The 115,343-nt window shown below is 60.4% G+C and carries 76 protein-coding genes (2 of these 76 running past the window's edge); 9 read left to right on the top strand and 67 right to left on the bottom strand.

The window, feature by feature from the left end:
* The 19 genes from ACYU7Z_RS15000 to ACYU7Z_RS14910 all read right to left on the bottom strand — a co-directional run.
* On the bottom strand, positions 1 to 1,584 hold the 5' portion of the coding sequence (locus ACYU7Z_RS15000; protein ID WP_460571899.1) for a beta strand repeat-containing protein. Its footprint begins 1,332 nt before the window's first position; only the first 1,584 of its 2,916 coding nucleotides appear in the window; its start codon is at positions 1,582 to 1,584; its stop codon lies beyond the left edge, outside the window.
* A gap of 304 nt (positions 1,585 to 1,888) precedes the next feature.
* Complete coding sequence (locus ACYU7Z_RS14995) at positions 1,889 to 3,841, bottom strand: YhcH/YjgK/YiaL family protein (protein ID WP_460571897.1); 1,953 nt, start codon at positions 3,839 to 3,841, stop codon at positions 1,889 to 1,891.
* A gap of 22 nt (positions 3,842 to 3,863) precedes the next feature.
* Positions 3,864 to 5,333 (bottom strand): MFS transporter, encoded by a 1,470-nt coding sequence (locus tag ACYU7Z_RS14990; RefSeq protein ID WP_460571895.1) that lies wholly within the window; start codon positions 5,331 to 5,333, stop codon positions 3,864 to 3,866.
* 43 nt (positions 5,334 to 5,376) lie between these two features.
* Positions 5,377 to 6,012, bottom strand: coding sequence for a beta/alpha barrel domain-containing protein (locus ACYU7Z_RS14985; RefSeq protein ID WP_460571893.1), 636 nt, complete (start codon positions 6,010 to 6,012; stop codon positions 5,377 to 5,379).
* 10 nt (positions 6,013 to 6,022) lie between these two features.
* Entirely contained in the window at positions 6,023 to 7,036 is a 1,014-nt protein-coding gene (locus tag ACYU7Z_RS14980; RefSeq protein ID WP_460571891.1) for a PfkB family carbohydrate kinase, read from the bottom strand.
* A 23-nt stretch (positions 7,037 to 7,059) separates the two neighbouring features.
* The gene (uxaC, locus tag ACYU7Z_RS14975) at positions 7,060 to 8,502 is read right to left on the bottom strand and encodes a glucuronate isomerase (protein WP_460571889.1); all 1,443 of its coding nucleotides are present in this window, start codon (positions 8,500 to 8,502) and stop codon (positions 7,060 to 7,062) included.
* 17 nt (positions 8,503 to 8,519) lie between these two features.
* Complete coding sequence (locus tag ACYU7Z_RS14970) at positions 8,520 to 10,169, bottom strand: UxaA family hydrolase (RefSeq protein WP_460571887.1); 1,650 nt, start codon at positions 10,167 to 10,169, stop codon at positions 8,520 to 8,522.
* On the bottom strand, positions 10,166 to 11,683 hold the full coding sequence (locus ACYU7Z_RS14965; RefSeq protein ID WP_460571885.1) for a tagaturonate reductase: 1,518 nt from the start codon (positions 11,681 to 11,683) through the stop codon (positions 10,166 to 10,168). Before ACYU7Z_RS14965 ends, ACYU7Z_RS14970 begins: the two co-directional genes overlap by 4 nt.
* 10 nt (positions 11,684 to 11,693) lie before the next feature.
* Entirely contained in the window at positions 11,694 to 12,749 is a 1,056-nt protein-coding gene (locus ACYU7Z_RS14960; protein WP_460571883.1) for a pectinesterase family protein, read from the bottom strand.
* Positions 12,722 to 13,753: a pectate lyase gene (gene pelA, locus ACYU7Z_RS14955; protein WP_460571881.1), complete on the bottom strand. Its 1,032-nt coding sequence runs from the start codon at positions 13,751 to 13,753 to the stop codon at positions 12,722 to 12,724. The genes ACYU7Z_RS14960 and pelA overlap by 28 nt, the downstream gene beginning before the upstream one ends.
* Positions 13,750 to 15,654, bottom strand: a complete 1,905-nt coding sequence (locus tag ACYU7Z_RS14950) for a glycoside hydrolase family 88 protein (RefSeq protein WP_460571878.1) — start codon at positions 15,652 to 15,654, stop codon at positions 13,750 to 13,752. The genes pelA and ACYU7Z_RS14950 overlap by 4 nt, the downstream gene beginning before the upstream one ends.
* A gap of 15 nt (positions 15,655 to 15,669) precedes the next feature.
* A complete protein-coding gene (locus ACYU7Z_RS14945; protein ID WP_460571876.1) occupies positions 15,670 to 17,307 on the bottom strand; it encodes a glycoside hydrolase family 28 protein in 1,638 nt (545 codons plus the stop codon).
* Between the two features lie 262 nt (positions 17,308 to 17,569).
* Entirely contained in the window at positions 17,570 to 18,613 is a 1,044-nt protein-coding gene (locus tag ACYU7Z_RS14940) for an oxidoreductase (protein ID WP_460571875.1), read from the bottom strand.
* 100 nt (positions 18,614 to 18,713) lie between these two features.
* Entirely contained in the window at positions 18,714 to 20,342 is a 1,629-nt protein-coding gene (locus ACYU7Z_RS14935; RefSeq protein ID WP_460571873.1) for a glycoside hydrolase family 43 protein, read from the bottom strand.
* A gap of 42 nt (positions 20,343 to 20,384) precedes the next feature.
* The gene (locus ACYU7Z_RS14930) at positions 20,385 to 21,338 is read right to left on the bottom strand and encodes a pectinesterase family protein (protein ID WP_460571871.1); all 954 of its coding nucleotides are present in this window, start codon (positions 21,336 to 21,338) and stop codon (positions 20,385 to 20,387) included.
* A gap of 95 nt (positions 21,339 to 21,433) precedes the next feature.
* Positions 21,434 to 27,667, bottom strand: coding sequence for a pectinesterase family protein (locus ACYU7Z_RS14925; protein ID WP_460571869.1), 6,234 nt, complete (start codon positions 27,665 to 27,667; stop codon positions 21,434 to 21,436).
* Positions 27,668 to 27,690: 23 nt separating this feature from the next.
* Complete coding sequence (locus ACYU7Z_RS14920; RefSeq protein WP_460571867.1) at positions 27,691 to 28,446, bottom strand: rhamnogalacturonan acetylesterase; 756 nt, start codon at positions 28,444 to 28,446, stop codon at positions 27,691 to 27,693.
* A 24-nt stretch (positions 28,447 to 28,470) separates the two neighbouring features.
* Positions 28,471 to 30,315 (bottom strand): RagB/SusD family nutrient uptake outer membrane protein, encoded by a 1,845-nt coding sequence (locus ACYU7Z_RS14915; RefSeq protein ID WP_460571865.1) that lies wholly within the window; start codon positions 30,313 to 30,315, stop codon positions 28,471 to 28,473.
* A gap of 21 nt (positions 30,316 to 30,336) precedes the next feature.
* Complete coding sequence (locus ACYU7Z_RS14910; protein ID WP_460571862.1) at positions 30,337 to 33,579, bottom strand: SusC/RagA family TonB-linked outer membrane protein; 3,243 nt, start codon at positions 33,577 to 33,579, stop codon at positions 30,337 to 30,339.
* A 241-nt stretch (positions 33,580 to 33,820) separates the two neighbouring features.
* Between ACYU7Z_RS14910 and kduI the strand changes: the two genes are divergently transcribed.
* Positions 33,821 to 34,654 carry a 5-dehydro-4-deoxy-D-glucuronate isomerase gene (kduI, locus tag ACYU7Z_RS14905; RefSeq protein WP_460571860.1) on the top strand — a complete coding sequence of 278 codons (834 nt, stop codon included), beginning with the start codon at positions 33,821 to 33,823 and terminating at the stop codon, positions 34,652 to 34,654.
* 137 nt (positions 34,655 to 34,791) lie between these two features.
* Here kduI and ACYU7Z_RS14900 read toward each other — a convergent pair whose 3' ends face one another.
* From ACYU7Z_RS14900 to ACYU7Z_RS14880, 5 genes are all read right to left on the bottom strand, one after another.
* On the bottom strand, positions 34,792 to 35,784 hold the full coding sequence (locus ACYU7Z_RS14900) for a PorP/SprF family type IX secretion system membrane protein (RefSeq protein WP_460571858.1): 993 nt from the start codon (positions 35,782 to 35,784) through the stop codon (positions 34,792 to 34,794).
* 12 nt (positions 35,785 to 35,796) lie between these two features.
* Positions 35,797 to 44,115, bottom strand: a complete 8,319-nt coding sequence (locus ACYU7Z_RS14895; RefSeq protein WP_460571856.1) for a PKD-like domain-containing protein — start codon at positions 44,113 to 44,115, stop codon at positions 35,797 to 35,799.
* A gap of 285 nt (positions 44,116 to 44,400) precedes the next feature.
* The gene (locus ACYU7Z_RS14890) at positions 44,401 to 46,389 is read right to left on the bottom strand and encodes an OmpA family protein (RefSeq protein ID WP_460571854.1); all 1,989 of its coding nucleotides are present in this window, start codon (positions 46,387 to 46,389) and stop codon (positions 44,401 to 44,403) included.
* Positions 46,390 to 46,419: 30 nt separating this feature from the next.
* Positions 46,420 to 47,412, bottom strand: a complete 993-nt coding sequence (locus ACYU7Z_RS14885) for a PorP/SprF family type IX secretion system membrane protein (protein WP_460571852.1) — start codon at positions 47,410 to 47,412, stop codon at positions 46,420 to 46,422.
* A 20-nt stretch (positions 47,413 to 47,432) separates the two neighbouring features.
* A complete protein-coding gene (locus ACYU7Z_RS14880; protein ID WP_460571850.1) occupies positions 47,433 to 52,988 on the bottom strand; it encodes a PKD-like domain-containing protein in 5,556 nt (1,851 codons plus the stop codon).
* Positions 52,989 to 53,846: 858 nt separating this feature from the next.
* On the opposite strand from ACYU7Z_RS14880, the gene ACYU7Z_RS14875 reads away from it, so the two are divergent.
* Positions 53,847 to 58,682, top strand: coding sequence for an Ig-like domain-containing protein (locus ACYU7Z_RS14875; RefSeq protein ID WP_460571848.1), 4,836 nt, complete (start codon positions 53,847 to 53,849; stop codon positions 58,680 to 58,682).
* 742 nt (positions 58,683 to 59,424) lie between these two features.
* Here the strand turns inward: ACYU7Z_RS14875 and ACYU7Z_RS14870 are convergent.
* Positions 59,425 to 60,189, bottom strand: a complete 765-nt coding sequence (locus ACYU7Z_RS14870) for a Rossmann-fold NAD(P)-binding domain-containing protein (protein WP_460571846.1) — start codon at positions 60,187 to 60,189, stop codon at positions 59,425 to 59,427.
* Positions 60,190 to 60,366: 177 nt separating this feature from the next.
* Between ACYU7Z_RS14870 and ACYU7Z_RS14865 the strand changes: the two genes are divergently transcribed.
* Both ACYU7Z_RS14865 and ACYU7Z_RS14860 read left to right on the top strand, forming a co-directional pair.
* Entirely contained in the window at positions 60,367 to 61,398 is a 1,032-nt protein-coding gene (locus tag ACYU7Z_RS14865) for a LacI family DNA-binding transcriptional regulator (RefSeq protein WP_460571844.1), read from the top strand.
* Positions 61,399 to 61,462: 64 nt separating this feature from the next.
* On the top strand, positions 61,463 to 63,247 hold the full coding sequence (locus tag ACYU7Z_RS14860; RefSeq protein WP_460571842.1) for a caspase family protein: 1,785 nt from the start codon (positions 61,463 to 61,465) through the stop codon (positions 63,245 to 63,247).
* Positions 63,248 to 63,407: 160 nt separating this feature from the next.
* Here ACYU7Z_RS14860 and ACYU7Z_RS14855 read toward each other — a convergent pair whose 3' ends face one another.
* From ACYU7Z_RS14855 to ACYU7Z_RS14835, 5 genes are all read right to left on the bottom strand, one after another.
* Positions 63,408 to 64,346, bottom strand: a complete 939-nt coding sequence (locus ACYU7Z_RS14855) for a hypothetical protein (protein ID WP_460571840.1) — start codon at positions 64,344 to 64,346, stop codon at positions 63,408 to 63,410.
* Complete coding sequence (locus tag ACYU7Z_RS14850; protein WP_460571838.1) at positions 64,333 to 65,205, bottom strand: hypothetical protein; 873 nt, start codon at positions 65,203 to 65,205, stop codon at positions 64,333 to 64,335. The genes ACYU7Z_RS14855 and ACYU7Z_RS14850 overlap by 14 nt, the downstream gene beginning before the upstream one ends.
* 3 nt (positions 65,206 to 65,208) lie before the next feature.
* Complete coding sequence (locus ACYU7Z_RS14845; RefSeq protein ID WP_460571836.1) at positions 65,209 to 66,384, bottom strand: CHASE2 domain-containing protein; 1,176 nt, start codon at positions 66,382 to 66,384, stop codon at positions 65,209 to 65,211.
* A 140-nt stretch (positions 66,385 to 66,524) separates the two neighbouring features.
* A complete protein-coding gene (locus ACYU7Z_RS14840) occupies positions 66,525 to 68,051 on the bottom strand; it encodes a S1C family serine protease (RefSeq protein WP_460571834.1) in 1,527 nt (508 codons plus the stop codon).
* 5 nt (positions 68,052 to 68,056) lie between these two features.
* On the bottom strand, positions 68,057 to 70,351 hold the full coding sequence (locus tag ACYU7Z_RS14835) for a caspase family protein (RefSeq protein ID WP_460571832.1): 2,295 nt from the start codon (positions 70,349 to 70,351) through the stop codon (positions 68,057 to 68,059).
* Positions 70,352 to 70,524: 173 nt separating this feature from the next.
* Here ACYU7Z_RS14835 and ACYU7Z_RS14830 point away from each other — a divergent pair, with 173 nt between their 5' ends.
* The gene (locus tag ACYU7Z_RS14830; RefSeq protein ID WP_460571830.1) at positions 70,525 to 70,923 is read left to right on the top strand and encodes a hypothetical protein; all 399 of its coding nucleotides are present in this window, start codon (positions 70,525 to 70,527) and stop codon (positions 70,921 to 70,923) included.
* 327 nt (positions 70,924 to 71,250) lie between these two features.
* Here ACYU7Z_RS14830 and ACYU7Z_RS14825 read toward each other — a convergent pair whose 3' ends face one another.
* The 4 genes from ACYU7Z_RS14825 to ACYU7Z_RS14810 form a co-directional block, all read right to left on the bottom strand.
* Entirely contained in the window at positions 71,251 to 72,438 is a 1,188-nt protein-coding gene (locus ACYU7Z_RS14825; RefSeq protein WP_460571828.1) for a thioredoxin family protein, read from the bottom strand.
* Positions 72,439 to 72,650: 212 nt separating this feature from the next.
* Complete coding sequence (locus ACYU7Z_RS14820) at positions 72,651 to 73,286, bottom strand: response regulator transcription factor (RefSeq protein WP_460571826.1); 636 nt, start codon at positions 73,284 to 73,286, stop codon at positions 72,651 to 72,653.
* Complete coding sequence (locus ACYU7Z_RS14815) at positions 73,252 to 75,201, bottom strand: sensor histidine kinase (protein WP_460571824.1); 1,950 nt, start codon at positions 75,199 to 75,201, stop codon at positions 73,252 to 73,254. The genes ACYU7Z_RS14820 and ACYU7Z_RS14815 overlap by 35 nt, the downstream gene beginning before the upstream one ends.
* Before the next feature lie 68 nt (positions 75,202 to 75,269).
* Complete coding sequence (locus ACYU7Z_RS14810) at positions 75,270 to 78,440, bottom strand: hypothetical protein (protein WP_460571822.1); 3,171 nt, start codon at positions 78,438 to 78,440, stop codon at positions 75,270 to 75,272.
* Positions 78,441 to 78,535: 95 nt separating this feature from the next.
* Here ACYU7Z_RS14810 and ACYU7Z_RS14805 point away from each other — a divergent pair, with 95 nt between their 5' ends.
* Entirely contained in the window at positions 78,536 to 78,919 is a 384-nt protein-coding gene (locus ACYU7Z_RS14805) for a zinc finger Ran-binding domain-containing protein (RefSeq protein WP_460571820.1), read from the top strand.
* On the opposite strand, the gene ACYU7Z_RS14800 is transcribed toward ACYU7Z_RS14805, so the two are convergent.
* Positions 78,916 to 80,808 carry a DEAD/DEAH box helicase gene (locus ACYU7Z_RS14800; protein ID WP_460571818.1) on the bottom strand — a complete coding sequence of 631 codons (1,893 nt, stop codon included), beginning with the start codon at positions 80,806 to 80,808 and terminating at the stop codon, positions 78,916 to 78,918. The genes ACYU7Z_RS14805 and ACYU7Z_RS14800 overlap by 4 nt on opposite strands.
* 124 nt (positions 80,809 to 80,932) lie before the next feature.
* Here ACYU7Z_RS14800 and ACYU7Z_RS14795 point away from each other — a divergent pair, with 124 nt between their 5' ends.
* Entirely contained in the window at positions 80,933 to 81,328 is a 396-nt protein-coding gene (locus tag ACYU7Z_RS14795; RefSeq protein WP_460571816.1) for a lipocalin-like domain-containing protein, read from the top strand.
* A gap of 50 nt (positions 81,329 to 81,378) precedes the next feature.
* Here ACYU7Z_RS14795 and ACYU7Z_RS14790 read toward each other — a convergent pair whose 3' ends face one another.
* Both ACYU7Z_RS14790 and ACYU7Z_RS14785 read right to left on the bottom strand, forming a co-directional pair.
* Positions 81,379 to 81,753: a hypothetical protein gene (locus ACYU7Z_RS14790; RefSeq protein ID WP_460571814.1), complete on the bottom strand. Its 375-nt coding sequence runs from the start codon at positions 81,751 to 81,753 to the stop codon at positions 81,379 to 81,381.
* A gap of 46 nt (positions 81,754 to 81,799) precedes the next feature.
* The gene (locus tag ACYU7Z_RS14785; RefSeq protein WP_460571812.1) at positions 81,800 to 82,048 is read right to left on the bottom strand and encodes a hypothetical protein; all 249 of its coding nucleotides are present in this window, start codon (positions 82,046 to 82,048) and stop codon (positions 81,800 to 81,802) included.
* A gap of 201 nt (positions 82,049 to 82,249) precedes the next feature.
* On the opposite strand from ACYU7Z_RS14785, the gene trxA reads away from it, so the two are divergent.
* Positions 82,250 to 82,552 (top strand): thioredoxin family protein, encoded by a 303-nt coding sequence (trxA, locus tag ACYU7Z_RS14780; RefSeq protein WP_460571811.1) that lies wholly within the window; start codon positions 82,250 to 82,252, stop codon positions 82,550 to 82,552.
* Between the two features lie 7 nt (positions 82,553 to 82,559).
* On the opposite strand, the gene ACYU7Z_RS14775 is transcribed toward trxA, so the two are convergent.
* The 10 genes from ACYU7Z_RS14775 to ACYU7Z_RS14730 form a co-directional block, all read right to left on the bottom strand.
* Positions 82,560 to 83,726: a Rossmann-fold NAD(P)-binding domain-containing protein gene (locus tag ACYU7Z_RS14775; RefSeq protein WP_460571809.1), complete on the bottom strand. Its 1,167-nt coding sequence runs from the start codon at positions 83,724 to 83,726 to the stop codon at positions 82,560 to 82,562.
* 109 nt (positions 83,727 to 83,835) lie between these two features.
* Positions 83,836 to 84,336, bottom strand: coding sequence for a sterol desaturase family protein (locus ACYU7Z_RS14770; protein WP_460571807.1), 501 nt, complete (start codon positions 84,334 to 84,336; stop codon positions 83,836 to 83,838).
* Positions 84,336 to 84,923 carry an isopentenyl-diphosphate Delta-isomerase gene (idi, locus tag ACYU7Z_RS14765; RefSeq protein WP_460571805.1) on the bottom strand — a complete coding sequence of 196 codons (588 nt, stop codon included), beginning with the start codon at positions 84,921 to 84,923 and terminating at the stop codon, positions 84,336 to 84,338. The genes ACYU7Z_RS14770 and idi overlap by 1 nt, the downstream gene beginning before the upstream one ends.
* Entirely contained in the window at positions 84,923 to 85,765 is an 843-nt protein-coding gene (locus ACYU7Z_RS14760; RefSeq protein ID WP_460571803.1) for a phytoene/squalene synthase family protein, read from the bottom strand. Before ACYU7Z_RS14760 ends, idi begins: the two co-directional genes overlap by 1 nt.
* Positions 85,762 to 87,243 (bottom strand): phytoene desaturase family protein, encoded by a 1,482-nt coding sequence (locus tag ACYU7Z_RS14755; protein ID WP_460571801.1) that lies wholly within the window; start codon positions 87,241 to 87,243, stop codon positions 85,762 to 85,764. Before ACYU7Z_RS14755 ends, ACYU7Z_RS14760 begins: the two co-directional genes overlap by 4 nt.
* Positions 87,240 to 87,698 carry a sigma-70 family RNA polymerase sigma factor gene (locus ACYU7Z_RS14750; RefSeq protein ID WP_460572414.1) on the bottom strand — a complete coding sequence of 153 codons (459 nt, stop codon included), beginning with the start codon at positions 87,696 to 87,698 and terminating at the stop codon, positions 87,240 to 87,242. The genes ACYU7Z_RS14755 and ACYU7Z_RS14750 overlap by 4 nt, the downstream gene beginning before the upstream one ends.
* Positions 87,699 to 87,836: 138 nt before the next feature.
* Positions 87,837 to 88,709, bottom strand: a complete 873-nt coding sequence (locus ACYU7Z_RS14745) for a MerR family transcriptional regulator (RefSeq protein WP_460571799.1) — start codon at positions 88,707 to 88,709, stop codon at positions 87,837 to 87,839.
* Positions 88,710 to 88,841: 132 nt separating this feature from the next.
* Entirely contained in the window at positions 88,842 to 89,576 is a 735-nt protein-coding gene (locus ACYU7Z_RS14740; RefSeq protein ID WP_460571797.1) for a tyrosine-protein phosphatase, read from the bottom strand.
* A gap of 15 nt (positions 89,577 to 89,591) precedes the next feature.
* Entirely contained in the window at positions 89,592 to 90,452 is an 861-nt protein-coding gene (locus ACYU7Z_RS14735) for a hypothetical protein (protein WP_460571795.1), read from the bottom strand.
* A gap of 99 nt (positions 90,453 to 90,551) precedes the next feature.
* The gene (locus ACYU7Z_RS14730; protein ID WP_460571793.1) at positions 90,552 to 91,760 is read right to left on the bottom strand and encodes a glycosyltransferase family protein; all 1,209 of its coding nucleotides are present in this window, start codon (positions 91,758 to 91,760) and stop codon (positions 90,552 to 90,554) included.
* A 100-nt stretch (positions 91,761 to 91,860) separates the two neighbouring features.
* Here ACYU7Z_RS14730 and ACYU7Z_RS14725 point away from each other — a divergent pair, with 100 nt between their 5' ends.
* Positions 91,861 to 93,249 (top strand): hypothetical protein, encoded by a 1,389-nt coding sequence (locus ACYU7Z_RS14725; RefSeq protein WP_460571791.1) that lies wholly within the window; start codon positions 91,861 to 91,863, stop codon positions 93,247 to 93,249.
* On the opposite strand, the gene ACYU7Z_RS14720 is transcribed toward ACYU7Z_RS14725, so the two are convergent.
* From ACYU7Z_RS14720 to ACYU7Z_RS14625, 20 genes are all read right to left on the bottom strand, one after another.
* The gene (locus ACYU7Z_RS14720; protein ID WP_460571789.1) at positions 93,191 to 94,273 is read right to left on the bottom strand and encodes a glycosyltransferase family 4 protein; all 1,083 of its coding nucleotides are present in this window, start codon (positions 94,271 to 94,273) and stop codon (positions 93,191 to 93,193) included. The two genes, ACYU7Z_RS14725 and ACYU7Z_RS14720, sit on opposite strands and share 59 nt — an antisense overlap.
* A complete protein-coding gene (locus ACYU7Z_RS14715) occupies positions 94,270 to 95,487 on the bottom strand; it encodes an acyltransferase family protein (RefSeq protein ID WP_460571787.1) in 1,218 nt (405 codons plus the stop codon). Before ACYU7Z_RS14715 ends, ACYU7Z_RS14720 begins: the two co-directional genes overlap by 4 nt.
* Entirely contained in the window at positions 95,484 to 96,707 is a 1,224-nt protein-coding gene (locus ACYU7Z_RS14710) for a glycosyltransferase family protein (protein ID WP_460571785.1), read from the bottom strand. Before ACYU7Z_RS14710 ends, ACYU7Z_RS14715 begins: the two co-directional genes overlap by 4 nt.
* Positions 96,704 to 97,945, bottom strand: coding sequence for a glycosyltransferase (locus ACYU7Z_RS14705; protein ID WP_460571783.1), 1,242 nt, complete (start codon positions 97,943 to 97,945; stop codon positions 96,704 to 96,706). The genes ACYU7Z_RS14710 and ACYU7Z_RS14705 overlap by 4 nt, the downstream gene beginning before the upstream one ends.
* An 18-nt stretch (positions 97,946 to 97,963) precedes the next feature.
* Positions 97,964 to 98,911, bottom strand: a complete 948-nt coding sequence (locus ACYU7Z_RS14700) for a Rossmann-fold NAD(P)-binding domain-containing protein (RefSeq protein WP_460571781.1) — start codon at positions 98,909 to 98,911, stop codon at positions 97,964 to 97,966.
* An 85-nt stretch (positions 98,912 to 98,996) separates the two neighbouring features.
* Positions 98,997 to 100,844: an asparagine synthetase B family protein gene (gene asnB, locus ACYU7Z_RS14695; protein WP_460571779.1), complete on the bottom strand. Its 1,848-nt coding sequence runs from the start codon at positions 100,842 to 100,844 to the stop codon at positions 98,997 to 98,999.
* Between the two features lie 51 nt (positions 100,845 to 100,895).
* A complete protein-coding gene (locus ACYU7Z_RS14690; protein ID WP_460571777.1) occupies positions 100,896 to 102,032 on the bottom strand; it encodes a glycosyltransferase family protein in 1,137 nt (378 codons plus the stop codon).
* 26 nt (positions 102,033 to 102,058) lie between these two features.
* A complete protein-coding gene (gene wecB, locus ACYU7Z_RS14685; protein ID WP_460571775.1) occupies positions 102,059 to 103,117 on the bottom strand; it encodes a UDP-N-acetyl glucosamine 2-epimerase in 1,059 nt (352 codons plus the stop codon).
* Positions 103,117 to 104,292, bottom strand: a complete 1,176-nt coding sequence (locus ACYU7Z_RS14680) for an adenine nucleotide alpha hydrolase family protein (protein WP_460571773.1) — start codon at positions 104,290 to 104,292, stop codon at positions 103,117 to 103,119. Before ACYU7Z_RS14680 ends, wecB begins: the two co-directional genes overlap by 1 nt.
* Positions 104,293 to 104,351: 59 nt before the next feature.
* Positions 104,352 to 105,134: an AglZ/HisF2 family acetamidino modification protein gene (locus ACYU7Z_RS14675; RefSeq protein ID WP_460571771.1), complete on the bottom strand. Its 783-nt coding sequence runs from the start codon at positions 105,132 to 105,134 to the stop codon at positions 104,352 to 104,354.
* Complete coding sequence (gene hisH / locus ACYU7Z_RS14670; RefSeq protein ID WP_460571769.1) at positions 105,131 to 105,745, bottom strand: imidazole glycerol phosphate synthase subunit HisH; 615 nt, start codon at positions 105,743 to 105,745, stop codon at positions 105,131 to 105,133. Before hisH ends, ACYU7Z_RS14675 begins: the two co-directional genes overlap by 4 nt.
* An 11-nt stretch (positions 105,746 to 105,756) precedes the next feature.
* Positions 105,757 to 107,085, bottom strand: a complete 1,329-nt coding sequence (locus ACYU7Z_RS14665) for an MATE family efflux transporter (protein ID WP_460571767.1) — start codon at positions 107,083 to 107,085, stop codon at positions 105,757 to 105,759.
* Positions 107,075 to 108,097, bottom strand: a complete 1,023-nt coding sequence (locus ACYU7Z_RS14660) for a Gfo/Idh/MocA family protein (protein ID WP_460571765.1) — start codon at positions 108,095 to 108,097, stop codon at positions 107,075 to 107,077. Before ACYU7Z_RS14660 ends, ACYU7Z_RS14665 begins: the two co-directional genes overlap by 11 nt.
* A 61-nt stretch (positions 108,098 to 108,158) precedes the next feature.
* Positions 108,159 to 108,740: an acyltransferase gene (locus ACYU7Z_RS14655; RefSeq protein WP_460571763.1), complete on the bottom strand. Its 582-nt coding sequence runs from the start codon at positions 108,738 to 108,740 to the stop codon at positions 108,159 to 108,161.
* Positions 108,737 to 109,609, bottom strand: a complete 873-nt coding sequence (gene rfbA / locus ACYU7Z_RS14650; protein ID WP_460571761.1) for a sugar nucleotidyltransferase — start codon at positions 109,607 to 109,609, stop codon at positions 108,737 to 108,739. The genes ACYU7Z_RS14655 and rfbA overlap by 4 nt, the downstream gene beginning before the upstream one ends.
* Before the next feature lie 114 nt (positions 109,610 to 109,723).
* Positions 109,724 to 110,779, bottom strand: a complete 1,056-nt coding sequence (gene rfbB, locus ACYU7Z_RS14645) for a dTDP-glucose 4,6-dehydratase (RefSeq protein ID WP_460571759.1) — start codon at positions 110,777 to 110,779, stop codon at positions 109,724 to 109,726.
* On the bottom strand, positions 110,776 to 111,744 hold the full coding sequence (locus ACYU7Z_RS14640; protein WP_460571757.1) for an SDR family oxidoreductase: 969 nt from the start codon (positions 111,742 to 111,744) through the stop codon (positions 110,776 to 110,778). The genes rfbB and ACYU7Z_RS14640 overlap by 4 nt, the downstream gene beginning before the upstream one ends.
* A gap of 4 nt (positions 111,745 to 111,748) precedes the next feature.
* Positions 111,749 to 114,205 (bottom strand): GumC family protein, encoded by a 2,457-nt coding sequence (locus tag ACYU7Z_RS14635; RefSeq protein WP_460571755.1) that lies wholly within the window; start codon positions 114,203 to 114,205, stop codon positions 111,749 to 111,751.
* A gap of 17 nt (positions 114,206 to 114,222) precedes the next feature.
* Positions 114,223 to 114,987 (bottom strand): polysaccharide biosynthesis/export family protein, encoded by a 765-nt coding sequence (locus tag ACYU7Z_RS14630; RefSeq protein WP_460571753.1) that lies wholly within the window; start codon positions 114,985 to 114,987, stop codon positions 114,223 to 114,225.
* Between the two features lie 6 nt (positions 114,988 to 114,993).
* On the bottom strand, positions 114,994 to 115,343 hold the 3' portion of the coding sequence (locus ACYU7Z_RS14625; protein WP_460571751.1) for a UpxY family transcription antiterminator. 157 nt of this gene lie beyond the right edge of the window; only the last 350 of its 507 coding nucleotides appear in the window; its start codon lies beyond the right edge, outside the window; it ends in the stop codon at positions 114,994 to 114,996.

Below are 115,343 nucleotides of genomic sequence, written 5' to 3'. Positions count from 1 at the left end.
GGTAGCGAGCGTAGTCGGCCCGTCGATCGTCCAGGCGCCGTTGACCGTGAGTGTGCCGGCGCCTACGGTCTTGGTACCGGCGCCGGATATCCGCAGGTCTCCGTAGGTAAGGCCTGTGGTCACGTTCTGCGCGCTGGCCGAATTGTATTCCACCGTGCCGGCCGAGAAGCTGAGGGTGGGTGAATTGCCGTTGGAAAAGGTTGTGTTGGCAGCGCCACTGAGACCGTTTGTGTTGGCGGTCTTGAGGGTGCCGGAAATAGTTGCCGAGCCGCCGCTGCCAAAGGAAATGACACTGGTCTTGGCGTCGAGCGTTGCACCGCTGGCAACAGTCAGGGCACCATTGACCGTAAGGGCACTGGCGACATTTTTTGTACCGCCACCCGACAGGCGCAGGTTGCTGTAGGTAACGCTGCTGGTCACGGCCTGGTCGCTGGCGGAGTTGTAATCAACGGTGCTTCCCGTGAAGCTGAGCGAAGGCGAGTTGGTGCTGGCGAAGGTCGTTGTGGCAGAACCGGCGAGGCCGTTTGCATTCGCCGTTTTAAGGGTGCCCGATATCGTTGCGGAACCACCGGTACCGAAGGAGATGACGCTGGTACCCGCATCGAGTGTGGCGGCAGCGGCAACCGTGATGGATTTGCTGGCGGGCCGTGTAATGGCCAGGTTATTGGTCGTGAGCGTGCCGGCCGTAACGGCAAACGTTCCGGTTACGTTGGTAGCCGTTGCCGCGGCGCCAAGCGTTGCAGACGTTCCATTGACCTCCAGGTTCGCAAACTTCAGATTCGTAAGGTCGATCGTCTGGCCCGTGCCTGTATAGACGACCGTGCTGCTCGTACCCGACGTGAACACCGCATCCGCAGTGTTGAAGCTCAGGGTTCCACCCACCTTGAGGGTACTTGCCAGGGCAGCGCCCATATTCAGTGTGGCCGTTGCAGACGCACCGCCGTTGCCTATGGTCAGGTTGCGGCCTACGATCAGGGAACCGGCACCGGAAAATGTCAGCGCCGACTCGCGGTGGCCCGCGCCGCCATTGATGCTCAGGTCGTTCGTGACCGTGAGCTTTGACGTACCGGAGATCGTGAAGGTGGTCACGGTATTGTTCCCTGCGGGAGACGCAACCGTGAGACTATTGACCGTCGCGTCCATGTCGAGCGTTACCGTAAGCGCGCCGTTGATCGTCACATCGTCGCCCGACTGCGGGAGCGACTGGTGGGCGAAGGCGGCGGCGCTGTTGGCATTGGCTGCGCCGGCGGTCAGTGTAAGCGCCGTATTGCTTTGGATTGATGCCACCGTCCCGATCACCGTGCCATCGGCGCGCATCAGAACGTCGTTGACGGAAAGGGCGGAAAAGCCGGTACCGGTGACGGACGTACTACCGGACGTTGTGGTGATGGTACCGGTCACAGTTCGCAGCCACGTGGCCTTGACACTCCAGTTTCCGGTGGCGCGGGACGTGACTGAATTGGCAAAGGCGGCAGAGCTGCAGGCAGCAAGCAAAAGAACAAGCAAGGTGCGGGAAAGGACAGAAAGAAATTTCGGGAAGGCAGAAGACAGGAGCGTTGTCGGGGGTAAAGTTTGGAATTGCATGGGCTTGGTTTGAGGGTGATGAAAGGCAATAAGGCCCGCCGGGTGGCAGGAACGTTTCCAGGGGCAGGACCGACATGGCTTTAGGTAGGAGTGGATCAGAAGGTTTAGGCTGTCAATGGTCGCAAGTGGATCACGTTACAGTCTATTGACAATGTTCTACAAAGGAAACCTACTGTCCCGAATCGGCTTGTAGCCTTATGCACCTAAATAGAGCCGACTTTGAACAAGCCGGTCATCACAGAAAAATAAAGCGGCGTGCAGTGAATCCACTACACGCCGCTGAACAATAAGATCTCCGGTATTTCTACGGTGCCGCCAGGACCTTGATGACGAGCTTGCGCACGCTTCCCTCGGCCACCTTGATATTGGGGCGATGAACATCCTGCGGGAAAAAGATAAAAAACCGGCTGGGGTCTGCTACATAATAGCTGCCTTCCGCGCTGTAGTTGGCGGCGTCCTTTGCCTCGTTGTACGGCATCAGCTCACGGGCCGACGCCAGCGGCGCCACGCCCATTTTTTCCTGCCCGTCGATGATATACTGCACGTCGATATATTTCCGATGCGCCTCCCATTTTGTAGAGTCGAAGGCTTTTTCGGGGCCGTAGGTAACGCTAACGAAAACGCTGTCGCCGGCAAGCGGATACTTGCCCGCAGCAAGGGTTTCGAGCTTCTGGCTGCGCAGAAAATCGATGGCCTTGTTCCAGAGCGCAGGGTAGGCTGCGTATTGCCGGGCCAGCTCGGCCGCATTGATGGAGCTGTGCGGTTGCATCCGTAATCCTGTGAAGGGCCCTTCGCCCGTCTGCGCCAGGTCCTGCACGGCACCGCCGGGGAGCAGCACATGGGCATTGCGGAAGTGAATATTCGTTGCATCCTTTATGCTGTAGGCCTTGCCGGCGGACACCAGGAAGGAGTCGAACCAGATTCCCTGTACGGGCATCTGCGGCAGCCCGGTGATCGACACAGCCGTGCGCGCACCGCGGCAATAGACGTTGCGGATAAAGAAGTCGCGGAACTCGGGAACCTTATCCTGCGCGGTTGTCTTTACATCCTTGGCCTCCTTGCCGGCGGTGACATCTTCATAATAGGTATCAAACAAAACGGCCTCACCCTGGATGTCGCTCATGTAGATGTCGCGGATGTACACGTTGTGCACCAGCCCGCCGCGGCCGGCGTTGCTCTTCACGCGGATACCGATATCGGTGCCCACGAAATTGCAATCGGCCACATAGATATTATTCATCCCGCCATCGGTATTGGAGCCGATCACAAAGCCGCCGTGGGCATGGTAAACCGTGCAGCCCGCCACAACGATATTCTCGAGACGCGGCGCGGACGCACCTGCCGAGCTGCTCGACTTCATGCAGATGCCGTCATCGCCGGCCGACACGGTGCACTTATAGATAAGTACGTTCTTGCAGGCGCTGATGTCGATGCCGTCGCCATTCTGCGCCCACCACTCGTTGAAGATGCTGACGTTGCGCATCGTGAGGTTGTTGCAGGATCCGGGGTAAAAGACAAACTTGGGCGAATTGCGGATCGTAACGCCTTCCACCAGCACGTTGCTGCAGTTGCTCAGCTGCACCATGTGCGGACGAAGAAAGTCGCGCGCCGGCTCGTAGTCTTTGGCGGTAAGTGTTGCTTTGCCCTTCAGGGTTTTGAGGTACTCCTCCCCTTCCATGGCCTCCTTGCTGGGCCACCATACCTTGCCGTCGGCACTGACCACGCCGGTTGCCGTGGCGGCCTTCCACTGGCTGGCCGTCACCTTGTCTTTTTTGATCGGCCGCCAGCTGTCGCCCGCGCCGTCGATAACGCCTTCACCCGTGATGGCCACGTTCCGGGCCCCGAAGGCATAGATCGGCGGGCGCACCTGGATGGACGAAGAGCCGCCGAGCTTCTCAAGCGGGTATTGCGTGTGGTCGGGTGTAAATTGGATCAGCGCCCCGCGCTCCACCACGAGGTTAACGCCGCTGCGGAGCTCGATGGGCCCTGTGAGCCAAAGACCCGCGGGCACGATCACCTTGCCGCCGCCCGCTTTGGCGCAGGCATCGATGGCTTTGGCGAAGGCCGCCGTATTGAGCGTTTGCCCGTCGGGCACGGCGCCGTAGTTGCGGACGGAGAATGTTTTGGTTGCAAACTTCGGCTGCAGCGGCAGCGCCATCCTGAAGGGCGCGCGGGCTACATACCAGGCCTCGGTCTTTTGCTGGGCATTGAGAAGCGTTGCGGCAAAAAGCGCAAGGCCGAAAAGGAATGGTTTCATTGATTATTCTTTACAGGGCGTTTTAGTCGCCGATGGGACGGTACCTGGGAACGAGCGTTTTCATCACGAGCCAGCCTACCAGGTAGGCCACGGCGCAGATGGAGAAGATGATAAAGTAGCCGGCTTCCTTTCCATGGAAGCCCATGAACGACATCTGCGTTTTATCGGCATGGGTGAAGAGCACGCCGGACCCTTTGTTGATCAGGAACGAGCCGATGCCGCCCGCCATGCCGCCGATACCGGTGATGGTAGCCACAGCCGACTTCGGGAACATATCGCCCACGGTGGAGAAAATATTGGCCGACCAGGACTGGTGCGCCGCGCCCGCGATGCCGATGATGATGACGGGGAACCAGGACGAGATGCCGCCCAGCGGCTGCGCCAGCAGCGCCAGCAGCGGGAAGAAGGCGAAGATGAGCATTGCCCGCATCCGGCCTTCGTATGGATTCATGCCCTTCTTGTTCACGAAATACGTCGGCAGCCAGCCGCCGATGATCGAAAGCAGCGTGATGGCGTAGAGTACGAAGAGCGGCAGCGAGCTTTTCGTGCCTTCCATCTTGTAGATGTCGGCGAGGTAGGCCGGCGTCCAGAACAGGTAGAACCACCACACGCCATCCGTCATGAACTTGCCAAATGCGAAGGCCCAGGTCTGGCGGTAGTTGAGGCATTCAGCGAAGGTCATGCGCTTCGCGGGTGCGGAATGCGCTGCCTGTCCCGGCTGCGCATTGTCCTGCTGGATATAGGCAAGCTCCGACCTGCTCACGCGGGGATGGACGTCGGGTTTTTTGTACAGGAAGCTCCAGAAGGCCATCCAGATAAAGCCCGATGCGCCGATAACGATAAAGGCCATTTCCCAGCCCCAGGCCTCGGCGATGTAGGGAATGGAGAGCGGGGCGAGCAGGGCACCGACGGTAGCGCCGGCATTAAACAGGCTCGTGGCGAAGGCGCGGTCTTTTTTCGGGAAGTATTCCGCCGTTGCCTTGATGGCCGCGGGGAAATTGCCGGCCTCGCCCAGGGCGAGGATCACGCGTGCGAAGATGAACAGCGAAACGCTCGTAGCGGTAATAACGGCGGCCTTGTCGAAGCCCGCGAGGTACTGCTTCGCGCCTTCAAAGCCAACCAGCCAGTGACCGGTGAGCATTCCCGAGGCCGCGATGCCGCAGAGGGCGTGGATGCAGGCACCCACCGACCATACGCCGATGGCCCACAGGAAGCCTTTCCTGGTATCCATCCAGTCTACAAAGCGGCCGGCAACGAGCATCGACACCGCGTAGAAGATGGAGAACAGCGCGGTGATCGTACCGTAGTCGCTGTCGGTCCAGTGGAACTCGGGGATCAGGTATTTCTTCCACGTAAGCGACAGCACCTGGCGGTCGAGATAGTTGATTGTGGTGGAAAAGAAAAGCAGCGCGCAGATCGTCCAGCGATAGGTGGTCATCGCCGGTACGACGACTGCTTCTTTTTTGGCGGGAGCCGTTTGAACATCGATCATAGTAGCAAGTTTGTGCAGGGTCCTGTGAGGTCCTGCGTTTGGATCAGGGTATCTGCCGCAGCAGGGCCAGCGCACTTTCGGTTGCTGCCTTGATGCCTTCGAAATCTTTTTTGGCAACGAGTTCCTTCGTGAGCAGCTTGCTGCCCATGCCCACGCCGGACACGCCGGCGCTGAACCAGCCTTCGAGGTTGGCGCGCTCGGCTTCGACACCGCCCGTCACGATAAAGCGAAGCCCCGGGAAAAGGTCGCGCACGGCGCTGATGAACGCAGGTCCGAGCACGTTGCCCGGGAAAATCTTCACGAGTTCCGCGCCGGCATTCTCGGCGGCGGCGATCTCCGTAGGCGTCATGCAACCCGGTATCCAGGGCTTGCCGGCTGCGGCGGCAACAGCGCCCACCTCCGCGTTCATCGAGGGCGCCACCAGGAAGTCGGCGCCGAGGTCGAGGTACTGCTTCGCCTGCGCGGCGTTCTTGATGGTGCCGATACCCAGCTGCAATCCATCGAGCTTGTCGGCGGCCGCGCGGAGGGCCCGGAAGTTGGCGGGAGCAGCCGCGCCACGGTTGGTGTATTCCACGTAGCGGATACCGCCGGCATGGAGCGCTTCCAGCACCAGCACGCTGTGCTCCGCTCCCTCGTGGTACCAGAGCGGGAGCAGCTTCTGCGCGAGCAGTCCGGACAAGAACGCTTCGTTAATAGACATAATTGTTATGGGCTTTGATGATCTCGTCCACCGTGGAGGTCGTGGCGTCACCGAAGATGAATAATTTGTTGAAGGCGGCGGCGGCGGCGAAGTCGATGATCTCCTGCGGCCACCATCCCTGGCAGTTGCCGTAAATGAGGCCGGCCATGAAGGTATCGCCGCTCCCGACCTTGTCGACGATGGCGCCGGCCTGCTGCTCGTGCGACACGTAGAAGCCTTTGCCGTCGTGGAGTGTGGCGTAGTAGCGAATGCCGTCCCCTTCATCGAAGCGGAAGGTGTTGGCCACCTGGCGGCAGCGCGGGAACCGGTCGAAGATGGCGCGCGAGCTCCGGTCGGATTGCTCCAGGTAAGCGTCGCGGTTGTCGGCGATAGCAGCGGGCACGGGGATGCCGAGCATCTGCTGCTCGGCCCAGATATTGCCCATCACCACGACGCAGTGCTGCACGAGCTCCGGCATCACGGCAGCAGGCGTCTTACCGTATTGCCACAGCTTCGCGCGGTAGTTCAGGTCGACGGATACGGTGATCCCTTTGCGCGATGCGGCCATAACGGCTTCGAGACACACATCGGCCACCTGCGCGTTGAGCGCGGGCGAGATGGCGCTGAAGTGAAACCAGTCGACGCCCTCGAAAACGGCGTCCCAGTCGATGTTCCCGGGCACGAGCTCCCAGAAAGAGGAGTGCGCGCGGTCGTAGATGACACCGGCGTTCTTGAGGTCGGCGCCCTGCGGCAGGTAATACGTTCCGATACGGGCACCCGAGCGGCGGATCGGCGCTACGTCGATGCCCTGCTCCGCCACGAAGGCGATGACGTCGTCGGCGAGGCTATGCGGCGGAAGCGCCGTGCAATAGCCAACAGGCAGCTCCCAGCGCGCGAGGGCGCGGGCTACGTTGAGCTCGGCGCCGCCGATATACACGGGCATTTCGTGCGCCGCGATCCAGGCGCCGTTCAAACGCGGCGACAGGCGCAGGAGGAGCTCACCGAAGCAAAGGACTTTTTTCATTTCGTAAGGGCAGCAGAAAAAGGCTAGCGCGCAACCGTGTTCAGGTGCGCGCTCTCGGAAACCTCTTTCCAGTTGAAATAATTCGATGCGTTGTTATAACAGATGTCGCGCACAACCTGGCCGGTCCACTCGATGTCGGCCGGAAGCTCGCCATTTTCGATCTCTTCGCCGAACAGGTTGCACAGGAGGCGGCGGAAGTATTCGTGGCGCGGGTACGACAGGAAGGAGCGGCTGTCTGTGAGCATACCCACGAAGCGGCTCAGGAGGCCCATGTTGGAGAGCGCGTTGATCTGCCGCGTCATACCGTCCTTCTGGTCGAGGAACCACCAGCCCGACCCGTACTGGATCTTGCCGGCCACGGAGCCGTCGTTGAAGTTACCGATCATCGTGGCAAAGAGCTCGTTGTCGGCGGGGTTGAGGTTGTACAGGATCGTCTTCGTGAGCTGGTCTTTCGTGTCGAGGCGGCTCAGGAAGGTAGCCAGCGCGCGGCCCTGCGAAAAGTCGCCGATGGAGTCCCAGCCCGTATCGGGACCGAGCTGCTGCATCATGCGGCCGTTGTTGTTGCGGAGCGCACCGAGGTGGTATTGCTGCACCCAGCCCTTTTCCCAGTCCCACACGGCGAAGATCTCGAGCATGGCCGACTTGAACTTCAGGTTCTCCTCGTGCGTAAGGGCGCCACCGGAGCGGATCTTGGAGAAGATGCCGCGCACCTCGCTTTCGGTCCAGGGCTCGGCATAGATCTGCTCGAGACCGTGATCGGAAACGGAGCACCCCATCGTGGCAAAAAAGTCATGACGCGTTTTGAGCGCGTGGAGGTAATCGTTGAAGGTCGAGATCGAGGTATTGCTGACGGCCTCGAGCTTGCCGAGGTAGTCGTTGAAGGTAGCGACGTCGTCGACGTTCATGGCCTTGTCGGGGCGGAAGGCCGGGAGGATGCGCGTTTCAAAGCCGTCGGCCTTGATCCGGGCATGGTGCTCCAGCGAGTCGATGGGATCGTCGGTGGTGCATACCACTTTCACGTTCATCTTGCGGAGCAGGCCGCGCACCGAGTATTCGGGTGTTTGCAGCTTCGCGGAGCACTCCTCGTAAATGCGCGCGGCCGACTGGCCGTTGAGGATCTCGTGCACGCCGAAGTAGCGCTGCAGCTCGAGGTGCGTCCAGTGGTACAGCGGGTTGCGGAGCGTGTAAGGAACGGTCTCGGCCCACTTCTGGAACTTCTCGAAGTCGGGCGCGTCGCCGGTGCAGTAGCGCTCGCTGATGCCGTTGGTGCGCATCGCGCGCCACTTGTAGTGGTCGCCGTACAGCCATACCTGCGTGAGGTTGGCGAAGTTGCCATCGGCCGCGATCTGGTCGGGCGGAAGGTGGCAGTGGTAGTCGATAATCGGCATCGCCCTGGCATACTCGTGGTAGAGCCGCTCGGCGGTCTTGTTATTCAGGAGAAAGTTCTCGTCGAGAAATTGTTTCATAGCAAGTTCAAACGGTTTTAGAGCGACACGCCCCGCTTCCACGGGATGAAGTCGTCCTGGTTCAGTGTTACAGCCTTGGGATGTACTTCGCCGGAGGCGGCGCGGATGCAGTATTCGAGGATCTCCTCGCCCATCTCTTCGATGGTCTTTTCGCCGGAGATCACGGGGCCGGTATCGATGTCGATAATATCACTCATGCGGCGGGCAAGCTTCGAGTTCGTCGCCACCTTGATCGTGGGGCACACGGGGTTGCCCGTGGGCGTGCCGAGGCCGGTGGTGAAGAGAATCAGCGTCGCACCCGAAGCGGCCTTGCCGGTGGTGGCTTCCACGTCGTTGCCGGGTGTGCACACGAGGTTGAGTCCCGGCTTCACGGCGGGCTCGGTATAGTCCAGTACATCTACAACCGGCGACGTGCCGCCCTTGCGGGCCGCGCCGGCGCTCTTGATGGCGTCGGTGATGAGACCGTCCTTGATGTTGCCGGGCGAGGGATTCATATGAAAGCCCGAGCCCACGGCCGTTACGATCTGCTCGTAGCGCTTCATGAGGTGCATGAACTTACGCGCGATCGGCTCAGTAACAGAGCGGTCTACGAGCTCCTGCTCCACGCCGCACAGCTCGGGAAATTCGGCGAGCAGCACCTTGGCGCCAAGCGCCACCAGCAGGTCGGAGCAATAGCCCACCGCGGGATTGGCCGAGATACCGCTGAAGCCGTCGGAGCCGCCGCACTTCACGCCTACCGTCAGCGCGCTGAGCGGCGCGGGGCTGCGCTCCTGCTTATTGATGGCAACGAGTCCTTCAAAAGTTTTGCGGATGGCCTCCGAGATGAGCCCCTCCTCGCTTTGCGACTGCTGCTGCTCAAAGATGTAAAGCGGTTTATTGAAAGCCGGGTTGCGCTCTTTGAGATCGGCGAGAAAATCGTTCGTCTGCAGGTTCTGGCAACCGAGGCTCAGTACGGTGATGCCACCCACGTTGGGATGATCGGCATAGGCGGCAAGGAGCTTGCTGAGGATGGCCGCATCCTGGCGGATACCGCCGCAGCCGCCCTGGTGGTTGAGGAACTTGATGCCGTCGATGTTCTTGAAGACGCGGGGAGACCCATCCCCCGCCCCCTCTGCTAGGGAGAGGGGAGAAGCATTCGTGAGGTCTTCTCCTTTGTTGTATGCGTCCACCAGCGCACGGGTGTACTGCTTGTATTTCGCCGTCACGGCGTAACCGAGCTCGTTGTGCAGGGCCTCGCGGATGACGTCGAGGTTGCGGTTCTCGCAGAACACAGTGGGAATAAAGAGCCAGTAGTTGGCGGTGCCCACGCGGCCGTCGGGGCGATGGTAACCGTTGAAGGTCCGGCCCTGGAACTTCGACACGTCGGGGGCCTTCCATTCGTAACTAACGCCGCGGTAATCGTAGGGATCTGCGGCGTGCTTGGTATTCTCGGTGCTCATGCGCGCGCCGGCGGGCACATCGTACTGCGCCTTGCCAACGAGTACGCCGTACATGATCACGGCATCACCCGCGGCCATATCCTGCATAAAAAACTTATGCTTGGCAGGGATATCGTCGACGAGCGTATAGGATTTGCCTTCATAGGTCACCTGCTCGCAGCGCGCCAGGTCCTGGAGCGCCACAAGCACGTTATCGGCACGATGAACTTTCAACACACGGGCACTCATGCTACGTTTGCTTTTTTAAGGGGTTGGGCTTCCAGCGATTCGCGGACGCCGTTTTGAAGAAGGGCATTGAGCTTGTCGGTAACGGCATCGGCAAAGCCGGGAAGCTCGCTGAGCGAGACGCCCCAAAAGGAATCGCGCAGCACATCGCGCACCAGCGCGGGCACCGTAAGCCCGGCCCAGCGGCGGTAAAACTGCGGCGCCATATCGTCCTGTATGAGGTAGGGCGTGCCATTGAGCTCACCGTAGTACTTCCCGTCCTTCAGCTCCACCGCCTTCATAAAGCGAAGGTAGGCCGCGAAGCCCAGCACCATCAGCTCGGGCACGCTGCCGTAGCGGCGGTAGTGCTCCTGCAGCACCGGGATGCAGCGCATCTTCATCTTCGAGCTGTAATTCATCGTAATCGCAAGCCAGTTGTGCTTGAGGAACGGGTTGGCAAAGCGATCAAGCACCTTGCGGCCAAAGTCCTGCGCCAGCGAAGGCTCGAGGGTGTAGGGGATCGCGCGGGCAATCTCCTGTTGCATCAGGTCGGCGATGTAGGCAGCGATGGTCTCGTCTTCCATGGCTTCCTTCACGGTCTCGCAACCGGCGAGGAAGGCAAGGCCGCAGCTGAGCGTGTGCGTGCCGTTGAGGAGACGCAGCTTCAGCTCGCGGAATACACCAATATCGGGAGTGATCACCACGCCGGCATCGGCCTGCGCGAAGCTGAGTACGTTGCGCACATGCTGGTCGCCCTCAATCGCCCATAGGCGGTACACCTCCGTTACGGTGAGGAGCTTGTCGCTGTAGCCGGTGGCGGCTTCGAGGGCGGCGGCGTCCCCGGCTTCGGGGCGGCCCGGAACGATCCGGTCGACCAGCGAGTTGCAGAAATGGTTGCAGCTCTCAAGCCATTCGATGAAATCTTCCTCGAGGCCATTGAGGTGCGCGAGCTCCAGCACGATCGCCTGGAGCTTGGAGCCGTTGTCGGGAATGAGTTCCGTGGGCACGATCACCATGCCACTGTGCTCCGATCCGCTAAAGGCGCGGAAGCGCTCGTATAAAAACGCCAGCAGCTTGCCGGGGAAGGATTTCGGGGGATGGTGGCGCACGTCGTCCTGCACCAGCTCGATGCCCACTTCGGTGGTGTTGGAAAGGATCACCTGCATGTCGAGGTTGTGGGCGCACTCAAGGATCTCTTCCCATTGCTCGCCGGCGCTTAGCACGCGGCTGATGGACGCATTCACCTCGAGCTCCTCCACTTTACGGCCTTCATCGAGACCGCGTGTGCAGAGCGTATACAGACCGTCCTGGCGGTCGAAGTCGCGGGTGTCGCCATGGGTGGTCGACTTCACCACCACGATCCGGCCGTTGAAGATGCCTTCGCGGTTGGCTTTGTCGATGAAGTAATCCGGCAAACCGCGAAGCAGCACGCCGGTGCCGAACTGGAGCACTTTCTCGGGAAGCTCGAAGATGGCTTCATCGGGCACACGAACCAGGTCGGCGGGGATGTTCTTGATGGTATATCGGGAAAGGATCATAGCGGAGCAATTAAGGCGTTAGGTTTAGTTGAGGTTGCCATTGGTTGCCAAACAGCCAGGCCGGGTTGATGTCCCCTTCTTTTACGCTGTCCTGCGGTATGTTGTCTGCAAACCAGGCGTAGTCGCCGCCGTCGCGGTGACAGCCGCTGTAGTACACGCGGCGGCCCCATTGCAGTAGGTTGTTGGTTTTGACCTGGTAGATATCCGTATCGGCCATGCGCTGCGAGAAGCGGCAGTCGACCAGGTAGAATTGCGCATCCTTGTGGTAGCGACCGAGCTTGAATCCTTCGTAGCCATCGAAGCGGCAATTCTTCAGCACGGTTTTGAACGAAGGGTTCCCGCTGCCGTCGTGCCAGATCGCCGCCGCGCCGGTGTTGGCGTAGAACGTGCATCCCTCGGCCCAGGCCCAGCCGCGCGGGCAATAGAAATCCACACCGCCTTCCATCAAGCAGTCCTTGAAATAGAACATGCCGTTATCGAGGTTCCAGGGGCTGACGGTATCGCCGGCCCAGGCGCGGAAGCGGCAGTTGACCGCGCGGAGGCGTGTTGCCTTCATGCTCCGCAGCGCCATCTGGTGGCCTTCCTTCGTGATCACGCGCTCGTGCTTCGCCGTATCGAAGGCACAGGCCACCGTGCGCGGCTCCTTGTGGTTGAAGCCGTAGTCGTTGGCCACCGTAAGGTTCTGCAGGGTAATGTCGTTGCCATTGAGGTTCAGCGTGGCCACGCCCCAGTCGTCGGCATGATCGCAGCGCCACTCGTCGCGGGCGATGTCCTGCGTGATGACGGTCGCGTCGCGGTCGTCACCGAGCAGCACGATGTTGTGCTTCGTGATGAAGATCTTCTCGTGGTACACGCCCTTCGCGATCCGGATGAAGCGCGGTGTTGCCGACGAGTCGGAGAGGCTGTTGATCGCATCCTGTATCGAATGGAAATCGGCCTTGCTGCCCGCGGCGGCATTTACCGTAAGGGCACGGTGCTGCGCCGTGCAGCCGGAAGCGGCCAGCAGCGCGAGTCCTGCGAATATGTAGCGCAGGAACATCATGGCAGTGCGTTTCGTTTTTTCCATTCAGGATACTCTTTATCGAGCAGCTCTTTGGGCCAGGTGCCGTACCATCCGTAGCCGATGCGACGCTCGTGCTCTATCTCGGCCAGGTTCCACTTCTTCACGCCGTCGCGGCCGCTGAAGAAGGGACGGTTTGTTTCGATGTCGTAAAAGCGTGCCCATACAACGCCGTTGCTATCGGGCTGCAGGCTGCGGTCCTTGCCTTTCGGAAGACCCGGTGCCGCCACGTCGCCATAGCTGAAGCCTTCGATGCGGCTGGAGCGGAGCCATTCCACGGCGCTTTCGATCGACTGCCGCACGGCGGCCGACGGATGCTCGATCTTCATCAGGAAGGCCACGATGCCCACGCTCTCCATGCCGCTGAGCGACACGAGCTCGAAGGAGCGGGCCTTGACGGGCGCGAAATTGTTCTTGTCGTGCTGCGCGCACCAGCCCGTGAGATGGCCGTGTACCCGCACCTGCGTGTTGAGGATGCAGTCGATACCCTTGTCGACAGCCCATTGCGCGGGCTTCACGAGCTTATGGTTCATCGCTTCGAAGCCGTTGCTCCGATGCGCCACATCCCACAGGATGTTGAGCGCATTGACCATCGCATTGTCGTTGTAGGTAATGGCCTTGCGGTAGCCGCTCGTGTCGGGCCAGAACTGCGGAAAGCCGCCATTGGCGTATTGCATCCGCAGCAGGTAATCCACGCCGTCTTCCGCAGCATGGAGGTAGGCCGCGTTGCCGGTCTTGCCGTAGGCTTTCACGAGGTAGCGGATCTCTTTCGACGTCGCCCAGTTGTCGATGGTGGCGTCGTTGCGGCTCTTGTCGTCGAGAAGGCCGGCGCGCTCGCCTTCGCTGAGCGGCTTGCTGTAGTCGATCTTCACCTCGTCGATATGCTTCGGCCAGCCGCCCACGGCGCGCTGGTACAGCAGCATATTATCGGCAAGCGAATCCTGAGCGCGGAGCAGCGGCGCAGAAAGCAGGAAACCCGCCAGCAGGATATGGTGCAGGCGGGTACTCATTTCGAGGGTTTTTTGGCCAGCCAGCGAACGAGGTCCGTGGCAGCGGCGTAGTTATCGTATTCCGGCGGCAGCTTGCGGCCATCGGTGTATTCGTTGTAGAGCCAGGGATCGCCGAGCGCCAGCACACGGCCCTTGCTGTAGCGGGCCACCGCCATCACGGCCTTGCCTTCTTTCTCGAGCAAGACGGTCGCCGGCGCTTTCACATCCAGCGTCGCGAGCTCCTTGATGTACAGGTTGCGGGCATTGGCAAATACGGCATTGCCCGGGGCCACGGGTACGGCGCCCTGTGCAAACTGGTCTTTCTGCACCATGTTGAAGTGGTCTTCGTTGAAGCGGATCCCGAAGCGGGCAGCCAGCACATTGAAATGCTCCAGGTCGCAGTTGCCCGCGTCGTTGCCAAGGAGCAGGAGCGTCCCCCCGGCCTTCACCCAGTCGGCGATTACCGTGGCGGCCGTATCGTTCATGAAGTGCGGCTGCGCCGTTTCCTTCTCCGTATCAGGATCGACCACGATGTATACAGATGCGCCCTTGAGGCTTTGTGCCGTTGGCGCCGTTTCGAGCGATGCTGTGCGGAAGCCGCTGTTGCGAAACAGCTCAGCAAGCAGCGAAAATCCGCTGTTGGCGCGGTCTTCCCAGGTATAGTGAAAGCGCTGCATCGAGCCGTCAGCGCCTTTCTTCCATTCGTTGTTGAACCAGTAGTCGAGCAGTACCGTCTTGCCGGCGCCGGGACGGGCGTGTTGCAGCAGCGCCACCTCGTTGGCCATGTTGATAAAGGCGCCGACTCCTTTCGGGTCGTTCACGACCACGGGCTCGCTCATGTAGTACGCGAACGAGCCATCGCGGTACGGCGTGCCGCCAAGGCCCGATACGGCCACCGTTCCCTTGAGATCGGTGCGTCCGTTTTCGGTGCTGATAAAATTGCGGATGATGCCGGCATATCCTTTCTGCACGGCAGCTGCATACCTGTTGGGCAGGTAGCCCATGCGGATTCCCTTTGCGAGGGTGTACACCAGCATCGAAGAGGCCGAAGCCTCGAGGTAATTCTTTTGTTCCTTAGGGAGTGTCGGCACGTCGTACCAGGCGCCGCTGGTATCCTGCACCTTCACGACGGCTGCCGCGAAGCGGTTGAGGATGGCAATCAGCGAATCGCGGCCGGGATGCTTTGCGGGATAATAATCGAGCGCATCTACCAGCGCCATTCCATACCAGCCCAGGGCGCGGCCCCAAACGTTCGGCGAAAGACCCGTGCTTCTGTCGGCCCAGCGCTGCTGGCGGGTTTCGTCCCAGCCGTGATACAGCAGGCCCGTCTTCGGGTTGCGGGCGTGCCTTTCGATGAGCACAAACTGGCGGGTGATGTCGTCGAAGGCTTTTTCATTGCCCATTGCCTGCGCATACTGCGCGTAGAAGGGCTGGCCCATGTAGAGACCGTCGAGCCAAACCTGGCCGGGGTATACTTTCTTGTGCCAGAACGAGCCTTCGGAAGTGCGGGGATGCGTGGCGATCTGTGTAAAGAGGTTATCGGCCGCCTTGCGGTATTTCTCCTGCCCGGTCACCTGCCAGAGCGTGAGGAGCACCTTGCCGTTGTTGAGATGGTCGATATTGTATTCGTCGGGCTTGTAGCCGCGCACGGAGCCGTCGGGTTGCACGAAGACGTCCATGCTCCGCTGCATGTAGCGAAACCATTTTCCGTCGCCGGTTGTACGCCAGAGGCCTTCCACGCCCTTGAGCACAACGCCCTGATCGTAGCGCCACTTGGCGACCTTGTCGCCCGGCAGCAGCATCGAGTCGGGCCACAGGGTCATAGCGGTGCCGGCAAGCGCCGCGGCCTGTGTGGCGGGAGACTGCGCGTCGGTACGGGCCGCCGCCAGCGTGAGCAATACAATCGTCCAAAAACTCTTCATGCAGTCGATCCCGTTTTAGTTCCAGGTCACCGCGCCGGAGCGGGCACCATAGGACAGTTCGAGGCCTTTGGCAGCGCCTGTCTTGTCGGTGGAGCGAACCGTGATGCGGTCACTCTTCTCGCCACTGACGTTGAGCAGGAGGTCGGCCTTGCCATATTGAATCTTGTTAAGCGAAATATTCTGGCTGTTGTGAATGTTGAGTACCGGGTTGATGTCGCGCGTGATGAAGCGCACGTTGTTCAGCGTGATTCCGTTGCCTTCGGTCATATCGAGTCCCTTGTTGGCTTCGAGCACCATGTCTTCCAGTACCACGCCCCTGATCGCCATCTCGGGAAGACCACGTACGAAGATGGCCTTCTCCGCGCCGTTGCACACCACACCGCGGATGCGGAAGTTGCGGAACTGCGGCGTTTCCTCGGTCACGGGGAGCGTTTCCACTTTCGGCGGCTCTCGCTTCTCACCGGCCAGCGGCACGGGGTCCTGCGCGGCGTAGTACATGTCGAAGAGGATGGCCTCGCCCGCGATGTCTTTCATTACGGTGTTGGTCACGAAAATATTTTCGACGATGCCGCCGCGGCCACGCGTCGTTTTGAAGCGCAGGCCGATGTCGGTGCCGATAAAGGTGTTGTTGTCGACCCAGATGTTGCGGGCGCCGCCGCTCATCTCCGACCCGATTACGAAACCGCCGTGGGCATGGTAGACCGTATTATTACGGGCAACCAGGTTTTCGGTGGGCATTCCGCGCTTGCGCCCGGCGGCGTCGCGGCCCGATTTGATGCAGATGCCGTCGTCGCCGACGTCGAAGGTGCTGTTTTCGATCAGCACATTTTTGCAGCTTTCCACGTCGATGCCGTCGCCGTTCTGGGCATACCAGGGGTTCTTCACGTACACGCTGCGCACCACGAGGTTTTCGCACATGAGCGGGTGCAGGCACCAGGCCGGTGAGTTCTGGAAGGTGACACCCTGCAGGAGCACATTCTTACAGCTTGTAAACACAAGCATGTTGGGGCGCAGAAAGTCTTTAACGGAGGCGTAGAAGTCGGGCGTCTTTCCGGACTCGATGACGCCGGGGTTTTTCAGGGCGGCCCCGGCCTTGCTTTTCTCGGACGGGTACCATGTTTTTTTATCGTCGCTCAGCACACCGCCGGAGGCTACGAGGCGGCGCCATTGCGTTTCCGTGAGTTTGTCTTTCTTGACCATGCGCCAGGCATCGCCGTTGCCGTCGATAACCCCGTTGCCGGTCACCGCGATGTTGACCGCAGCCTTCGCGTTGAGGGGCGACTGGTTGCGCATCTGCGGGGAGCCTTCCCACTCGCCTTCCACCAGCGGATACTGGTTGAAGTCGCGGGTGTACTGGAGCAGTGCGCCTTTTGCCAGGTGCAGGTTGACGTTGCTTTGCAGGGTTATGGGGCCGGTGAGCCAGAAGCCCGCCGGGATGAGCACAACGCCGCCGCCCTTTTTGCTGCACGCGGTGATGGCGTCGTTGATCGGCTTTGTGTTGAGGGTTTGCCCATCGGCCCTGGCCCCGAAGCGGGTAATGTTGAGTGTATCCTTCCGGAACACAGGGTCCTTCACCATCACCGGCGCCGGCCCTTTCTGGGCGGACAGGGACGCAGAGAACAGCAAGCCGATGATGATCAATTTATATTTCATAGAATTACTTCGAAGTAAAAAAAGGCAGTATAGGGAACTATGCCGCCGGAATAACGATTGCTTGCATCAATAGCCTCAGTTTTGAGAACGGTTGATTGCACAACAAGTCTACTTAGAAAGGGCCTTCCGGCAAGAAGATCAAAAGTCTTTTTTTACGCAATCGTTACCGAAAACGTTACCGGAGCAACGCGGCGCGCCCTTTCGGCGCAAATTGCGCTCCGACGCGGCTTGCGCCGCGCTCGCTCCACCCGCCAACGTCGTGTCAGAGCGCGGTGCGGCAACCGCTGCGCGCGGATGCTTCGGCGGCATCGATAATGCGGATAACATTCAGCCCGTCGGTGCCCGTTACGGGCAGCGGGGCTCCCTCGCGAAGGGCCCGGTAGATGCCGTCGAAATAACCGGCGTAGTCGCCGCGCTCGGTGGGCATCTTGCTGCGTTGCGCGGCATCGCCAGTTCCGGTATGGAGGATGCCTTGCGCCGAGTCGGGCTCAAGGCCCCAGCCAGCGCCGCCACGGCGGCGCCCCTGGAGTAGTCCCGATTCCTGTACGTCGGCGCGCTCCTTCAGGAACGAGCCTTGCGTACCGAAAAGCTGGAAGGCGGGCAGCGGCTCGCGCACGAAGTAGCCGGCATGGAGACGCACGCGGAGCTCGGGGTAGAAAAGAAGCAGGTCCATATTGTCGATGATCTTCGAGCCGGGCCGCAGGCTGCGGAGGTCGGCAAAGAGCGCCTCCGGCATACCAAACAGGTGGAGCGCGGCGTCGATGATGTGCGGGCCAAGGTCGTAGTGCACGCCGGTACCGGGGCGCGGTGTTTCCTTGTGCTCCTTGTGGCTCAGCGCCGGGTTGAAACGATCGAAGTGGATCGCCGCTTCGACGATTTTGCCGAGCACTCCTTCACGGAGCACGCGCTCGACGGTCCGGAAGTCGCTGTCCCAGCGGCGGTTCTGGTACACGGACAAGTGCAGTCCGCGCGCTTCTGCCAGGTGCAGCAGTTCCTCGCCTTCTGCAACGCTCGTGGTAAACGGCTTTTCCACGATCACGTGCTTGCCTGCCTGCAGCGCGGCCCGCGTGTATTCGTAGTGCGTGTAATTGGGCGTATTGACGACAACCAGCTCGATGCGCTCGTCGGCGAGCAGGCTTTCGAGGCTGCTGTAGGAGTGAATGCCGGGGTATTGCTTTTCAGCGTCGCGGCGGCTGCGCTCCCATACGGCGGCCAGCTCAAACCCCGGATGATCGTGGAGAAAGGGCGCGTGAAAGACTTTGCCGGAAAGACCGAAGGAAAGCAGGGCGGTACGTATCGGGGTCACGGTTTCCAGTTTGAGGTTTGAGGTTTGAGGTTTGAAGTTTGGAGTTCGGGTGCCCCACAAAATTACTGTACGCCAAACCCCAAACTCCAAACTGCAAGCTCTATTTCGTGATGCGGAACCAGTCCACATCCACATACCCGGCGTCATTGATCGTTGTGTTGCGGGTACAAAAGAGGCCGAGCTTGGCGCCTTTCCAGCGGCCGGGCAGCGCGACAAACTCGTCGGGCCATTCGGTGAAGCGCTCACCGTCGACGCTCCAGCTGAAGCGGCAGCGCCCGCCCGCCGCAACACGAACCCGTAGATATACGGTCGGAGGCAGCGCGCCGGCGAGCACCGTTGCGGATTCGGCTCCACCCCTGTCGGCATCCGTGCAGCGAAGCCCCAGCAGGCGCAGGCCGCTGCTGTCGCGCTGCAGCGCAAGGGCGGCATAGGCAAGCCCCATCACGGAAAGCCCGGCGCGTTCCTGCAGCTTCGGATTGGGATAAAAAGTGATTTTCGTTGTGGCCGTGAACGTCTCCGCCGGGAACTTCTGCTGCAGCACGTTTGCGGCGCCCCAGAGATTGCGGGCGCTGTCGGGTAGTACGTCGGAGAAGAGGCGCAGCACGCCCTTGCCGGGATCCGCGAAGGCCCACGTCGCTTTCGGGTTGGCGGGCCACTGCCACTGAAGGCCGATCCGGCTCCCATCGAACTCATCGCTTTCAAGCGGCGTTACTCTTGGCCAGGTATGTCCCACGTTGGGCTTTCGGTAGCGCTGCACGGGAATCCCTTTGCCACTCCCCGAAGGATCGGCACCGATCACGGGCCAGCCATTTACCCACTTCATCGGCTGCAGGTGCAGCACGCGTCCATAAGCGTCCTTGTCCTGGAAGTGCAGGAACCAGTCCTCGCCGCTTTGCGTTTGCACCCAGGCGCCCTGGTGCGGACCGTTGACGGGCGAAGTCCCCTGGTCCATGACGACCTTCCGCTCGTAAGGACCGTAAATGTTTTTCGATCGAAGCACGAGCTGCCAGCCCGTCGACACGCCGCCTGCGGGCGCGAAGATGTAGTACCAACCGGCGCGCCTATACAGCTTGGGACCTTCAATGGTCGGATCGGTCGCATGCCCGTCGTATACCAGCACCCCCTCGTCGAGCGTGTGGCTTCCGTCGGCACTGAGACGCTTCAGGGCAAGCACACTTTTGATACCGGCGCGGCTGCCGGCGAAAGCATGCACGAGGTAAGCGCGGCCATCGTCATCCCAGAAAGGACATGGATCAATGAGGCCCTTGCCGGCGAGCACCAGCTGCGGCGCACTCCAGGGACCTTCGGCCTTTTTCGCCTTGAGCAGGAAGATGCCGAAATCGGGATCGGGATAATAGAGGTAAAACGTACCCTTGTGGTAACGCAGCGCCGGCGCCCAGACGCCACCGCCATGCCGCGGCACCGCGAAATGCGCCGCGGGCTCGAGTCGTGTGAGCGCGTGCCCCACAAGGCGCCAGTTGACAAGGTCTTTCGAATGCAGGATCGGAAGACCGGGCATATCCTCAAAGGAAGAAGCGGTGAGGTAGTAATCGTCACCAACGCGGACGGCATCCGGGTCCGAATAATCGGCATGCAGCACCGGGTTTACATAGGTTCCATCCCCCTGGTCCGACAGCCAGGCTTTGGAAAGGGAGTCCTGCGCCCCAGCCCGTACCAGTAGAAATACGGCAGCCGCCGCAAGCAATGCTTTCCGCAACATGCCTTCCATTCGTTATTCGATATTTGATATTCGTTATTCGATATTCGTTATTCACTTCTCCGGGTTCCAGTCACCAAGCACCGTCCTCACCGTGATCCGGTCGGCTTCTTCCTTTGTCAGCTGCCGCGCCCATTTGACGCGGGCTTCCGGGTTGGCGCCGGGGCCGCTGCTGCCAAATTCGGCGAAGCGCGCGGTGGCTTCATTGGCCGGGTTCTTCCAGTTGTTCCAGCCCTCGGGGATGATATGGCCGCCGAGCCAGCAGCGGATATAGGTCACCGAGGCAGTGGGGCTCCAGGGTCGGCCCAGCGATACTTTGTTGATACCCGAATCGGCAGTAAGGCGGCAGTCGAAAAACACGAACCCAAAAGGAATGATGCTGTTGGTGGAAGCCGCCGTTACATGCGAGTTCTTTTTGCTGTGGATGTGACAGTTGCGGAATACGGCCGTGGCCGCGCCGAAGATGAAGTCGGTGGTACCGTCGATCTCGCAATCGCGGAAATAGTGCTTCACACCGGATCCGCTGAGGAAGAGCACGTCCTGGAAACCGGTCATCCGGCAATTGCGGAAGGCTGCGCGGTTGCCTTCCACCCGGAGCGCCACGGCCTGCCCGGCGGTAAAGCCGGCATCGTTGCGGAACGTTATGTTCTCGGCGCTGAAGTCATTCCCATACACAAAGGCCGTGGCGCAGGTCCACGTGTTGAGTGTATCGCCGTTGGGTAGCCGCGTACCCGCATGGTTGTTGAACGTGATGACGGTGGCGTCGCGGTCCTCTCCTACCAGGCGTACAAAGCCCTTGGTGGCATCTACGATCACGACTTCGGAGTAAACGCCTTTCTTCACGAAAATGGTGAGCGGCTTGTGGTTTCCTTCCGGCACCGCGTTGAGGGCGGCCTGCACGCTGCGGAACCGGCCACTGCCGTCCCGGGCTACAACCCAGTCGCCCTTTTTCTGGGCACCGGCAACGAATGTCGCAAACAGTAGAAGTACGGATAGGATGCTTTTCACGAAAAAATAGTTTGGGGGATTCTTTCTTATCATTTTCTAATGAGCGGATCAGGTATAAACAAGGATGCCGGCAAAATGCCGGCATCCTCGCTATTTTATTTTTTCACAAACGGTTGCGTGATCCGTTGCGTGCCGTCTTCAAACACGGCGTAGTACACTCCTTGCGACAGCTTGCTGATGTCGATCGTGGTTTCGGCAGCACCCATCGAGGCGCCGAGAACCTGTACCCGCTGACCGGCAGCGTTGTAGATCGAGATCGTGCCGGCGCGGTGGTCGCGCGGATGCACGAAGTAAATCTGGTTGAAGGCCGGTACCGGGTAGATCGCGTAGCTCGCGGTCGCACCCGAGGTAGTACCTGTTACGTCCACGTTCAGTACGGCCGCGCCGGTTGTGCTGTGCGTGATGATGCCGTTGTAGTTGCCTACGGTGCCGGCATTGAGGCGGATGCTGATCAGCACCTGCCCGCCTGTTCCGGAAATAACCAGCGGCGCGAAGCTCCAGGTGCGGCCCGTGTCGAGCGACAGCTGGTAACCGGCGGGCGCCGTTACCGTGGTGCTGCCAACAAGCGCGTTGCCCGTGAGCACATAGGATTGTACGGCCGAAGGCTGCCCGAGCTGCTGGAAGAACGGCTGCAGCGGCGTACCCGAAACGGTCAGCGAGGGCGGCGCAACCGCGGTTCCATTAACGGCAACGTTGCGCGTTGTAGCACCCGTGCTGGCGTGTACGATGTTGCCTCCGTAGGTGCCGGGCGTAGTCGCATTGAGGCGCACAAACAGCTGCGTGCTGCTCAGTGTGCCCGAAACCGGCGTCAGGGTTACCGAGCTGCTCCAGGTTGTACCATCGAGCGACACCTGGTAGTTGGCAGGCGCCGTCACGGTTACCGCGGCCGTCAGGTTCTGACCCGACACGTTGTAGGATTGCGTGGCGCTCGGGCTACCGATCGTTTGCGTGAAGGCCGACAGCGAGGACGTCGCTACCGAAACCGTGGGCGGCAGTACCGCTACACCGTTCACGGGTACGTTCACCGTGGTGAAGCCAGTGCCCGTGTGCACGATGTTGCCGTTGTACGTACCGGCGGCCGATGCATTGAGGCGAACGGAGATCGTAGTGGGAGCGATCGTGCCCGATACAGGTGTCAGCACCAGCGGGTTGCTGTTGTTGAACCATGTCGTACCGCCGTCGGCCGAAATTTCGTAACCGGCGGGCGGGGCGATCGTGAGGTTGCTAACCAGGTTGGCGGCCGAGAGGCTGTAGGTCTGCACGGCGGAAGGTGTACCCACTGTCTGTGCGAAGTTGCTCAGCGAAGCCGTTACCGTAACCGAGGGCGGCAATACGGCCACACCGGTTACCGGGATGCTTAGCGACGTTGCGCCGCTGCTGGCAACACTGATGTTACCGTTATAGGTACCAGCGGCCGAGGCATTGAGGCGAACGCTAATGGTCGTCGTTGCCAGCGTGCCCGAAGCCGGTGTGAGCGAGAGCGGCGTGCTGTTGGTGAACCAGGTGGCGCCAGCATCGGCCGACACTTCATAGCCGGCAGGCGGCGTTACCGTCACGGCGCTGCTGAGGGCGCTGCCGGAGATCGTGAAGGTCTGCACCGCGGAAGGCGTGCCCACGGTTTGCGAGAAGTTGCCCAGCGTGCCGTTGCTGATGAGCGTCGGCGTACCCGAGGTGATACCGGTTACGGGGACATTCACAACGGTTGCGGTGCCGCTCGTGTGAACGATGTTGCCGCCATAGGTTCCCGATGTCGGCGCATTGAGACGCACCGTGATCGTGGTGCTGCCGATGCCGCCCGATGTGGGGGTAAGTACCAGCGGCGTTGTGCTGTTGAACCAGGTTGCACCACCGTCTGCCGACACTTCGTAATTGGCCGGCGGCGTGATGGTCAGGTTGGTCGCCAGGTTAAAGCCGCGAACCGTGTAGGTCTGCACAGCCGAGGGAGAGCCGAGGGTTTGGGAGAAGGCACCCATGCTGCTGCTGGCCACGATCGTGGGGATGGCAGCCGTGTTGCCGGTTACCGCTACGTTGGCTGTCGTGCCCGTAGCGATCGTATTCTGAACGTTGCCCGAGTAAGCACCCACAGCAGTGGCGTTGAGGCGCACCTGCACGGTGGTAGCGGCTACCGTGCCGGAAGTCGGCTGGAGCACGATCGGGGTGACGTTGTTGTACCAGGTAACGCCGTCGAGCGACACTTCATAGTTGGCCGGCGGAAGCACGAGCAGCGGCGTGGTCAGGTTGCTGCCCGATACCGTGTAGCTCTGGGGCGCCGAGGGCAGGCCAAGTGTTTGGCTGAAGGCCGGGAGCGTCGTGGGCGATGCGCTGATCGTGGGCAGCGGCACCGTGATATCGGTGGGCACGCCTTTCACGATGACATCTTTTACCAATGCATAGCGTCCTGCGGTCGACGAGCTGCAGCTGTAGTAGATGCGGACCGTCAGCGAGTCGCCGGGCTGGATGGTCACGCCCGTCGTGCCGTTGAGGGCAAGGCGGTAGTTATCGGTCGGGCCCGAGGTCTGGTTGTTCAGCAGGATCGGGTTGGTGAACGGACCGGGGTTGCTGCTTACGTTGGCAGAGTCGGTTGCGAAGCCGGTCTTCGACCAGACCACGCCCAGCTTGGTGCTGCTGGAGGAGTTATAGAAGGCCGAGGTAATGATGAAGGAGTCGATGAGGAGGCGATAGTTCGAGTTCGCTTTTACAACGAACTGCTCGTACATCGTGCGGTTCAGGTTGCCACCGGGGCCGCCCGAGGCGCTCGACCAGAGGCCGTCGCCGGCTGCAGAGGCGCTGATGGCCTGGCCGCGGGCCACGGAGTACGGGGGAACAACCGCCACCTGCACACCGTTGGAAACCGTAAAGGTCCGGAAGCGGGTCGTGCTGGGCGCAACGGCTACGGAGCGGACGTTGGCGCTGTCGTTGTTATTCTGCGTCATCGGCCACCACTGCAGCACCTGCTCCGTTACCGGAACGATGATGGCGGTGGTTCCGGTTACCGGTACGTTCACCGAGGTAGCACCGGGGCTGCTCAGTACGACGTCGCCCGACCAGGTGCCCAGCGAGGGCGAGTTGAGGCGGATGCTGAGCGGCGTGCTGGCAACGGCGCCGCCGGTTTGCGCAAGCACGAGCGGGTTGCTGCTGTTGTACCAGGTGGCACCATTGCTCGATACCTCGTAGTTGGCCGGCGGCGTGATGGTCAGGTCGTCGGTGAGGTTGGCGCCTGAAACGGTAACCGTCTGCGTGGCCGACGGCGTGCCGATGTTTTGCGAGAAGGCATTGAGCGTGCCGCTTACGTTGATCGTCTGCACGTTCGAGATCGACACCGTATCGGTTGTGTGCGAGGCAAAGCCGCCCTTCGAAGCAACGAGGTAATAGTAATAAGCCGTACCCGAGGTCGGGAGGGCGTCGGTATAGTTGAAATAGTACAGCGTGTCGTTGGGATTGCTGAAGGTGTTAACGACGCTGTAGCCGCCGTTGCGGGTCGTGGAGCGGTACAGCTCGTAGGTCACGCCGGGCATGTTCCAGGAAATGTTCCAGTCGAGGCTGCCGCTGCTCACGCCTTTGCTGGCGCGGAAATTCGACACGGCAATGTTGGGGGCCTGGTAGGAGCACATCTGCGTCGAGACGGTGCAGGGATCCCAGGTGCCGAACAGGTTGCTGTTCGTGTAGTTGGCGGCTTGGGCGGCGCTGAGCTGCTGCGACCACGATACGCGCGAGGCGGTATTCACGAGGGCGCCTGTGAAATCCTTGCTCAGGTACTCAGCATAATCGATGCCCGATGTTGTGGTCGTGGCATCCCAGGTAGTCCAGCCTTCGGGCGCGATGCTGTAACCCATCGTGCTGTTGAGGAAGGTCGTGCGGTTGTTGAGGATCTGCGGCGTTACCGTCGTCGTGTTCTGCCAGGGACGGCCGAGGAAGTACGTCGTGGCGCCGTTGTTGTCGGCGATGCGTGTGTTGCGGAAAACGAGGCCATAGTTCTGGCCCGTAGGTGTGTTGGCGGCCGTGATAAACGAGTTGCCGGAAGCGGTACGTGCCTTCGGGAAGATGGTGCAGGAATCGAACAGGGCAATGGCCGATCCGAAGATGAAGTCCACGTTGCCGTCGATATAGCACTTATTGAAGTAAGCGCGGGGGTTGCCGGCGCCTTTCAGGTACAGGGTATCCTGGTTGCCGAGGAAGCGGCAGTTCTTGAACGAAGCGCGGTCGTTGTTCACGAGCACTGCTACTGCCTGCGAGCCGTCGCCGAAGAAGTTGGCGAAGGTGATGTTGAGCGCCGAGAAGTCGGTGGCGTTGATGGTCACGCTCGCCGAGCCCGACGTGCCGAGAACCGTTGCGGGGTCATCATAATAGACAATTACGTTGGCCACGCTCTCCCCTACCAGCTGGATAAAGGGCTTGGTGGAAGGCACCACGATCTTCTCGCGGTACTTGCCGTTCTTGATATAAATAACCCAGGGCGTTGTCGAGGCCGTAGGAGCGGCGTCGATGGCGGCCTGCACGGTGGCGTAGTTGCCCGTACCGTCTTTGGCCACGGTAGCGTTCACACCCGTGGGCGCCGATACGGCGATACCGTCCACCGCGATGTTCTGGGTGATCGACGAGGTCGTGTTCACGATGCTGCCGCTGTAGGCGCCGGCGGCCGATGCGTTCATCCGTACATATACGGTAGACGATGTGAGGTTGCCGTTGACGACGCTGATGTTGGCGCTCGGGCCCCAGGTGCTGGCGTCGGCCGATACCTGGAAGTTGGCCGGGGCCGTGATGCTCACGTTCGACGTCAGGTTGCTGCCGGTGAGGCTATAGGTCTTGAACGCGGAGGCGCTGCCCACGGTCTGGGCGAAGCCGGTGAGGTTGCCGCTTACCGAGAAGCTCGGGTTGGTGGTAATGCTGTTGAGGTAGTTCTCGAGGTTGGTGTAGCCGTTGGCTGCGATGCCGCCACGGTCGGAGGGATCGCTCGAATTGAGGCCATGGCTTGCTTCCCAGCTGTCGGGCATGCCGTCGTGGTCGGTATCGACGGGCGCCGCGCCCGAGCTCAGGGCCGGCCAGGCATTCACCGTCGACGCATAGGCTGTGTTGTGCGGGTAGCCGCCCTGCACGTCGATGATGCGTCCGGTGCGGTTCAGCACATCGTTCACGATGCGCTGGTCGAGCGTGTCGCGCGCGGGCAGCGTGGCACCGGCCTGCTGCAGCACGAGGCTGTAGGCCGAAGCGGCATCCTGCGTCGTCAGCGGCACGATCGTGAAGGGAGTGGTTACCTTGGCGAGCGCCGTGTCGGCAGCAGTTCCGCCGTCCATCGTAACGCCCTTCCAGTTGTTGGCCGTGTTGGTGGTAGAGCCGTCAACATAGTTGCCGTTGATATAGTATTTACCATACGGGATGGCCGGACCGCTCGCCTGCTTGTAGGGATTGGCTACGCGGAACTTAACGCCGCTGCTGGTCGACGGACCGTACTTGTAGTAGTTGTTGACGATGTTGTAGTTGCCGCCTTCGCCACCGTAAACGTTGTTGATGCCCCAGTTGTAGAGCACGTTGTTCACGAAATCAACATTCTCGAGGCCGGGTGTATTGGGCGACAGGTTGCGTACGCCGTCGAAGCGCGGTGTGCGGCTCTGGCAATGGGCGTAGAGGTTGTGGTGGATCGATACGTGCTTTCCGCCCTGGATGCCGCCATAGCCGTGGTTTTCCACGCCCGAGCCTTCATCGTGGTACGAATAGTTGAGGGGCTCGGTGATGAAGTTCCACTGCAGCGTGGTGCTGTCGCCGCTGTAGATGGACAGCGCCTCGTCATCCGACCAGCTAACGGAGCAATGGTCGATGATCACGTTCTTATAGCTGTTGCCGTTGGTGCCGAGGGCGTCATCGTTACCAAGCGATGCTGCCTGGTTCTTGTCGCCCATACGGAAGCGCAGGTGGCGGATGATCACGTTGTTGCCGGCGATGAGCACCGGGTAGTCGGCGAGGCAGATGCCACCGCCGGGCGCGGTCTGGCCGGCCAGCGTTACGTTCGACTTGATCGACAGCGTTGACGTAAGATGGATGATACCGGCCACGCGGAACACGATGGTGCGGTAGGGTGCCGTTGCCTGGCTTACCTGGAGCGCATAGCGCAGCGAGCCCGGGTTGTTGTCGTCGTTCAGGTTCGTCACCTCGTACACCGTGGTTGGCGTAGCCGTGGTGCCGCGCCCGCCCGACGCATAGCGGCCCGCGCCTTCAGCGCCCGGGAAAGCCGGTTGCTGGGCGTGCGCGCCGAAGGCCGTCAGCAGGCTGCAAAGCAGCACGCATGCCTGTAGCCGGGTGCGATTCAGGAAAGCAAGTGTAGCATTGGTTTGCATAAAAGCAGTTTGTTCGTGAGTGATCATTTTTTGGGTTCAACCGGTTTGCGGATATGCTGCGCGAGGCCAAGATCGAGATCCCGGATGCCTTGCAGGATGATCTGGGCCACCTTGCGGGCGCCCAGCTCGTTAAAATGTGTATTGTCGATTTTCCCGTCGGGGTAGTTGGGATGCTCGCCCTTTTCGAGCTGGAGAAACAGCAGCTTCGATCCCTCGGCGCCGAATTGCTGGTAGAGCGCCTTCGTCTTTTCATCGGCCTCGATGAGCGGCACGTTCTGCTCGCGGGCTACGTCGCGCACCAGCGGGGCGTACTCGGCGTGCGTCTCCACGGCGTTTCCCGCCTCGTCGAACTTGCGGCGCGATACCGGTGTCAGCAGCACGGGGATGGCCTTGCGGGCTCGGGTTTCGCTGATAAAGCGCAGCAGGTTGGCGCGGTATTGCTCCGGCGTCGTGTAGCGGTCTGTCTTCTCCTTCGATTCGTCGTTGTGGCCGAACTGTATAAATACGTAATCACCTTCCTGCAGGTTGTCGGCAACGGGCTGCCAGAGTCCTTCCGAAAGAAAGGTGCGCGTGCTGCGCCCGTTCTTCGCCCGGTTGTCGACCTCGATGCTGGAGTCGAAGAAATACGCGAAGGGCATGCCCCAGCCCGTTTCGGGGTAGGCGCGCACTTCCTTGTTGGCACAGGTGGAGTCGCCGATGAGGTATACCCGGGTCTTCCGCGGCGGCAGCGCAAAGGCAAGCAGCAGGGCAGCACAAAGCAAAAGGGACAGACGTTTCATACAGCGTTCGGAGGAGCGGGCGGATTAATTATAACCGGGGTTTTGCGTCATGAGCGGGTTGGCATCGCGCACGGCCTGCGGAATCGGCAGTAGCTCGGAGCGGCCTGCGGTGAAGCCAAGCGCGTAGCGCGCCAGGGCCGTGGTACCGATGGCGTTGATAGGCGCCGACGACGTGGGCGCCACTATCCAGTTCACCGACGTGGTGCCCGCGGGAGTCGATGTGGGCGAGGGCGCATAGTACGAGTTGGCCCAGATCGTGGCGTCATCGGCGGTAGCACCGGTGCGGTAGTACATCTTCGCGGGAAGCGTGTTGTAGGGCGCCTGCGCTTTCGACATAAGATCAAGCGCGGTCTTGGTGGCCTGGATCTTCGTAGCCAGCAGGTTCCAGCGAATGAGGTCGAACTTGCGAACGCCTTCGCCACCCAGCTCGAGCGAGCGCTCTTTCACCAGGGCGTCGAAGAAGGCCTGCTTGCTGAGGCCGGCGGGAAGATCCACCGAGGCATCGGGCGTCAGCAGGGGCTTGCCGAAGCCGCGGCGACGCACCATGTTGATGGCATCGTAGGCCGCGGACGTGGGGCCGTTATTTAGCTCGTTCTCCGCTTCGGCAAACATCAGCAGCACGTCGGAGTAGCGCAGGATCTGCCACTTGAGGCTGAAGTACTGGGCCTGGCTCGTTGCCGCAATGATCGGCGTGATCCAGTCGCGGCGGTACTTGCCGTCGTTCATCGCCGTGATCGCCTGGCCGGTCTTCGACACACCGTCGGCACCCACGATATAGGGCGCTACGGTCACATCGCGACGGAGGTCGAGCGGATCAAAGCTGTAGAAATACGTAGGAAGAATATTGAGGGCGCGGTTGCCGAACCCGTTTACGGTGGGGCCGTTGTAGTAACCCAGCTTCGAGTCTTCGGCACCACTTACGCCGACGCCGCTGGCCTGGAACATCAATTCGCCGTTGGGGTCGGCCGAGGTGCGCGATCCCACCTGGTCTTTCCACAGCGCGCGGAAGCTCGGGTTGAGGCTGTGCTGACCAGACTGCATAATGGCGAAAGCCTCGTCGCGGGCTACCTGGTACCAGGTGGCGTAGTCGCTGCGGCGCTCCATCTGGCCGTTCTGGCGCAGCGAGTAGCCGCCGCGGAACAGCGCGATGCGGGCGCGCAGGCCTTTCACCGTGCCTTTCGTGATACGCTCGTTGGGCGCGTCGCCGATCGTGCTCAGCTCGTTGCGCCAGGGCACAAGTGCGGACGCCTCCTGGAGATCGGCGAGAATATGGTTGTACAGCGTGTCGCGGTCAACACGGGTAGGGTTCGGGTTGGCAACCACCTCGTTCTTGGCCGAAGTGAAGTGCGCGGGCAGGTCGCCCCAGTTGCGGATGGCCTCGAAGTAAAACTGCGCGCGGAGCGTCAGCGCTTCGCCGTACATGCGGCGGAGCTGCGCTTTTTCCTGCTCGGTACCGCTCGTGTACTTCGCCATCTTCGGGATGTTGTCGATACACTGGTTCGCAAACTCGATGCCCTGGAACAGCTGCGCGTAGGGCCCGATCAGCTGCGCGTTGCCGGCCGTGGCCTGGTAGCGCGCGATGTCGCGGCGGTCGTTATCGCTTGTTCCGACGTTACCGGTCGGCCCCTGCATCTCGTCGTTGTCGACGGTGTAGTACATGCTCAGGCGGATGCCGTAGCCGTTGTCGCCAACAAGCCGGCTGTATGCCGACATCAGCGCGCCATAGGCTCCGGGTACATCGTTGAACACCGTTTCGGTGCTCAGCTCGGTAATGGGTTTCTGGTCGAGGAACTTCTTGCAGCCGGCAAGGCCCAGGCCGAGGAAGGCGGTCGATACCACGAGTAGCTTCGGGGAAAACGTGATCTTCATATAGCGCGTGTCAGCGTGTTTTTAAAATGTTGCGTTGAGGCCGAAGATGAAGCTGCGGCTTTTCGGGTAAGCCGAATAGTCGAGACCGGGCGTAAGGCCGTTGTTGCGCACGCTTACCTCGGGGTCGTAGCCGGTGTAGCTGCTGATGATCGCCAGGTTGTTGCCGGTGAAGTAGAAGCGCAGTTTCTTGATGCCTTTCGAATTCAGCGGCACCGAGTAGCCGAGGGTCACGTTGTTGAGACGGAGGAAGGATCCGTCCTCGATGGCCCAGGAGTGCGGGTAGAAGGCGCCCGTGCCTTTGAGCGGCTGCCAGATGGTGGCATTGGCGTTGAGGCGCGACAGCTCCTCCGGCGAAATACCGATCACCACCTGCTGCGCCGTACCGTTAATAGTACGCGTCTCCACCCACTGCGCCGTCTGGCCGTTGGGGAGCACCACGCGCCAGCGGTCGGCCATCATGGCGAGCATGTTGGCGTTGTTGGCATAGCCGTTCGTGAACTCGATCTTATTGGCGTTGTACACGTCGTTGCCAACCGAGAAGTTGACGAAGATGCTGGCATCCCAGTTCTTGTAGGTAAACTGCTGGTTGAGGCCGCCGGTGAACTTAGGGTTCGGGTTGCCGATGATCTTGCGGTCGTTGTCGAGATCGATCTTGCCGTCGCCATTGAGGTCTTTGAACTTGATGGAGCCGGGCTGCGAAATGCCGGTTACACCGCCGCTGTTGACCACACCGGGCTTCAGCGAATAGATATGCGTCGCGGGATCCCAGTTGAAGTCGTCGGTCGTGTAGAAGCCGTCGGTCACGAGGCCGTACATCGAGCCAACGGGATCGCCGATGCGTACGATGTAGTCCGTCGGCTGGCCCGACACACCCCAGCTGGCAGCGGGGAAGAACTGCGTCTGGCCCGGGGCGAGCGCGGTTACCTTGTTCTTGTTGAAGGAGATGTTGAAGTTGGCATTCCAGCTGAACGCGCGGTTGCGAACGAGCTGCGCGCCGAGCTGGAATTCCCAGCCCTGGTTGAGCGTAGCGCCGATGTTCTGCTGCTGGCCGGCGGCGTAGCCCCAGCTCTGGTCGATCTGGCGCAGCAGCAGCAGCTTGTCGGAAGTATTGTAGTAATAATCGACGCTCAGGTTGAAGCGGTTGCGGCCGAATGCAAAGTCGAGACCCACGTTGCGGTTGACGGTCGACTCCCACTGCAGCTCCTCGTTGGGGAGGTAAACCGGGTAGGTGGCGTAAGCGGGCGCCCCGTTGATACCGTAGTAATACGTACCGTTGTTGCTGTAGATCGACAGGTACTGGTAGTTGTTGATGCGGTTGTTGCCGATCTTACCGTAGCCGAGGCGCATCTTGAGGTCGTTGACGAAGCGGAGCTCTTTCATGAACTTCTCCTTGCTGATACGCCAGGCGAAGGAGCCCGAGGGGAAGTAGCCGAAGCGCTTGCCTTCCATGAACTTCGAGGAGCCGTCGGCGCGGAGGTTGGCGTTGAAGAGGAACTTGTCCCTGTACGCATAGCCCACGTGGCCGAAGAACGACAGCAGCGTCTCGCGCTCCTTCGACAGGCGCGGGTAGCCGGCGAAGGTCTGGGCCGCATCGGTGTTGAAGAAGGCGTCGTTGTGATCGATCCCGTTGGTATAGTTGCGGAACAGGTCATGCTGCGCCTCGATGCGCTTGTCGACTGTTTCTTCGCCGACCATGAAATCGAGGTCGTGGTTTTTCCGGAATCCTTTCAGGTTATAGATCAGTACGTTCGAGTTGGTGACGGTCGTGGTCTGCGTGGTGTCGAGACCGGCGATCGGCTTGCGGCCACCCTGGATGATCGAGAGGTTGCTCAGCGAGTCGCTGAACTGGCGGTCGATCGACTGGCTGCGGTCGTAGCCGAACACGGAGCGGAAGGTCAGTTTCTTCGTGATGTTGATGCTGAGTGTGGCCGTACCGTTTTTGTTCTCCGTCGTCTTGCGGCGGTATTCGGCGTTGGCGAGGAGGAGCGGGTTGGTGAGCGTGAGGTTGTTTCCTACGTTCGGGTCCGCCAGCGGGTCCTGCTCGTCGAGACTCATTGTGTCGGAAAGGAAAGGACGGTACTTCACCGCGTTGCGGAGGCGGTTGTACGCAGAGCCCGACTCCGACGAAACGCCGGCGCCGCGCACATCCTGGCGCGAATAGCGGCCGCTGAGACCGAGGCGGATGGCGCTGTTGAACTTATACTCGCCTTTCAGGTTGAGGAGGTGACGCTCGTAATCGGAGTTGAGCACCACGGCGTTGTCCTTGTTGTAGGTATACCCGAAGTTATAGGTGATCTTCCTGTTGCCGCCCGAGATGGTCGGGTTGAAGGTGACCATGCTGCCGCGGTTGCCGAACACCTGGTCCTGCCAATCCACAGGGCGCACGTTGCGGTACTGCTCGATCTTGTCCCAGCTGCCGAAGCTGGTCACGAAGTTGCTGCTGTCGGTGGCGGAGCCGCGCGAGCGCTCCGACTGGTACACGACGTAATCGTAGGGGCTCATCACATCGAGCTCCTTGGCGAGTTTCTTCACGCCGACAAAGAAGTTGAGGCCTACCTGCGTGCGTCCGGGGCGGCCGCTCTTGGTGGTGATGATGATCACACCGTTGGCGCCGCGCGAGCCGTAGATGGCGGTGGCAGCGGCATCCTTCAGCACGTCGATCGACTGGATATCCTGCGGGGAGATGGTGGAAAGGGCATTGTCGACGGGAACGCCGTCGATGATGTAGAGGGGCGAGTTGTCGCCGGTGATCGACATACCGCCGCGTACGCGGATGCGCACCTGGGCGTCGGGCGAGCCTTCGGCCGTGGTGGCCGTAACGCCGGCGAGGCGGCCATTGAGGGCTTCCGCGGCGGAGTTGAGCGGAATGTCCTTCAGGTCGCGGGCGCTGACCGAGGCAACGGAGGCCGAGAGGTCGCGGCGCTGCACGGTACGGTAGCCCACCACCACCACGTCGTTAAGCGTGGTGCTGTTGGTGGTCAGAGTCACATCGAGAGCAGTGCGGCTGCCCACGCTGATCTCCTGGCGGTTGTAGCTCACGGAGGTAAACACCAGCACGGCGCCCTTGTCGGGGATCTCGATGCTGAAGCGTCCCTCGCTGTTGGTTTGCACCGTGCGCTTCGTTCCTTTCAGCGAAACGGTGACGCCGGCCAGCGACTCGTGGGAACTGTCGGCCTGTACACGGCCACTGATTGTGCGCGTCTGGCTCCAGGCAATTACGGCAAACAGGCAGCAGAATACGGAGAGAAAGAATTTTGCTTTCATAAGCAAGCTTGAAGTGTCATTTACGTGAGCGGGACCTGGCAATCGTTACCAGCAGTGGTCATAGCGGTCCCAAACTACTTCCTGTAGCAAGTCTAATTACATAATCCGGGTGGGCAAGCAGCGCAAAACTATTTTTTTACGCAATCGTTATCGGTAACGTTTGCAGCGGCCCCGGCTTTGGAGAAACGCGCTGCGGGCGCGCCGAATGCCTATTTTGCAGGGCCTACAAAAGGGCCGACGCATGAAAATCCTCCACGCCGTACATCCACGAGACTTCCGACAATATAGCACGGAAGAAATACGGGAGCAGTTTCTTTTAGACGGGCTGACCGTCCCGGGCGACCAACGCTCCGTGTACACCCATTACGACCGCATGATCATCGGCGCTGCCCTCCCTACCAGCGAGCCCCTCCGCCTCGAAGCGCATCCCGAGCTCCGTGCGGAATATTTCCTCGAGCGCCGCGAGATCGGCATCCTCAACATCGCTTCCGGCGCCGGCGTGGTGGAGGCCGACGGCACAACATACCGCCTCGAAAAGCTTGACTGCCTGTATCTGGGCAAAGGCGTACGCGACGTACGTTTCCTGGCCGAAGACGCCGCCAACGGCCCGCGCTTCGTGTGGTTCTCGGCACCCGCGCACCAGGCCTACCCTACCCGCCTCATGCGCCTTTCCGAAGCGCTGCCCGCCGAGTTCGGGTCGCCCGAAACGAGTAACGAGCGCACGATCAACAAGTACATCCACGCCGACGGCATCCAGAGCTGCCAGCTCGTGCTCGGCGTCACCAACTTCAAAAAAGGATCGATCTGGAATACGATGCCGCCGCACACGCACGGCCGCCGCATGGAAGCCTACTTCTACTTCGATCTCCCCGAAGAGCAGCGCATCGTGCACCTGATGGGCGAGCCGCAGGAAACGCGGCACCTCTTTGTGCGCAACGAGGAAGGGATCGTATCGCCGCCCTGGAGCATCCACAGCGGCGTAGGCACGGCCTCCTACTCCTTCATCTGGGCCATGGCCGGCGAGAACAAGGCCTTCACCGATATGGACGCCGCCAACCTGTCGACCCTCCGCTGACCGCCTTCACTCCACAAATGAAAAGGGAACCGCAAATGCGGTCCCTTGACTTTTCAACACACACAAAAAAAAATTAAGGATCTCGGATCTAGAATGTGGATACGATATATCAGACATCCTACATCAGCGATCAGCCATCAAAACGTTGGGCAACGCAGGTAGCGGTTGTCTTCCGGCCGGTTGAAGGTGAGGCCGAGCGACAGCTCGAAGCTGTTGGTCTTGCCGATGGTCTTGCCGATATCGGAAGCGCTGATGTCGTAGGAGGCGCCGATGCGGAGGTTGCCCGACTGCAGGCCCAAGAAGGGAACGATGGCATCCTGGAAGCGGTAACTCGCGCCGCCCAGCAGCGAGAAATTGTCGGCCACCATGTGGCGGATGTTGAGCCCGAGTACTTTTTCCTCGGCCGTTCCCTGGCGCATATACAGCACGGAAGGCGTAACGGTGGTGAACTCCGAAGCGTTGATCCCCAGCGAAACGTGGCCCGTGAGGCGCATCGGCATTTTCGTCTTTTCCGCGCGGCTCACGAAGTATTCTTCGGGCGACGTGAGGTGGTGCACCGCGAAGCCGATATACGGATTGATCTTCTTGTTCTCATCCAGGTCCATGTACAGCACACCCGCGCTGGCGTCGAACACCGAGGAGCTGTTGGCCATGAGGCGGTCGGCGCTTGGGATGGTGGAGTTGTAGCCCGTTAGATAGTTCCACTGGTCCTCGGTCTGGAACTTCGATGCATCGAAGCGACGGCTGATCATCCCGGCCTGCAGGCCGAAGGAGAGCACCTTGTAGCCTTCGGCGTCGAGGGTGACGCCGTTGTAGGCGAAGCTCGCGTACACCTGCTGGTAGGTATAGCCCGTGCCGGTGCTTTGCTGGAACGCGTTGACACCGACGGCCACGTTGCGGTTGGTATTTGCTTCGGCAGCGAATCCAACCGTTTTAAAGCCGCCTTCCATCCCCGACCACTGGCTGCGAAACACACCCGACACGCGGTACGCGCCGTCGAAGGTGCCGGTGAAGGCCGGGTTCACCCAGGAGGGAAACACGAAGAACTGGGAGAAGTGCGGGTCTGTCTGTGCCTCCGCCTTTTGCAGCAGCGACGCTGCGAGCAGGCTTGCTAGAAATAATTTTTTCATACTCGTACCGGTTTATCGGATCAGGTTAAAGAGTCCTTTTTTGCTGACGGTGCGACCGTCGCTGAGCTTCACCTCCACGGCATAGGCATACACGCCCGTGGGCTGCAGCGTGCCGCCGAAGCTGCCATCCCAGCCAACGGAAGGATCTTTTCCTTCGTAGGCAAAGAGCAGCTGGCCCCACTGGTTGTACACATTAAGCTTCACGCTGGCGATGTTGTTGGCCAGCACGCGGAGCTTGTCGTTATGCCCGTCGCCGTTGGGCGTGATCGTGTTCGGAACAAAGACGCCCACATCCGGAAGCGGCACCGTTGCCGACAGCAGGTTGCTGTTTTGCTGGCAGGACACCGCGCCGTTGACACGCACGATGATGGCGATGGTCTGCAGCGGCTGCAGGCCGCCGATCAGGTGGCTGAAGTTGCCCGGTCCGCTGGGCGCTCCGAAGCTGGCACCGCCGTCGGTCGATACCTCGTAGCTAAGGCCTCCGGGGATCGAATCCCACTGGAACAGCAGTGAGCTCGGCGTGGCCGTAACACGGATATGCGGCGGCGGAAGCAGCGGCAGCAGGTTGACGGCCTGCGGTGCCGATACGGCGCGGCAGCCCGCGGCGCTGGTTACGGTAAGCACTACGTTGTACTGTCCGCCATTGGCGTAGGTATGCACGGGTGCCGGCTGCGTGGAGGCCGGGCTGCCGTCGCCGAAGTTCCAGGAGTAGGTGTCGGCGGGCGGCGTGCTGGGCAGCGCGCTAAACGACACGGGGCCGCTGACGCACTGGCTGGCCTGCGCGATGCTGAAGCCTGCTGTCGGCAGGGGCTGCACCGTCACGTCGAGCGAGAACGGTACGCCGGAGCACGTGCCGGTGGACGGTGTAATGATATACCGAACCACGATCGGCGCGCTCGTTGTATTCTCGAGGGCTTCCGTAATAATACGGCTGCTCTGGTTGCTAACGGCTGCATTCGAGATACCCGGCACCGCAGCACGGCTCCAGAGAATGCCGGCCGAGGCCACGTTGCTGCTGATGCTGTAGTTCAGTGATACCTCGCTGCACACCGACTTCGTAGGCGCGCTCGTGATCACGGGCACCGGGTTGACGGTGACGGTCAGCGTGAAGGGCGTGCCCGCGCACCCGTTGGCGGATGGCGTGATGCTGTACAGCACATTCACGGGCGCATTCGTGGTATTGCTCAAAGTTTCGGAGATGGGGTTGCTTGTGCTGCCGCTGACGGCGGGGTTGGAGATGCCGCTTACCGCGGGACGGCTCCAGCTGTAGCTGCTGCCGGCAACGCCGCTTGTAATCGTGTAGGTAAGGGGATCGTTGCTGCACAGCGCGCTGCTGGTGGCGCTCGACACCGTTGCGTTGGGGTAGACCGTCACCGTGTAGGTAAAGGCCGTACCGGTGCAACCGGCAAAGGAGGGTATGATGCTGTACGTGACAGCGATCGGCGAGGTCGTGGTATTCACGAGTGCTTCGGTGATCGCTCCCGATGCCTGAGCGCTGACTGCAGCGTTGGAGATGCCGGCCACGGCCGGGCGGCTCCAGCTGAAGGTGGCTCCGGCAACAGGGCTGCTGATGGCATAGGCCTGTGCGGCGCCGCTGCAGGTGGTTCCCGTCGCAGCGCTGTTGATCGTGGCTGTCGGGTTCACGCGAACGGTGTAGGTGAAGACCGCGCCGGGGCAGCCGTTGGCGGCCGTGTTGATCGTGTAGGGCACGTCGATCGGCGCCGAGGTCGTGTTCACGAGCGCTTCGGTGATCGTGCTGCCCGTTTGCCCGCTCACTGCAGCATTGGAGATACCCGGCACCGCGGCACGGCTCCAGTTGAAGGTCGTACCGGTAACGGTGCTTGTGATCGTGTAGGCTTGCGGGGCGCCGCTGCAAAGGCTGGCACTGGCAGCGCTGGTAACGGTCGGCGCCGGTGTTACCGTCACCGTGTAGGTGAAGGGCGCCGCATTACAGCCGCCGAAGCCGGCCACGATGGAGTACACCGCGCTGAGCGTATTGGTCGTGGTATTCGTGAGTGTTTCGGAGATGGGGTTGCTCGTTTGCCCGCTGACGGCGGCATTCGAGATACCGGTGACCGCCGGGCGGCTCCAGGTGTAGGTCGCGCCCGCCACGTTGCCCGTTACGAGGTAGCTGAGGGGCTGGCCGCTGCACACGTTGCCGGCAGCCAGGCTGCTGATCGCGGGTGTCGGGTTGACCGTAACCGTGTAGGTGAATGCCGGACCGGCGCAGCCGTTGGCGCTTGCCGTGATCGTATAAACCACGTCGATCGGTGCGCTGGTCGTGTTCACTAATGTTTCATTGATCGAAGCCGTTGTCTGGCCGCTCACGGCCGGGTTGCTGATACCCGCAACCGCAGGACGGCTCCAGCTGAAGCTGCTGCCGCTGACGTTGCCCGTGATGGCATAGGCAAGCGGGCTGCCGCCGCAGACCGAGCCCGTAGCGGCGCTCGTAACGACCGGGGTCGGGTTGACCGTCACCTGGTAGGTAAAGACCGTACCGGCGCAGCTGTTGGCAGTGGGTGTGATCGTGTAGGCAACGACAATCGGCGCGGCGGTCGTATTGACCAGCGTTTCGGAGATCGGGTTGGCGCTGCTGTTGTTCACAGCTGCATTCGAAATACCGCTGATGGCCGGGCGGCTCCAGCTGAAGGAGCTGCCGGCAACAGCGCCGGTGATGTTATAGGTAAGGAGGTTGTTGCTGCACAGCGTGCCGCTCGCGGCGCTCGTAACCGTAGCCGTGGGATTCACGGTAACGGTATAGGTGAAGGCCGGGCCGGCACAACCGGCAAAGGATGGCGTGATGGTATACACAACGTCGATGGGCGCAGCCGTCGTATTCACGAGGGCTTCGGTGATCGTCGCGGTCGTTTGCCCGTTCACCGCGGCGTTCGAAATACCGGCAACCGCGGGGCGGCTCCAGCTAAAGGTTGCGGCCGGCACGTTGCTCGTAATGGAATAGTTCTGCGGGGCACCGCTGCAGAGCGGGGCGGCTGCGGCGCTTGTAACGGTAGCCGTCGGGTTGACGGTAACCGTGAGCGTAAAGGGCGTGCCCGTGCAGCCGTTGGCCGAAGGCGTGATGGTATAAGTAACGTTTACCGGCGCGTTCGTTGTATTCGTCAGCGTTTCGGAGATGGGATCGCTGCTTTGGCTGCTGGCGGCGGCATTGGAGATGCCGGCAACGGCCGCGCGGCTCCAGCTGAAGGCCGCACCGGTGACGCCGCTCGTGATATCATACGTGAACGGTGTTCCGCTGCACACACTTGCAGTGGCGGCGCTCGTCACCGTCGGCGTGGGGGTTACGGTCACCACGTAGTTGAATGGCTGCGAAGTGCAACCGCTGAACGAGGTAATGATCTGGTAGGTCACATCCACAACATTGGTCGTCGTGTTCACCAGTGTTTCGGCGATCGGGTTCACCGTGCTGTTGCTCACGGCGGCATTGGAGATACCGGCCACCGCGGGGCGGCTCCAGGTAAAGCTCGAGCCAGCGACCGTGGTCGTGATGTTGTACGTGAGCGGCTGTCCGCTGCACACGCCGCCGGCAGCGAGGCTCGTTACCACCGGCGTCGGGTTGACGGTAACGGTGTAGGTGAACGGCGTGCCGGCGCAACCGGCAAAGGAGGGCGTAATGCTGTAGGCGACATCAATGGGCGATGTAGTCGTATTGAACAGTGTTTCCGTAATGGGGTTGGCAGCCTGGCCCGAAACGGCGGCATTCGAAATACCCGGCACGGCCGCGCGGTCCCACGAGAAGCTGGCGCCCGTGACGTTGCTGGTGATGAGGTAGCTGAGCGGGTTGCTGCCGCAGATCGCGCCGGTAGCCGCGCTCGTCACGACGGGGCGCGGGTTGACAGTTACGGTCAGCGTAAAGGGCGCGCCGGCGCAGCCATTGGCTGTCGGCACGATCGTATACAGCACGCTCACCGGGGCATTGCTGGTATTGGTCAGCGTTTCGGAGATCGGGTTGCTGGCCTGGTTGCTCACGGCGGCATTCGAGATACCCGCAACAGCCGCACGGCTCCAACTGAAGGAAGCGCCTGCTACCCCACTGGTAATGTTATAGGTAAAGAGCGAGCCGCTGCAAAGCGATGCCGTTGCTGCGCTGGTCACAGTGGCCGTCGGGTTCACCGTCACTGTATAAGTGAAAGGCGTACCGGCGCAGCCGTTTGCCGTCGGCGTGATCGTGTAAACCACATCGACAGGAGCATTTGTCGTATTGACCAGGGCCTCGGTGATCGGGTTGGCGCTGCTTCCGCTTACGGCAGCATTGGAAATGCCGGCCACTACCGGGCGGCTCCAGCTGAACGTAGCACCGGTTACATTGCTCGTGATCGAATAGGCCTGCGCCGTATTGTTACAGATCGTTCCCGAAGCCGCACTTGTTACTGCAGCTGTAGGATTCACCGTTACTCTATAGGTGAAGGCCGCACCATCGCAGCCATTCGCCGAAGGCGTGATGGTATACACGACATTGATGGGTGCGTTGGTTGTGTTGACCAGTGTTTCGGCAATCGGGTTGCTGCTTTGGTTGCTCACGGCGGCATTGGAGATACCGGTCACCGCGGGACGGCTCCAGGTAAACGTCGTGCCGGCTACCGCGCTCGTGATGCTGTAGCTGAGCGGGCTGCGGCTGCACACGCTGCCTGTGGCGGCGCTGGTTACGGTGGGCACCGCTTTTACGGTAATCGTTTGCGAGAAGAGCGTGCTCACGCAGCCAAGCGAGGTCTTCACTTTGAGCGTGGCGGTCCAGGTGCCGACCGTGTTGTAACTATGGGTCTGCGGGTTGCCGTTCGTTGCAACCACTACGGGGCTTCCGTCGCCGAAGTCCCAGGTCCATTCTGCGATCGTGCCATAGGTTCCGCCTGCCGACGATCCGTCGGTGAACGTTACCGGCGTACCGGCGCATACCGGCGACGCGGGCGTCATTGTAAAGGCAGCGGTCAGGTTGCCCGCGAGGTCGATGGTTCGCGTGGTATCGGCCACGCAACCCGCGGCATTGATGGCCTGGAGCGTTACAGTATAGGCACCGAGCGCGCCGTAGGTGTAGGCCGGGCTTTGCAGGTGCGAGGTATCGCCCAGCGTGCTGCCGTCGCCGAAGTTCCAGTTCCAAGCTACAACCGCTGTCGAGTCGGACGTCGACACATCGCTGAAGGTCAGGGCTGCGCTGCCGCAGGTGCCCGCGCTGAAGTTGAAGTAGGGCACCGGGCCGTCTACTACGGTAATGCTGCTGTTGAAGATTTTCTCACCCGTGCATCCGCCCGAGGTAAGCGCGTTCGCCTTCACCTTGAAGGGATAGGTGCCTGCCTGCGAAATGCTGTAGGTTGTAGGAATACGGTATACGTAATACGGAACGCCGTCGATCGAATAGGTGCTGTCGGGCGTGGGCGCCGCCTGCACAACGTTCGCATTCGGCGTCATCGTGGGCTCGTTGTTGAAATCCCAGGTGAGCGATACGAGGTCGGCGGGCGCATAGGGCAGCGCCACGCGGAAATAGAAAGGATTGTCCTTGCAGGTCAGGCCCTTGGTCACACCATAGGGGTTGCCCAGGAGCACCTGCTGGGAGAGGTCTTTCAGCGAGCAGCCCGCGTTGTAGCCGTAGCTCTCGCCGTTGCCCATTCCGTAGGCGATGGCATTGAACGAGGAGTCGGAATACAAGGTATGGGATGCCGTGCCGGCCACGCGGATCTGGGCATAATAGTAGCCGGGAAGCTGCGGGTGCGGCTTGAAGATGGCCGAAAGGGGCTGAACCGTGCCTGCCGTCAGCGATGTCGCTGTCTGGCCGCTCAGCGTAGCCTGGTTGATACCCGGGTCGCCGGTCGTTCCGCCATCGAGACGGAAGGAGGCAACGCCACCCTGCGGGATGATCACGTTGATATAGTGGCCGCTTGTGGAGCCGGCCGTCTTGATACCAGCCGAATACACCGTGGTTTTATTGATCGCCTGCTCCACCGGGCTCAGAATGATCATTTCCGGATCACCGATACCATGCGAGCCGTGGGCATTTGCGCAATCCGCGGCGACCAGGAATTGCGTTACCGTGATCGGCTTGTCGCTTTCGATCAGTTGCGGCAGGTTACTGGCAAACTCGTAATACAGGTTATTGATCAGGCCCGTCTGCGGCGTCGTATGTGAGGGGTTGTTCACCCATACACGTGTTGTCGGATCACTGACGTTGACGCGGTACAGGTTGTACTCCATCGTTACCGTCGGCGACGTCAGGTAGCGCTTGCCCCAGGCAACGGAAGGAAACATCTGCTGCATCAGGTGGTCGGAACCCGAATTGACCGAGCTGCAATCACTCGTCCGCACCAGCACACGGCCATTGCCGCCGAATACGGCGATGGCTTTATCGCAGGTCGTATTCACAACCGAGCCCGAAAGATCGCGGCCAAACGCATTGGAAACGCTGACACCGCTGCCGTTGCCCTGTATAAAGCCCATGGCGGTGAACACCTGGCCCTTGTTCAGTACGATGGGGCCGTATTGCACACCCGCGTGGTATTTCACCATGGCGGCCGTGTGGTTATCCTGGAAAATAGATCCCGTCGAGCCGGTGCTGGAATCGACGATATCCTGGCTCGGGGTAAACCAGATCGGGGTATTGTCTTCCTTTGCTACAACGAAGAAATACGAGTTCGGGTTGCTGTTGTTGGAATAGCCTCCGTAGGCCTGTACGGTGTAGTTGGAGGCCCAGGTGTTGGTGGGAAACAGCATGGCTCCTGCCGCCGAATTGGTGGTGTAGGAATGCTCCCAAACCGCGATGGGAACGCCATTGGTCGAATACACATGAATACCGCGGCTGCTCGTGCCTGTGTAGTAAAGCCGGGTATCGGGCATTCCCGAAGGGTTCAATTGATCGGAAGGGTCGCCGGTCGGGAAGTTGGTCACTTCGGTCACCGTTCCCGGTGTAACGGTAACGGTTTGCGGAAAGCCCGAGGCGCCGCTGATCCCGGGGAGCTCAACGCGCACCGATGCGGCCGTGGTTCCATCCGGAACGGAGATATAGATCGAAAGCTTTGCTTCACCGGAGGCGCCCGCCTTGGAACTCATTTTTTCCTGGTAGCCAAAGCCCGCCCAGAAGTCAAAGCCCACGTTGGTAATGCCGTTGAGTACCGCACCGCCGGCACCGGTGAGCGCAACGCTCGCGGTTGCGCCGCCGCCACTGTGCGCGATGCTGCCGTTTGCAAAACCAACCGTCGTTGGCAGGAAGCGAACGTAGATGGTGGTCAGGGCCAGCGTGCTGCCCGTGTAGGGAAGGTTTACCGTGGAGGCAAAGGGCGCTGCGAGGCTGGTGGAGATCTTGTAGCCGGCCGGCGCGGTCAGCGTGATGTTGCCGGCAGCGGGGTTGAGGTAAACGCCCTGCACCGTGTAGGTCTGAACGGTTGAAGCGGTGTTGATGGTTTGCGTTCCGAAGGCCAGCGATGACGGGTTCGTGATCAGCGTCGGCGTCGCCGCCGGTGTCGTGAACGAGTATTCCGTTCCATAGTTGGTGCCGGCGCTGTTCGTGGCAAAGGCGCGGTAGTAATAGGTTTGGCCGGCGCTGAGCCCCGCCATGAAGGTGCTGAACGCGCCCGTGCCCGTGCCGTTGTGAACGATGCCGCTGTTACTGGCAACCGTTGGTCCGGCCGTTGTGCTCCACACGAGTCCGCGGTCGCTCACCGTAGCGCCGCCGTCGGACCATACATTGCCGCCCGAGTTGGCGGAGATGACCGTGATGCCGCTGGCAACCGTTGTGTTCACGTAAGGCTTGTTGATGCCGGCGGCCGTGATCAGCACGTTGTCGATACCGGCATCGTTGGTGCCCATGTTGGCAAACTTCATCCGGTTAACGGCGAGGCTGTTGATCGTAAGGGTCATGCCCGCGCAGGTGCTCGTGCCCGTGCTCACGGTGAGGGGTGCGCTCCAGGTAACTCCGTCGTCGGTAGATGTCCAGTACGTGATGGTGCGGTTGGTGCGTGCGTCGGCGAGGGTCACGATCCCGGCGCCCTGCGCGAGGAAGGGCGTGATGACGTAGGCCGCGGCATTGGCAGGAAGACGCACGGCCATATTGCCGCTGCCGTTGGGGCAGGGATCGGAGCTGGTGGTGGTATAGCCCTTGAAGAGGCCCCAGGTACCGGTGGAGGTCGTATACCAGGTGAGTGTTGCGGGCGCCGTGCCGGAGGAAGCGGGAAGAATGCCGCCGTCGAAGCCCTCGGTGCTGTACGTGTAGGCCGTTTGAGCCGAACCGAATACCGGCAGCACAAAAAACAGCAGCAGCCAGGCGGCTTTTGTCAGGAATGTTTGCTGTGCCGAACGCACAGGGACACGGGAGGGCGCGAAAATTCTTTCCATATAGCAGTTCTTTTCCGGTAGGTCTTCGTTTGGTAGGGCAGGTCGGCGTTCAGAGGATGGAGGATAAGCAGTCAAATGCGTCATACCGACGCCACGCAAGCAGTTTCGCAGTATAATTTTAGCCCCTTTTTTTAGCGGCCTGACGCGGGTAAGTGCTTTTATTTACGCAATCGTTACCGAGAACGTTCCCAACCCCGCAGCCCGCCCCGGAAGCGGCTTTGAAAGGGGGCATAAAAAAAGGAGCCGGGCAAACCGGCTCCTTGTCAGGCTTTCTAACAACGTAGTTTATCGGGTCAGTTTGATGTCGAATTCAACGCGGCGGTTCTTCTGCCGTGCAGCCGGGTCATCCTGTCCGTCGGCGGTCTTCTCAGGCTGCAGCGGGCAGCAGGCGCCCTTCGCCAGCACCTCGATGCGCGAAGCGGGAATACCCTGGCGCTTCAGGTAGTCGGCGCAGGCCTGCGCGCGCTCGCGGCTCAATTTGAGGTTGTAGTCGTCGGAGCCTACCTGGTCGGTATAGCCGGTGATGATGGCGCGCAGCGAGCCTTCGCGCTTCAGGACAGCGGCGAGCGTATCGAGCGTTACCTGTGTTTCGGGACGGAGGCTCCACTTGGCAAAGTCGAACAGCACCGTGTTATCGCGGGCCGGTGGCTCGGCAACGGCGGCCGTGTCTTTCGGCAGGGCCTTCAGGCAAACGACGGGGCTTTGCAGCGTATCCACATCGCCCGCGGGCTTCGCAAGAGAAGCCTGGCCGGCCTCGTAGCCTTCCAGCGAGGCACTGACGTTCGTGCTGGCATAGGCTGCCACTTCGATCGTGTACGAACCGTCACTGGCCGTGGCGGCGCTGCGTCCATCGAGCTGCACCCGGGCTCCGGCAAGCGGCTGCTGCGTTTCGCAGTCGAGCACCTTGCCCGCAACAAACTGGCGGTATTGCTTGTCGACGCTGTACAGCGACATACAGGCATCCTGCCCACGGTCGGAAGAGATCACCGCGCCCTTCAGCAGGCGGTCGGGAGAAGCAGTGGAGAAATACGAGTCGTCCCGGTTGCTGTTGACGGGGTAGCCCATGTTCTGCGCGCCGGCAAAGCCGCCGGCTACCGTTCCCTTCGCGCTGTAAAGGTCGAGGCCGCCGAGGCCTACGCGGCCGCGGGAGGCAAAGACCAGCGTCTGCGAGGGCGCATGGTAGAAGGGCGCTTCATCATCGGCAGCGCTGTTGACGCTTGCGCCGAGGTTGACGGCAGCACCGAAGTTGCCGCCGTTAATGGGCGCGGCCCAGATGTCGTATCCGCCGAGGCCGCCGGGGCGGTCGGAGGAGAAAAGCAGGTATTGGCCGTCGGGCGTTACAAAAGGCTGGCGCGCAGAGGCACCGGATACATTCACGGCCTCGGAAAGACGCACGGGCTCCGACCAGCTGTCGCCGCTCTTGCGGCTCATAAAGATCGACGACACGGGCGTGCCGCGGTCGTAGCTCCAGCGGCTGAAGTACAGGCTGCTGCCGTCGGGGCTCATCGTAGCCGTACCCTGCTCACTTCCGTCTGTATTCGCAATGGCCAGCGGTTGCACGGCGCCGCCGGGCGTACCCGTATAAATACGGTTGGCGTATACGTTGCCGTCCTTCGCTGCATGGGCGCTGTCGGGGCGGGTGCTGGTAAACAGCAGGCTTCCGTTGCTCCACTGCGCGGCGTAATTCGTTTCGGCGCCGTTGATCGGGTCGGCGAGGCGGGCCACATTGTAGGCGCGGGCCGCCGGGTTGGCCTTTTCGTTCTGGGCAAAGGCGATGCTCTGGAGCTCCAGCTGCGCGGCGGCGCTGTTCCTGCCGCCGGCCTGCAGGTATTGCTCCAGCTGCGTTTTCGCCTCGGCGTCCTTGCCTTGCGCGCGCAGCGCCAGGGCATAGCCGTAGCGGGCTTCGGGGTAAGCCGCGGCGTCCTTGCCTTTCAACAGGCGCTCGTAGGCTTCGGCGGCTTTGCTGAAGTTGTAGATGCGGCGGTAGCTCTCCGCGAGGCGGTACTGGATCTCTCCCTCGCCCGTGGCAGCTCCGCTCCCGGCCTTTTTTGCGCCGGCGAGGCTGATGGCATACGGATGAAATCCGCCCGTGCTGCTGCCTTTGCCGCCGTCGAGGTATTGCTGGTAGTACACGGCTGCCGAATAGTAGTTGCCGCTGGTATAGTAGAAGTCGCCGCTCTTTTTATAATCGGCTGGTCGCTGGGCCGCACAGGGGGTGGCCGCAGCCGCCAGGAGAAGGGCCGGCACCCAGGTAAGTTTTTGTTGGATCGTCATATCCGGTTTTTATTCGGGGTTAGTGAACCATTACAGGCGCGGGCAGCTGAAGAAGCGCTGGCCCAGGATGCGGTTGCGTTTGATAATGTAGGAAAGCGATACTTCGAAGCTGTTGGCGTTGCCCACGAGACGCCCGAGGTCCGACGTGTTGACGTCGTACGAAACACCCACCACGAAGTTCTTGTAGTCGAAGCCCACGAAGGGTACCACGGCATCGTCGAAGCGGTAGTTGATCCCGCCGAGCAGGCTCATGTCGTCGGAGGCACGCAGCTGCCCGAAAGCACCGATGGCTTTTTCCTCGGCATTGCCCTGGCGCAGGTAGATGAAGTTGGGCGTCAGCACAAAGCGGCCCGACGGGTTGATGGCCACGCCGCCGTGCACCGTCACGCGCATCGGCAGCTTGTCGCTGGCACCGATGTACACGCCCTCGGGCTGCGTGAGGTGACCCACCGATACACCGAGGTAAGGGCTGGCCTTCTTCGCCGGGTTCATGTCGTAATAGAGGGCGCCCGCGCCGGCATCGAATACCGTCGCGCCTTTCTGCGCCAGCACCTCGCCGTTCGACGTGTTGCCGTTGAAGCCACCGCCTACCGACCACTGCTCACCCGTGGTGAACTTGCTGGGGTCGAAGCGGCGCGCGATCATACCGGCCTGGATGCCGATGGCGATCACCTTGCTGTTGTCGCGGCCGAAGCGCACACCGGTGTAGTTGAAGGCGGCATAGGCATTCTGGAACGTAAAGCCCGTGCTCGTCGATTGCTGGAAAAGGTTGAGGCCGATGTTGAGTTTCTTGGAGGTTACCGCCTCGGCATTTACACCGAAGGTCTTGAACCCGTTATCGAGCTTCGCCCACTGGCTGCGGTAGATGCCCGACACCTTGTAGTCGCCGTCGAAGGCGCCGGTGAGGGCGGGGTTGAGCCAGGAGCTGAAGACATAGTATTGCGAGAAGTGCGGATCCACCTGCGCCTGCAGCACGCTGCGGCCACCGATGAGGGCAAGGGCCAGGATAAAATACTTTTTCATGCGTTCTCTGTGTTAGTCGATTAGCGAATCAGGTTAAAGAGGCCTTTTACGGTGGTCGTCTGCCCGTTCTGCAGCGTCACCTTGATCACGTAGGCATATACACCCACGGGCTGCATGCGGCCCCCGAAGGTGCCGTCCCAGCCATTGGCGGTATTGTTGATCACCGCGATCTGCTGGCCCCATTGGTTGAAAATGCGCATATCGATGGCCGTGATGAAGTTACCGTAAACCCGCAGCACGTCGTTATGGCCGTCGCCGTTGGGCGAGAAGGTGTTCGGAACATACACACCGCTGTCGGGAAGCAGCGTGGTTGCTGTCGCAGTGCCCGTGCCCGTCTGGCAGGCCAGCGCGCCGAGGGCCCGCACCTGGATGGTCACCGACTGGTTGGGCTGCAGGCCCGTCACCGTGTGGCTCGTGCCACCGGCGCCATTGGCCGCGGTCCAGGTGGCCCCTCCGTCGGTCGACACCTCGTACGAAGTGGCGCCGCTGATGGCTGCCCAGCGGAAGGTCAGCGAGTTCGGCTGCGGCGGGTCGGCCGTTACCACGGGGTTGCCGAGAATGGCCGCGATGCTGATGGCCTGCGGGGCGCTCGTGCTCGAGCAGCCGGCCGCCGAGGTCACCGTAAGCGTGGCGTTGAAGCTGCCGCCGGCGTTATAGGTATGCGTCGACGTGGCGCCGGTGCCGGTGCTGTTGTCGCCGTAGTTCCAGGCATAGCTGCTGATCGATGGCGATGTCGTGGCGCTGAAGTTCACGGCGCTGTTGGCGCAGCTGTTGTTGGCAAAGCTGAAGGCCGCCACCGGGCTCGGGTTCACCGTTACGTTCAGCGTGAAGGGCGTGCCCGCGCAGCCGCTCGCCGAAGGCGTGATCGTGTAGGCCACAACCACCGGCGCATTCGTGCTGTTCACAAGCGTTTCGCTGATCGGGTTGGCCGTCTGCCCACTGGCAGCCGCATTGCTGATGCCTGCAACGGCAGGACGGCTCCAGCTATACGTTGCGCCCGCTACGCCGCTCGTAATGGTATAGGTAAATGCGACACCAGTACAGGCGGCAGCCGTGGCTGCGCTCGTTACCGTGGCCGTCGGGTTGACTGTTACCGTATAGGTGAACGGCGTGCCTGCGCAACCATTGGCGCTCGGCGTGATCGTGTACACAACGGCAACAGGTGCGTTGGTTGTATTGAGCAGCGCTTCGGTGATCGGGTTCGATGTCTGCCCGCTTGCTGCTGCATTGCTGACGCCCGTAACCGCCGGGCGGCTCCAGGAGTACGTCGTGCCGGCAACAGGGCTTGTGATGCTATAGGACTGCGCGCTGCCGCTGCACACGGCGCCGGTGGCAGCGCTCGAAACCGTCGCGGCAGGATACACCGTTACGGTGTAGGTAAAGGTTGTGCTCGGGCAACCGTTGAGCGAAGGAGTGATCGAGTACGCTACGTTTATGGGTGCGCTGGTTGTGTTCACAAGCGCCTCGGTAATGGTTGCCGTGGTCTGGTTGCTGACGGCGGCATTCGAAATGCCCGTCACCGCGGGGCGGTTCCAGGAGAAGGAGGCGCCGGCAACGTTGCTGCTGATCGCGTAGGCTTGTGCGGATCCGCTGCAGACCGTTCCGGTCGCGCTGCTCGTAACCGTCACCGAGGGATACACGGTAACCGAATACGTGAAGGCTGCACCGGGGCAACCGCTGGCCGTCGGCACGATGGAGTAGGTAACGACTATGGGCGCGTTGGTTGTGTTGACGAGTGCCTCCGTAATGGGGTTGGCGCTCTGGTTGCTCACGGCGGCGTTGGAGATGCCGGCAACGGCCGGGCGGCTCCACGAGAAAGTAGTTCCCGCGATACCCGACGTGATGCTGTAGCTCTGGGGGTTGCCGGTGCAGATCGTACCGCTGGCGCCGCTCGTCACCGAAGGCACCGGGTTGACGGTAACGGTGACCGTATTGACCGGCGTATTGCGGCAGCCCGACGTGGTAGCAGCCTGGTAGGAAACGGTGTAGGTGCCGGCAGTAGCGTAGGTGTGCGTGGCATTGGCGCCTCCGTTAATAAAGACCGTGGGGCTGCCATCACCATAATCCACCGAGTCGCGCACGATCGAACCGTAGGTTCCGCTCGCCGTAGAGTTGTTGGTGAAGGTCAGGGCGTTGCCGGCGCACACCGTAGTGCCCGGGGTTACGCTCAGGGCCGGCGTGAAGGCGCCCGAGATATCAATCGTACGCGTCGTGTCGGCATAGCAACCGGCGGCGTTCACCGCGCGGAGCGTTACCGTGTAGGCCGCACGTGCGGGATAGGTGTAGGAAGGGTTTTGCAGGTGCGACGTATCGGCGAGGGTCGTGCCGTCACCGAAGTTGTAGGTCCACTGGCTAACCGCGGTGGAATCGGAGGTCGACACGTCGTTGAACTGAACGGCCAGGCCACCGCAGGTGGGGAGCACCGGGTTGAAGCGGGCCTTCGGGCCATCGGTGACGGTGATCGTGTTGTTGAGCACCTTGGTACCCGTGCAACCGCCGCCGGTCAGCGCGTTCGCCAGCACCTGGAACGTATAGGTACCCGACTGCGCAAACTGGTAGGTTGTAGGAATACGGTATACATAATAGGAAACGCCATCGACCGTATAAGTACTGTCGGTCGTCGGGTTGTTCTGGAGCACACTGGCGTTGGGAGTCATCGCCGGGTTGTTGAAGAAGTTCCAGGACAGCGAGGCGAGATCGGCCGGCGCATAGGGCAGCGCGATACGGAAGTAGAACGGATTGTTGCGGCAGGTAAGTCCTGTGGTAACGCCATACGGATTGCCGAGGAGCACCTGCTGTGAGAGGTCCTTAACGGCAGCGCCTGCATTGTAGCCATAGCTTTCACCGTCGGTCACGCCATACGCAATGGCGTTGAAAGCCGAATCCGAAGACAGGCTGTGCGCCGCCTGGGGCGTCACTTTAAACGTTGCATAGGCGTAGCCCGGGAGCTGCGGGTGCGGCTGGAAGATGCTGCTGATGGGTTGCGTGCCGCCAGTACCATAAGCTGCGGATACGCCCTGTCCAAGCGTGTGGTCGAAGGTAGCCGCAACCGTGGCCTGGTCGACGCCGGGGTCGGCAGTGGCGGCCCCGTCGAGGCGGAAGGAAGCAACGCCGCCCTGGGGAATGATCACGTTGATATAATGTCCGTCGACGAAGCTGCCCGAGCGACGGATCGGTGCGGAATACACCGTTGTGCTCTTGATAGCCTGCTCCACCGGGCTGAGGGTGATCATCTCCGGATCGCCCATGCCGTTTCCGCCGTGTTTCACCGCGCAGTCTTCTGCCGTAATGAATTGGGTTACGGACACCGGCCGGTCGGAGGTGATCAGCTGCGGCAGGTTGCTGGCGAATTCATAATAAAGGTTGTTGATGATCCCGCTGAGAAGCGTGCCGTTCACGCGCACCTGTGTGGCAGGATCGCTCACGTTCACGCGGTATACGTTGTACTCCATTGTCTTGGTAGGCGCTGTGAGATAGCGCTTGCCCCAGGCTACCGAAGGGAACATCTGCTGGATCATGTGGTCAGAACCCGTCGTGGCATTGCAGTCGGTGGCATTTACCAGCACACGGCCGTTACCGCCGAATACCGCGATGCTCTTGTTGCAATCGGTCTTCACCACCGAGCCGGAGAGGTCAAGTCCCCGCGCCGTAAGGCGGCCCGAGCCCTGGATAAAGCCCATGGCATTGAAGATCTGCCCGCGGTTGAGGATGATCGGACCGTATTGAACGCCGGCATGATACTTCACCTGGGCGGCAGTATGGCCTTCATTGAAGATCGTGCCCGAGGAGCCGGTTGTGGAATCCACGACATCCTGGCTGGGCGTGAACCAGATGGGCGTATTGTCTTCTTTCGCGATGACAAAGAAATAGGAAGCGGGGTTATCGTCGTTGGCCACGCCGCCGTAGGCCTGCACGGTGTAGTTGGAGGCCCAGGTATTCGACGGGAAGAGCAGCGCGCCTGCTGCGGAGTTATTGCGCGCATAGGTGTGCATCCACACGGAAATGGGAACACCGTTGGTGGAATAAATGTGCACGCCGCGGCTGCTCACACCCGTAGCGTAGAGGCGGGTATCGGGGAAGCCACCGCTGTTGATGGTGTTGGCGGGATCGCCGGTCGGGAAGCCCGTTACTTCGGAAACCGAGCCGGGGTTGACCGTAACGGTTTGCGGGAAGCCGCTGGCCCCGGGAATACCGGGCAGCTCCACCTTTACCGTGGCAGCGACCGAGCCGGCCGGTACGGAAATATAGATCGACATGCGCGCTTCGTCGGCGTCGCCGGAATTCTGCTCCATTTTTACCTGGTAGCCGAAGCCGGCCCAGAAATCGAACCCGACGTTGGTGACGCCGGCGAGCTGTGCCGCACCCGCGCCGCTGAGGGCTACGTTGGCCGTGCCGCCGCCGCCACTGTTGGTCAGCGTGCCGTTCGTCGTGCCAATAGCGGTAGGTGCGAATTGTACATATACTGTTGTCGCGGCGAGCGTGCTGCCGCTGTACGGGATCGTTGCTGTGGCTGTGAAGGGCCCTGTTGCGCTTGTCGAAACACCGTAGCCGGAAGGTGCCGTAACAGTAATGCTGCCGGCCGCGGGCGAAAGGTAGACGCCCGACAGCGAGTAGTTCATCGTGGCGGTTGTGTTGACCGTGACGTTGCCCCAGTCGAGCGAGGAGGGCGAAACCGTCAGCGTGGGCACGGCTACGGGTGTCGTGAAGGTGAGGTCGGCGCCGTAGGAAGTGCCCACCGCATTGGTCGCAAAGGCACGCACATGGTAGGTTTGGCCGGGAGCAAGGCCGCTGATGGCGCTGCTGTACGCACCCGTACCGGTACCGTTGTGGCTGATGCCCAGGTTGGCGCCCGTGGTCGGGTTGGCCGTTGTGCTCCAAACGACACCGCGGTCGGTTACAGTGCCGAAGCCGTCGGACGTTACGTTACCGCCGGAAGTGGCGGTCGTGAACGTGATGGCGCTCGCAGCGGTGGTTGTTACTGTGGGGGCGGTAACCGTGGCCGTTGTGATCAGGAAATTGTCCACGCCGGCATCCTGGGCTACGGTATATCCGAGCTTGAAGCGGTTGACCGCGGGGTTATTGATCGTAATGGTGACCGTTGCGCAGGAAGCCCCCGAAGAGGCGGTGCTGGTGCCGGCACTCCAGGTCGCGCCGTTATCGGTCGATGTGTAATAGGTATAAATGCGGTTGGTGCGGGCGTCGTTGAACGTTACCACGCCGCAGCCCTGCGTAAGCGGCGGCGATACGAGGTAGGCACCGCTGCCACTAGGAAAGCGCAGGGCGCGAGGGCTGCTGCAGGGATCGGAGCCGGTAACGGTGTAGCCCTTGTACAGGCGCCAGGCGCCGGTGCTCGTTACATACTGCGTCTCCGTTGCGGGGGCGGCACCCGAAGACTGGGGCCATTCAGTAGTGTTGTCGAAGGTCTCCGTTGTGTAGGTGTAGTTCTGGGCAGAAACATCGCGCCCGGCTACCAGCAGGATCGCTGCGCAAAGGCAGCGGATCAGCAGTTTCTTTCGTTGCCGGGGAGCGGGCGCCGTGTTCACAGGTGCCAACGTCAGGTCATGGGAAAAGCGCATAGCAAGTCCAGTTGTGGTTTTTGTTATATCCGTATCGGGGCAGCCGCAGTACGGCTACCGTTGGTTGCAGGGAAGGGTAGAAAAAGAGTTCGGTTGCCGGAGTTCGTTTCGGGGGTCACATGGCAAGCAGCAGTCAGCACTCCGGTAATCGGGCAGGTCGTATCGCGTGAAAGGCAGGTATAGCAAGCATTCGCACGGATACAGTTCTTCGGGTCAGCGATACCAAAGTAGTCCAGTTTGGAAATCCGGCAACAAGTTTCTATGCAAACGTTTCCGGTAACGATTGCATAGAAAATTCATTGTGTATCGGGAAATGTTTTGAAACTTGGTAGACGATTGTGATGCGAGGCTTGTATTTCTACGGCCACCTGTGTGCTTGACCCGATTTCCCACATCACGCATTTCTTTTCCAATATCCCCTGCAGAGCCCTCCCCTAGCCTTTACTAAATCTGGCCAAACAAAAACTTCTTGCTATGAGAATGCGATTCTTGCTGCCCTCCACTGGAGCAAACAGAACTTTTTTTTCGTTGCCCGTAAAAGCGCTAATCACTTTTGCGTGCTTCTTCGCCCTGCTTAATCCGGGCCACCTTCATGCTCAGGCTTTAGGCGCCTGGTATACCCCAAAAGATGTCGAGCCGCTTGTTAGCGGTGCGAATGGCGCTAGCGGAGGAAGCGGCGCAATCTCCTCTACCGTCGGCCGCACAGGCACTCAGTCGGTTTTGTTCACACCGTCTTCTACATCTCAAAAGTATTGGTACAATAACAACATAGGCATTTTTCCAGGTGTCAATGGCTCTGGCTATGTCCACCAGATTTATTGGGCAAAAACGGATGCTTCGGCCACAACCCTCAACTCCTTGGGCAACGTACGTTACAATACAGCCAGCCCGACTCCAGCAGTAGGCAACGGCTCCTCGATATCGATGACGTCGACCACGGTTACAAACATCAACTCCGCCTCTTGGACGCGGATGACCAACAGTTGTACACCTAACTCAGCTGCCCGTTACTTTTATGCCGCTCCATTCTTCACGACATCCACAAATACGGTAAGCGTCTATTTCGATGACTTCGTGATGTACTTCACAGCAACCAGTGATGCCACGGACGTTGCGAAACCGAACGCGCCATCCGCTGCGTCCTATTCAGGCTCCACTGTTAGCTGGACTAATGGATCAGATGTGGGAAGTGGCGCCAGCGGAAGTCAAGCCACCGGGGTACAGGGCACCTACATTCTCACAACGAGCAATGCCGGCGCCACAGCTCCTGTGTTGCTCGACCAAGGCTATTACCCGGCCAGTTCTTCATTCAACAGCGACTGGACAGTTGCCAGCAGTGTAGCCTCGGGCACCACCAGCTACAACTTCACCGGCACTCCCGCCAAAATTGCGCTGGTACATTACGACAAAGCCTATAACTATTCGTCGGCAACCATCGTAACGCTGAACCTAGCCTGTTCTTCGCCGACACTCTCGGGTGTCAGCAGCAGCGCAGCATGCGCCGGAAGCAATACCACGGTTTCCCTGACCGGCCTGCTTGCCAGCACCGCCCAAACAGTGAGCTATAACATTAACAGCGGAACTACTCAAACATCTACTGTCACTTCTGATGCTTCCGGCAATGCCAGCTTTACAACTGCCGTAACCGCAGCCAACAACGGCCAAACGCTGGCCGTTACGAGCATTGTCAGCGGCTCCTGCACATCGAACTTCAACAGCAGCAACAGCACAACGCTCACGGTCAACGCCCTCCCCTCCGCGCCTGCCGGCACCACAGGCGCATCGCGCTGCGGAACGGGCACCGTCAACATCTCCGTAGCCGACCCGGGCGCCGGCTATACCATCGACTGGTATTCGGCTGCCAGCGGCGGCTCCGTATTGAGCGGCGGCAGCGGCACAGCGGCCTTCACAACGCCCTCGATCTCCGCCAGCACTACCTACTACGCCGAAACGCGCAACAGCACAACGGGCTGCGTGTCGTCGGGCCGCACGGCGGTCACCGCCACGATCAACGGCACACCGACGATCACGCCGACCAACCTGACCATTGCGCAGGGCGCAAGCTCCGGCAGCCTCGTGTATACATCCACCAATACTCCGAACCAGTACGCCATCAGCTACGACGCAACGGCGCAGGCCGCCGGCTTTGCCGACGTCAGCAGCACAACGCTTACCGCTAGCCCGCTCACGCTTGCCGTGCCGCCCGCCGCGGCCGCTGGCACCTACAACGGCAGCATCACGGTAAGCAACAGCAGCACCGGTTGCAGCGGCTCCGCAACTGCCTTCACGGTAACGCTCGTAGGCCCCTACACCTGGACCGGCGCCGCCGGCGACGGCCTCCTCGCAACGCCCGCCAACTGGAGCCCCTCGCGCACAGCCGCGAACAGCGACGTGCTCGTCTTCGACGGCTCGGTACCGACGGCGAGTGTTACGGCAGGCGGCGCCACAACGATCGGCTCGCTGCAGGTCAAAGGCGGCGCAGCGATCACGCTCAACGCTGCTTCCGCGGCCACGCTCACGGTCACGAACGGCATCAGCATCAGCGGTTCCGCATCGGCCCTGACGCAATCGACCAACCTGAGCATCAGCACGGGCGTCGGCTCGGTCAACAGCATCGCCAGCGGCTGCAGCATGACGATCAGCGCAGGCACCTTCACACTCGGTGCAACCAACACAACCGCCAGCATGACCGTAAATGGCGCACTGAACCTCACAGCCGGAACCTACAGCGGCGCCAACGGCATCACTACGGTTAGCGGCGCAGCCGCAAGCCTGGTGTACGGCAATGGCGCGACGCTTACCGGTAATACCACAGCCACACTGAAGGCGCAGAATGGCGGCACCATCGAAGTGGTGAAAGACAACGTCGCCTCCCTTGCGGCCACCTATACGAGCGGCGCAACACTCAAATTCAGCAACGCCTTCACCGACGGCGCCGACAAAACACTCGGCACCGGCGTCGCTTATGAAAACATCTGGTTTGCGGGCAACTTCAATTCAAATCATTATTTCCGTCTCTCCAACTCGCCTGCCATCACCATCAACGGCCAATTGAAAGTATCCTCCACCGGGTCGGGCGTTGTGCTCATCACGAGCGCATCGGGCACTACCGGCCAAACCGTAGGCTCGCTCCTGCTCACCGGTGGCACCATCAACGTCAACCGCGATGGCAGCGGCACCCGTGCCCTCACCGTCACAGGCGACGTGCAGATCACCGGCGGCACGCTCGACATCAAGCAGGGCGCCACGCAGAACACGCTCGGGCAGCTCAATATCGGCGGCAACCTGAGCGTATCGGGCAGCGGCGTCATCAGCAAAACCGGTGGCAACGGCAGCGCGCTCCTCGTATTCAACGGCAGCACGCAAACCGTCAGCGGCCTCAGCGGCAGCAATATCTCCGGGTCCTTCCCCATCACGGTAGCAAGCAGCAACGGCCTCACGCTGCTCGACGCCATGACCGTGCGCGGCAACCTTTCGCTCAGCTCCGGCATCCTCGATGTAGCGGGCAACAGCCTTTCGGTTATGGGCAACATCAGCCGCAGCACCGGCGCCATCTCCTGCACATCGGGCACGCTCGCCTTTACCGGCAGCAGCGCCCAGGACATCGCAGCAGGTGCTGTGAGCGGCAACATCAGCAACCTCAGCATCAGCAATACCTCGGGCAGTACGCCTTCGGTCAGCATCAATGCGTACACGGCGGTCGACAACACGCTTACACTCAGCAGCGGAACACTCGGAGTGGCCACCTACACGCTTGATCTCAACGGCCCTGTTGTAGCAACTTCGGGCTCCCTGAGCTCGTCTGCCTCGGGCACTGTTAACTTCAACATGAGTGCCGACGGACAGAACATTCCCGCCGCCAACTACGGCAACCTCGGTCTGACCGGTGGGCAGAAGATCCTGAGCGCCGGAACCACCGGTGTATCCAACACGTTCACGGTCACGGCTTCGGGCAGCCATACGGTTGCCGGCAGCACGGTAAGCTTCAACGGCAGCGGCAACCAGTCTATCCCGGCTTTTCCTTACGAGGGACTGCAAACGGCTACCGGCGGCACCAAAACGCTTGCTTCTTCACTCAACCTGTCGGGCACGCTGACCATTGGCAGCGGCAGCACGCTGGCCAGCGCCAACAACAACATCGCTCTTACCGGCAGCTGGATCCAGAACGGATCCTTTACGCCGGGCACAGCTACGGTATCGTTCTGGGGCACGGGCGCGCAAAGCTTCAGCGGCAGTGCCATGGGCAGCTTCTATACGCTCTCGGTGTCCAAGTCGGCAGGCAGCTTCTCGGCCGATGCGCTGACGGGAATTGGCTACCGCCTGCAGCTCGAGTCGGGCAGTGTGGTAAACGCGAACAACCTCGTGATCGCGGACGGCGGAAAGATCATTCGCCAGGACGGCAGCCTCGATGCCGCACCCAACTTCCTAGGTAACGTGGATCTTGAATTCGCCAACAGCAGCGACCTCGTGGCTGATGCGGAAGTGCCGGTTGCCGATATCGTACGCAACGTAACCGTCAACGGCGGCGGCATGGTAACGCTAAACAAATCGGTTACGGTCAACGGAGCGCTCACGCTTACGTCGGGCAAGCTCGATGTGGCCGCCTATGATCTCACGGTAGCGGCCGGCTCGGTTTCGGGCGGCTCTACGACTTCGTATGTAAAAACTTCGGGCGCGGGTGCGCTGCACATCAAGTCGGTAGGCCCTTCGGCGCAGGCCTTCCCGGTGGGCAACAGCACGTACAACCCGCTGGATCTTTCGTCCGGCACCATGCAGGGCTGGAAGGTGCGCGTGGAAGACGCGATCGCCAACGTGTCGGCCGGTTATACCGCCAACCTTGCCAAGGCAGTTTCCCGCCAGTGGGACCTCGTTCCCGATTCGGCCAACCCCGTGCCTTCGCCGGGTGTGACCGCTACCTTCTACTACAATGGCACGACAGACGTAGGTGCTTCTTTCTCTAACGCTACCGACGTACAGCTGTGGCACTATGATGCCACCGGCGGCTGGGCCAAGCGTGGCAGCGCCGTTACACCGGCTACGGTCAACGGACTGAAGGCGGCGACTGTGTCGGGCCTTACGTACTTCTCGCCCTTTGCGCTTTCCAACATCGATGCACCGCTGCCGGTGTCGCTGCTGGCCTTCACGGGCAAGCGGGCCAATAATGTCAACGAGCTGAAGTGGATCACGGCCAGCGAATCCAACAACCGTGGCTTCGCCATCGAGCGCTCGGCTGACGGTTCGCGCTTTACCGAGGTTGGCTTTGTGGCCAGCCGCGCCCAGGGTGGCACGAGCACGAGCGATATCAGCTACTCCTACAATGAGTCGATCACGGCCGGCACGAAATGGTACTACCGCTTGAAGCAGCAGGACCTCGACGGGCAGTATAAGTACAGCGCGGTGGTTCTGCTCAAGGGCGACAAGAGTGGTATCCTCACCCTCGACGGCATCTACCCCAACCCCGTAAAAGGCACGGCCTCGATCCGCCTGCAGGCTTCGGCCCAGGGTGGCAGCGTGGTGCTGCAACTCACGGATATGCTGGGTAAGGTGGTGCGCACGCAACCGGTGCTCACCGAGGCCGGCTCGTCGACGACGGTCCAGATGAACGTCAGTGGTCTTCCCGCCGGGCAGTATCACCTGAAGGCATTCACGGCCAATGGTGATGCGAGCGAGACGGTGACGCTGATTAAGCAATAAGAACAAGGACCCATCCCCCACAGCGCTACGCGCGCATCCTTCGCCTTCGGCTCGGATGTCCCTAGGGGAAGGGGAGCAAAGAAAGCCTTCCCACACGGGGAGGCTTTCTCTTTTAACGCCAAGGCACGAAGGCTTCTTTGGACGCGAAGGAGGCGAAGAAAAGAAGGGACTTACGCTGTGGAACTCGTTGCAAGAAGAATGGAGGAAGTCACGATGTGGCGGGGCGTAGGCCAGGAGTTTGCGACGCAAACCGCAAAGGGTGTTGCCCGAATCTGTGCTGTTCCAGCTGAAACCGTTGTATGCCCTTTACTGCTCTGCCCGCAGGGCGCCTCACTACGCAAGACGGTCTTGCACCATGTGTTGTGCTATCATACGTTTCAACCTGAATACGTATCTCCGTGTCCTCTGCGAAACGCGCTGCGCACTCTGCGAGAAACCTGCCCCGGGAAGTACCGGGTGAAACGAGGCATCTGTGGTACCAATCCCTGGAGCGGCGTAAGAAAGCAGGAGGACTGACACTATACAAACACGCAGCTGTTTCGCTGCGACGGAATGCTTATGGGTTGAAGGCTCCTGCAGGTTCGTCGTTGCCTAAAGCGGCACGCACAGACACTTCGCTTCGCTCAGCGTGACAAAGGCGGCGCGGGGCGCCACCTTTGTGCTCCAACCATTCCCCTCCCCTCCCATTCGTTGTTCTACCGCTCCTTGTTCCTTGTTCCTTGTTCCTTGTTCTGCTGTTCAATTACCTTCCCATCCATCCTCCATCCACCGTCAGCAGCGTGCCGTGCACATAGGCGGCCGCTTCGGAGCAGAGAAATACGAGGGGAGCCTTGAAGTCTTCCGGCTCGCCCCAGCGGCCGGCGGGGATACGCGCCAGGATGCTCTGGCTGCGCGCCGCGTCGGCGCGGAGGGCTTCGGTGTTGTCGGTAGCGATGTAGCCGGGCGCAATGCCGTTGACATTCACACCATGTGCCGCCCATTCGTTGGCAAGGGCCTTCACGAGGCTCGCCAGCGCGCCCTTGCTGGCGGCATAGCCGGGCACCGTGATGCCGCCCTGGAACGAAAGCAGCGAGCAGGTAAAGACGATCTTGCCGCTCCTGCGCGACAGCATATCGCGACCCAGCTCGCGGGCGAGAATGAAGGGCGCATCGAGGTTCAGCTGCAGCACTTCATCCCAGGCTTCGTCGGGATGCTCGGCGGCGGGATAGCGCTTGATGCTGCCGGCGTTGTTGACAAGGATATCGATCACGGGGTGGTTGGCGCGGAGCGTTTCCAGGAAGCCATAGAGCGCGGCGCGGTTGCCCAGGTCGGCGGCGTATGCCGTGAAATTGCGGCCGGTGGCGCGCACGGCGGCCTCGGTGGCGGAGCCGGCTGCCAGCGAGTGCGAAACGCCGATCACATCGGCGCCCACTTCGGCCAGGGCGATGGCCATGGCCTGCCCGATACCGCGGCTGCAGCCCGTTACCAGGGCCGTTTTGCCGGCCAGGAGCGAAGGATTCCAGATCATACGAAAAGAAGATTGGTGAACGAAAGAAACATGCTGCCGCCAAATTAGGTGCTTCCGGCGGCCGCGCCCCCCGGCGGCGGGGCTTTATTTGCGCAATCGTTTCCGCCCACGCACTGCGCCGCAAAAGGTTGTACTTTTAGAGGCCAATCAGCGAAAGCGTAACCTACCCACGGGAACATGAAGTTTGAAAGTGCTACGATAAAAGATATCGCCAAAGCCCTCAACCTGTCTACATCGACAGTGTCACGGGCCCTCCGCGGCTCCTACGAGATCTCCTCCGAAACCAAAAAGCAGGTGCTCGAATACGCGGAGAAGATCAACTACCGCCCCAACCCCATCGCCCTGTCGCTCAAGGAGCGCCGCACCCGCGCCATCGGCGTGGTGGTGAGCGAGATCGCCAACAACTTCTTTTCCCAGGCCATCAACGGCATTGAATCCATCGCCTACAACCGCGGCTACCACGTCATCATCACGCAGAGCCACGAGTCGCACGAGCGCGAGAAGGTCAACGTGGAGCATATGGCCGCCCGCGGCGTCGACGGGCTGCTCATCTCGCTGTCGAGCGAGTCGGTCGACATTGCCCACCTGCGCGAGCTCCACGAGAAGGGCATGCCCATCGTATTCTTCGACCGCGTGAGCCACGAGATCGAAACACATACGGTAACGGCCAACAACTACTGGGGTGCGTACCACGCCACCGAGCACCTTATTTACGAAGGCTTCAAGCGGATCGCACATATCACCGCCTCACCCCACCTCTCCATTACCAAGGAGCGCCTCGAAGGCTACAAGGAAGCCCTCGGCAAGCACGGCATCCCGTTCCGCGAAGAGCTGATCCGCTATTGTCCCAACGGCGGCATGAAGGTGCCCGAAGTCGAAGAGGCCATCAGCTCGCTGATGAAAGCGAAGCAAAAGCCCGACGCCTTTTTCGGCGCCGGTGATCGCCTCACCATGACCTGCTTCGGCATCCTCAAGCGCATGAAGCTCAAAAAAGAGCCCGGCTTCATCGGCTTTACCAACACTGCAGTCGGCGACCTCTTCTCCCCTTCGCTCTCCGTGATCCGCCAGCCGGCCTTCGAGATCGGCCAGCTTGCCACGGAGTTCCTTATCCAGATGATCGAAAGCCGCCGCCCCATCACCGAGTTCCAGACAAAGGTGCTCGAAACGGAGCTGATCATCCGCGATTCGTCGAAGAAGCAATCTTCCTGAACAGGCAGCTTAGCCAGTATCCCCATCGGCCAAGTGTATTATCTTTCGGAGTAAACCAACCGGTATGCTACTGAGGATACTTTTCTGCTTATCCCTCCTGTCGAACGCGCTCGATGGCCGCTCATCCGGACTGCCCAAGGGAAACAAGTTGTTTTTCGTGGGGATCGGTATCGATTCAATGATGGGGCCGGGCAACAAGCCCATGCAGTTCCGCTATTGCGTCAGCGATGCCCGCAAGATGGCCAGCTACTTCGGCTTCCCGGTAACGGTGCGCTCGGAGGCGACCGGCTATGGCCGCACACATGAACTGTCTACCGACACGGGGCGCTTCCGGCAATACCTTTCGTTCCGCGAATCGAACAAAGCAACCCGCATCGACAGTGCGGAAGCCTACCTCTTTTCCAACTCAGGCGCTTCGTACGCAGCGATAAAAGAGGTCATTGAGGCGATCAGCAAGCGAATGAGCGGCAACGATCTTTTCGTTTTTTATTACGCGGGCGCATCGCAAAAAGTTCTTCTTGCCGACAAGCCCCAGTTTGCCAACCGCGAAGACATCATGGTCTTTCCCCTGGGCGCTTACCTGCCCTCCTCGATCGACTCGCTATCCCAATTGAGCAGCACCCTGAATTCACTTACCCTGAAGACACTGCTGAACCAGGTCAGCTGCCGCAAGCAACTGGTGATTTTCGACACGGATGAGGGAAACGAATTCTTTCCGTCGTTCAGCAACTATGCGTTCGAGAATGACCTTTCGCTGAATGCGTTGCTGAGCCGCGAGCGTGTGTATTTGTTCACGATCGGCTCGGCGCCCGAGGTCGATGCACTGGGCGGAGGACTGCTTACCTACAGCTTCTGTAAAATGGAGCGCACCGACCTGAAAGACCTGTTCAGCCCCGACGCCAGCCAGCGGATGGCCTGGGAGGGAAGCTACAGTATCGAGCAAAGCAGGCTCTATTCGAATGCAGCCACTACGCTCCCGTCGTTTCATGCAGCCGTTCGCTTTGAAAAAGACTTTATCGAATTCGCCCGCAGGATGAAAGCCTCGGAAGAGTTATCGCGGGGCATCAATGCGCCGGTGAAGAGCGCCGCCGCACAACCACGCGCCCGCGGCCGGAATTACGCGCTGCTCATTGGCACCGACATCTACGATGCGCCATCCTGGGGAAAGCTGAATAACCCCGTAAACGATGCCAGCACCATTGAAAAAGAGCTTCGCGAGACTTATGGCTTCAATACCGAGCTCCTGAAAAATCCAACACGCCGCGAAATCCTGGAAGCCTTGCGCAAATACAAGAATCGGATCCGCTACGACAGCACGAGCGAGCTCTTCATCTTCATTGCCGGGCACGGCGGCATCGACGACTTTGTAAATGGATTTATTGCCACGCGCGATTCGAAAGACGGCCAGGAGGATTTTGCCCGCGACAGCTACCTCACCCATGCGCAGCTTCGCGACATTATCAACAGCATCGACTGCAACCACATCCTCGTTGCGCTCGATGTATGTTTTGGCGGCTCGTTCGATGATAAGATCTCCGGAAGCACAAGCCGTTCGGGCGAAGAGCGATATGCTGCTGCCGACACCCCGGCGATGCTGGAGCGAAAACTGCGCTTCCGGTCGCGCCTGTACCTCACTTCCGGAGGCCGTGAATATGTGCCGGATGGCCGGCCCGGCATGCACTCGCCGTTTGCCTACAAGCTGATTGAAACGCTACGAAAGGGAGGCAAGGACAGGCTGCTGACATTCAGCGAGATCAAGGCAGCGCTCGAGCGCGTGGTGCCTGAACCGCGGGCTGGTGGATTCGGAAGTAACGAACCAGGCGGCGATTTCATCTTTCTCGGCCTGTGACCGGCAAATTCTTTTGATGGGTATTTGCGTACCGGAAACGGTTAGAAAGTTTCATCTAGCCCAATAAAAAATGCCGGGCCCACCCGGACCCGGCAATGTCTTTTCAACCTGGAGATTTTCGCTACGGCGATGCGCGTGCTTAGCCTCCGGAGCGCGGTTGTTACTTGATCTTCGCCTTCACTTTATCACCAACCATATCGATCACGCTGGCCGAGTTGTCGATGATCATGGTGTTCACGAAGGAGTTCTTCGAGCTTTCCTTTACGTTGATGTGAATATCGTACGCACCCTGGCTGTACGAGGGCTCCGTGGCGCTGGTGCCAACGACGCGGTAGCCGTAGGAGCGCGGCACGATAAAGCTCTTGCCATCGAGACGCTTGCCCTGCAGGTTATTGTAGTACTCGGCAAAACCGGGCGCCGCCGGATCGAGGGGCGCATCGCGGAGAAAGAAATAAAAGCGTCCGAGCTCCACGTTCTTGAACAGCACACCATCGCCATTCACATACGAGCTGTTGAAGGTGATCTCGAAGTCCATGTTCAGGGTTCGGCGACCATTGGCGGCCACCTTCGCCTTCGCGTAATTGAGCTTCAGCGAGCGCAGCTTGAGGCGGAAAATGGAATTGTTGATGATCTCGTAGGGGTTGCTGGTATCGAGCTCGAACTCGGCGACCAGCGCGGTGTCGGTGCGGCCCTGGTTCTGAAAGGTACGCACCATGCGGAAGCCGTTGAATTGCATCCCAATCGGGTCGAAGGGCCCCTGCGGCGAGAGCTGGTCGTAGAAATACAGGTCGGTGAGCGCCTGGCTGTACTCGGCGTTGTATTTCGCCTTGTCCTTGGCGATCATTTGTTTGATGGCATCGCTGGCCAGTGAGATGGCGCCGCCGGCCAGTCCGGTCAGCGCGCCGCGACCGCCGCCGCGGGCTGCCAGCGTAGGCACTTCCTGCTTGTTGAGCACAGCGTAGTTGATCACATCGGGCTTCTCGGCGATCTTGACGGTAACGTGTTCGCTCTCCGATGCCGAGCCCGCGCGGTAACCCGCACAGCCGGCAAAGAGGGTTCCGGCGAGCAGCAGGGCCGCCAGTTGCTTATTCGATTTCATGATAGTGGTTTAGCGCGGCTCCTGTCCGCGGGTTTTTGGGATCGAGTTGAAAAGCCAGGGCGTAATAGCGCAGCGCCTCCACGGGGAAGTGATTTTCCTCCAGCACAAAAGCTTTGAGCAATGCTGTTTCCGGAGCGGATGTTACCGGCACCGACTGCAGCAGCGCAGCCACCCGCGACCGGTATTCGGCCGCTGGCAGAACCTGCAGGTATTTGCGGTTGCAGCCTTCGTTGTTGCGACCTCCGATCGACCAGTACAGGGCATCCTCTTTCCCGGCAAGGCCCAGCAGCAGCGACAGGTTCATCGGGCGGTCGGCCCGGATCGCTACCTGCTGTGTCGGTATGCGGTCGTGCTCGTCGGGGAAAATGCTGACAAAGGGCTCATGGATCGCGCCCTTCCAATAAATCGGAAGGCTGGCGCCCTTCACTGCATAGATCGTATCGGTGTACAGGGCTGTTTGCACGAGGGGGCAATCCCCACGCGAAACGGCGCCCTTGTTGCGCATATAGTGCCGCGGGTTTTGCTCCGGCGACCCGTGATGGCTCCGCAACTCGTCCCACACATATTTGAAGTAGGAGGCCGTCAGCGACGAGGCCTTGCCCGGGCACGCAGCCGCGCTCCGCAGGGCAAAAGTTCCCGGCTTCTTCAGCTGCAGCAGGCTGTAGTCGCGGCAAACGAGGTACAACTCGGCTCCCGGCGGCAGTTGCACGGCATCCTGCGCATAGAGCGAGTCGCCACGGCGCAGCAACGTCGCTCCCTTCTTAACCGCACCCTTAACGTAATACACGCGGTAGTCGGTAGGAGCGGCTAAAGCCGCCACCGAGAGCAACAGGAGAAGGGAGAACAGCAGCTGTTTCATGGCTTAATGATGTTCGCGGTAAAAGATCGTTTTATAGCCCAGTTTTCGGTGCAGCCACACGCTGAGTGCCTCGTAGAAATACAGTACGTCGACCACGAGGATCACGGCTACCAATGTCAGCGTCAGGTTGATCTTCAGCTGGAGCCGTGCAAAGAACAGGAGCCCGAGGTATACAAACAGGACGGCGAAGAGCAACTGCGCCGTCTTCGCTGCGAGGTGGAACCACAGGTGCTTGTCGAGGTAGAAGCGGATGAAGAGCGCCGACATCAGCCAGCAAAGCACGATGGCGATGAGCCAGTTGATCCAGCCGGGAACGCGGTTGATGTAGTCACGGTCGAGGATCGTGCGCAGCGCATTTGCGTGAACGACCACGCCGCTCATATCGGGCCAGCTTTTGCCCACCACGCGATGGTTGAGGGGTGTAAAGTGCCGGTCGACAAAGTTGTTCGGGTCGGTCGTTACATCGCCGAGCAGCACGATCTTTTGGGCAAACAATCCTGCCGATGCCGGGTCGAAGAGCGCCTCCGCATCCAGCACCACGAATTCATCCTGCCGGCGCGTGTAGTTGATGATCTCGGTTTCGTGGCCGCGTGCTTCAAGCACCTCGTAAGCCCCGGGGTCGGCAACCTTGCTCAGGGCCGCTGCAAATGCGGTGTAGGTTTCATGCTCCTCGTGTACAAACGGGGTGAAGTAGCGGATCACGCCGGTATCCTCGCCCACGAAATTGACAAAGCCCTTGTTCCGGCCGGCGTTTGCAAACCGGTCGTGGACGACGGTATGATGCCCGTCTTCCTCGAGGCTGTACGAAGTAACGAGGTTGGGAAGTGCGCTCATGGCCGATCCGAGCGCGGCGTCGGTGGCCGAGTCGCGCGGCTCCTCGAAGATCACATCGAGGCCCACGGCGCGGGTATGGAGCTCCTTGAGCCGTTCCAGGTAATGCGTCAGCGTGGCGCGCCCCGCCGTATCGATATTGACCAGCACGATGGCACTGTCGCTCGGCGACGCCTTCCGGCTGCGCATTTTCGAAAAGGCGAGATCATTGTAATCAAAGTCGTGAAGCGCCATCTTCAGCGGGTCCAGCACGTGCGTATTCAGCGGCACGAGCGCCAGCAGCCCCATCACCACAAAAACGGCGATGGTAGCGAAAAACGTATCTCTTTTAAACAAGTATCGGAACATAAGGACAGCTTGGGGCGGCCGCAAGATCGGGAATCGGGCATCGGCAAAAAAATCCGGACTGATCAATCTGAAATCCGGAATCGAAAAGGAATAGCAAATCCGAGATCCCAGATCCTACATCCGAGATCCCAGATCCGAGATCAATACCAGAGTGTTTGCTGCAGCTGGTGGTTGTTGCCCGAGATGGTCACCCGCTTCATGCGGTAGTTGTCGCTGACATTGGGGTTGGAGCCCTTGCGGAACAGCGCAATGTCGACCACACCCAACAGCCCGCTGAGGCGTGCGGCCGTGCCCACATCGGCAAGATCCTGCACGCGCCACATCGACTCGGCGCCCTGCTGCTGGTAGTAGCCGATGCCGAGGGCCTGCCACTCACCGCTCAGCGCGGTTTCGCTGCGCTCGGAAGCAAAGTCGATCGACGAGCCTTTCTGCAACGTACCGCTGCCGGAGCCGCTTCCTGCCTGGCCAAAACGAAGCAGCACCGTACGGGCTTCCTGCGCGTAGGCCGCGTTGGCCATCTTCAGGAAGGCTTCACCGATACGGGCCGAATTATCAACGTTGAGCGCAGTAGGTGTAATGCTCACCTGTTCGGTCTTGCCGTCTTTTTTGAGCGTAAAGGTTACGGCCTGCCCCGCCTTGCTGCTTTCGAATTTCCCAAGCACTTCTTCGAGGTTGCGCACCGCTTCGCCATCGATGGCGGTCACCGAATAGCCGGCATAGGGCTTTAGCGCCATCGCCGGCGACCCTTCGATCACTTTTCCTACCACCGGGAATTCGTCCGAAGGGTAGCTGCGGCTGTAGTAGCCGTACTCGCGGCTCCCGGGGTTGTACGCGGAGCGCTTCTGCGACAGCTCCAGGCCGAAGTAGGAGCGGCTCACGATCCCGTTTTCCAGCAGCTCGCTGATGAGGCGGCTGGCAATGGGCATCTCGAGGGCGAAGTTGATCTGCGGCTGCCAGATGCTTTGATTGCCCTGCTGGGCAAACGCGATCTGCGAGTTGATCCCGATCACCTGGCCCTGCGCGTCGACGAGCGGGCCGCCGCTGTTGCCCCAGATCACGGTAGCGGTGGTTTGCAGGAAGCCGAACTTACCCGTGAGGCCGCCACGGACGCGGTTCTTGGCGCTTACGATCCCCTCAGACACCGAATAGGGATACTCGCCAAGCGGGTTGCCGATGGCATACACCGGCTCGCCGATATGCGCCGGCGACGTGCGCAGCTCGAGGCTGCTCACCTCGGCGCCGGGCTTGTCTACAAACTCGAGGATCGCGAGGTCGTAGAAGGAGTCGCCACCGATCACCTTTGCTTTGTACTTGTTCCGGTTGATCGTGAAGACGTAGATCGATCCGTCTTTGTCGGCAGCCTGCTCGATCACGTGTGCGTTGGTGATCACCAGCAGCTGGTCGCCACGTCGGATGATGAATCCGGAGCCGGAGCCCGAGGCGCCGCTCAGGTCGAGCATCTTGGCATAGGCCTGGTCGGCCGGTGCGCCGCGGAAGCCAAGGGAGCGCTTGGCAAAGTCCGTTTCATAAACGGCCACCGTCACCACGGCGCTGAGCGCACCTTCGAGGGTGCTGGAGGTGGGCGACGGCGCCTGGGCGCGCGCCAGCGTACCCCCGAGAAGCAGGGCCGCGAGCAGGAAGCTTTGAAGCAGGTTGCGAACGTTCATAGCAGTTATTTGTAGCGTGTTTTGACAGAAAGACGTACCAGGTTCCAGTTGGCCGGCGTATTGGGGCTGGTGCCGCGGGTCTTGGCGTTGCCCATGTTGATGACGTCGTCGAGCGGGTTGGCGGCGCCGTGAGTGCCGCGGGTATCACCACCGCGCACGCCATCCTGGTTGAAAAGGAGCGCGTAGTTGTCGATGGGCGACTCGCTCGCCAGCACGAAGTAATTGTCGGTGCCGGTCGGCGCTACGATATCGGCGTCTTCCACTACCGTGAAGTCCGTTTGCAGGCTGCCGCTGTCGTTGCGCTGCGGGAACTTGTTGCCGACGTTGCCGTCGTTGGGCTCGGGGAAGAGCAGCGTCATCTTGCCGTTGCGGTCGATGGCGAAGACATAGATGTATTTCTGCGGAATCGGCTTGCTCTGGTAATTGCTGTTGGCCACCAGGCGGATATCGACCTTATCGCCGACGCGTACGCCGGCCGTATCGATGGCCTTCTTGCTGGCGGCATCAACCACCTCGAGATGGAAGGGGAAGAAAGAAGATTTCTTCGGCGGCGCCATCAGCAGCCAGCCGCGCACCTTGCCGAGTCGAAGCGAGTATTCAAAGAGGCTGTCGGCAACCGACGCCGATGCGCCCTTACCGGCGGCCAGCGGGAACCAGCGCGTACGGAGGGGCAGCGCTTCCAGGCTGTCTTTCACGTCCACTTCGATCCGCTTGAGACCATACGCCAGTGCACCCTGTTGGTCGGCAGTGCCGTACAGCACGTAGTTGGCCGACGAGGCATCGCTCACGAGCTTGAGCTGCTTGTAGTTGCTGAACTGCTCGTTTACGGCCCGCACGAGGTCTTCGGTCGGCGGGAGCTCGATGTACACTTTCCTGAGACGGCCGCCGGCCCTGGGCTGGCTCGAGGCGACGATGTTGGCGGCTGTAAAGGCACCGAGCTCTTTGGGAGCGGGGTTATCCGAATTTTCGATCATCCACTTGCCATTGAGGAAATAGATACTGATGTCCGGAATGCCCTCGTCGATCCGCTGTATCCACTGGATCTTCGGCGACTTGCGCACCTCCGCCAGTACGGCAGCAAATTTCTGCGCTTCTTCGAACGACACGGTTTTCGGGAGGTACAGCTTCAGCAGCGGGCCGGTAGTCGATACCCAGTTGGTTACGCGGAAGAGGCTCCCGGGCTTGATATCGTCGGCCTTGCCGCTGACGAGATCGGCCTCCGATTCGGCCACGCCTTTCATTTCGGTGATGCGCAGCTTCACCTTACTGTCGTTCACCAGCTCGAGCTCGTTGCCCACGCCTACGCCAAGCGCCATACCGGCCTGCAGGCGCACCTTGCCGTTCTCGGCCACGCGTCCGGATACCAGCAGCTCGTCGACCAGCTTCGTAGCGGGTACGCCGAACAGGTTCTGGTGCCGGCGCTCGTCGGTGGCCGCCAGCACGGGCTCCTGCCGCATGCCGTTCGATTTGAGGATGCTGCGGATGCTCTGGAAAAGCGTGCTCACCGGCACGTCGATCGAATTTTGCTGGATGGCCTGCAGCAGCGATACCGTAAAGGCACCGTGCGGCTGGCCGTTGTTGTCGACAAGCTCCTGCGCAAACTCGTTGTCCTGCGCCGCGGAGATCATGAGGAAGTCGCTGTTGGGGCGTCGCTCGGGCACGGGGGGCTTCACCGCATCGGCCACATCGACGTTGGTACCCGCGATAAACCGCGGCTTCGTGGCGGTGTAGCGGGGCGCCCCGCGCGACATGGAGCCGCTGTGGCAGCAATCGTAGATCACCGTCAGCTTCACACCCTTGTCGATAAACTTGTTGAAGATGGTGGCCAGCTCCTTGTCGCGGATATCCGACACGCCTTTTTCCCAGGTGTTGGAAGGCACCATGCTTTCGTCGCGCTGGTCGGCCTCGCCGTTGCGGGTGTTGCGCACCTGGCTGCCGTGGCCGGCGTAATAGATAAAGGCGACATCACCCTTTTTGCTTGCGCTGAGGAGGCGATTCATTTCGGCGAGTATCGCGTCGCGGGTCGCGTTGCGGTCATACAGCTCGCGGGTGTTATCGGAGGAGAATCCATAAAGCGAAATAAGCTGCTTCATCGACAGGGCGTCGTTCTTGCAGCCATCGAGGTTCTGGAAATCGATCCGGCCCCCATCGTTGCTCGGCGTCACACCGTCGGGCGGCTGGTACGTGTCGATGCCGATTACGAGTGCGCGCTGCTCCTGGGCAGCTGCTGCAGACACGATAGCCAGCGCAGCGAGGGCCATTGCGCCGCGGCGAAGCAGGGATAGGGGAACAAGGTTCATACGATCAATTTTTTGCCGTTAGTAGGTATGCGGCTGTCCGTACTTATACGAGCAGCCAACGCAGTAAGATAAACGAAATTATTAATTAGGGAGGAGGGTAAAAATACCCACTAATTGGTATTTACTTTTCAGGAACGCTTCTGCTATATTTGGATAAATAAAAACATACCAAAATGAAAAAAGTACTTTTTAGCCTGCTTATGATCGCCGGCCTGATGACCGCCTCCATGGATTCCAGCGCCCAGACGACGCGCACCGTACAAGGCAAGGCCATCACAAAGGGCCGCGGCGCCAACCCCAACATCAAGAAGGACGCTCCCACTACCGACGTTATGACGAAGGGTACGAAGAGCCGTGGCGCCTGCTCCATCACGTTCGACAACTGGACGAGCCTCTACATCAAGGTATACGTTGACGGCGTTTACCGCGGCACCGTTGACGCCTGGGGCAAAGGCACCGTTACCGTAGGCGATGGCTACACGACCGTTTACGCAGTTTCGGTTGGCGGTACCCGTGAGTGGAGCGATTCCGGCAGCTGCACCAACACTGCTGTTACCTACAAGCTGCAATAATCTTACTCTAACTTTTCTGAAGGCCGCCCCCCGGGCGGCCTTTTTTTATGCCCGTTGCGCGCGCTCACTATCTCTTAAAGAGTTGCGGCATGCAGCGCGGAGAAAACAGTCACCCGATCAAGCCTCCTTATTTGCGGCTGCAGAAAGACGCCCCCGACTATGCCCCGGTTCGTCAGGTTGCCGATCGACGCGGCCCTTTCCGTTGAAGCGCCCCCATCGCTTTTCTGCCGCAATCGTACACGGCGCACAGTCGAAGCTTTCGGGCAACCGGCGGAAAAAGCCCCCGGCAGGAATGCCGGGGGCGTGTCTATAAAGCAAAACCCTGGTTTATTGGTAGTCGCGGAGGTCCTTCACCTGCTCGCGCAGGCCTTCGGGCACGGCTGGATTGTCGTAAAGGGCCTGCGCATAGGTGCGGATGCCGTCGCTGTCTTTCTGCTTTAGAAAGATCACGAGCAGGGCAACATCGCGGTAAAACAGCTTGGGCTCGTCGCTGCGCGGCACAAAAGCTTTGAGGGCCGCCAACACTTCCCCGGCGCGGCTATGCGGCGCGATCCGCTTTGCATGCTCGAGGAAAAGGTCGGCGATGTCTTCGGCAAAGAGACGGCTGTTCCGTAATTGCAGCAGCGTCAGCAGCGCCGCCATCCCTTCGTCGTCCTGTTCGCTGGTAAAGTACCAGTTGGCGCGGAGCTTCTCGGTTTCGGTCCGCACCGCGCCGGGTGCGTAGCCCTGAACCACGGTCTCGAAGGCATGAAAGTCGACCGAGTCGCTTGCTGCCGACAGGTTGAGCGCGTAATTCCGGAGCCTGCGGAGCAGGTTTCGCTCAAGCTCCGGTGCCGTGTAGCCAAGGATACGGGCCACTTCGGCGCTGTTGGCGAAGAGGAAGTCGATCTGTGCGCGGGTTGGATTGCGCCCGTAGTCGAGCACAATGTGCAGCATATCGGAGTCGAGCAGCGGGTACGACACGCGGCGCAGGTAGCGGGCCACGGTGCTGTCGATGGCGCCGGCATCGGTCTGCTCGGCTTCGGCGAGCCACGCATGCGCCTGCGCAGGGGTCAGCTTGCCCGCTTCGGCCTCGCGCTTCCGTGTGTAGAACTGGCGTCCCGGGTCGAGGGCCGTCCGGCCAAGCTCCAGGAAGGCAACGGCGTTGAGTGCTCCCACCGACTTATGCAGCAGCTCGCCCTTTTCATTGAGAAAGAAAAAGGTCGGGTAGGCCTCAATATTCAGCTCCCGCGCCAGGGCAATCCCTTCGCCTTCTTCCATATCCATTTTTACGTTGATGAATTTTGCATTGTACAGGTCCCCCACCATCGACTGGGGAAATACGGATTCCTTCATCCGCTTGCAGGGGCCGCACCAGGAAGCATATGCATCGAGGAAGATCGGCTTGTGCTGGCTCTTCGCGAGCGCGAGGATCTCTTTCCATTTCTTGTTTTCCACGAAGCGGATGCCGGTGCCGGCAAGCGCCGAAAAGCTGATGATGAGCAGAAGAAGGAAGAGAAGGGATTGCTTTTTCATAACCATGTTTTTGCTGTTAGGGAATACAGCAAACCAACAAAAGGCCCCGGAAGGGGCCTATACTTAGTTGTAGTGATTCACGCCGCGTTAACAGATGCACAATGGCCGATGTCGGATCGCTGATGTAGGATGGCTGATGTAATGGGATGCCGAAATACATCCCAGATCCTAGGATCCGAGATCCTAGATCCGAGATCCGAGATCCTACATCGTCAAACGAGTTTATTCTGCGCAGCGAAATTGATGATCCCCGCCGCGTTGCGCACATTGAGCTTGCGCATGATGTTGCGGCGGTGGGTGTTGACGGTGAACTCGCTGATGTGCAGCTGGCTGGCGATCTCCTTGCTGCTCAGCTCGCTGCAGATGGAGCGGATGATGTCGACCTCGCGGTTGGTGAGGCTGTATTGCTGGAGAAAGGAATCGAGGTAGTGCGGCTTTTCTTCAACGGCTTCGGGCGGCGCGGGAAACTGCTTCTTTCCCTCCATCACCCCATCGATCGCATCGAGCAGGTCGTCCATGGAGCCGTTCTTGAGCAGGTAGCCCCAGGCGCCCTTCTGCTCGCAGCTTTTGATCAGGCCGCTTTGCTGGTAGTTCGACAGGATGATGACGCGCACACGGTGAAAGCGGGCTGTGATCTGCTCGAGGGCGGTAACCCCGTCCATCCCGGGCATGTTGAGATCTAGCAGCACGATGTCGGGGTCGGCGGCCTGCAGGTTGCTGAGCAGGCTGCGCCCGTCGTTGGCGGCGCCCACCACCTCCACGTGCTCCGTCTTTTCGAAAAAGGAAATAAGTCCGTCCACCAGGATCTGGTGGTCATCCGCGATGAAGATCCGTACGGGTTGCTGCATGTTCGTTTTGGATTAAGAAGGCCGGAAGCACCGGAAGCTCGATGATCACCGTGGTGCCGGCGCTCCCGTCGCTTTCGATGTGGAGGCTTCCCTGTAGGAAAGCCACGCGCGAGGCGAGGAGCTTCAGTCCCGCACCGCCGGTGCTTCCCTGCCGGATGCCACGTCCGTCGTCTTCTACCATTAAAGATACCAAATCGGGATGTTCCACCAACTGCACCAGCGCATGGCGCGCATCGGCATGCTTCAGCACATTCTGGAGCAGCTCCTGGAGCATGCGGTAACAGCTGCTGTAAAAAAGATCCGTAAAGCGCTGCCCGCCGAAGCCTACCAGCGCGAGCTCCACGGGCAGCTTGCCTGCGGCGTTGATGTCGGCCACCAGTTGCTCCACCGCCTGCCGGAAGCCATATTGCTGCAGCGCCACGGGCATCAGCTGGTGACTCATCACGCGCACGGTCTGCGCCACATCGCCCAGCAGCTTGCCGGCGGTTTGAAGATGCTCAGGGTCACTGCCGGCCGAAAGGTTCATCCGCGCCACCGAAAGCATCGTTCCGATCTCGTCGTGCAGCTGGCCGGCGATCGCGCCACGCTCGGCCTCCTGGGCCTGCGCCAGTTCGGTCATCAGCTGTGTGCGGTGTTCGATCTCGCGGCGCTCCAGTTCGGCGGCATGCAGGCGCGCGGCATGGCGTCGGCGCTGGTTCAGAAGGAGGGCGGCGCCAAGCCCCAGCAGGCTGAGGCAGCCTAGGGCCAGCAGCGCGATCCAGGTACGTTGCCGCTGCTGCTGGTAGCGAAGCGCTTCGAGCTGCTGGCGGTCGCGGAGGGCGCGGGCCTTGGCGTCGCTTTCAAGCAGCTCGTATTGCAGCGCAAGCTCGCGGGTTCCTGTTTGCAGCTCGGCGCGGTACAACGAATCCTGGCGCTGCAGCGCGGCGCGGAAGGCAGCGGGCACTGCCTGCCGGAAGCGGGCAGCGTCGGCGGCGCGGGCCTGCTGCCAGAGAAACTGCAACCCGGGTGTGTCGGTAAAACCGGCACCGCTGCGGGCACGCGCGAAGTACCACCGGGCCGAATCGGCGCGCAGGTGGCGGCTGTGAAAGTCGCCGGCGGCAATGAGGCCTTCCGTTGCCGAAGGCGATGGCGCGGCGGCGGCAATCCGGCTATAAAGTGCCGAAGCCTCGAGAAGGCGCCCGCGGCCCTCCGCGTAGAGGGCGCCGGCAAGGTCGGCCTCGGCGGCATCGTAGCCCGCGGGCGGGCGCCGCAGTGCGGCCTGCAGCTGGCGCGCGGGCTCCTGCGCCGAAAGGCCGGCACCGAGGCGGCATAAGTTGATGAGGAGGCGGCTCAGGATGTGCACGCGGTCACCTTCGCTGAGCGACGCGGTGCGGAGCAGCTCGTTGTAGCCATGGCTGACGGCGGGACCGCTGGCGATGCGTCCCAGGGCGTCGAGGTTGGCGAGACGCTGCTGGCTGCGCGCACCGGCAAAGGCCGCTTCGGCCTGCAGGCGGTACGCGGCGCTCCTGGTGCTGTTGCCCGCGAACGCGGCCGCATCGGCCAGCAGCAGCCGTACCTGGGTGGCGGTATCGGGCGTAAGACGTGCAAGAGCGCGATCGGCGGCGACATGGTCCGCTTCCGTAGAACTACGGTTCGCGCCCAACGCACCCACGCGGGCAGCGGCGGCCTCCAGCAGCGCAAGGCGGCCGGGAGCGGTCTCGGAGCGCCGGGCCGTGGCGAGCAGCCGCAGCAATTCCCGGGCGGGCTCAGCGGCATCGGTGGCTACCCGCACGAGGGCCGGTGCCCGCTCCCCTTCCGGGAGCCGCCTGATGCCTTCCAGCTCAAGAAAAAGCGCGCGGCCACGCAGCCCGCTGTCCCATTGGGCAGCGGCACGGGCGGTCAGCAGCAGGCAAAAAAACAGGAGACGCAGTTGCATGGTTGACAGGCAAGGTCGGAAAAAGCGCGGGGATGGCCTATACTTAAAAGAGGGTAATCATGCCCGGGCTACTGCCCCACCATGACAAACTCGCTCCCGGGCTCATCGTCGCCGAAGGAGCCAAGCAAAGGTCCCGACGGCAGCTTCTGAACAAATTGGAACAGGTCTGTGGCGGTGAGCAGCCGGCCGGCGCCACCCTTTGTTTGCAGGGCTTCAAGCAGGCGCACCGCAAATGGCGAGTGCTTGCCTTTGTAACCGTCGGGCACCTCGCGCTTGCCGCCGGATGTGAGGTAGATACGGGTTCGCTTCTTCAGCTTCTCCGATACATAAGCGGCCTGCGCGAGGTCATCGTATTCGCGGGCCCGGCTCTTGTTGCGGGCGACGCGCTCGTCGAAGGTGCCGCCAAAGCACACGTCCAGCACCATCAGGATCTGCGTGGCCGGCAGCCGGTTGATCATCCGCGAAAGCTTCGAATATTGGAGGTACGTGTTGCGGTACGGATCTTCCTTTACGGCCCGCGAGTTGCCGCTCACGATAAAGCCGTCATCGAAAAGACGGTCATCAAAGTCACCATGGCCGCCGATGTACACAAGCAGCTGGTCCGAAGGCTGCAGGTGCTGCGATAGGTAGAGGATGCGGGCATAGAGGCTGTCGGAAGGCTGATCGACGAGCAACAGGGTATCGAATCCGAAGTTGCGTTTCAGCGAAGCCGCAATATCGCGCGCATCGAATACCGGGTTGTCGAGGTCGCGCCAATCGGGCTTCCCGGCGTAACGGTCGGTGCCCACAACAAGGGCATAGCGATGGCCGATCCCTTCCTGGAAGGCCTGTCGCTCGCGGGCGCCAACGGCGACTCCCCGTGACTGCATCATCTCCTCGGGGAGCAGGGAGCTCAGGCTGCGCACAAATTCCTTTTCCGAGAACATGTCGAAATAGCCGGTACGGAAATAATCGCAGGTTACCTCCGAGCGCGTCAACGCATACCGGATCGCCTCGCGGTACAGGCTATCGGTGAAGATCCCGAAGATGTTGAGCTCCGCGGGCAGGCTCGTGACATAGTGGTTGAGCGGGCCGTGGGCTACGGTTAGCCCGGCACAGCGAAAGCGGTCCAGGCCGCTGCTTTTCGGCACCAGGAAGATCCGGTTCTTGTTGGAAAGCGCCGCCACCGTGGGACTTGCCTCGATAAGCGCCTGGATGAATTCCTTCGGGAAGTCGGCAGTGCTGCCGGCCTCCGTGATGAACAGCTGGTTGTTGGCCGGCACGAGTTGCAGCAGGTCTTTTAGCTGCTTCAGTGAAATGCCCTGCGCGCGGATCTGTGCCTCATCATCCATCTTTTCGAGTCCATACGGAACAAACCAGGTCTGAGCGCGCCCGCTGCTGTCCTTCAGGCTGCGGCAATAGCCCGAAAAGTTGAATACGAAATAATCTGCCGGCTTTGTCAGGGAGATGGCATCATTGAGGCCTTTCAGTATGCCCGCCTTTGTTGCTGCCGTGTCCTGCAGTAACAGGGCCCGGATCTTCCTCGACGTGTCGCTGCCGGCGAAGCGCTTAAAGGAGTGCCCGAAAAACTGGTGGTAGGAAGACGCGTCCAGCGAGGCATTCGCAAAGGTTGCCTGCTGGAGAGAGGACGGGTATTTGCTCACGCCAACGGAAAGAACGAATGCATTGCCGGCGGCCTTCACCCGGGGAAGGGATAGCAGCGTGCCCGCTTCCGGGGCCGCGCTCTCCTCGAAAATGTTGAACGCTTTGTTGGCAAGGACAGCCGGCTCCTGCCGTAAGCCCTTCTCGATCATGCTTTCTGCAATCATCTCGATGAGCTCTTTCGGGTCGTTGACAAAGGGATTGCCCAGGGACCTGGCCAGCATATACGAATACGCCCCGACCGGAAAGTCATTTTCATCCTTCATCTCAAAGCTATACTGATCCTCCAGCGTTGCCGTCAGGATGGCCGATGGAGTGCTGCCGTCTTCCACAAAGTTGAGCAGCAGGTTGGGCGATTCACCACGCGCAAAGACCCGCTCCCGGTCAGTGGCCGCAGGCCGCAGGTCGGTCGTGTCCGAGAGGAGCGCCCCGGAGTGACAGACATCCAGCGAAAGAATGACCTGCCCCGTTGGGCCGGCCCGCTTCTGCAGGCTGTGAAGGAACGCCTGCAGCTCTTTCTGGCTGATCATTCCGGAATCGGTAGCATAGATGGTATCCTTGCCGTAGCGCCAGATATCGCTCGTCGGGAGCGCCAGGGTTTTGCCCCCTTCCGACGTCATTTTCAGAAACCCCTGTCCGGAAAAATGCAGGAACAGGATATCGCCGTTCTGCACCTGGCTGGCAAAAGCCTCGAACGACCGCAGCATGAAGGTGCGCGTTGCCTGTCGCCCGCTGATCGAAACAATGTGTTGCGGAAGAAAGCCCCGCCCGGCTTCCAGGGCTCTTTTCAGCATCGCAATGTCGTTGCCGGCGCCGTCCAGGTCCACGAACATCTTTTCGCGGACTCCCGGTGTGCCGGGTTCCGGTGAAAAATAATCCAGCCCGACCAGGAAAGCCTTGCGGCGGGCCTGCGCATTGTCTGTTTTCGCTTGCTTTTCTATGCGAAAGACACCGTTGACACTGCGGGTCGTACGCAAGAGATTCCCGCCAGCGTCCCACTCCGTATAAGTACTGTCCAGCAGCGCGCCTTGCCGGTAAAAAAGCGTAACGCGCATCCGGCCGTTGGGATGATAGAACTGATCGGGGCCTTCCTTGACCAGTCCCGTGTTAACGACCGTGTACCACGGCTCCTCGCTCCCATCTCTTGTAGCAACGGGGTTGTAGTGGAAACGCCGGATGCGTCGCAGGGTACCATCCGGATAAAAATTGCGTTGTTCAATCGCGTGGTCGGCTCCCGCCACCGGGCTCCGCTCCATCAGGAGCTCGCCGGCCGGCCCAAGATCAACGTAGCGGTCGATCGTATTGCCGCTGCGGTAGAAGCACCGGAACACCCGCACGTTCTTGCGCTCCACCTGCCTGAGGATCCGCAGTCGGTTGCCATCGGCGGTATTGGAAAACGTGTCGCTGCCGATCGACCGGTAGAGCAAGGCTACAGCGCTGTCGGGACTTTGCTTCGACAGGAAGTAGCCATAATTTTCCCGGGCGAGCGTAATGCTTTTGACGATCGAGCTGCCAAACCGGTGCTTCGGCACACCGGAGCCGGCCGCCGGCAAAAGAGACAGGCAGCACAGAACAACAGGAATGATCATTTTCAACATAAACAGCAGTTAGGACCGAAAGTTCCCATTATTCCGCCGCCTGTGCAATACCGCGAAAGAAGTATTAATTTCCGCCCGTTCCCATCCCCCGCCGAATGACCTGCCCGCATTGCACTGCCTTCAATGATGCCTCCGCCACCGTGTGCCGCCAGTGCGGCAAGCCGCTCCACGAGGGCGACCTGTTCGCCCCGGAGCAAAAGCCGGAGCGCCGCGTTTCCGATACCGGCTACCTGCTCATTGCGCTTACCACTCTTGGCGTGAGCGCATTTGGTTTCTGGTACGGGCGGATTCAGGCAGCACGCCCCATGGCCGAACAGCTTCAGGGAGAGAAGGTTTCCCGCGTCATCGCGTTTGGGTATCCGGTCCTGTTATTTGCCATCCTGTTCCTCTTCAGCAAGCGGAGCGTCTACCGGGTCATCATCGTCATCGCCGCTGTCGCGATCGCCTATTTCAATATCCGGCGCATTCTCCACTATTAAAGGTCCATCAGCTCCCAGGCGCTCAGGTAGCTTTCGTGTTCCTGCGCATAGCTGATGAAGTCGGCATAAAACGGGTACTGACCCAGCGTGGCGCTGTCGCCCAGCACCACCAGCTTCATCTGCGCGCGCGTCAGCGCTACGTTCATCCGCCGCACTTCCGAGAGGAAGCCGATCACGTTGTCGGGGTTGCTGCGGGCCAGCGAGATGAAAATGGCGCCCCGCTCCTGTCCCTGGAAGGCGTCGATGGTATTGACGCTGAGTCCCTCGTAGCCCGCCAGCGCGGGACTGGCGGCGGCCAGCTCCTTGAGCAGCTCCACCTGCTGCCGGTATGGCGAGATGACGCCCACCGAGGGCCGCGGCGCGCCCTCCGGGAGCTCCTCCAGCAGGCGCTCGACCTGCCGGATAAGAAAGGCGGCCTCTTCCGGATTGGCAATGCGCGTCCCCTCCTGCTTCTCCTCGTAGCCGCAGCCGGCCGTATCGATAAAGCGCAGCGGCGCTTGTCCCGGCAAACTGCGCTCCGCCACGGCAGGCGCGGCTTTCAGCCTGCCACCATAAAATTCGCGCGACGAAAAGTTCATGATCAACTCGTGCATGCGGTATTGCTCCTCCAGCAGCACCACGGCCTCGGGGTAGCGCCCGGCGCACTTTTCCAGCAGCGTTCGCTCGAGGCCAGCACGGGCCGCCTCCTGCGACTTGATGGTGGGCGGCAGCTGGCAGTGGTCGCCCGCGAGAACGGCCTTCCGGCCCTTCAGCAGCGGGATCCAGCAGGCCGGCTCAAGGGCCTGGCCGGCCTCGTCGATCACTACGGTATCGTATTTCAGGCCCCGTACCGAGTAGTGGCTCGCGCCCACCAGCGTGGAGGTGATCACCTGGGCGCGGCCAAGGATATCCTGCGCGATGTATTGCTCCGTGCGCTCGATCTCGGCGGCTATGTTGCGGGCCTCGGCAAAGAGCGCTTTGCGCTGCTCGCGCTCTGCCGGCCCGAAGGATCGCTTGTATTTCTGCGCCATGTCGCGGTATTCGGCGGCCTGCCGCTTCATCCGGCGGATCTCCTTCATCTGCGGGTGACCGCTCATCCGCTCGTCGAGCGTGAGGGCCAGCTGCCGCTCCGACACGCGGGCCGGGTTGCCCACGCGCACCACGTTGAGACCTTCGGCGGCAAGACGCTCGCTGAGCAGGTCAACGGCGGCGTTGCTCGGTGCTGTTACCAGTACCGCTCCCTCGCCGCGCTGCGCCAGCAGCCGCACCGCCTGCACGAGCGTGGTTGTTTTCCCTGTGCCCGGGGGGCCATGCACGATGGCCAGCTCGTTGGCCGACAGGATCTTTTGTACCGCTTCGTTCTGCTTTTCGTTCAGCTGCGGCAGCGGCTGGTACGCCAGCTCCGAATGAAAGGTCGGGGCTTCCATCCCCGAGAGCACCCGCGTCAACCGGCCCTCCTCGCGCTGCGCGGCCCGGTCGGGCGCCACTTTGAGCGCGCGCTCCATCTCCTCGTAGCTGTTCTCGTCAAAGAGCAGGTCTACACCGAGCTTGCCGTTGCGGGTCCAGTCGGGGAGCTCGTCGACGCGCAGCGACAGCTTCATCTTGTTGCCGCCGACGTAGGTGATGACCCCTTCGGCGCGGTCGGATTTCGGATCGTGGTTGGAAAAAAGGGCGGCCGAAGCGCCGAAGCGGAACTGGTGCTGGATATCGGTATTCGTCGTTCGCTCCAGCTCCACGCTGAGGTAATCGCCCCGGCCGATCTCGGTGTCGCGGATGGCCACCGGGAACCAGCTGCTCCCCGCGGCGCGGCGGTCGGCGAGCGGCACCGACAGGGCCATCGACTCCCAGCTGCGGCGGTCCTCTTCCTTTTCGAGCCGCAGCAGGCGCTGCAGGTCTTTGAAATAATCCATGGATGTAAAGGTAACCGGGCGCCCGCTGTGGCGGGAAAAACAGCAGCAACCGGCGGGAAAAATAACAGGCAGGTCGCGGCAAAATCCCTTGGAATCGCCCCGGCGCGGGGGCCAACTTCGGGTCATGAAAAACACCATTCTTTTCCTGCTTCCGCTGCTGGCCGCCTGCTCCAAGGGTGGCCGCGCGGATGCCGGACCAGCGCTGACCGGTGCCTGGCAGCAAACCGCCGAGCAGGCGAACGGCCAGAGCCTCTGGAACACCTACTACCACGATCCCTGCGAGCTCGACGACCGCTGGATCTTCGCCGCCGATGGCAGCTACGAGGTAGCCGACAGCGGTATGGCCTGCAACTTCGGCAGCGCGCGCCACGGCAGCTGGCGCCTCGAGAACGGCCACCTTCTCCTTGACAGCATAACCTATGAAATACGCGAGCAGGGCGAGCGGACGCTGACCCTCGAGTGCGAGCGCAGCCGGAACGGCTTCCGGTTTCGCTACCAACTCGGCTTCACCCGGCCATAAAAAAAGTCCCCGCGCTGCGGGGACTTTTTTCGCTCCGGAGGCGGTCCGCCTCAGGGGTTCAATTGCTTTTTCACCTCAACGTCCTGGATGAACTTGCTGACGTCCTCGTCGGCATAGCTTCCGTAGGCGTCAATGAGCGTACCCTTGTGGCCGTCGATGGTTTCGATGGCATACACGATCGACATATCGTCGGGATTGGAAATGCCTTCAAAGCGGTAAAAATTAGCCGTCTTGATATCCTTGGGTTTAAAGGATTTCTTATCATCCATACTGACCAGCTTTCCCTTCTCCACGCGGAACTGGTCTACATAGCCGTCCACGGTGAGCTTGTTGATCAGCGATGCCATGTCGGTCATTTCAGAAGTGCGGTCGTTGGCCTTCATTTCCTTGTCGTTCGGAGTGCCGTCCCAGGTCTTATTGTCCATATCGGTTGTTTAGTGGAACTGCTACCAATTTAATGCCGCCTCACCACTAGCCAACGAGTTCCTCAAAACGGATCGCACCGAGGTAGGGCTCGAGGAGGTCGGTGCTGTGGAAACTGCGGAATTTTTCCACTTCCTCGCTCGGAAGCCGGTAATAGACCTCCACGTAAAACGAATCGAGGCTGTAGAGTGCAATGAGGTAGTCGTCTTCCCGGCGCTCACAGAGGAGCACCCCTTGCTCGCAGATGATATGCGCCTGCACGGGAAGCGAAAGAAGCTTGAATTCAGCGAATTGCATAAGCCGGAGGTTGGTGAGCAATCGGGCAGCCGGGAACCGGGAGACACCTAATCAGGCCCTGCAATAACCGGGCCGCCCGGTTTCACGCGGTTTTCACGCCCGGATTGTTGAGGAATCACCCGTAGATATACGGTATACCCGGACAAAGCACAGCCGGCTGGTACGATTGTGGTGGTATTGCAGCGGATAAATCAAACAATCATGGCCTCTTTCCAGGAACTGATCAATACCGATAAGCCCGTGCTGGTTGACTTCTACGCCGAGTGGTGCGGCCCCTGCAAGATGATGGCCCCCATTCTCCAGGAAACAAAAAGCCAGCTTGGCGACGGGGTGACGATCGTCAAGATCGATATCGACCGCAACCGGCAGGCTGCGGAGTATTATGGCGTTCAGAGTGTTCCGACGCTGATGCTGTTTCGCAAAGGCGCCATCAAATGGCGGCAGTCGGGGGTCGTGCCCGCACCCGCGCTCGCACAGGCGATCCGGCAGTACGGCGGCATGTAAGTTTCGCTCAGAACAGCTGCCGCAGGGCCGCCCGGGCAAAGGGCAGCGCGGGCAGCGTGGCGATGATCGATAACTCCCTTCCGAGGCTGCTCTCGTTGTCGAGAAACTGCAGCACGCGGCGGGGATCGTTTTTTTCAAAAAGATCGCGGAAGATCGCGGCGCCCTCGAGGCTGCGCCGCTGCAGGATGTCGAGCAGCACCGAATCGTAAAAATGAAAGCGGCCTGCCGGCGCGGGCGCATCGAAGGGATGCCCCTTGGCGCCGAGACTGGCGGCGATCGCGGCGCTGTGCTGCTGGATATTGCGGAAGGTATATCCGCTGGAACCCTTTGTGCGCCCCCCGGCGGTACCGAGGTGGACGATGTTGCCGTGCCGCCGCGGAAAGCGGTGGTTCGTCATCGGGATCACCCCGAACTCCTCTTCGAGGATCGTATACTGCGGGATGTCCAGGAACCGGTGGATATAGTCGTCGAGCGCCGCGTCGTAAGCCGCCCGCGGCAGCAGCGCTTCCGTAAAAAGCGTATACTCCACCAGCGCCTGCCGATCACTGAAGGGCAGCACGTACACGAACGACGTTCCCTCGGCCTGCGGCACGCGGAAGTCCATCAGCGTGGCCCGCTTCGGATCGAACACCGGGCCCGGCGCCTCGATCAGCCGACCCTTGAAATGCTGGAGCAGCCAGTGCATCCCCCGCTTCGGCACCGGTCGCTCGTAAATGCTGTTGAATACAAAGCGGCCCCGAACCGACCTTCCGCCCACGCGGATACCGGTGCCTTCGGCTGCCGACGAAAACACTCCCTCGACGCGCCCCTGCACAAAGTGAATACCGGGAAAGCCGGCCGCGGCGTCTTTGCAATAGCGGTAAAAATCCTGCCCGCGGATCAACTTATACTCGTAGGGTGCGATGTTGAGCGTACGGTGAAAGCGGGGCGAAAAAAAATCGAGCAGCGGCCAGCGCCGGTGCACGATGGCCTCGAACGGCCCCGGCTCTTTTTCCCAAAAGCACCAGGTGCGGTCGTTGGCTTCCTTCGCATCAGCATCAACCAGCAGGATCTTCTTCCCCGCCGCTCCGCCGCTTCGGACCAACTGGTACAGCAGGCTCAGCCCCGCGCAACCCGCGCCGGCGAAGAGATAATCATATTCGGGAAGTACATCGGATACCGAAACGGTTTGCATGAAAAGTTTGGGGTTTGGAGTTTGGGGTTTGGAGTTGGCTGGCGCACACTGTCAAAGGTTTGCGTATGGAGGAACTTCAAACTACAAACCCCAATCTCCAAACTGTCTTCTATTCCGGCGCATAGCCTACTTTCTGGGCCTTCATCAACCGCTTGTCGCGCCGCACCTTTTCCCAGTATTTCTTATGCACCATCAGCATGCCGAAGCTTTCGCCGTGTTCCTTGTTCAGGTGCTTGTGGTGCATCTTGTGGGCCCAGCGGATGGCACGCACATAGGTGCTGTTGCTCCGGCTGAACCACTTGAAGCGCTGGTGGATGATGACGTCGTGCACGATGAAGTAGGCGGCGCCGTAGGCCATGATGCCGAAGCCGATGGCGGCCTCCCACCAGATGCCGCGGCTTACGCCGAAACCGATTAGGAGCATGCTGGGTACGGCGAAAATCACGAAGAACAGGTCGTTCTTTTCAAAGAATCCCGGCTCTACCTGGTGATGATCGCGGTGGAGGTACCACAGGAAGCCGTGCATCACGTAGCGATGCGTAAGCCAGGTGATGCCCTCCATGATGAGGAAGGTGGCAAAAAGGACCAATATGAAATACAATACAGTCATTACAATTCGAATGTTTTCTTGTCATCCTGCGCCGGCCCGGAGGAGGCAGCCTGTCCGGTGTAACCGGGTGCCGCGCGCCAGACCTGGTGTACCCGTTCGTAAATAAGGCGGAACCATTGCGTGAACCGCTCCGGGTTATCGCGCAATTCCTGTTCCAGTTCGCTCATGCTTACGTAGCGCACAGCGGCCACTTCGTCAGGATTCAGCGAAAAAATCCCTTCGTACAGCCCCGTGAACACATGATCGAACTCGTGCTCGATGAGCCCGTTCTCTACCTCGGCCCGATAGGTGAACGAGAAGGCTGCCTGGACCGGCACCGTGATCCCGAGCTCCTCGCGCAGGCGGCGCTGTGCGGCTGCGCCGGGCACCTCGCCCGGAAGGGGATGGCTGCAGCAGGCATTGCTCCAGAGCCCGCCGCCGTGGTATTTTCCCGCGGCCCGTTGCTGCAAAAGCATCCGGCCCGCGCTGTCGAACAAAAAAACGCTGAAGGCGCGGTGCAACAGCCCGCGCTCGTGCGCATCCATCTTCCCCGCCGTTCCGAGCGGCTCGTCGCGCTCATTCACCAGCACCACTTGTGGCTCCATCATCATCCGATCATTCGCAGGCGGTTTTTCACACTGGCCCGCAGCACAATGTACGCCTTGTAATAGTTGGGTATCCGGATCCGCTTCTGCAGGATATGCGCGGGCTCCGTGTTTTTGATCTTGCGAAACAGCGAGTAATAATATTTGTACGCAACGTACACCCCGAAGCGCGCTTTCAGCGGCAGCTGCAGGATCCCGTCGTAGGCGGCGCGGAAGTCGGCTTCTATGTCGGCCTCGATCTGCTCCTTGTCGCGGGCGCTGAAGTTGTGGAAGTCGCAGCCCGGGAAATACATCCGCGACAGCACCTGGTAGTCGGCCTGGATGTCGCGGAGAAAATTGACTTTCTGGAAGGCCGCACCCAGCGCACGTGCCGCGCCGCGGAGCCGCTCATACTGGTCGCGCCGGCCCTCGCAGAATACATACAGGCACATGAGTCCCACTACCTCCGCCGATCCGTAGATATACTCCTCGTACCCCTGGCGGTCGTAGGCCTGCTGCGACAGGTCGGAGGCCATGCTCCGGAAGAACGCCTCGATCAGCTCGTGGTCGATGCCGAACTCGTTGACCGTTTGCTGGAACGAGTCGAGGATCGGGTTGAGGCTGATGCGGCGCTCAATGGCGGCAAAAGTTTCGTTGCGGCATTGCTCCAGCAGCAGGATCTTGTCGTGGCCGTGAAAGGTGTCGACGATCTCGTCGGCAAGACGCACAAAGCCGTAAATGTTGAAGATGGGCCCGCGCAGGTCGGCGTGCAGGAGGCGGATGGCCGATGAAAACGACGTGCTGTAATTCAGCGTCACCACCCGGCTGCAGTCGCTGCTGGTCTTATGGAAAAGGGCTTCTGTCATAACGTACCGTTGAACTGTTTGACTACTTCTGCCGCTACCACTTCACCGCTGATGAGGCTGGGCGGCACACCCGGCCCCGGCACGGTGAACTGGCCGGTATAAAATAGGTTGGGAACTTTTTTGCTCTGGCAGGAGGGACGGAAGATGGCGGTTTGCAAAAGGGTGTTGGCAAGGCCGTACGCGTTTCCTTTGAACGAGTGGTAGTCGCGTTCGAAATCGCTTACGGAAAATGACTTTTTATAGATGATCGCATCGCGGAGCGGCTCACCGAGGTGGCGCTCGAGCCGCTGCAGGATCAGGTCGAAATAGCGCTCCCGTATTTCTACGGTATCCGAGCCGAGGCCCGCGGCAACGGGAATGAGAAACACGAGGTTCTCGCAGCCTTCAGGGGCCACGGTGGGATCCGTCTTCGAGGAAGCCGACACGTAGAACAGCGGCTCGCTGGGCCACTGCGGGTCGCTGTAGATCTCGCGGGCATGGCGGTCGAATGGCACGTCGAAGAAGAGGGCGTGGTGCGGGAGGTTCGCAACCCGCTTGTTGAGGCCCACGTAATACATCAGGCAGGAAGGCGCCAGCACGCGGCGCTGCCAGTAGGTTTCGCTATAGGTGCGGGCCTCGGGAGGCAGCAGGCTGGTCTCGGTAAAATGGTAGTCGGCGCCGCTGATCACCGCGTCGAACGTATAGGTACCCTTGTCGGTACGCACCTCGGTGGCCGTGCGGTTGCGCACCACGATCTCCCGGGCTTCCTCACCGAGGCGGAACTGCACACCCAGCTCCTCGCAAAGCGACTGCATCGCCGCGACGATGCTCCACATGCCGCCCTCGGGGTACCAGGTGCCGCCGCGGATGTCGGCGTAATTCATCAGGCTGTAGAGGGCCGGCGTGTTTTCGGGGAGGGCACCGAGAAAGAGCACGGGAAATTCCATCAGCTGCCGGAGGCGCTCATTTTTAAAGTGCCGGGCGATGTGCTTTTTGATGGACGTAAAGACATCGAGCCGCAGCACGTTGCGCAGCACATCCCAGTCGAGAAACTCGCTCACGGATCGGCCCGGCTTGTACACGAGACGCTGCATCCCGATGCTGTATTTATGGGCAGCCTCCTTCAGGTAGTGATCGAGGCGCGCGCCGGAACCCGGCTCGATCCTTTCGAAAAGAGCGCGGAAGGCTTCGTAATCGGCGGGAATATCCGTGGAGCCGTCGGCCCAGTACACGCGGTACGAAGGGTCGAGGCGGGTAAGGCTGTAATAGTCGGAAACTTTTTTGCCGAATTGCGCGAAGAAGCGCTCAAAGACATCGGGCATCCAGTACCAGGAAGGGCCCATGTCGAAGGTGAAGCCCTCTTCCTGGAGCCGGCGCGCACGGCCTCCGGCAGTGGCGTTCTTGTCGAGAACGGTCACCGACCAGCCGGCACGCGCCATGAAAGCCGCTGCCGATAACCCGGCAAAGCCGGCGCCGATAACCAGGACGCTTCGTTTCATCGATCAAGTTGTTTTTGAAGCATTTTACGGGCAAAGTGAATGCGGCTCTTGATGGTGCCCAGCGGCTCCTGGAGCGCATCGGCGATCTCCTGGTACTTGTAGCCCTGCAGGTAGAGGAGACACGCTTGCTTAAAAATAACGGGCAAACCGTATAGCGCGGTATTTATTTCCTGCAGGCGGAGACGCCCGTCGGCGCCCATCCGCGGCTCGTCGTTACGGGCAACATAGGCCACCGTGTCGAACACGCCGCGCTTGCGCTCGGCACGCCGGTAGTCGTTGATAAAGATATTGCGCATGATCGTGCTCAGCCAGGCGCGGATATTGGTTCCGGGCTGGTACTTGTCGCGGTGGGCCAGGGCCTTGTACACCGTTTCCTGGTACAGGTCCTGCGCGGCCTCGCGGTCTTTGGTCAGCGTGATGGCAAAGGGTCGGAGGCCTTCGGCGCTATGAACCACCAAGCTGTTAAACTCCTGAATTCCCATCCTGTTTAAACTTTAGTAAATCAAAGTTATACAAAAGACGGGCCCCAAAATTCCTTTTTGTCTAATTTATTTTTTCTAATCTTAAACAAACTGTGCGGTGGGAAAAGGACCCTAGATACCCGATATATACGCCTGTACCTCGGAAAGGGATTTCAGGAGCATCAGGTTGGGATGCAGGCTCCGCGGCTCCTCGTGGGTAACATAGCCGGACAGGAGCACGCGCGACCGGGGCGCGCCGGCGCAAAGGCCATTGAGAAATTTCTGGAATTGCGGCTTGTGGTGAATGGCCGTCAGGTGGAGATAGATGATATCGGGCTCCTTTAGCTGTACCACGTACAGGGCATCGCGGAGCGGCGTGTTGGCGCCGATATAGAGCACGGGCAGTCCCTTGCGGCGGAGGAGGTAGTTTACATAAAGCAGCCCGAGCTCGTGGTGCTCGCCTTCAGGCAGTAGCAGCAGCAGCGGTTTGCCGCCGCGGGCAGCGGGCAGTGCCTCGGTGGCGGCAATCACCTTCTGCCGTATGATATTGGAGACCACATGCTCGTGGGCAGGATTCACCCGCCCCGTTTGCCAGAGGATACCGGTTTTCTCGAGGAAGCGGAATACGAGGTTGCTGATGGTAACCTCGAGTCCATAGTGGGCCAGGTGATGGTCCAGGTGGCGCTCAAAGCCCGCGGCTTCGAGGTCCACCATGCAGCCGATCAGCTCGTTGACCAGGTGCTCCTGGCGGGCTTCGGCGAACTCGAGCTGCAGCACTTCGCGGTGCCGCTGCTCAGCATCCATGCTGTCGATCCGCGAGATCTTGTAGCCATACTTGTTGAGCAGGGCTACAGTAAGAAGGGTCTTGAGTTCCTCGTTGTTATACGTGCGTATGTTGGTAGGCGTGCGCGAAGGGCGCAGGAAGCGGTAGCGCTGCTCCCAGATACGGATCGTATGGGCTTTGATCCCTGTCAGCGTCTCCAGTTCCTTGATCGTGAATCCCATAATGATGGATAATACAAACGAAGCGGGAGAAAGTTCGGATTTATTCCGGGAAATACGTGCGAATGGGATAGGCTGCTAATGGGACAGGCTGCTAATCGGCTACTGGCTGAAGGAAATCAGGCACCCGGGATCCTAAAGCTTGTCGTTCTGAAGGCTGCCCGAGTCCTTGAGCTTTTCGAGCAGCGGCGAGGCGGCGGCCTTCGCGAGTGCGGGGAGGTGTTGCACGTGGTGGATGTCGGTTCCCACAAAGTCGTAAAAGCCTTTGCGGATCATGTTTTCCGCCAGTTCCTTACTCAGCACACCGTAATGCCCGACCAGCGACATGAGGTTAAGCTGGAAATAGCAGCCGTTGTAGCGGAGGTCGTCGAGGTAGCCCGGGTCCTGCTTCAGGTAGATGTAGCGCTCGGGGTGCGCGATAACGGGCGTGTAGTTCTGGAGTTGGAGATCGAACAGCACCGACTTGAATTCGAGGGGCGCCGAGAAGGTGGAAGCTTCCACCAGGATCAGGTTTCCAGGAAGGGTAAGCAGTGGTTTTTGCTCTTTCACCAGGTCGGCGAAATGGCCATCGACAAAGTATTCCGCGGCGGCCTCGATCGGCACATCCATGCCGGCCTCTTTGAGCGCCGTGCGGAGCGTTCCCAGCGCCGACCCGATGGTTTCGGGCGTGTTGGGATACATGTCGGAAAGAATATGAGGGGTGGTATAGAGCTTCTGGTAGCCCATTTCGAGGAGTCCGCGGATCAGCTCGAGGCTGGTCTCCGGGTCGGGGGCGCCATCGTCGATGCCGGGCACCAGGTGCGAGTGCATGTCGGCCTTCAGCCAGGAAAGGTCGACGCGGGGCGCCTTGCGTTTTTTCCAGAAGAACATGGGGCGAAAGTACGATTACAACAGCACGCTCTGCGCGGGGAGGCTGGAGGCCTGCTGCATTTTCGCGACGCGTGCGGTGGAAACAACAACCGTGCGGCGCTTGCGGCGCTGCGCAACGGCGAGGATACCGAGGGGGAAGAGGAAGAGAAGCTTCGACAGCCAGTAGCAGATGCGGTGGAAGCGGGAGGCGTTCGGCGCGGGGTCGGCGTTGATGGCGCCGAGGCGGAACTTCAGGAAGTTGTCGCGGAGCTGGTCATGGTCGCGCACGTTGTTGTAGATGCCGTTGAGATTGGGAGAAGCGGCAATGGCTTCAACACCATCGATGTTGGCCTCCGTGACGTTGGGCTCCACATCAGGGTCGAAGAATACCCAGCGGCCGCCAACGCGTGCCTCGAGGGCAAAGTGGGTGGGGAAAAGAACCTTACGCACATCGATGCCCTTGCGGCGGAACGCGGCCATCATAACGATCGACTGCTGGCTGCAGGCGGCATGGGATGCGCTGAGAATATCATCGGGGAGAACGGCAGCGGCAATATCCTTGCGTACGAGGCCGCTCAGGGCCACCAGCCAGTTGCGCGACAGCTCAGGGCTGCTGTAGCCATGCTGGAAGCGCTCTTCTACCGTGTTGAGAAGTAAGACACCGTAAGCAACACTTCCTTCCTGCACTCCGCTTGTACGCGCCTGCTGGTCCACTACGGTGAGCAGCTGGTCTACGGTACGGGCACGCGCTACAAGGCTCGGGTCGAATTTCTCACCAACATGGCTCTTGTCTCCATACCAGTCGATACGGACCGGTATAAAGTTGAGCCCCAGTAAGATGCACGAAAGCGCGAGGAGTGCTGGAGTGAGAAAATTGGGTTTACTATGTCTTGCCACCAAGTGTCGGTTAGTTTCGTGTAAGCTTCAAAGATAATTTTTTCCGGTCAGTATGGGTAAGTACTTAATATTAAAATTCCTTAATGTTCTTTCCGCATCCTACCGGCGGCCTTTTCCGCGGCTACCCTCGAGCAGCTCGCGGTAATAGCCGGTTGTATTGGCCACCATCGTCTGGAGCGAGAATTTTTCTTCGGCAAAGCGGCGCCCGGCGGCACCCATGGAGGCCCGGAGCTCCTCGTCGTTCACCAGTCGGCCAAGCGCTTCGGCGCCGGCGGCGGCATCTCCTGCCGGTACCAGGAAGCCGGTTACCCCGTCGGCCATCGTATCGGCAACGCCGCCCACGTTGGTAGCCACCACGGGTCGGCCCGCCGCTTCCGCCTCGATGATCGACACCGGTGTGCCTTCGTTGTGCGAGCTGAGGGCAACGATATCAAGACCCGCATAGACTTCGTCCATACGCGTTTGCCAGGAGGTGCAGGTCACAAGTGCCGGCCGGGGATCGTCGGGGTAATAGGTGTAGTCGAGGCCGCGCGCGCGGCAATCCGCTTCCACATTGGCCCGCTCGTCGCCATCGCCGATAAGGAAGAAGCGGAGGCGGCGCCTGGTCGATTTCGCCAGCAGGTCGGCCATCGCGATAAAGAGGGCGTGGTTCTTTACCGGCACGATACGGCCCACCAGCCCGATCAGCAGTTCATCGTCGGCCACGCCATACCGGGCGCGGAAAGCCGCCCGCTTCTCCTCCTGTCCCTGCGCAAAGGGCGCCAGGTCGAGGCCGAGGGGAATGACGCGGATCTTATCGGGCGCGGCCACGCGGAATTCGCCGGCAAGCTCCTCCTTCTGGAGGTCGGAGATGGCAATGATCCCCGAGGAGCGGCGCGCGAGGTAGCGCTCGGCCTGGAGAAACACCTGCGTCTTCAGCGGGGAGAAATAGGAGTGAAATACGTGGCCGTGAAAGGTGTGTACCGTTACGGGAACGTTTGTGGCAAAGGCCGCCAGGCGCCCGAGGGCGCCGCTTTTGGCGGCATGCGTGTGCACGATATCGGGACGGAAGGAGCGCATCAGCTCCTTGAGGCGCTGGTAGGCCGCACGGTCGTCTTTCCAGTTGATGGCGCGGCGCATCTCGGGCACCTCCACGGGCTTGATCCCGAACTGGTCGGTGATGAAGTTTGCATCGAGCTCATGGTCGTCCTTTCCACCGATAACCATCATCGTTTCGAACTCAGGCCGCGAATAATGGGTGAGGTAAGCAGCGATCACAGAAGGCCCGCCAATGATGAGGCGGTTCAGTACACAGAGTACGCGGGGCATGGTTTCGGGAAAAGATAATTTATTGAAATAATATGTTCTGCGCTCGCCCGTTTCGGGACCGGTTCGGTACTTTTGCGCCTTACCGACAAAGAACGCCTGTATGTATTTTATATTTTGGTACGACTATGTAGCACTGCCGGTTTATTTGCTTTTACTCGGCAGCCTGCTGATGTGGTACTTTGGAAAACGGCACCCCCACGAGCCGGAGCTGAAGAAGCTCTATATGCGCGGGATGTTCCTGAAATTCCTGGGCTCCGTCGCCATCGGTCTTATCTACGAGCACTACTACCACGGCATGTACGACGGGCGCGCGTACTTCGATGCGTCGGTGATGCTGAACACCTACTTCCGCAACCACCCGGGCGAGATGCTCCATGTGCTGTTCAATAACCTCGACAGCTTCAACAACACCAACATGGATGGCCTGTCGATGCGCGACGTGCTCCTGTTCCAGAACGAGGCCTTCTTCGTGGCCAAAGTGGCGGCCATTTTCAATTACCTGGCCTTTAATATGTTCCTGCCCAACTCGCTGTTCTTCTGCACCCTGGCGTTCATCGCGGTGTGGAACTTCTTCGTATTCATACGCGAGGAGTTCGGTATCCAGACGCGGCTGGCAGCCTTCTGTACGATCTTCATCCCCTCGGTGATGGTGTGGGACTCTTCGATCTTCAAGGATACGATCACCTTCTCCTCGCTTTGCTGGCTGTTCATCACCGGCTACTATGCCTTCGTAAAGCCGCGGAAAGTGCTGAAAAACCTCCTGGGCTTTTCGCTGGCGGCCTTCCTGATCATCTCGGTAAAGGTGTACATCTTCGCCGCCTTCGTTCCGTTCTTCCTGCTCTTTATCTTCAACTCGTACAAGCACAAGATCCAGAACCCCGCGGTGCGCGTGCTGTCGACGCCCTTTATCCTGGCGGTGGCGCTGGGCGGTGTGGGTCTCTTCCTCCGCAATGCCGACGAGCTCCTCGGACGTTACTCGATGGAGAACGCCCTCGATACAGCCGCCAACACCTACAACTCGATTACGCTTTACGGAGGCGCCGCGGGCTCGGCCTACGACCTCAACGTGGATTTCTCGTCGCCGCTCGGCATCCTCGCGGCCATCCCCGTGGGTATCAACCTGACGCTGTTCCGGCCCTATCCCTGGGAATATGGAAAGATCTTCATCTTCGCCGCTTCCCTCGAGAGTATGGTGCTGCTGTATTTTACGATCAAACTCACATTCAAGGGAGGCATCGGGTCAACGTTCCGGCTTATCGCCAAAACGCCGATCCTGCAGTTCTGCCTCCTGTTCACGTTCCTCTTTGCGTTCATGACCGGTATCGCGGCGGCCAACTTCGGAACGCTGGTGCGCTATAAGATCCCCTGCCTGCCGTTCTACTGCCTGTTCCTCGTATACCTGTACCAGGCGAAGCTGGCCGAAGCGGAGGCTAAGGCGCTTGAACAACAGAATCAATTATCTGAACATATACCGGAGCATTCTTTTTGATCGAGTACAGGTTTTCCACGCGGTCGTGGGCGGCCTGTCCGATTCGGCGGCGCTCCTCCGGGTTATCGAGCAGGTAGCGCAGCTTCTCCAGCCACTCTTCTTTCGTCTTCACGAGGTAGCCCGATACGCCGTCCTGGATCACGCGGTGGTTGGCGCCGAGGCCCGTTGCCACCGTGGGAATGCCCAGGGCCATGTACTGGAGGGCCTTCAGGCCGCTCTTGCCCATCACCCACTGGTCTTCGAGGTGCAGCGGGTACAGCCCGATGTCGAACTGCTGCAGCGTCGGGATCTCCCGCTCGCGGCTCCATTCCACGGCCTCGTAGTCCACGCCGTCGAGGTGATACTGCGTCGATCCCATCACGAGCAGCTTGAAGTCGTGCGTCTTCGCCAGCTCCTGCAGCACGTCGTTGAGCAGGTACAGGTACACGATGGTGCTGTGTGAGCCGCTCCAGCCGAGCACGAGCTTGTGGTCGTTCCGGTAGCGGTTGACCGGCACATAGGTATCGGTGTTGATGGTCGACGAAATATCGGTGGTATGCGGGTTGTACTTGCGTACGAACTCGTCGAGGAAGGGCGTGCAGGTGATGACGTGCTTCGCCTTCTTCATCAGGAATACCGGCTTCTTGCGGCTTTTCAGCATTCCTTTCCACCAGGCGATATGCGAGGCTTCCTTCAGGAACACGAGGTCGTCGATATCGTAGATGATCTTCTTTGCAAACTTGTTGTACAGCCACTCGAAGAGGGCCGGCCGGATTGGCGTGACCCAGAGGTGAATGTACACCGCATCGTACTGGCCGAGGCGGAACAGGTACTTGAGGCGGCGCGCATAGCCACGCAGCAGCGCGGTAAGCTTGCCCAGGTAATGACCCTTCTTGTAAATCACCTTCCAGGCCTCGTCGTCGTAGAAGCAGGTCCATTCGATCTCGTAGCCGGCGGCGCGCATGTGATCGTAGTACTGCTCAAACTTCAGGCGCTGGCTGGGTGCTTTATCATAGGGATAGGGAACAACGAACAAAAGTCTCATGGCTTGGTGGTCTTAATGAGGGCGAATTTTGATTTGAGTTTGAGGAAGGGTTTCTCGAAATAGTTATAGCTCAGGTAAGCCATGATCATCACGAGGGCCAGCGAGCCGATGCCCTCCAGGAGAATAAACGGGTAGAACGAATCGGTGAGGCGGGCGCGCTGCAGCAGCGTGTGCACGATCAGGATGCTGATCAGGTGCAGGCAGTACAGGCCGTAGGTAAAGGTGCCCAGCTTCGAGATGCGCGGGAAGCGCGACAGCTTGAAGAGCGAGTTCTTCGCGAAGCACTGCTCTATGATCACGAGCGCGAATACGGTCGACAGCACCATGCGGTCGACCATCCAGCCGAACGTGCTCGTTTGGAAGATCTCCATGCGGAACAGCAGGATGACGATCACCGCGGCGTAGATCGCAGCGATGGCCGCACGCGGCATTTCAGCGAAGCGGGCCATGAAGCCGCGCTTGGTGAAGGCGAGCCAGGCCGCGGCGCCGCCGATGGCGAAGTCGCCGATAATGGCCAGCGTGTTGATATTGAGCTGAACGCTGTTGATGTCGTTGTCGTACCCGTGGCTCAGGATAAATGCGCGGAAGGCCAGCGACAGGGCCAGCACCGCGCCAAAGAGGTGGAGCTGGAAACGCGCGGGCACAAAGGCCATCAGCAGCGGCCAGAACAGGTAGAACTGCTCCTCCACGGCTACCGACCAGAGGATGGCCAGCACCGAGGCATCGGGGCGGTGCGCGATAAAGTCGAAGTTGGCGAGGAAGGTTACGTAGAACCAGGAGTTGGCGGGCTCCGAAGGCACCTGGCCGAAGTAGGCCTTGAACATCGGGAACAGCACAAAGCCGAAGAACACGCAGAAGAAATAAAGCGGCCAGATGCGGAGCACCCGGCGCACGTAGAAAGCGCCCACGTGGATCCTGCCCGTTTCCTTCTTCTCGGTCAGCAGCAGGTAGGTGATCAGGAAGCCGCTGAGCACGAAGAAGAAATTCACGCCCACGCTACCGTTGATCAGGAAGCGCCGCAGCATGATATAGCGGCTGTCGCCGGTGATCTGCGGGTTGGAGTTGGAGAACGAGTGAAACAGGAACACGCTCAGGAAACAGAAGTACCGGAGCCCGTCGAGGTTGGGAAAATAGACCGCAGGTTTTTTTTGCTCCTTGTTCACGGTTACCGCGGGTTTTGCGGACTCCGCAGTTGGCTGGGATAGGACACTCATTGCGCAAGTAGTTTACGGTATACCTGAAGATACTGATCCGAGCCGTAATGCAGCGAATAGTTCGACAAGTCGTATTGTTTATGTGTAATTGGGTTCTCAGAAAGCCGTTGGGCCGCCTTTTCAAATTCGGCGGGCACGGCGGCCGGCATCAGGTAGCCGCACTGCAGCTCGCGGAAGATCTTTTCGGCGTCGCCCACCTCGCCGTTGGTGACCACCGTTTTGCCCATAGCCAGCATTTCGTACAGCTTGGTGGGCGAGGTGGCCTTTTTGGCAAACGTCGGCGTGATGAAGAAGAGGCCCGCGTTCAGCGTCGAGATGTACAGCGGCATCTCGTTGCGGGCGGCCGAGGTCACCACGACGTCGGCGCGGTCCACGCCGGCGGCCTCCGCGATCCGGAGCACTTCCTCGCGGTCGTTGTTGACCATGAAGAACAGCTTGGCATCAGGCACGCGGGTCTTGATGGTCTTGAAGCACTCCAGCAGCTCCGGCACCATGTAGGCGGTTCCGATGGAGCCCACGTAGCCGAACACGGTAGCGCCCTGCAGGCCCAGCCGCGCGCGGAGCGCCTCGGTCTCGGCCGCCGGGATCGCCTTCGGGTCGAAGAGCGACAGGTCCACGCAGCAGGGGATCACGGTGATGTCTTCGGCGCGGCGCTCGGGGTACATCTCCAGCACCATCCCCTTGGCGCGGTGCGTGAGCGAGATGATATGCTCCGACTTGCGGAACAGGTTACGCTCGAAGTAGCGGAGCACGGAAAGCACGGCGCGGTGGGTGAACTTGCCGCGGTTGATGCGGCCCGTTTCCACGTTGGCGTCGATCCAGAAGTCGCGCTTGTCGAAAATGAGCTTGGGGCGGTACAGCGACCGCACCAGCAGCCCGATGCTCGACGCAAAGTAGCTGCGGCAATGCACGATGGCGTAGCGGTGCTTCCGCGTAACGCTCACGGCGGTGCCTACGAACTTGAGGAAGTCCCAGATCTTGTAAAAGATGTTGCGCCCAAGCGTGAAGTCGAGGCGGTGCCACACGATGCCGTGGCGGTCGAGGAGCTCCTGCACCTTCCGGATCTTCTCGGTGTTGGCGCGCTTCTCGAAGGAAAGTATATGAAAGCGCATACCGCGCTCGCTGGAGGCAATGATATACGGGAGTACCTGCGCCTGGCCGATATGGTCGGTGAGGCCGTCGTAGGTGAGGTAAAGGATGGTCTGTTCTTGTTTCTTCATGGTTGCAATACGGCTTCGATCATAGCCTCCCACTTCTGGCGGGTCTTCTCGGTGTCAAAATCGCGGGCGCGGGCGCGGGCGCCCTCTTTTATTTTTTCGATGCGGTCTTCGTCGGCGGCAAGCAGCGACTCGATGGTCTCCTTCCAGGCCGCGATCGTGGCGGGGTGGCCCGCCTCGGGGATCGGCATCAGGAATCCCGCGCTGGTGGCCTCCACCGTTGTGCGCGGGTGCTCGGGATCGTATGGTTTTGCGCCTTCCATCACTTCCGAAATGCCGCCGTTGGGACAGTCGCTTACCAGCGCCGGCACAGCGCAGGCGAAGGCCTCGAGCAGCGCAAGCGGAAGCCCCTCCCCTTTTGTCGGGAACAGGAACAGCGCGGCACGGCTGATGATATTGTGGATGTTCTGCTGGAAATTCAGGAAGTAGAAATGCGCGGTCTCGTCGAAGTCGGCGTCTTCCACCTGGCTGTAGCGCAGGCCCGCGTCGGTCACGGCGCGGCGCACGCTCGCGGCTTCCTCGCCCTCGCCGATGATGAGGAACTTCGTTCCTTCCTGGTCGCGGAGGCTCTTGAAGATCGGCGCCAGGGCGGCCGTGTTCTTGATGGCCGCGAGGCGGTTGGCGGCCACGCACACGCGGTAGCGGGCAAACGGCCCCTCGAGCTTCGCCGGGAGGGCTTCCCGGAGGTTCTTCTCCACGCGGCCGATCTCCACCGGGTTCTGCATCACCTCGAGCTTGTCGCGGCGTATCCGGAAAAAGTCGACGAGCTCCGGGATGAGGTTGGCGCCGCCCACGATCACCTTGTCGAAGCTGTTGTACACGCGCGTCACAAGTGGCCGGAGCTTCACCATGAGCGCGTTCTGCGGGTTGTTGAGGATGTTGATCTGGATAAGGCACATCCGGCGGTCCTTTCCCGTGAGGGCGTTCATCCAGTCGACGGGCCACAGCGAGCTGATGGTCAGGTCGCTGCGGAGCTCTTTTTTGAGGCCCGCGAGGCGGCTGATCTTGCGGTAGTAGTTGCCGATCTTCCGGAAGCCGCCGGCATACCCGATGTCGAGGGTGCCGGTGCGGATCCCTTCGAGCTGCGGGGCCGGGTAGGAATTGTGGATCGCATAGAGCGACACCCGGTAGCGGCTGCTTTCGTGCAGCAGCTGCGCGAGCATGAGTGCAACGCGCTCGGCGCCGCCCTGCCCGAAGTGCTCCACGAGGACGAGAATATTTTTACGATCCGTATGCTCCATTCAGGAAAAGAAGTTGGGTTAATTCGCTTGTTGCAGGTAGGTCTTCATCCAGGCCAGCGTCCGGTCGAGGCCTTCGGCGAGGTCTACCTGTGGACGCCAGCCGTTCAAGCCGGCGAGTGCGCCGTGATCGAGCACGTTGTAGTGCACGTCGAAGGGGCGGTTCGGCAGGTTCAGCACCGCGAAGGGCTGGATGCCGTCGAGGCCGCGCAGCTGCTCCACCACCTCGTTGATGGTGTAGCCGCTTCCGTAGCCCACGTTATACACGGTGCCGTTGACGCCATGATCGAGCACGTCTTTCACGGCCGCGCAGAAATCGGTGAGGTACAGGTAGTCGCGCACATGCGTGCCGTCGCCGAAGATGGGCACGTCGGCGCCCTTCAGCCCGTTGGCCATGGCCGTGGCGATAAAGCCCTGCCCGCGGTAGGGCCGCTGCCCCGGGCCGTAGATATTCGAAGGACGGATGATATGCACGTTGAGCCCGTAGATCGCCTGGTACATCAGCACGTAGCGCTCGGAGGTGAGCTTCGTGATGCCGTAGGGCGAAAGCGGTACGTTGGGATGCGTTTCCGCGATGGGCTGCTGTACGCTGTTGCCGTACACGGTACCGCCGGATGATACATAGAGATAGCTCATCCCCGGCACCTTGCGCACGATCTCCAGGTGATGGATCACGGTGTACAGGTTTTCGGAGAAGTCGGATATCGGGTTGTCGAAGCTCGATTTCGGCACCGTGTTGTACGAGAAGTCGACCAGCTTGCCGACCTCCTCGCTGAGCAGGATCTCCGCCACGCGGTCAACGCTCAAGGTGGCGATGGAATGGTAGATCTCGTTGTCACGCAGCGGCCCGATCTCCATGCTCCGCCCCATGATCACGATCTTGTCGTACCGGTCATGAAACTGCTCGCGAAACGAGGTTCCGAGAAAGCCGCCGCCGCCGATAAGTGCAATATTGCCCGCTTTAGCCATAATCAATTCAAAAAGGTTGAAGGGTTCAGGAGGTTTAGAAGGTTCAAAAAAATTGAGATCCGGAACTACCGTCCTGAACCTTTTCTTACGCTTTATTCTCCTCCAGCCACCAGTGCAGCACTGTGAGCAACCATACACGGAAGTAGGAAGAATCTTCTCCCTTGTTATAAAATCGATCTTTCAGGGCCAGCGCCGGCGCCGCGTTGACGATGCCGTGCTTGTCGAGCACCGCCTTCGTGAGGTATTGCTCCACCAGCGGGCGCAGCTCCGCGCGGAGGGCTTTGTCGAGGGCAATTCCAAAGCCCCACTTGGGCCGGTCGAAGTACGAGGCCGGCACCAGGTCGTAGAGCACCTGCTTGAGCAGGTATTTCCGCTCGCCGCCTTTTTCCTTGAGGCTCTCGTGGAGGTTGAGCGAAAACTTCAGCACCTCGAGGTCGAGCAGGGGCACGCGCGTTTCGAGCGAGTACTTCATCGAGGCGCGGTCCACCTTCACCAGCAGGTCATCCTGCAGGTAATAGGCCAGGTCCCAGAACGATTGCTTCTCGCGGACGCTCAGCGGGCGCGGGCTTTCCACGTCGCGGTTGAGACCGTCGAAAGAATACCCGTTATAGGTGAGCAGCTCCTTCAGCTCGCGGCTGTGGAAGTAATCCTGCCCGTAGATATGGCTTTTGAGGACGCGGTCGTTCTCGTAACCGAGCATGCGGCCGGCCTTCTTGTAATAATCGGGTGCCAGCCGGCTTGCCGCATGGAGCGGCTTGCGCAGGGCGCGCAGCAGCGGGTTTTCGAGGCGCTGCGCCCAGGTGTAGGTGCCGTAGCCGTAAAACTGCTCGTCACCACCGTCGCCGCTGAGGGCCACGGTCACGTGCTTGCGCGCCAGCTTGCTTACCAGCATCGTCGGGAATGCCGACGTGTCGCCGAAGGGCTCGTCGTACACACCCAGCAGGTCGGGCACCATATCGAGGATGTCGCTCTGGCGGATGGGCAGCTCGTAGTGCTCCGTGCCGAGGTACCTGGCGATCGCCGCCGCGTAGGGCGCCTCGTTCACCTTGCCATCGAGCACGGCGATGGAGAAGGTCTTGATCTTCGTGTCGGAGGTCTTCGCCGCGATCGCCGTTACCAGCGAGCTGTCGATACCGCCGCTCAGGAAGGTGCCGGAGGGCACGTCCGAGATAAGCTGGCGCTCCACGGCGCCGAAGAGGATCTTCGTCAGCTCGCTCTTGGCCTCGGCTTCGTTGGTAACGGTGCCGGGACGGATATACTGCTCCACTTTCCAGAAGGCGCGGATGTCGGACAGCTCCGGCTTCCCGTTGGCCAGCGATACCTCCACGTAATGCCCCGAAGGGAACTTGTAGACATCCTGGTAAATGGTCAGCGGCACCGGGATATAAGCGAGGTGCAGGAAATACGGGATGGCCCCGCGGTTGACCTGCAGGCCCGGGAATAATTTCTTCAGCGACTTCAGCTCCGAGGAAAAGGCAAAGGAGCTTCCGTCGTAGTAATAAAAGAGGGGCTTGATGCCGACCGGGTCGCGGGCCAGCGTGAGCTTCTGCGTTTGCTTGTCGAAGATGCCCACGGCAAACATGCCATTGAGCCAGGCAAAGCTTTCGGCACCAAAGCGCACGAAGAGCTCCAGCACTACTTCGGAGTCGCCGTGGGTTTTCCAGGCGTGCCCGGGAAGCTTGTTGCGCAGCTCCTGGAAGTTGTACACCTCGCCGTTGTAGACCATCACGTAGCGGCCGTCGGCCGAGTACATCGGCTGGTGCGCGCCTTCGGAAAGGTCGATGATCGAGAGACGGCGGTGGCCGAGGCCGATGCCGCAGTCCTCAAAGAAATAGCCGCCCGCGTCGGGGCCCCGGTGCTCCAGCACGTCGGTTGCTTCCTGCAATTGCGGAAGGGTACTTCCCTGGGTAAAAAATCCGGCTATGCCGCACATAGGTGTCTGTTGAATGAGGTTACAAAAACGCCGGCGCAGGGCCGGCGGGCGTTACGTTGCGGGCACCGCGCCGATAGCATCGAGTACAACTGCGATCTTGCTGTTCCACGATACATGGTCATCGGCATAGGCGCGGATCCGGGCGTTGACACCGGGCTCTGCATATACGCGCTGGGCAAAGGCAACGATGTCGGCGATGTCCAGCGGCTCCTCGTTGCCGGGCACGTATTTCACGTAGGGCAGCTCCGGCGGCATGTCCTTGTCGGGCGTCGACACCACGATGGGAAGGCCGCGGGCGAAGTACTCGCGGTTTTTCAGCGAGCTCGAGTTGGTGATGCCGATGCGGTGGAAGCCAAGCGTGCCGATGGCGACGTGGTTGCGCGCATAGATGGCATCGAGCTCGGCGCCGCCCTTGAAGTTGTGAAAGGTCACGTACTGCTGCACGCCGAGCGATTCGGTCAGCCCCTTCACTTTTTCAAACTCGGGGCCGTTGCCCACCACGTCGAAGTGGATCTCGGGGCCTTTGCCCGACTGGATATACGCCGGAAGTCCGGCGATAAATCGCTCATAGGCGTGCCACTTCTTGAGGCTCGACACGCACACGAAGTTGATCCGCTTGCTTACATCGGGGTTGGGCTGCACCACGGGAATGCCCTTCAGGTCGATGCCGTTGTCGATGGGAATATTCGGAACACCATCCACGTCCTTCTGACCGCAGTAGGTGATCACGTAGTTGGCGAAGCGGTGTGCCTTCTTCTCCTGGCCTTTATTCAGCCGGTACATTTTGAGTTGCCGCGGGGTCAGCTCGTTCTCGAACGGGTAGGCTCCATACTCGATGATGAACGTGCAGCGGGGCAGCGCCGTTTTGACCGAGGCCACGAACGACGCGATAAACGGCTGTATCAGCGGCAGGCGGGCCCATACGAAGTCGTAGCCCTTCTTGGCGGCATAGCGCGCCATCACGCCCCAGGAGCGGATATGCAGCTGGTAGGCACGCAGGTATTTGTTCGAAGAAAAAGCCATTACCTGCTCGTCGCCGTTGTAGATGCCGGTGGTGCGGAATTTGAGCGCATCCACGGGCACGCCGTGGGCCAGGAAGGCCTTGTGTATGCCTTCGTTCTTCACCACGATCCCATCGGTTTTGCCGATGTCGGTGTAGATGGGAAAAATCAGTAAGCCTTTTTTCATGAAAGAGGTTGCGGTTGCGCGGGCGCTTAGGCCTGCTGGCCGTTGAGGTGTTTGTAAATGATCCCGGTGATCTCCTCGGCCGCATGCCCGTCGCCATAGAGGTCGCGGAAAGCGACCTCGCGCGGGGTACCGGCGATCGACAGGATCTCTTCGAGGTTGTCGAACACCAGCGTGTTGCAGCCGCCCTCGAGGGTCTCGACCCACTCGGTCTCGGAGCGCACGGTGATGCAGGGAACCCGCAGCATGTATGCTTCCTTCTGGATGCCGCCCGAATCGGTCACCACGTAGCGGGCACCCGACTGGTACGACAGGCAGGCCTCGTAGCCCACGGGCTCCACGAAGCGGATATTGCTGTATTGCTCCATGTCCACGCCCCATTTGCGCAGGTTGTTGGCCGTGCGCGGGTGGATGGGGAACACCACCGGTGCGGGCAGGCGGTTCATCACGCTAAGGATCGTGGTAAGACGCTGCTGGTCGTCGGTATTATAAGGACGGTGCAGGGTGGCGAAGTAATAGTCACCCTCGTGCAGGCGCTTCAGGAAGGGGCGCATCAGGTTGAGCGTATCGCACATGACGTCGCCGGTGCGGTATACGCCTTTGCGGATGCCTTCGTTGGCCAGGTTTTCAACGGCCACGGGCGTCGGGGCAAACAGCAGCTCCGACATATGGTCGGTGAGGATGCGGTTCACTTCCTCGGGCATCTGCCGGTTGAAGGAGCGCAGGCCCGCCTCGATGTGCACGATGGGGATATGCAGCTTGGCCGCCGCGAGGGCGCCGGCGAGCGTCGAGTTGGTATCGCCGTACACTAGCAGGGCGGCGGGCTTCTCCTTGAGGAGAATCTCCTCGATCTGCTGCAGCATGAGGCCCGTCTGGGCGCCGTGCAGCGATGCCTTGCCGATGTCGAGCAGGTACTCGGGGCGCGGGATCTTCAGCTCGTTGAAGAAGATGTCGCTCATCTTCTCATCGTAGTGCTGGCCCGTGTGCACGGAGATCGACTCAAAGCGCTTCGAAAGAGCCAGCGATACAGGCGCGTGCTTGATGAATTGCGGCCGGGCGCCGATGATGGAAACGATTTTGCTGGGCATTATTTCTTCTTGAGGAACGCTTTGGTCAGTTTGGAAAGGATGGCGTGCAGCCTGGCTTCTTCCTTGAATTCGCTGTGCTGGCGGATGGGGCCCTGGAGGCAGGCATCGAATTCGTCGGGCGTGAAGTCCAGCTTTTTCGATACGTAGTTATAATCCTCTTCCATCAGCTTCAGGTCGTAGGGCGGCTTGGCGAGCTCCTCGAGTGCCTCGGCGCGGGTCATCTGGCCCGAGCAGATCAGCGTGCTGAGGTGCGCCTTGCGCTTGTCGATGGCGAAGCGCGTGGGCAGGATGTAGCCCTGGTAAAAGCGCGTGAACACGTTTTCGAAGTGCTTGCCGCCATAATCGATCCAGCCTACTTTCTCAATGAGCTCCTTCTTGGATTGCGTCTTGTCGTAATCGAAGAAGTTGAGCGGCGTAAACGAGCGCAGGTTGAAAATGCGGTCGTAGTAGATACGCTGCCACAGTCCGAGCTTCGGCAGGTTCTTGATCTTGCGGCCGGGACCGTACTGGCTGTAGATATCCTGCAGGTTCATGAGGTCGAACTTGCGGTTGTAGTTCCAGGTGCGCGGCAGGATGGCCTCCGACTGCACGTTGAAACCTTTCAGGACATACTTGATGTTGAATTTCTTGCAGACCATGTTGAGGGCCGCGAAGATGAGGTGATCGGCAGGCACGTCGAGGTCGAGCACGCCGGCCTTGAAGTAGGCGCGCTGCAGCTGCTTGAAGTCCTCCCAGTTCATCACGTAGGTATACAGCTCGAAGCCGGCATACTTGAGCGTCTGCTCGATGTTCTGCACGGCGAGCTCGAGGTTCCAGCCGTAGTCGAAGTGCACCACCAGCGGGTTGAGGCCCCACTCCTTCGCCTTGTATACGAGGTAGGTGCTGTCTACACCACCGGAGAGGCCGATAATGCTGTCGTACTTGCCTTTCTTGTTGGCCTTCAGCTCGGCGATCATCGCGTCGAGGTGCTGCTTGCCTTCGTCGCCGAGAAACAGGTTCTTCCTGGCTACTTCGTCGTAGAGGTAGTAATAGTTGGAAACACCGTTCTCGTCAAACGTGATATCGGGGTCGGCGATGGTATCCATCACCGTCTTGCTGCACTGCTGGTACGGGCGGCCGAAGTTGGCACGGGGGTCCTGCTTCAGCTGCGCTTCGTTATAGGTCCATTGAAACATAAAGGGACGTTTCGGTTAATGTCGTTTGCGTGGTTAGGGTTATGAAAAGCTGCCGCGGCTCAGGAAACCGGGTTGCTGGCGAAATGAAGCTTGGCCTTCAGCTCGGCGTAGGGCGGGTATGAGATCAGCACGGCGTTGTGCGGCCGCTGGAATACGAACATGGAGCCGGCAGCAACAGCCGATGCGCCGCGGGCAACGGCCTTCTGGAAGTCTTCCACCGAGCCGGCACCGCCACAGGCGATCACCGGGAGGCTCACCGCTGCCGCCACTTTCTCGAGCGTCTCGAGATCGTAGCCGCCATAGGTGCCGTCGCGGTCGATGGAGTTGAGGAAGATCTCACCGGCGCCAAGGCTTTCGGCCTGCTTTGCCAGCTCAAGGGGCGAGCGCTTTACCGCTTCGGTTCCGTTGAGTGTATACACGCTGCTCTTTCCGAGCCAGTTGTTCTTGTAGTCGATGCTCACCACCACGGCCTGGTTGCCGTAGCGCTTGGCAATGTCGGTGATCAGCTGCGGGTTGGTGACCGCCGAATAATTGAGCACGATCTTCTCCACGCCGTTGTAAAACAGCTTCTCGGCCTGCTCCATGCTGGTAACCCCGCCGCCATAGGCCACGGGCATGAAGGCCTCGCTCACGATGTCGGCAACGAGCTGGATATCGGGGCCCTTCTTCGCCTTCGAGTTCGAGATGTTGAGGATGCAGATCTCGTCCACTTCCTTGTCGTTGAAGATCTTCACCGCGTTGATGGGATCGCCGACGTACTTGTAGTTCTTGAACTTTACGGATTTTACCAGCCCTCCTTCGTGGATCAGGAGCACCGGGATAACACGGATTCTTCTCGTCATAAACGGGCAAAGTTTTCCAAAAGCTTCAGTCCGAATTTGTGGCTCTTCTCGGGGTGGAACTGAACGCCCATGATATTGTCGCGCTGGATACCGGCCGCAAAGGCGTGGCCGTAGCGCGCCATGCAAAGCTTGTTCTCTTCTTTCTTCGGCTTCAGGTAGAAGGAGTGCACGAAATAAAACCGCGGCTCCTCGTACATACCCGCAAAAAGCGGGTGCGGCGTGAAGTCGATCTCCGACCAGCCCATATGCGGGATGGGGAGGCGCTCCGCCAGCTTGTCGACCTCGAAGCGCACGGTGTCGGCGTCGATCCAGCCGAGACCGGGATCGGCACCTTCTTCGGAGCCGTTGGTCAGCAGCTGCGCGCCCAGGCAGATACCCAGCACGGGCACCTTTTCCTCGAGCGCCTTGCGGTTCAGCTCCTCGTAAGCCGGCGAGGCCTTGAGCTTGCGCATTCCGTAATCGAAATGACCCACGCCGGGGAGGATGATCCGGTCGGCGCGGCGCAGCACTTCGGGGTCGCCGGTGATGACCGCGTCGGGGACGCCCGCCTTCTTCAACATGTTCTTGACCGACAACAGATTGCCGATCCCGTAGTCAATAATGGCGATCATATTTGTTAGGGTTAGCCAACGACCTCCGGGGCCGCTTCGGGCACCGGTCTTGCAGCAACGAGCCGCTTTTGGGTGGCAAACTTTAAAGATAAATAGAAATAAGGCAGGTATATCAGCGAGTACGACAGCGAATAACCCAGCAGGGAATAGAAGATGCTGTGGTACACGAGGAAGCCGATGTAGAAGGGCAGCGCCGTCAGAAACAGCATCGCGATGTGGATGAAGAAATCCACCCGCTGCTTCTGCGCGATGAAGAAGGTGATCGTCATCGGGCTCACAATAAACTTGAGGCAGAACAGCGGCGCCAGCAGCTGCGCATAGTGGCCGGCTTCGGTCCACTCCTTGCCCAGCACGAACGAAAAGAGCTGCGGCCCGAAGAAGAACAGCACCAGGAAGGGCACGATGCCCGCCGCGGCGAGTGTGCCGGCCGTTTTCAGGAAGATGGGGCGGCAGCTGCCGTTGATCCGGTAGTCGTCGGCCGCGCGCTGGCGGAACACTTCCGAGATCGAGGAGCTCACGAACGTGAGCGGGATGCCCAGCACACGGTTGGTCATGCTGAAATAACCCGCCTCGGTAGCCGTGGGCAGAAATCGCTTCAGCATAAATACCGGCAGCTGGTTCGTTACGATGTTGATCATCTCCGAAGGGAGCGTGTAGATCGGGAACGAGCGGTACTCGTGGGCCACCGAGCGCAGCGCCGCCCAGTTGGGGCGAAGCGGGAAGCGCGCGTAGCCCTGGCTGCGGTAAAACAGCAGGCCCGTGCCGATCAGCTGGCCGAGCCCGGTGCCGAGAATAAGTCCCTTGGCGCTGTGGTCGATGAGCACTGCCCAGAGCAGCATGCAAACGAGCGTCACGCTTGCCGTCACAATGCGGTTGATCGAAATGTAGCGGTAGGCCTTGTTGCGGTTCATCCAGGCAAACAAGGTTTCGTTGGCCGCCAGCACACCCGAAAACAGCGGCAGGAGCAACAGGTAGTTGCCCAGCTCCGTCAGGTGCAGCATACGGAGCAGCGGGCCGCTCAATAAGTAGAACACGATGGTGAGTACCACCGTAAACGCAGCGCAGAGCCAGAGGCAAAGCTGCACCACGCGGTACGACTTCTGCTCGTCCTCCCCCACCATGATGGCGAAGGGATACTTCAGCGTGAACAGGTACTGCAGGATATAGGCCGAGGCTATGAACACGCCCGACAGGCCGAACTCCGCGGGCATATAAATGCGCGAGAGCACCGGCGTGGCAGCAATGAGCAGGAATTGCGCGAAGACAGTCCCCATCATGATGATGAGCGTGTTCTTCGAGAAGTCCGAGCCCCGGAATTTCCGCAGGATCCTAGCTAGCATCCGTCTCCTTGTAGATTCGTTCGATAATGTCGACCACCTTCAGGCCCTCGAGGGCGTTGGTGGTTATGGTAGCGCGGCCCTGGAGCACGTCGATCACGTTATCGATCACGTAGTGGTGGTTCTGCGCCGATCCTTTATAGGCGCCGTAGTCGTTGCCCGGGTTGGTGGGCGCGAGCTCCGGCATCTCGTAATCTTTTACATGGCAGTATTCCACCTTGTCCATATACTGGCCGCCGACTTTGATGCAGCCGTTCTGGGCAATGATGGTCATGCTGCTTTCGAGGTTGCGGTCCCACACGGAGGTGGAGAAGTTCAGCACACCCTGGCCGCCGTTGACGAAGTCGAAGCTCACGATGCCGCTGTCCTCAAACTCGGTAAGGTGCTGGTGGTTGTGGTCGGCGAGGCGGCCGCTGATGCGCTCGATGTCGCCGAAGAGCCAGTACATGAGGTCGATGAAGTGCGAGAACTGCGTGAACAGCGTTCCGCCGTCCAGGTCTTTCTTGCCATGCCAGCTGTCGGCCTTGTAATAGCGCTCGTCGCGGTTCCAGTAGCAGCTAAGCTGCACCAGGTAAATGTCGCCGAGGCGGCCCGAGTCGACCATTTCTTTTACCCATACCGACGGCGGTGAGTAGCGGTTCTGCATCACGGCAAACACGTGGCGGTGCACGTTGAGCGCCTTGTAGATCACCTTCTCGGCGTCGGTGCGGCGGAGGGCCATCGGCTTTTCCACCACCACGTGCTTCTTGTGGTCGAGCGCCTTGAGGGCGTGGTCGGCATGAAAGCCGTTGGGCGTGGCGATATTGATCACATCCACCTCGATGCCCGAGTCGAAAAAGGCTTCGAGGGACGTGAACACAGGAACATTATACTTGTCGATACCGAGTGCGACGGGCTCCTTGATATCGATCAGGGCTACCAGCTCGCTTTCCTCGTTGCGCGCGATCATCTCGGCGTGACGCTTCCCGATATGGCCGCAGCCGATAACGGCAAAGCGGATCTTTTTTTCTGACATGAATTCGTTTATGGGTCTATGGGTTCTATGGTTAATGGCAGCGTGTGTTGCGCTGCGGGGCTTATCCTACTTTGCGTACGGTTCCGTCTTTCAGCTCGTACGACTCGCCGCTCTCTTCGCACTTCGCGGCACCGCTGGCGTCGAACTTCAGCTTGTGGCCGAACTCGCTCATCCAGCCGGTCTGGCGGGCCGGGTTGCCCACTACCAGCGCATACGCCGGCACGGGCTTCGTAACCACGGCGCCGGCGCCGATAAAGGCAAACACGCCGATCTCGTTGCCGCACACAATGGTGGCATTGGCACCGATCGAGGCTCCGCGGCGCACCAGCGTCTGCTTGTACTCGCTCTTGCGGCTGACGGCGCTGCGCGGGTTGATGACGTTGGTGAACACCATCGACGGACCGAGAAAAACATCGTCCTCGCAGATGACGCCTTCGTAGATCGAAACGTTGTTCTGCACACGCACGTTCTCGCCTAGAGTCACCTTCGGGCTTACGACCACGTTCTGGCCGATGTTGCAGCCCGCGCCGATAACGCAGCCGGGCATGATGTGGCTGAAGTGCCAGATCTTGACTCCGGCGCCGATCGTGCAGCCCTCGTCTACAATGGCAGACGGGTGGGCATAGTATAATTGCTCGCTCATTTGTTGCTCATTTTTAAAACCTGGTGGAGGTAGGCACCGTAGCCGCTTTTGATGAGCGCGTCGGCCTGCGCCGCCAGCTCCCCGGCCGAGATGTAGCCCATGCGGTAGGCCACTTCCTCGATGCAGCCGATCTTGGTACCCTGTCGCTTTTCGATCACGCGAACAAACTCGCTCGCGTCGTTGAGCGAGTCGAAGGTGCCCGTGTCGAGCCAGGCGGTACCGCGCTGGAGCACCGACACCTTGAGGCGGCCGCGCTTCAGGTATTCCTTGTTCACATCGGTGATCTCGTACTCGCCGCGGGCCGAAGGCGCCAGGTCGCGGGCGATCTGCAGCACGTCGTTATCGTAGAAATACAGTCCTGGAACGGCGTAGTTGCTTTTCGGCTGCGCCGGCTTCTCCTCGATCGAGAGCACGTTCTGCTCGCCGTCGAAATCGACCACGCCGTAGCGCTCCGGGTCGCTCACCGCGTAGGCGAACACGTACGCGCCCTCCACGTCGTTGAGCTCCTGCAGCTGGCGGCCAAGACCCGCGCCGAAGAAGATATTGTCACCCAGCACCAGCGCCACCTTGTCGTCGCCAACAAAATCGGCACCGATCACGAAGGCCTGCGCAAGGCCGTTGGGCACTTCCTGCACGGCGTACTCGAAGCGGCAGCCAACATGGCTTCCGTCGCCCAGCAGCCGCTTGAACTGGCTGTTGTCTTCGGGCGTGGTGATGATCAGCACCTCGCGGATGCCGGCCATCATCAGGATCGACAGCGGGTAATACACCATCGGCTTGTCGTAGATGGGCATCAACTGTTTCGAGATCGCCTTCGTGATGGGGTAAAGCCGGGTGCCACTGCCCCCGGCGAGAATAATTCCTTTCATGGAAAAGCAGTTATTTAGTTTATGGCCCTGGGTCTTTTGCTAAGGCTGAAGCCGGCATCAGCCGGCTAAACACTCCATCCCGAAGCATCGGGACGCAAAAAATTCCAAACTGTTTTATCGGCCTGCGTACATTCCTTCGTAATAGCTCTTGTAAGCGCCGCTCGTTACGTTCGAGAGCCACTCTTCGTTGGCCAGGTACCAGTCGATGGTCAGCGCAAGGCCTTCCTCGAAGGTTACGCTCGGCTTCCAGCCCAGCTCGCGGTTGATCTTCGACGCGTCGATGGCATAGCGCAGGTCGTGACCGGGACGGTCTTTGACGAAGGTGATGAGCCCTTCGCTGGTGCCGGCGGGGCGGCCCAGCTTCTCGTCCATCTGGCGGCACAGCAGCTTCACCAGGTCGATGTTCTGCCACTCGTTGAAGCCGCCGATATTGTAGGTATCGCCGTTCTTGCCCTGGTGGTACACGAGGTCGATGGCCACCGCGTGGTCTTTCACGAAGAGCCAGTCGCGGGTATACTTGCCGTCGCCGTAAACCGGCAGCGGCTTGTTATGAATGATGTTGTGGATGCACAGCGGGATCAGCTTCTCGGGGAAGTGGTTCGGACCGTAGTTGTTCGAGCAGTTCGTGATCACCACCGGCAGGCCGTAGGTATCGTGGTACGCCCGTACAAAATGGTCGGACGATGCCTTCGAAGCGGAGTACGGCGAGTGCGGGTCGTAAGCCGTTTCTTCGGTAAACAGGCCCGTGGCGCCGAGCGCACCGTATACCTCGTCGGTCGAGATATGGTAAAAACGCTTGCCTTCGAAATCACCCTTCCAGAGCTCGCGGGCCGCGTTGAGCAGCGTCACGGTGCCGATCACGTTCGTATACACGAAGTCGAGCGGCGACGCGATGGAACGGTCTACGTGCGACTCAGCTGCCAGGTGGATAACCCCGTCGGGACGGTATTGCGCGAACAATTCCTGGATGCGGGCCACATCCACGATGTCGGCCTTCTCGAACACGTAGTTCGGTGCGTCCTGGATGTCGGCGAGGTTCTCGAGGTTGCCGGCATACGTCAGCGCGTCGAGGTTCACGATCCGGTAGTCCGGGTATTTCGTTACGAAAAGGCGAACGACATGCGACCCGATGAATCCGGCGCCGCCTGTGATGAAGAGGGTCTTGTTCATACCGAGTAAGAGTAATTGTGCTGTTGGCGGTACCAGGTAAAGGCGACTTTGAGGCCTTCGCGCACCGACATGGCCGGGGCGTAGCCCAGCAGGGTACGCGCCTTGCTGATGTCGGCAAGGCTGTGGCGCACGTCGCCGGCGCGCTCGGGGCCGTAAGCCGGGGCGAGGTCGGAGCCGGCGATTCCCTTGATGGTCTCGAAAAGCTCGTTGAGCGTCGTGCGTTCGCCGTAAGCAATATTGTACACCTGGTTGAGGGCATCGGCGTTGTCGGTAAACAGCGCGCAGATGTTGGCGTGCACGGCGTTGCTCACGTAGGTGAAGTCGCGGCTTGTTTCCCCGTCACCGTTGATCTTCGGCGGCTCGTTGTCGAGCACGGCCTTCATGAACAGCGGGATGACGGCGGCATAGGCGCCGTTGGGATCCTGCCGCGGACCGAATACGTTGAAATAGCGAAGCCCTACATACGCGGTGCCGTATACATCGGCATACACGCGGGCGTAGAGCTCGTTCACGTACTTGGTAACGGCGTAGGGCGACAGCGGCCGCCCGATCGCGTCTTCCACTTTCGGCAGGCCGGGATGGTCGCCGTAGGTCGAGGATGAGGCGGCATAGATCACGCGGTCGACGCCGTTTTCCTTTGCGGCCGTGAAAATATTGAGGGTGCCCGTGATGTTCACGGCATTCGTGGTCAGCGGGTCGTTGATCGAGCGCGGTACCGAGCCGAGCGCCGCCTGGTGCGAGATGCGTTGCACATCCTTGCACGCGGCGAGACAGGTCTCGTAGTCGCGGATATCGCCCTGGACGAACTCGAAGCGCGCATCGCTTTCAAACTCTTTCAGGTTATGGGCGTAGCCCGTGCTCAGGTTGTCGAGCACACGCACCGCCGTCACCTGCGGATGACGCAGCAGTTCTTCCACGAGGTTGGAGCCGATAAACCCGGCCCCTCCAGTTACCAGTATTCGCATAAGCTTATCCTGCCTTTTCTTGCTTGGCCTTCTTTTTCTTGCGGTTGCCACTGGGAAGTGCCCAGCCGAACCAGCGACGGATGAAGGACGTTCCTTCCACATCGTCATCGTAGTAGCCGTAGCCGTAGCCATAGCCATACCCGTAGCTGCCGCCGTAGCCGTAGCCGTAGCCATAGCGGCCGTAGCCGTAGTAGCCGTAGCCCGCGCGGAGCTTCACGTCGTTCAGAATGATATTCATCTTCGGCAGCTTGCCGCTCTTGTAAAAGTCGTTCACCATCTCGAGCTGCTTCTTGTGGGTCACCCCCTGGCGCACGATGTACAGGGTCATGTCCACGTAGCGGGAAGCAAGCGTCATCGCGTCGCCCACCATGCCCACCGGGGCGGTGTCCATCACGAGGAAGTCGTAGTGCGTGGTCAGGTAATCGAAGAGCTCATCGAGCTTCTTGTCGAGCAGCAGCTCGGCAGGGTTCGGCGGGATGGGTCCGCAAGGCAGCACAAAGAGGTTCTCAATGCCTTCAACCGGCACCAGGAGGTCTTCGATCGAAGCCTTGCCGAGCATGAAGTTGGTGAGACCGGGCTTCTTGCCGATGCCGAGGCCGGAGAGGATCTTCGGTTTGCGTACGTCGAACTCGAGGATCACGGTGCGCTTGCCGGCGAGGGCCATCACGGCGCCCATGTTGGTCGAGACGAACGATTTACCCTCACCCGAGAACGAGGAGGTGATCAGCAGCACCGGCGCCTTGCCGCTCCGGGGCGTTTCGGTAATTACGTATTGCAGGTTGGAGCGAACAATGCGGAACTGCTCGGCGATAAAGGAGCGGCTGCGCGGCTTCACCACGAGGGTGTCCATGGCGCCGGCATGGCCGATCTCGCCGAGAACCGTGGCGGAGGTATGACGCTCGATGTCGTTGCGCGAGGTGATCTTGTCGTCCATGATCTCGAGGCCCAGTACAAAGAGCAGCGGGATCATCAGGCCGATCAGCAGCGCAATACCGCGCACCTTACCCGAGGTCGGGCGTACCGGCGCCTTGCTGGCTTCGGCCTGCTCGAGCACACGGATGTTCGAGATCGTGGCGGCCAGCGAGATGGCCGTTTCTTCCTTCTTCTCGTTGAGGAACTTGAAGAGGTCGGCTTTCGACTGAAGGCTTTGCTTCAGCTCGTCGAGTGCCTGCTGCTTGGCCGGCAGCGAGCTCATCTGGCCCTGCATGCTGCTGGCCGACGATTGCAGCTCCGACATATTCTTGATGAAGGCGCGGCGAACGTTGCCCAGGCTTTCCAGGATATTCGTGCGTGTCTTCTCGAGCTCTTCCTCGTTGCGGCGTGCTACCGGGTTGCCGGGAGGCACGGCCTGGTCGAAAATGAGCTTCTTGCGCTCGGCCTGCAACAGGTTGAAACGCTGGATCTGGTCTTCGAGGGAGGCGTCCTGGATATTCAGCGAGAACGGCACCATGCCGTACAGCTTGCTGCGGTCGCGGAGGTACGCGCTGACGTCGTCGATAACGGAAACCTGCACGCGAAGGGTGCGGATCTGGTCGTCGGCGGCCGAAGAGCGGGTAAGGAAGTTGTTCGTCTGCGCCTCCACGTCCGAAATGCCGTTGGCCTTGCGGAACTGGTTGATGAGGCGGGTGATGCTGTCCAGCTCGCGGTTAACGATGCTGAGACGGCCGTTGAGGAACTCGAGTGTTTTCTGTGTCTTGGCGTTCTTGTCTTCCACGGTGCTCTGGCGGTATTCCTCCATGAGCGTATTCACCACGTCGGCGGCCATCTTGGCGTTGTCCGTTTCCATGGTGAGGATGATGATGCCCGAAGAGCCCGCCTTGTTGATCACCTGCAGCGCGTTGCCCGAAAGTGCGGCGGCGGTGCGGGCTTCAGAGGCATAGCGAACGTCGTACTGGCTGCCGGGAGGCGGCGTGCCGTTCATCTCGATACGGAAGCGGCCGTCGGGAGTGGCAAACTCCTCACCGGCGCGGTAGGCTCTCTTGTGGTCGGTGCCGAGGTGGAAGGTGCCGGCGCCCGCAAAGGTCAGCACGAGGTCAAAGCTGCGGGTCGAATCGGTAAGCGCATCGATCTTGAGGCGGAAAGGCGCGTCCTTATAGATGTTGATCTGCTTGATCTTGCCCTTGGCAAAATACTGCACGTTGACGCCTAGGTCTTCCACGACGCGCTGCATGAGGCTGCGCGACTTCAGGTACTCGATCTCGTTGCTGATGTTCTTCGAGCGGTCGTCCACGAAGATCTGTGCAAACTTGTCGTTGCTGGCCCCGGCGGTCTTGTCCTCCGTAAGCACCAGCTGACCTTTCGACTGGTAGGTCGGCGAGGTGTAGCGCAGGTAAAAGAAGGCGATGATCAGGGAGAGTACCAGCGACAGGATAAACAGCGGCAGGAAACGGAGGTACTTGAACAGGAACTCCTTCGGATTGAATCCGGTCTGGTCGCTGCGGGTAGCCTGGGAGTTTGACATTTACAGTTGATTAAGGATTAGCGTCTAAAAATGTTATAGAGCAGTGCCAGGCTCGTCACGATCGCGAGGGCGAAAGTGATCTGTTGGCTTCTACGTTGTTGTTCGCCCGCCCGCAGCTTGTAATCGGTCTGGTCTACCAGCACGATATCGTTCTGCTGCAGTTGGTAATACTGATCCTCGAACACCTTTTTCGAGGTAAGATCGAGAACGGCCGTCTCGCGGCGCCCGTTGTTCTCGCGCAGCACGCGCACCCGCTGGATCGTTCCGAACTCCGTGATGCCGCCAGCCATGCCGACTGCCTCCAGGATGTTCAGGCGCTCCGTCGGGATCGTCAGCACACCGGGGCGGCCTACTTCGCCCAGCACCGTAACCCGGAAGTTCAGAAACCGGATGATCACGCTCGGCTGGGTCAGCACGTCCTTCAGCTTCGCCTTCAGCGTCGCCTCGAGCTCGTGCTTCGTCAGTCCTTCCACGTGAACGGTGCCAAGGCGGGGCACTTCGATATTACCCTGCACATCCACCAGGTAGCCCGGCTCCTGTTGCAAACCCGTTCCCTGGCTGATGGCCGTGAGGTTATAGAGCTGGTCGGTCTCGGGGTTCAGGCTCGCACTGCTGATCTTGATCGAAAGCAGGTCGTTCTTCTGGATGATGGGCTCGGCAATGATCACTTCCTTCTTGAAAGAGGAATCCCGGATGTCTTCCAGGTAGTTGTGCGTCACGCGCTGCGTGCGACAGCTGGCCGTAAGAATTGCCAGGGCAAATATATAGTAATAAAATCGCATATCTGTTTAGGATTTAAGGGGTTCCAGGGAAATTAGCTTTGTTTTATCGATGTTGGCCAGCAGCAGGTAACCCAGGCTCTCGATCAGTACTTTTACTGTCTTGCTGTTCACCTGCACGATGCGCCCTTCGGCATTCATCAGGGGCCCCGACATCACCGCCACTTTCACATCCGGCTTCCAGTCAACCTTTACCAGCTCCACGTTCTGGTGGTCGTCGAGAAACTTCCGGATCGCCTGGATCTCTTTATCCTTGATCACCGCGGGCTTGCCGTTCCAGTATACGAAATTCACCACGCCCTCGGTCATGCGCACCTCGGTGCGCAGGTCGTCGCTCGCCCGTACAAATACGTACGACT

The sequence above is a fragment of the Flaviaestuariibacter terrae genome (genome assembly GCF_054777635.1).
The sequence above is the reverse complement of the archived record's forward strand: the minus strand, read 5'-3'. Positions and strand labels throughout refer to the sequence as shown.

Excerpts from the sequence above, each read along its gene's own strand:
- ACYU7Z_RS14660 (WP_460571765.1), bottom strand. The coding sequence starts at position 108,097 with ATGTCAGAAAAAAAGATCCGCTTTGCCGTTATCGGCTGCGGCCATATC.
- ACYU7Z_RS14770 (WP_460571807.1), bottom strand. The coding sequence starts at position 84,336 with ATGACTGTATTGTATTTCATATTGGTCCTTTTTGCCACCTTCCTCATC.
- ACYU7Z_RS14965 (WP_460571885.1), bottom strand. The coding sequence starts at position 11,683 with ATGATCCTTTCCCGATATACCATCAAGAACATCCCCGCCGACCTGGTT.
- ACYU7Z_RS14785 (WP_460571812.1), bottom strand. The coding sequence starts at position 82,048 with ATGCAATTCGCTGAATTCAAGCTTCTTTCGCTTCCCGTGCAGGCGCAT.
- ACYU7Z_RS14640 (WP_460571757.1), bottom strand. The coding sequence starts at position 111,744 with ATGCGAATACTGGTAACTGGAGGGGCCGGGTTTATCGGCTCCAACCTC.
- ACYU7Z_RS14870 (WP_460571846.1), bottom strand. The coding sequence starts at position 60,189 with ATGATCTGGAATCCTTCGCTCCTGGCCGGCAAAACGGCCCTGGTAACG.
- ACYU7Z_RS14720 (WP_460571789.1), bottom strand. The coding sequence starts at position 94,273 with ATGAGACTTTTGTTCGTTGTTCCCTATCCCTATGATAAAGCACCCAGC.
- ACYU7Z_RS14760 (WP_460571803.1), bottom strand. The coding sequence starts at position 85,765 with ATGACAGAAGCCCTTTTCCATAAGACCAGCAGCGACTGCAGCCGGGTG.
- ACYU7Z_RS14850 (WP_460571838.1), bottom strand. The coding sequence starts at position 65,205 with ATGAAACAGCTGCTGTTCTCCCTTCTCCTGTTGCTCTCGGTGGCGGCT.
- ACYU7Z_RS14630 (WP_460571753.1), bottom strand. The coding sequence starts at position 114,987 with ATGCGATTTTATTACTATATATTTGCCCTGGCAATTCTTACGGCCAGC.
- kduI (WP_460571860.1), top strand. The coding sequence starts at position 33,821 with ATGAAAATCCTCCACGCCGTACATCCACGAGACTTCCGACAATATAGC.
- ACYU7Z_RS14840 (WP_460571834.1), bottom strand. The coding sequence starts at position 68,051 with ATGAACGTTCGCAACCTGCTTCAAAGCTTCCTGCTCGCGGCCCTGCTT.
- ACYU7Z_RS14845 (WP_460571836.1), bottom strand. The coding sequence starts at position 66,384 with ATGTTCCGATACTTGTTTAAAAGAGATACGTTTTTCGCTACCATCGCC.
- ACYU7Z_RS14705 (WP_460571783.1), bottom strand. The coding sequence starts at position 97,945 with ATGGAGCATACGGATCGTAAAAATATTCTCGTCCTCGTGGAGCACTTC.
- ACYU7Z_RS14900 (WP_460571858.1), bottom strand. The coding sequence starts at position 35,784 with ATGAAAAAATTATTTCTAGCAAGCCTGCTCGCAGCGTCGCTGCTGCAA.
- hisH (WP_460571769.1), bottom strand. The coding sequence starts at position 105,745 with ATGATCGCCATTATTGACTACGGGATCGGCAATCTGTTGTCGGTCAAG.
- wecB (WP_460571775.1), bottom strand. The coding sequence starts at position 103,117 with ATGCCCAGCAAAATCGTTTCCATCATCGGCGCCCGGCCGCAATTCATC.
- ACYU7Z_RS14990 (WP_460571895.1), bottom strand. The coding sequence starts at position 5,333 with ATGATCGATGTTCAAACGGCTCCCGCCAAAAAAGAAGCAGTCGTCGTA.
- ACYU7Z_RS14755 (WP_460571801.1), bottom strand. The coding sequence starts at position 87,243 with ATGAAACGAAGCGTCCTGGTTATCGGCGCCGGCTTTGCCGGGTTATCG.
- ACYU7Z_RS14655 (WP_460571763.1), bottom strand. The coding sequence starts at position 108,740 with ATGAGCGAGCAATTATACTATGCCCACCCGTCTGCCATTGTAGACGAG.
- ACYU7Z_RS14855 (WP_460571840.1), bottom strand. The coding sequence starts at position 64,346 with ATGAAATCGAATAAGCAACTGGCGGCCCTGCTGCTCGCCGGAACCCTC.
- ACYU7Z_RS14800 (WP_460571818.1), bottom strand. The coding sequence starts at position 80,808 with ATGGATTATTTCAAAGACCTGCAGCGCCTGCTGCGGCTCGAAAAGGAA.
- rfbB (WP_460571759.1), bottom strand. The coding sequence starts at position 110,779 with ATGAACAAGACCCTCTTCATCACAGGCGGCGCCGGATTCATCGGGTCG.
- trxA (WP_460571811.1), top strand. The coding sequence starts at position 82,250 with ATGGCCTCTTTCCAGGAACTGATCAATACCGATAAGCCCGTGCTGGTT.
- ACYU7Z_RS14980 (WP_460571891.1), bottom strand. The coding sequence starts at position 7,036 with ATGAAAAAAGTCCTTTGCTTCGGTGAGCTCCTCCTGCGCCTGTCGCCG.
- ACYU7Z_RS14665 (WP_460571767.1), bottom strand. The coding sequence starts at position 107,085 with ATGCTAGCTAGGATCCTGCGGAAATTCCGGGGCTCGGACTTCTCGAAG.
- ACYU7Z_RS14970 (WP_460571887.1), bottom strand. The coding sequence starts at position 10,169 with ATGAGTGCCCGTGTGTTGAAAGTTCATCGTGCCGATAACGTGCTTGTG.
- ACYU7Z_RS14835 (WP_460571832.1), bottom strand. The coding sequence starts at position 70,351 with ATGAACCTTGTTCCCCTATCCCTGCTTCGCCGCGGCGCAATGGCCCTC.
- ACYU7Z_RS14825 (WP_460571828.1), bottom strand. The coding sequence starts at position 72,438 with ATGAAAAAGCAATCCCTTCTCTTCCTTCTTCTGCTCATCATCAGCTTT.
- ACYU7Z_RS14860 (WP_460571842.1), top strand. The coding sequence starts at position 61,463 with ATGCTACTGAGGATACTTTTCTGCTTATCCCTCCTGTCGAACGCGCTC.
- ACYU7Z_RS14890 (WP_460571854.1), bottom strand. The coding sequence starts at position 46,389 with ATGACGATCCAACAAAAACTTACCTGGGTGCCGGCCCTTCTCCTGGCG.
- ACYU7Z_RS14730 (WP_460571793.1), bottom strand. The coding sequence starts at position 91,760 with ATGCCCCGCGTACTCTGTGTACTGAACCGCCTCATCATTGGCGGGCCT.
- ACYU7Z_RS14925 (WP_460571869.1), bottom strand. The coding sequence starts at position 27,667 with ATGCAAACCAATGCTACACTTGCTTTCCTGAATCGCACCCGGCTACAG.
- ACYU7Z_RS14675 (WP_460571771.1), bottom strand. The coding sequence starts at position 105,134 with ATGACGAGAAGAATCCGTGTTATCCCGGTGCTCCTGATCCACGAAGGA.
- ACYU7Z_RS14740 (WP_460571797.1), bottom strand. The coding sequence starts at position 89,576 with ATGTTCTTCTGGAAAAAACGCAAGGCGCCCCGCGTCGACCTTTCCTGG.
- rfbA (WP_460571761.1), bottom strand. The coding sequence starts at position 109,609 with ATGAAAGGAATTATTCTCGCCGGGGGCAGTGGCACCCGGCTTTACCCC.
- ACYU7Z_RS14995 (WP_460571897.1), bottom strand. The coding sequence starts at position 3,841 with ATGAAACCATTCCTTTTCGGCCTTGCGCTTTTTGCCGCAACGCTTCTC.
- ACYU7Z_RS14790 (WP_460571814.1), bottom strand. The coding sequence starts at position 81,753 with ATGGACAATAAGACCTGGGACGGCACTCCGAACGACAAGGAAATGAAG.
- ACYU7Z_RS14805 (WP_460571820.1), top strand. The coding sequence starts at position 78,536 with ATGACCTGCCCGCATTGCACTGCCTTCAATGATGCCTCCGCCACCGTG.
- ACYU7Z_RS14885 (WP_460571852.1), bottom strand. The coding sequence starts at position 47,412 with ATGAAAAAGTATTTTATCCTGGCCCTTGCCCTCATCGGTGGCCGCAGC.
- ACYU7Z_RS14810 (WP_460571822.1), bottom strand. The coding sequence starts at position 78,440 with ATGTTGAAAATGATCATTCCTGTTGTTCTGTGCTGCCTGTCTCTTTTG.
- ACYU7Z_RS14700 (WP_460571781.1), bottom strand. The coding sequence starts at position 98,911 with ATGGCTAAAGCGGGCAATATTGCACTTATCGGCGGCGGCGGCTTTCTC.
- ACYU7Z_RS14945 (WP_460571876.1), bottom strand. The coding sequence starts at position 17,307 with ATGAAATATAAATTGATCATCATCGGCTTGCTGTTCTCTGCGTCCCTG.
- ACYU7Z_RS14725 (WP_460571791.1), top strand. The coding sequence starts at position 91,861 with ATGTATTTTATATTTTGGTACGACTATGTAGCACTGCCGGTTTATTTG.
- ACYU7Z_RS14960 (WP_460571883.1), bottom strand. The coding sequence starts at position 12,749 with ATGGAAAAAACGAAACGCACTGCCATGATGTTCCTGCGCTACATATTC.
- ACYU7Z_RS14820 (WP_460571826.1), bottom strand. The coding sequence starts at position 73,286 with ATGCAGCAACCCGTACGGATCTTCATCGCGGATGACCACCAGATCCTG.
- ACYU7Z_RS14865 (WP_460571844.1), top strand. The coding sequence starts at position 60,367 with ATGAAGTTTGAAAGTGCTACGATAAAAGATATCGCCAAAGCCCTCAAC.
- ACYU7Z_RS14830 (WP_460571830.1), top strand. The coding sequence starts at position 70,525 with ATGAAAAAAGTACTTTTTAGCCTGCTTATGATCGCCGGCCTGATGACC.
- ACYU7Z_RS14715 (WP_460571787.1), bottom strand. The coding sequence starts at position 95,487 with ATGAGTGTCCTATCCCAGCCAACTGCGGAGTCCGCAAAACCCGCGGTA.
- uxaC (WP_460571889.1), bottom strand. The coding sequence starts at position 8,502 with ATGAAACAATTTCTCGACGAGAACTTTCTCCTGAATAACAAGACCGCC.
- idi (WP_460571805.1), bottom strand. The coding sequence starts at position 84,923 with ATGATGGAGCCACAAGTGGTGCTGGTGAATGAGCGCGACGAGCCGCTC.
- ACYU7Z_RS14635 (WP_460571755.1), bottom strand. The coding sequence starts at position 114,205 with ATGTCAAACTCCCAGGCTACCCGCAGCGACCAGACCGGATTCAATCCG.
- ACYU7Z_RS14935 (WP_460571873.1), bottom strand. The coding sequence starts at position 20,342 with ATGGAAGGCATGTTGCGGAAAGCATTGCTTGCGGCGGCTGCCGTATTT.
- pelA (WP_460571881.1), bottom strand. The coding sequence starts at position 13,753 with ATGAGTACCCGCCTGCACCATATCCTGCTGGCGGGTTTCCTGCTTTCT.
- ACYU7Z_RS14915 (WP_460571865.1), bottom strand. The coding sequence starts at position 30,315 with ATGAAGATCACGTTTTCCCCGAAGCTACTCGTGGTATCGACCGCCTTC.
- ACYU7Z_RS14710 (WP_460571785.1), bottom strand. The coding sequence starts at position 96,707 with ATGAAGAAACAAGAACAGACCATCCTTTACCTCACCTACGACGGCCTC.
- ACYU7Z_RS14775 (WP_460571809.1), bottom strand. The coding sequence starts at position 83,726 with ATGCAAACCGTTTCGGTATCCGATGTACTTCCCGAATATGATTATCTC.
- ACYU7Z_RS14815 (WP_460571824.1), bottom strand. The coding sequence starts at position 75,201 with ATGCAACTGCGTCTCCTGTTTTTTTGCCTGCTGCTGACCGCCCGTGCC.
- ACYU7Z_RS14895 (WP_460571856.1), bottom strand. The coding sequence starts at position 44,115 with ATGGAAAGAATTTTCGCGCCCTCCCGTGTCCCTGTGCGTTCGGCACAG.
- ACYU7Z_RS14910 (WP_460571862.1), bottom strand. The coding sequence starts at position 33,579 with ATGAAAGCAAAATTCTTTCTCTCCGTATTCTGCTGCCTGTTTGCCGTA.
- ACYU7Z_RS14745 (WP_460571799.1), bottom strand. The coding sequence starts at position 88,709 with ATGGGATTCACGATCAAGGAACTGGAGACGCTGACAGGGATCAAAGCC.
- ACYU7Z_RS14795 (WP_460571816.1), top strand. The coding sequence starts at position 80,933 with ATGAAAAACACCATTCTTTTCCTGCTTCCGCTGCTGGCCGCCTGCTCC.
- ACYU7Z_RS14680 (WP_460571773.1), bottom strand. The coding sequence starts at position 104,292 with ATGTTTCAATGGACCTATAACGAAGCGCAGCTGAAGCAGGACCCCCGT.
- ACYU7Z_RS14950 (WP_460571878.1), bottom strand. The coding sequence starts at position 15,654 with ATGAAGAGTTTTTGGACGATTGTATTGCTCACGCTGGCGGCGGCCCGT.
- ACYU7Z_RS14920 (WP_460571867.1), bottom strand. The coding sequence starts at position 28,446 with ATGAAACGTCTGTCCCTTTTGCTTTGTGCTGCCCTGCTGCTTGCCTTT.
- ACYU7Z_RS14690 (WP_460571777.1), bottom strand. The coding sequence starts at position 102,032 with ATGAAAAAAGGCTTACTGATTTTTCCCATCTACACCGACATCGGCAAA.
- asnB (WP_460571779.1), bottom strand. The coding sequence starts at position 100,844 with ATGTGCGGCATAGCCGGATTTTTTACCCAGGGAAGTACCCTTCCGCAA.
- ACYU7Z_RS14880 (WP_460571850.1), bottom strand. The coding sequence starts at position 52,988 with ATGCGCTTTTCCCATGACCTGACGTTGGCACCTGTGAACACGGCGCCC.